We start from the raw sequence: 114655 nt of genomic DNA, 5'->3' as shown, positions 1-114655 counted from the left end.
GCGCATCTGGCGCGCCGGACGCCGGACCCGTTGGCGCTCAGGATCACTCGGGAGACCGCGCAATTCCTCCTCGACGATCTGGGCACCGCCGAGGGCGGCTTCGCCTCCGCCCTGGATGCCGATACGCATATCGAACCCGGCGCGCCCGGTGTGGAGGGCGCGACCTACGTCTGGACTCCGGCCGAATTCAACGGCGTCCTCGGCGCGCTCGACGGTGCCTGGGCGGCAGAGCTTTTCGGCGTCACCACGGCGGGTACCTTCGAATACGGCACCTCGGTGCTGACCCGCTACACCGACCCCGTCGCGGCGGATCAGGAACGCCTGCACGGTATTCGGGACGCGCTGCGCGCGGAGCGGGATCGCCGCCCGCAGCCCGCGCGCGACGACAAGGTGGTGACCGCCTGGAACGGCATGGCCGTCACCGCCCTGGCGGAGGCCGGCGCGGCGCATCAGCACGACGACTGGATCGCCGCGGCCGCCCGCTGCGCCCGCTTCCTGCTCGACACACATGTGACCGACGGCCGCGTCTGCCGCGCCTCGCTCGGCGGCGTGGCCGGGGCCGCCGCGGGGGTGTTGGAGGATTACGCCTGGCTGGCACTCGGTTTGCTGGCCCTGCATCAGACCGCCGCCGGTGACTGGCTCGACCAGGCCGAGCGCATCCTCGACTCCGCCCTCACCCATTTCGCCGACCCCGACGCGCCCGGCAGCTGGTTCGACACCGCCGACGATGCCGAAACCCTGGTCGCCCGCCCTCGCGATCCGATGGACGGCGCCACTCCGGCCGGGGCCTCGGTCATCGCCGACGCCCTGCTGACCGCCGCGGCCCTCGTCGATACCGAACGGGCGATCCGCTATCGCGAGTTGGCCGATCGGACCCTCGAGCGCGGCGCGATCCTGCTGGCCCGGGCGCCCCGCTCGGCCGGTCACTGGCTGGCGGTGGCCGAGGCCGCGCTGCGCGGGCCGATCCAGGTGGCCGTCGTCGTCGGCCGGGACGACGAGCGGGGTTGGGCCGCACACCTTGTCGCCGCCGCCCGGGCGGCCGCACCCGGCGGTTCGGTCATCGTCTCGGGCGGGACGGATTCCGAGCCGCTGCTGCGGGACCGTCCGCCCCTGCGCGGGGAGTCCGCGGCCTATATCTGCCGCGGGTCGGTCTGCGATCTGCCGGTGACCACTCTCGACGAGCTGCGGGCCGGACTCGTGCGGACGTAGCGCCGGTGGCACTGATCTTGGACCATAGCCGTTTCGTATGAGATTCGAACCGGCACAGCCCTGTCGCTTGCCGAGGTGATTTCCGGACGGCAGGATTGCCTCGCCAAGAGCAACCCGAAATCACCGCCGACCGCATGTGCAGGGAGATCGCGTGAGATTGCGACGACGTAAGAACCGTTCACTTCCGCTGACTCGGCGTGCCGTGGTGGCGACGGTGGCCGCCGCGGCGGCGGTGGTATCGATCACAGCGACCTCCGCGTCGGCACGGCCCATCGGGGCCTTCGATGTGGGCGGCGCGATCGAGGCCGAATACGACCGGGCGGGCGGCTTCACGACGTTCGGCAATCCCGTCGGACCCGAATCGGATGCGGCGCGCGGCGGCCGATTCCAGGTGTTCGAGCGCAATACCTCGATCTACTGGTCGGTGGGCACCGACGCACACCTGGTCGGCGGCCTGATCCGGGACAAGTGGGCGGCGCTGGGCTGGGAGAACAGTCCGCTCGGCTTCCCGATCACCGATGAGCAGAAGGCCCGCAAGGGCGACGGCCGCTACAACCTGTTCGACGGCGGTTCGCTCTACTGGTCCCCGCGTACCGGCGCGCACGCCGTCTGGGGCGCGATCCGCGATGTCTGGGTCAGCAATGTCGCCGAATCGGGCCGCTACGGCTATCCGACCAGCGACGAATACAACTACCAGGGCGGCAAGGCGCAGGACTTCCAGGGCGGCCGAATCACCTGGCATCCGTAGGGATTTCGGCGCCCACCGCGGATAGATCCGTCCAGCACGAGGTCGGCTCCTTGCGGCCGCGCAGCTGAATCGTCTCGTAGTGCGCCCATTTCGCGCGCTCGTATTCGGTGGCGGCCTCGATCACGGCCTGGCTCACCAGAATTCGGCGCGCGGCGTGTTTGGCCTCGGTGGTGAGCCGGGACGCCTCGTTCACCGCGTCGCCGATCACGGTGTACTCCAGGCGGGTGTCGGCGCCGACGTCCCCGGCGAACACCAGCCCGCGCGCCACGCCGATGCCGATATCGAGCTCGCCCACCGCGGCCACCTCGTCGCGGATGCGGCGGGCCGCCCGTAGCGCGGGAGTCGCGTTGTCGCGCAGGGCGATCGGCGCGCCGAAGATGCACAGCGCCGCATCGCCCTCGAACTTGTTGACCAGTCCGCCGTTGTCCTCGGTCGCCGAGACCACCGTGGCGAGAAGCCGATTCAGCTTGGCGACGAATTCGCGCGGCGCGAGTTCGGTGGACAGTTCCACCGACGCGACGACGTCGACGAACAGCGCGGCCACCACCCGCACATCGCCGGTCAGATCGACCGAACCCGACAGCGCCCGCTCGGCGACCTCGGTGCCGACATGGCGGCCGAACACCTCGCGCATCCGTTCGCGCTCGGCCAGATTGGCCGCGAGCTCGTTCACCGAATGCTCCAGCCGCCCGATCTCGCTGGCGCTGCCGACCGGCACCCGCACGTCCAGATCCCCGTGCGCGATGCCGTCCAGCGCCTGCCGCAGAGTGCGCAGCGGGGCGGCGACCGCCCGCGCGAGGGTCGCCATGGTCAGCACGCCCACCGCGAGCCCGACCAGCGACATGTAGATCGCGGTCCGAATCCGGTCCTGGCCGTCGGCGACCGGATCGGCCAGGACCGTGATCAACATGAGCAGCGGCATCGCCCCGGCCACCGCCCAGGACACCACCAGCCGATTGAGCACCGTGGAACTCCAGTGCATGGTGCCACCCAGCACCACCGCCACGATCGGGATCACCGGCCGGATGAGGCGATCGACGACCAGGAAGGTGAATCCGGCCGACTCCAGCCCGCCGAGGGTGAACATCGCGGCGATCACCGCGATCCCCTTCGGCGGCACCGCATGGGCGAGGATGGCCGTCACGATCGCGACGCCGGGCAGCCAGATGGCCAGGATCCGAGCGGTGATGGCGATCGGCAGGTTCAGCAGCCGCCGCGCCTCCGAATCGCTCGGGCGGCGGCCCTGATCGAGCCAGCCGAAGTACCGGAACCGATCCCGCATGGCCAGCACGAATCCGGCGGAGGCGCCCACGGCCGGATAGATCGACGCCTGCCCGAACGTGGTGAGCCAGTCCGGCCCGAGCCGGCCGAGGAATCCGCTCATCCACAGCTCGGTCCCGATGACTCCGAGACCACCGAGATTGCAGGCCAGCACCACGACCGACAGGCCCCACGGCGCCCGCAGCGCCCACAGGATCAGCCGCGCGATCATGGCCGCAGCATAGAACGTGGCCTACTGCAGCACGACCAGCCACACCGCGATGTAATGGCACAGTGCCGCGACAACCGTTGCCGCATGGAAGAATTCGTGATGTCCGAAGGTGCCGGGCCAGGGATTGGGCCATTTGGTGGCGTAGAGGATCGCGCCCGCGCTGTAGACGATGCCCCCGATGAGCAGCAGCACCATCGGCGCGACGCCGATCTTATGGGTCAGGGTCGCCGCGACCGGCACGATCGCCCAGCCCAGCAGCAGGTACAGCGGCACCCCGACCCAGCGGGGCGCGGTCGGCCACAGCAGTTTCAACGCCACCCCGGCCAGCGCGCCCGCCCACACCACGCTCAGCAGCACGATCCCGGTGCGCCCGGGCAGTCCGAGCAGCGCGAAGGGGGTATAGGTCCCGGCGATGAACAGGAAGATCATCGAGTGATCGGCCCGCTTCATATGCACGCGGGTCCGCACGGACTCCCAGTGCACTCGGTGATAGGTCGCGCTGACCCCGAACACCCCGCAGATCGTCAGCCCGTACACCAGCGTCGACCACGCCGCGGTCGCCGAGATCGTCGACGCCGTACCGACCAGTGCCACCACCGCGACCGCCGCCACCGCGACCGCATAGGTGTGAATCCACCCCCGCATCCGCGGCTTGTGCCCGATGCTCGTGAGTTCCTCCAGCAAGTCCTACCTCCTGAGCAACCTACGGTACCGTAGGTTTGTGGCGGAGACACTGAGGCGCCGGTGCGCCGCCTGTTAGGCGTAGGGTGGACCGCCGTGGAGATTGCTAGTCGGGTGCGTGGTCTGCCCTATCGCATCTACGAAGCGCGGCTGTCGAAACAGCTGGCGGGCAAACAACATCCGCGCCACGTGGCCGTGGTGTGCGACGGTAATCGCCGCTGGGCACGGGAGAACGGGTTCACCGATGTCACTCACGGACATCGGGTGGGCGCGCTGAAGATCGCCGAATTGGTCGGCTGGTGTCAGGCCGAGGGCATCGAGATGGCGACGGTCTATCTGCTGTCCACCGAGAACCTCGACCGCGCCCCCGACGAGCTGGACACGCTGTTCGAGGTGATCACCGACGTCGTCGAGGAGTTGTCGGCGCCGGAGAAGAACTGGAGCGTGCGGATCGTCGGCTCGCTCGACGGCCTCCCCGGCGAGGTAGCCCGCCGATTGCAGAAGGCGGCCGACGAGACCGACGGGCGCAACGGCATTCACGTCAACGTCGCGATCGGCTACGGCGGGCGGCAGGAGATCGCCGACGCGGTGCGTTCGCTGGTCCGTCAGGAGATGGCCGCGGGGGAGACCGGCGAGGATCTGGTGCAGTCGATCACCGTCAACGCCATCGGCCAGCATCTCTACACCTCCGGACAGCCGGATCCGGATCTGGTCATCCGCACCTCGGGCGAGCAGCGGCTGTCGGGCTTCCTGCTGTGGCAGAGCGCGTACTCCGAGATCTGGTTCACCGAGGCGTACTGGCCGGAGTTCCGGCGGGTGGATTTCCTGCGCGCGCTGCGCGACTATGCCGCGCGCCATCGGCGGTACGGAATCTAGTCCCTACCAGCGGCTCGGTTCCCGTACCGTCGGTCATATGACCGAGAGCGCGACCGGGCAGCGTGGCCCGGTGCAGGCCGAGGAGGGGGCGCAGCCGCCGCCGTCCTACATCAGCTATGAGGAGTTCGGGCGGCACTTCCTCGAATACGCCGCCTCGACGGAGCGCATTGTGGGGGCATTCGGTCAATTGACCGGCGCCGCATTCGATTTCGGCCCGATCGGGGCCGGGCCCGGGAAACTCGCCAAGGTGTCCGCCCAGGTGCAGCTGGGGCAGCCGACGCTGAGCCGCGAGGTCGGGCGGCATATCGAATTCGATCTGAAGATACCGCTGAGCGTGGACCTGACCCTCGATCTGGCCGTGGACCGGCATCGCTACGAGGTCGACGGGTACGTCCGCGTCCATCTGACCGTGCGCACCGCCGAACCCCTGCGGGTGATCATCGATATCGCCGAACCCCGCGCCGGCGATGTGCGCATCAATGTCGACACCGATACCCGGCGTGGACAACTCGTGCGCATCGTCGCGGGCGTGGACCACGAGATCCGCCGTTTCGTCGCGCGGTATATCGCCAAGGAGATCCGCAAGCCGCATATCGCCGCGGCCCGGGATATCGATGTGGCGGGTCGTCTCGATGCCGCCTGGAAACTCTAGTAGCCGTCGCGAATCACAACTTGCGCAGCCGAAGCCGATTGATGGCGTGATCGGCGTCCTTGCGTAACACCAGGGTCGCCCGGGGCCGGGTCGGCAGGATGTTCTCGACGAGATTGGGCCGGTTGGTGGAGTTCCAGATCTCCTCGGCGGCCACCGTGGCCTCCTTGTCGCTGAACTTCGAATAGTGATGGAAGTGCGAATTCGGGTTCGCGAAGGCCGTCTTGCGCAGCGTGAGAAAACGATTCACATACCAGTGCTCGATATCCTCGATGCGGGCATCGACGTAGATGGAGAAATCGAACAGGTCCGACACCATCAACCGCGGACCGGTCTGCAGCACGTTGAGGCCCTCCATGATGAGGATGTCGGGCTGGCGCACGCAATGGAACTCGTCCGGCACGATGTCGTAGCGGATATGCGAATACACCGGCGCGCAGACCTCGGACTGACCGGATTTCACCTCGGTGACGAAGCGCAGCAGTTTGCGCCGGTCGTAGCTCTCCGGAAAACCCTTACGGTGCATGATGCCGCGCCGGGTCAGTTCGGCGGTGGGATACAGGAATCCGTCGGTGGTGACCAGGTCGACCCGCGGATGATGGTCCCAGCGCGCGAGCAGCGCCTGCAGCACGCGCGCGGTGGTGGATTTGCCGACCGCGACACTGCCCGCGATGCCGATGACGAAGGGCACCTGATGATCCGGATGTGTTTCGCCGAGAAAGGTTGCGGTGGCGGCGAACAGGCGCTGGCGCGCGGCGACCTGCAGATGGATGAGCCGGGCCAGCGGCAGATAAACCTCCGCGACCTCCTCCAGATCGATCTGCTCGCCGAGGCCGCGCAGCCCGACCAGTTCTTCCTCGGTGAGGACCAGCGGAGTCGATTTCCGCAGGGTGCGCCACTGCTTCCGATCGAATTCCACGTAGGGACTCGGTTCGCTCATCCGTGCCACTGCGCACACCCCTGATTCGATAAGCACGGTGCCCCGGCCAACGGTCCTCGCATAGCCGAATTCTCCTCGCGGGCAACGGCCCGGTGTACGCCGGGTGTGATTACTCACCGGTAACAACGAGTGATATTCGTCGCAGCGGTAGCCGGGCTATCGTCTCCTCCATGCACGCGCACCCGCTCGTCACCGAATACCTGCGGCTGGGTCTGGCATTCGATCGCCTCGAACCCGGCTTCGTCGACGCCTATACCGGCGATCCGGCCCTGCGCCGGGCCTCCGAATCCGCCCCGGCCCCGCAGCCGCGCGAATTGGCCACGCGCGCAGCCGATCTGCGCCGCGAGCTGTCGGCGGCGGGCCTGTCCGGCGAGCGCACCGAATTCCTCGAGGTACACCTGCGGGCGCTGGAATGTTCGGCGCGCAAGTTCGCCGGTGAGCGGATAGGGTTCATCGACGAGGTGCGGGCCTACTTCGATGTCGATATCGTGCCCGGTGAGGTCGAGGACTATCGCGAGGCCCACCGGCAGCTCGAGGAGGTTCTGCCCGGCGACGGGGCGCTGCTGGATCGGGTGACGGCCCATCGCAAGGCCGACGAGATTCCGCCGGACCGGCTGCGTGAATGCGTGGCCGCGTTCTCCGGCGCGCTGCGCGAGCTGGTGCGCGAACGCTATCCGCTGCCCGAGCACGAGCGGGTCGACTACGAGGTGGTCGGCGACAAGCCCTGGTCCGGCTTCAACTACTACCTGGGCGACTATCACTCCCGGGTGGCGATCAACTCCGATCTCAAACAACATATGGCCTTCCTGCCGACGCTCATCGCGCATGAGGCGTATCCGGGCCATCACACCGAACATTGCCGCAAGGAGGCCGGACTGGTCGCGGCCGGACACGACGAGCAGACCCTGTTCCTGGTCAACACCCCGCAGTGCCTGATGGCCGAGGGTCTGGCGGATCTGGCGCTGAAGTCCATCGTGGGCCCGGAGTGGGGCCACTGGGCGCAGGAGATCTACGCGGATCTGGGCCTGCGCTTCGACGGCGAACGGGCGCAACGGTTTTCGCGGGCATCGGCGAATCTGCTCGGGGTGCGCCAGGATGCGGCGCTGCTGCTGCATGATCGCGGCCGCGACGTCGACGAGGTGGCGGAGTTCCTGCAGCGCTGGGGCCTGGCCACGCCCGATCGGGCCCGGCAGGCATTGCGTTTCCTGTCCGCACCGCTGTGGCGGGCCTACACCAGCACCTACGTCGAGGGCTATCGCCTGCTCGGTGGCTGGCTGGATCGGGCCGTCGACGCCGGCGACCGGGCCGATCGCTTCCGCCGACTGCTGGATGAACCGCTCACGCCGGGCGCGGTCCGCAGCCTGGCCTGACGGCGGTGACCGAATCGGTCTGTGACCGTGTGAGATTCGCATGCGGGGGCCGGATGCGCGCAGCCCCGAGTTGCGCGGGCCGCAGCGCTAGCGGGGGCCGGGGCAGCCGACCACCGCGCAGAAGACCGTGGCGAGGACCAGTAGTAGTTGCTCGAACAGGTTGGGCGACGGATACATGGCGACACCTCCGAAAGATGTGATCCACGTTACCTTTTCGAGCGGTTCGGTGCTGTCGGGACGGTTGTGCCCGGTCCCCGCGGCGGGCACAACGATGCGCGGTGACTACTGGATGGTCATGCAGCCCTGGCCCGAGGAGAGCGAACACATCAGCGTCGAGAGCATGCGCATCAGGCCCTCGATCGGGTTGTCGGCGACGGAGATGAAGCTGAGCATGGTATGCCTTTCGGATTCGAAGGAAACGCGGCCGCAACGCGGCCGCAACGCGGCCGGAGTCATCTTGCAGAATCCCGTTGGTCTGCTTCGAGTGTTTTGCGTCATTTCTCGATCATTTGCCTCACCCTCTCACCGTCGACGAGTGCGGACCACTACCTCTGCGAGGGTGGATTCGGGTCCGCTTAGACTGACTACGTGACCCAGACGACCTCTGCCTCCGTCAACTCCCAGTCGCTAGCCGAACTCGACCCCGAGCTGGCCACCGCGATGGCGGGTGAGCTTGCCCGGGAGCGCGACACCCTCGAGATGATCGCCTCGGAGAACTTCGTGCCGCGCGCGGTGTTGCAGGCGCAGGGCAGCGTGCTCACCAACAAGTACGCCGAGGGCTATCCGGGTCGCCGCTACTACGGCGGCTGCGAGCATGTCGACGTGGTGGAGGATCTGGCGCGCGACCGCGTCAAGGAGCTGTTCGGGGCCGAATTCGCCAATGTGCAGCCGCATTCGGGCGCCCAGGCCAACGCCGCGGTGCTGATGGCGCTGATGAATCCGGGCGAGAAGCTGCTGGGTCTGGATCTGGCGCACGGCGGCCACCTCACCCATGGCATGCGCCTCAACTTCTCCGGCAAGCTCTACGAGGTGCACGCCTACGGGGTGAGCAAGGAAGACCACCGCGTCGATATGGATGAGGTGCGCAAGCAGGCTCTCGCGGTGCGGCCGAAGGTGATCGTGGCCGGCTGGTCGGCGTATCCGCGGCATCTGGACTTCGCGGCGTTCCGGGAGATCGCCGACGAGGTGGGCGCCTATCTGTGGGTCGATATGGCGCACTTCGCCGGTCTGGTCGCCGCCGGGCTGCACCCCTCGCCGGTGCCGCATGCCGATGTGGTGTCCTCCACCGTCCACAAGACGCTCGGCGGGCCGCGCTCGGGTCTGATCCTGGCCAAGCAGGAGTACGCGAAGAAGCTCAATTCCGCGGTGTTCCCGGGTCAGCAGGGCGGTCCGCTCATGCATGCGATCGCCGCGAAGGCGGTGGCGTTCAAGATCGCCGGGACCGAGGAGTTCAAGCAGCGCCAGGAGCGCACCGTGACGGGCGCCAAGCTCCTGGCCGAGCGGCTGACCGCGGCCGACGTCTCCGACTCCGGTGTCACCGTGCTCACCGGCGGTACCGATGTGCATCTGGTGCTGGTCGATCTGCGCAACTCCAAGCTCGACGGTCAGCAGGGCGAGGATCTGCTGCACGAAGTCGGAATCACGGTGAACCGCAACGCCGTTCCGTTCGATCCGCGCCCGCCGATGGTCACCTCCGGCCTGCGCATCGGCACGGCGGCGCTGGCCACCCGCGGCTTCGGTGATACCGAGTTCACCGAGGTGGCCGACATCATCGCCACCGCCCTGAAGGGCGGCGCCGATCTGAACGTGCTGCAGGCCCGAGTCGCCAAGCTGGCCAAGGACTTCCCGCTCTACCAGGGTCTGGAGGAGTGGCGGCTGCTCGGCTGACCCGTCAGCTCTTGGCCGGGCGCGCGGCCGGGGCGACCGTCGATTCGGCGTAGACCGTCGAACATGACAGGCGCATGGTTGTCACCGCGGTGTTCAGGTCGTTCAGCGACTGTTGCACCGCGTCGACCGCGCCGTCGCCCGGCGCCGTGCCCTGTACGGCCTGGTCGAGGCGCAGCAGCGCGGCACGCAGATGGTCACCGGCGTCCGCGACGCCGGAGTAGGCGCGTTTGGTCGCCGCCGAGGTCATCGGTGCGGTCGCGGCGTCCAGCCCGGACTTGATGCGTCCGGCCAGTTCGGCGCCGCTGCCGACCCGCTGACGCAGTTCGGCGATATCGCCGCGGTCCGATGCCGGGCCGATGCCGCCGAGCTGATCGGACAGTTGCCCGAAGGTGTTCTGCAGTCCGCCGATCACCTGGGCGCCGGAACGACAGTCGGCGGTATCGGGATCGGCCGCCGCGGGCGGTGCGGTGTGCTGCTGGCTCGAGCAGCCGGCGAGTGCGGCGACGCTCGCGGTCGTGAGGACCGCGAGCGCCGCCGCCCGGCGTGCCCGAATCACGGTGTTACCGGCCATGATTCGGTACTCCTTCGATTCAGCCGATGATGATTCAGCCGATGACGCTGCGCCACGGCTCCATCAGTTCGTAGTAGACGCTCTCCTCGAATCGGCCGCGGCCGACCAGATCCTGCAGCACCGTGGCGGTGACGGCCTGGCTGACCGCGGTGAGGGTGCCGATCGAGCCGAACGACTGCAGCACCGCGCTCAGATCGCCCGCGCCCGCTCCGGGCGAGACCGCCTGGCCCACAACGAGTCCAGCGGTCTGCAGATTGCGGGAGCGGCCGAACTCCTTGGCCGTCTCGGCCGCGATCTGCATCGGCTGCGGGGTGGCGTTGGCGCCGCCGCCCAGGCTGGACAGCAGCCCGGCCAGGCCCTCGCCGGCCCCGCCGCCCGTGAGCGCGCCGAGCCCGGCCTGCATTTTGTTGGCCGCCGCGGCATTGAGCCGCTCGCGCTCCTCGGCGGTCATCTGGGCCGCGCGCTCGATCAGCGCCATGACCGACCGCCACTGCGGGCCGTACAGGTATTCGAGGTGGAAGGTCGCGACGGTGAGGTCGGGGTTGGGGGTGTCGTAAGCGTCGTTGTTGTAGCCGTTCGAGGTATCCATGTCGACTCCTTGTGTGACTCAACTTCATTGCTGGGCATGACAGGCACTTACAGGTGTTGCAGGAACGAGAGCACGGCATCCTGGACGCTCGGCATCACGCCGAGGTTGAGCACCAGCGTCGCTCCGATCCCCAGACGCAGGATCCGGTGACGGTTCCACCATCCGATGGTCTTGTCCCGATCGCTGCGAAGGTGGCGAGCGATCTCCTCGGCGCCAGTGGCGTTTTCGGCGTAGTAGCCGTAGCTGATCGGCGCCGTGCTCGGATCGAGCAGTCCGGACCGGGGATCGATAACGCTCCCCTGACCGGCCGGGGTGCCGATCGTCACCATGACTGTCTCCTCTCCTCGGCGCCGTCGGCGCCGACCAGTGCGAGTTCGAGCACCCGGCGGGTGTTCGTGCCGTGGATCGAGCCGTCGGCCGCGGCGGTGCCGACGAACGGGACGGTGCCGTGTGCGGCCGGTCGGGCCGGTGCGACGGACCGTTTGGGCTGGGGCGCAAGCAGTTTCGTCAGCGACGCGATGACCTTGTCCAGATCGGCGTCGTCGGTGGGCAGATCGTCGAGGAACTGCGAGCCGTTCGGCGCCACGCCGCTGCTCTGCCCGGCGCGCGGGCCGAAGAAGTCGAGCACCGTCCGCGCCAGCGAGATCAGATACGACCGGAACTGCCGGCTCTGCCGCAGCGCCTCCTCGACGCCGATCGCGGCGGCGACCGCAGCGATCAGGCCCGCCAGTCCGGCACCGGTCGCCAGTCCGGCCAGGAACGCCAGCGGTCCGACCACCGCGGTGGTGCCCGCGATGCTCAGCGCGGCCAGGATGGGTCCGCCGATGAGGGCGGTGACCAGCGCGCCGAGCAGGAATGCCACCGGTGCCACGACCGCCGCGGAGGCCAGCGCCCCCAGGACGAATGCGACGGCCAGGGCGGCGAGCCCGGCCAGCGCGGCGGCGCCGAAGAGCAGGGCACTGAGCAGGACCGCGTCGAAGGCGATCTTCGCGGCAATCGCCAACGCGCCCAGCAGCAACGGGATGCCGATGACCGCGGTCAGGACCAGCCCGCCGAGCACCAGCGCGCCGAGGACCAGGCCCCCGAGGACGACGGCGTCGAAGGCGAGCTTGGCGGCAATGGCCAACGCGCCCAGCAGGATCGGGATGCCGATGAGCGCGGCCAGGCCCAGGCCGCCGAGCACCAGCGGCGCGAGGACGGCCGCGGCGAGGGCGAGCACGCCGAGCACGGGCAGGGCGAACACCGCGGCGACGAGACCCAGCAGGGTCAGCACCCCGGCACCCGTGAGCAGGATGCCGAGGCCCAGCGCACCCAGGCCCACGCCGAGGACCGCCAGCTTGAACAGCAGCACGGCACCGACGATGACAGCGCCGATCGCGAACAGCGGCCAGGTCAGCGGGCACAGCAGCAGGAAGAGGCCGATGACCAGCACCGGCACCGCGAGCGCGGCCACGATCCAGGTCAGCGGGCACAGCAGGAAGACGGCCAGCACCACCGCGCCGAACCCGATCAGCGGCAGGCCCACGGCGATCAGTGCCAGGGCTCCGAGTACCAGCAGCGGCAGGGCGACCAGCGCCAGCGCACCCAGGACCAGACCACCGATGACCAGTGCGCCGAGGAACAGTGCACCGAGGACGATCGCGCCGAGGACAATCGCGCCGAGGATGATCGCGCCGAGGATGAGACCGCCGATGATCAGCAGCGGCAGCGCCAGCGCGGCGAGCACCAGCCCGCCGATGATCAACGCGCCCAGCACGATCGGGGCGAGCAGCACCGCGCCGACGGCCAGGGCGCCCAGGCCTACCACGGCCTCGATGGCCTTCACGACCAGCAGCGCGCCGAGCGCCACCGCGCCGACGGCCACCAGCGGCCAGGCCAGCGGGCACAGGGCCAGCACGGCCAGCACCAGCGGACCCCCGAGCAGCAGGGCCCAGCACAGCGGGCACAGTGCCAGGGCCACCAGCGCCAGCCCGGCGAGCAGCAGCGGCAGGCCCAGCACACCCAGCACCACACCGCCGATCAGCAGCGCCGGCAGGGCCAGCGCCGCCAGCACGATGCCACCGATCACCAAGGCGCCGAGGATGAACGGCGCGGCGATGAGCGCGCCGATGATCAGGACCGGCAGCGCGAGCGCGGCCAGGATCAGGCCGCCGAGCACGAGTGGCACCAGCAGTACCAGCAGTGGCAGGCCGAATATGCCGAGGGCGCCGATCGCGAGCGCACCCGCGAACAGCAGTGGTACGACTCCGATGCCGACGAACCCGAAGGCGAATCCGCCGACCAGCAGGAAGACGTTGCGGGTGCCGATGAGTCGGCCGTCGCCGAGCAGTGCGCGAATGCCGTGCAGCAGCCGGGTCGGATCGTCGAGCAGGCCCAGCACCGGGGTGACGAAGCCCAGCAGCGGCGCGAGTCCGGCGAGTGCGGGCGCGGTGAAGCCGAGCATCGCCGCGGCGACCGGGGCCAGCTCCGGGGCGCGGTGATCGACGAGTGTGCGCAATTGGCCGGTGAATTCGTGCAGCGGATCGGCCGGCGCGGCGACGCCGTGGACCAGATCGCGCAGTGCCGCGGCCGGATTGGCGCCGTTCTTCGGGAAGCCGAAGGCCACGCGGGCCTGTTCGATCAGATCATCGATGGCCAAGCCCTGATCGCGGCGTCGCGATCCGGCCTGTTCGGTTGCCGCGCCGACGAATTCGAGCAGATCGTCCACGGGTCCGCGCAGCGGTCCGCTCGGGAAGGTGTGGTCGGCCCAGTCGGCCAGGCGGCCCAGACTCATCGGGGAATTGCCGATCTGCGCGGCCACGGCGGCCAGATCGCCGACCGGATTCGCGCGCTGTGCGGCGTCACCTCCGGCGATCGGCGCGGCGGCCTGCTGGATCGGCAGTCCGCCGCCCTGCCAGCCGTCGGGCGCCGGGCGCAGCGAATCCGCCAGGGACTCCAGGGTATTGCGGACCGGGCTGTCCTGATCGGGAACCGCGGCGTCGATCGCGCCCTGGGCTATGCCCTGGACGTCGATACCGGGAGGGGACACCGAATCGAGGGCGGCGCCGACCCGGGGCAGGGCGTCGCCGAGCGGATCCGAGGGGATCGGGATGGGCAGATCGGCACCCGCCCGGGCACCGGACATCATGACCGTGCTCAGCGAGGCGAATGCCGCCGCGGCGTAGAGGCCGCGCCGATTGCGCTTGATTTCCTTGCGGTGCGTAGCGGTGCGGTTATCGGTGAAACGCGGGGTAGAGAAAAGGTGCTGCCGAGTCGACATGAGAGAACCTTTCAATTCGTAACCACGAAACACACAGGTTTTCGGCGGGCCGAAGATCAGGCCGGACCGGTTTCGTCGACGGCGCATACGGCCTGGGAGCTACCGCCCTCAGGGCCGATCGGCGCTCCGATGCGACTGTGCGGCACACCACCGAGATCTCGGCAGCGGATGAAGGCGTGGGTGCCGGCACCGGCGCCTGGTTCGCAACTCACGGTGACCTGGTTGGGTATCGAGTAATCGGCGGTACACCCGGCCGGTATGGGCTCCGCGGACGCCACAGGGGCGAGGAGGCCGGTACCAGCTGCGGCGACTGCTACGGCTCCAGCAATCATCGAGCTAATTTCCTGACGGGTCATGAGGTCGATAGTCGGGGCCTATTGGTCGAACCGTCAATCTGACTTAGATCACACTCTTTATCGAGCCAGGTGAATCCGCTTAAACATTTGTGTTTCACATTTCCGAGCTTGTTTCGGCGAAATGCCTGGCTACCATGCGGATAGCCCGGTTACCGGCGCGAATTCTCGAGGATCGCCGCAGCTACCCCTCAGGGCAGCGTGATGACAGCAAATCGTTAGCGTCGGCCAAACGGTCGTACGACCAACATCGAATGTGGGGTGAGCGTCATGAAGGTGAACGCGATGAAGTCCCGCCGTAGCGGCAGATACGTTGCGCACGCGGCGCATTCCGGCCGCGGGCTGAGCATCGGTGCGGCCCTCACGGTCGCCGCCCTGGTGGCGCTGGTAGCCGCGGTCGGCGTCTTCATCGCCGACACCAAACGCGATCGCGACCACGCCGAACAGGCGCAGGCGGCCGCGGTGGCGCCACCCTCGGTCTATACCGATCGCGGCACGCTGCGATTCGGGGATCCGGCAGCGAAGTCGGTGCTCACGGTGACCACCGACTTCGCCTGCGCCTCGTGCCGCACCTTCGCCGATACCAGCGATCCCGCCCTCGCCGACTACATCAAGGGCACGGCGGTCGCGGTCGAATACGATCCGGTCGCGATCGTCGACGCCAAGGACGACTACTCCGCCCGTGCCGCCAACGCCGCCGCCTGCGTCGCGGCCTCGGCCAAGGCCTCCTGGCCCGCCTGGTACCGCCTGATGTTCGACAGCCAGCCCGCCAAGGACGCCACTCTGACCGATGACCAGCTGACCGATCTGGCCACCCGGTCCGGCGCGGGCGCCCCCGAGGTCGGCGCCTGCATCCACACGCACCGCTACCACGATTTCGTCACCGCCCACACCAAGAACGTCATCGCCGCCGGGCTGACCCACGCCCCCACGGTCCGCCTCGGTGACCGCACGATCGAGAACCTCACCCCCGACGGCCTGCGCGCGGCGGTCGATCAGGCCGCGGCCACGGCGAAGTAGTTCCGCACCGGACATACGAAAAGGGAGCCCGGCACGAATGCCGGGCTCCCTTTCTGCATCTCAGAGGTGTTGCAGGGCTGTCAGCAGTGCGTCCTGGACGGCCGGGAGGAAACCGAGATTGGCCGCCAGGCCGAGGCCCACCATCGTGCGCAGGCGTCGGTGCTGATTCCACCATCCGATGCGGCGGTGCCGGGGAACCTCGTGGCACCGGACCATCGTCTGTGCGTCGGTGGCGTTCTCGGCGTAGTAGCCGTAGCTGATGGACGCGGTGCGCAGGTCCAGCAGGCCCCCGCGGGGGTCGAAAACCGTTGGACTGGAACCATTTCCGGTAGTGAGACCACTCACAGCGACACCTCCACCAGTTGCCGGGTATCAGTACGGGTCGAGCCGTCGGCCGCGTCGAGGCCGACCAGCGGCACATCGGCGTGGGCCACCGGGGCCGCGGACTTCTGCTGCGGCGCAAGGCGTTCCACCAGGGCGGCGATGAACTGATCCAGCGGGGCGTCGTCCGGGATCAGGTTGTCGAGCAACTGCGATCCGTTGGGCGCGGCGCCACCGGCTCCCGCCGGGCCGCCGAACTGGGCCCGCAGCGCGGAGATCACATACGACCGGAACGCCGGGCTCAGCAGGAACGCCGCGATGAGCCCACACACCACGAGCGCGGCGACGATGATCGCCAGTGCGGGCACACCGAGCAGCGTGGTGATGGCCAGCGCCAGCGCTGCCGCCGGTACACCCACCGCGATCGCGCCGAGCGCGAACGCGAGCGGCAGACCGACTACGGCCGTGACGACCGCGGCCAGTCCGAGGGCGATCGCAGCGCCCACGGCCAGTGTGGCAATCGCGGCGAGTCCCAGCACGATCGCGCCGCCGACCACCGCCGTGACGACCGCGGTCAGTCCGAGGGCGATCGTGCCGCCCACGCCCAGTGCGGCGAGCGCGGCGAGTCCCAGCACGATCGGGATGCCGATAACGACCGCGGCAAGCGCGCCGAGGGCGAAGGCGATCGGCAGGCCGACGACCACGGACGCGACGGCGGCCAGTGCGAGGGCGATCGCGCCGCCCACCACCGCCACACCGATCGCGCCGAGGCCCAAGGCGATCGCACCGCCGACGACCACGGCTGCCACCGCGGCCAGGGCGACGGCGATCGCGATACCGGCGACCACCGCACCGATCGCGCCGAGCGCCAAGGCGATCGGGATGCCGATGACCGCGGCGGCCAGGGCGCCGAGGGCCAGGGCGATCGGCCCGCCGATCACTGTGGCGGCGAGTGCACCCAGCGCCAACAGGATCGGCGCGCCGATCACCACTGCCGCGCCCAGGCCGAGCACCGCGAGGGGGACGCCGACCAAGGCCGCACCCAACGCGATCAGACCCGCAATGGCCAAGGGCACGCCTATCAACAGCACCGGGACCGCCAGGACGGCCAGCAGTGCCGCACCCGCCGCGAGAGCCGCCAGACCGGCCGCGCCGACGGGGAGCCCGACGACCAGCAGCGCGGCCAGGGCCGCCAGGGCGATCAGGCCGATCAGCGCCAGCGGAACTCCGAAGCCGAACACCGGGATCGCCAGCGCGACCAGCAGCGCCGCGCCCGCGCCGAGTGCCGTGAGAACGGCTGCGGCGACGGGCAATCCGATCACCACGGCCGCCGCGAGCGCGACCAGGGTGAGCAGGCCGATCAGGGCCAGCGGCACGCCGATGGCGAGGATCGGCAGCGCGAGCAGACCGAGCAGGGCCGCACCACCGAGGACGATCGCGCCCACGGTGACCGCACCCACGACGGCGCCCACGGCCAGACCGGCCAGCGCCGCCAGACCGAGCAGCGGCACCAGCACCGCGAGCACGGCGGCACCGCCGACCAGCGCGCCGACGCCGAATACCGCCAGCGCCGCGGCGATCGCCGCGCCCGCGAGAATCCAACCGGCCGCGAAATCGAACGGCAGGCTGACCAGCCACAGGGTGACGACCAGCGCCTTGAACCCGAGGAACAGCCCGACACCCAGGATCAGTCCCAGGATCGGAATGCCGATCAGACCCAGCACCTGCACCGCGACGGCGACGAAGGCGCCCAGCAGTCCGGCGACCGCGAACGGCGCGAACAGCGCCAGGATCGCCAGCGCGATGATCGGCGACAGCGCCGTGGACAGCACCGGCGCGAACGGTCCCACGATCAGGAACGGGATCGTCAGCACGGCCGCGATGGCCAATGCGGCGATGCCGACCGGAAGCATGGCCACGATCGCGATGATGCCCATCGCCACGGTCAGGATCCAACCGGCCGCGGTCACGGTGCCGAGCACGCCGAATCCGGCGAGCAGGACCAGCAGCAGCGCGGCGGCGCCGACCACGAATGCCGCCGCGCCGACCGGGATTCCGATCAGGGCGAACGGCGGGAACAGCAGCGATCCGAATACGAAGGTCGCCACGATCGCCCCGAGCGCGATGAATCCGCCCGCGGCCAGCAGCGGCATCAGCACCGCCACGAATCCGGCCAGCAGGGTGCTCACCAGGGCCATGCCCGCCAGGCCGCCCAGCACGATGAACAGCTGACCCGCCAGCAGTAGCGGCAGCGCGATCAGCGCCAGCGGCGGATTGATCACGATCAGCGCCAGCAGTGTCAGCGTCAGCATCGCGAAGCTGACCACGGTGATGCCGAGCCCGCCGACGAAGGCGGCCGCGACCACCGCGCTCGCCACCACGAACGCACCCGCGATCAACACCACGAACGGTGCGAAGGTGAATACGAAATCCGCTGCGGCGATGGCCATGATGGCCGCCGAGGAGATGGCCAGGAACGCGGCCACCAGCGGCAGCAGCAGCGGAATGGCGTACGGCATGGTGATCATCGCGATCACGCTCACCGCCGCCGCGGCCAGCGCCCACATGCCTGCCTCGACGATGAACGCGCTGGTGCACACCGCGACCAGCGTCGCGAAGATACCCAGTCCGCCGAACAGGAACAGCAGGCCCAGCGCGGCCGGAATGCCGACCAGCACCAGGAAGAACACCGGCGCCAGCAGCGGTCCGATGATCGGCAGCGCGAACACCAGCAGCAGTGTCGCCGCGATGCCGGCCACCACGCCCACGACCGAGGCGATCACACCCGCCGCGGTGACGATCAGCGTCGCCGCGGCCGCGAGGAACCAGCCCGCGACGATCGCGGCCAGCCGGATCGCCTCGGCGACCAGCGCCAGCACCAGCAGTACACCGACCGCGACCGGTGCGACGATCGCCAGCGCGAGCCCGCCGACGAGGAACATCGCCGCGATCACGACGGCGGAGGCAACGGCCATGACGCCGAACAGGATCAGGCCCGCGAGCGCGACCACCGCCAGCACCGGCAGGAAGATCAGGCCCCACGGGGTGAGCAGCGAGGCGAGGCCGAGCACCACGGTCAGCACGGCCGCGATCGCGATCGCGATACCGAGCACACCGAAGGTGGCCACGGCGGTGAGAAGCGTTCCCACGACCAGGATTCCGAGCGCGCCGACGGTGAACGCCAGCGTCGCGGTGATCAGGCCCAGCGGCGGGAACAGGATGGTCAGCAGCAGCCCGAGCACGAGCGTGACCACCAGCGTGGCCAGCGTCATGGCGACGCCGATGGCCAAAGTGACCGCCGCGGCGGCGATTCCGCCCACGACCACCGCGGCCAGCGCGATGATCCCACCGGCCAGGATGACCGGTGCGAACACCTGGAAGGCCACGAAGGCGATGGGCACCACGACGATCAGCACCGGAATCGCGATGATCGCCAGCACGATCAGCACCGGAATGGCAAGTGCGGCCAACACCAGGCCACCGATCACCAGAGCTCCGATGATCAGCGGCGCGGCGATGACCGCACCGATGACGACGAGCGCGGCTATTCCGATCGCGCCGATGGCGAGCGCACCGGCGAACAGCAGCGGCACGATCGCGATGCCCGCGATGACGGGCAGGGCGAGCAGCGCCAGCGAGGCGTGCCGGGTGCCGATGATGCTGTTCTCGCCGAGGATGCCCCGGATGCCGTGCAACAGCGGTGTCAATGCCGAGGCCGGATCCTTCAGCAGCCCCAGAACCGGTGTGACATAACCCAATAGCGGGGCGATCTCGGACATCGCGGGTGCGGCGAAGCCGAGGACGGCCGCCGCGAGCGGGGCGAGTTCGGGTGCGGCGGTGAGCTTTTGGATGCTCTCGGCCAGCCCCTGCATCGGATCGCCGGGTCCGGCGATCGAGCTCAGCAGATCGCGCAGCGGCTTGGTGACATCGTCGCCGCCCTGTGCGGAGCCGAAGATATCGCGGACATGGCCGATCAGATCATCGAACGGTGAGGCCGTCTGCCGGCGTCCGCCGGCCATTTCGGTGGCCTGGGCGACGAAGGCGAGCAGATCCTCGACGGGCTGGCGCAGCGGCCCGCTCGGGAAGGTCTGATCCGCCCAGCTGGCCAGCTGGCCCAGATCGAGGTTGGCGCCCACGACCTGCGCGGCGACCGCGGCCAGCTCCTCGACCGGACTCGCGGCCTCGGCACGGGCGCCGGGCATCGAGCCGACGGCCGGCTGGACGGGCAGGCCCGGTGTCGCCGATTCGGCGCGCAGCGGCGCCGGGGCCGACGGATTGCCGGAGTTCATGGTCCGCGACAGTGCCTGCAGGGTGGTCTGTACCGTATCGCGCACGGGCGCAGGCGAATTCGGGGACAGCGCGGCCGTGACGGCGGTCTGCGCGAGGCTGGTGACGTCGACACCGACACCCAGGCCGTCATCGCTCGGGGTGAAAACCGGCACCGCATCGGTATCCGCCTGGGCGGTGGTCGTCTGAACCGGTGTCCCGGCGCCGACCGCGGAGGTGCGTCCGGGGAAGCCGCCGAGGCCGGGCAGTAGCGGCTCGTTCGGCTCGACAGGTTGCGTGGGCGAGACGGGGCGCAGCGGTACCTGTGCGGACACCTGCGGACCCGCCATCATCGCGGTGCTCAGCCCGGCGAAGGCGGCCGCGGCGTACAGGCCGCGGCGGTTGCGTTTGATCTCCTTGCGATGCCGACCCTTACCGGAAAGGTCAGTTGTTTCAGAAAGAACTCTTTTCTTGGAACGATTGCTTGCTGCAGTCATTGAAAAGCCTTTCTTGTGGATTTGTTTCCTCAGGCCATGCCGGTTTCTCCGGTGGCACAGATGGCTCGGGAGATGCCACCATCAGGTCCGATCGGAACTCCAATTCGGACATGTTGCAGGCCGCCGAGATCGCGACAGCGAATGAATGCGTGCACACCTGTACCGGCACCCGGATCGCAGCTCAGGGTGACCTGGTTGGGGACCGAATAGTCGGCATTGCAGCCGCTCGGTGGAGGTTCGGCACGGGCCGTGGCAGCCAGGATGGCTGGACCGGCCACGGCAACTGAGAAAACAGCAGCAACCGCTGAGCATCGAAAGGTTTGCGACATGCCCCGATCGTCGGTGTCCGTTGACGGCCGGTCAATTAGACGTAGATCACATGACCCAATTAAGCCTATTAACCTGCACAAATATCAACGTTTCACATTTAACTACTTGTATTTCCGCCCCCCGTGTGCACGCCGCCACGACGCCGGAATCCCACCTTCGATACCTATTTTGGCAAACATCCAGACACTATTTGTATTACTGGACAGTCGACCTATTCCAGCTACGCCAGTAATGCCGGGGGAAAGGAGCGTGGCAGGAACCGCGCTCCGGTCACGATAGGACTCAGCCCCGATGTACCAACGGCCCCAACGCCTTTCCGGCCGATTCGAGTGCGCCCGGTTCATGTCCGTTGCCGACCATATTGACGATCACGCCATCGATGCCGTGGTCGAGGACCCGGCGCTGGATCTGCTCGGCCACATCGTCGGGATCGCCGACGAAATGCCGATCGAGCTGCGGCTCCACTTCGGTGCGCTCGATCAGATCGCGCTGCAGCCCGCGGGCCCGGTCGCCGTCGGCGTCGATGAAGCCGAAGACCAGGAAGCTGGTCTCCAGGGTCTTCGGATCGCGGCCGATCTCGGCGCAGCGCTGATGCAGCGCGTCGAGCTTGCGCGGGATATCGGAGGCGTTGCAGATGATGTTGAGGTGATCGGCGAACCGGGCGGCCAATGCGAAGGTCTTCCGCTCCCCGCCGCCGCCGAGCATGATCGGCAGATCGTCGCGCACGCGCGGCTCGTTGAGCGCCTCCCGGGTGCGGTACCACTCGCCCTCGAAACTCGGATGCTCGCCGCGCAGCATCGGCTGGATAATCTGCAGCGCCTCCTCGAGCCGCTCGAAACGCTGGGTGAAGGTGCCGAATTCGTAACCGTAGGCATCGTGTTCGAGTTCGAACCAGCCCGCGCCGATGCCGAGTACCGCGCGGCCGCCGCTGATCACGTCGAGCGTGGTGACGGTCTTGGCCAGCATGGCGGGATTGCGATAGGTATTACCGGTCACCAAGGTGGACAACTGAATTCGCTCGGTGGCCGTCGCCAGCGCGCCGAGCGCGGTGTACGCCTCGAGCATCGGTTCGGTGGCCGCGCCGATGCCCGGCAGCTGATAGAAGTGGTCCATCACGAACGCGGCGTCGAATCCGGCCGCCTCGGCGGCCCGCGCCTGCGCGATCACCGATCCGAACAACGCGCGCGGCGATGCGGCGTGACTGAAGTTCGGCATCTGATAGCCCAGGCGAATGCCGCGACGCTGGGAGAACTGTCCGGTTCCGGCCGCTGTCGAGGTTGGGGTGCTCATGGGGTCAACGCTAGGATCTGGAGTGCACTCCAGGTCAAACCTTGAACCGGTTGGTACCCAACGCGTCTAGGTGCGCTCGGCCAGATACTGGATGTACAGCGGGCGCAGCACATCGGCGATCTTGCCGTCGCCGGCGTGGATGTAGTCGTCCAGCAGCGGCAGCACGTACTTGATATCGACCTCGCTCTCGCCGAGGTCGCCGGCGGCGGCCTCGGCCGCGGGGATCGTCTCCAGCAGTTGCCACAGGAATCGGATATCGCCGTGCCGGACCGCGTGCTTGACGGCGCGGTCGTGCAGCTCCTTCGACGACAGCTGTTCGAGTTGATCGACATCGGCCATGGTGTGGACTCTATCCCGTCTCAGCAAACGCCGGGCGCGGCGACCGTCCGGTACGGCGCGGTGCGCGAGATCTGCGTCACATCACGGAATTCCGCCTCCTACCCGGCCGAACAGGGCGTTAACGGGATCTTCACCGACACGCCTGCTATCTCGGAGGCCGGAATCACGAAACGGCAGTAACGTCGTGAGTGCGGGCCGCGCTGGTGTGGCTCGTACGGGAGGTCCTGATCGTGACTGAGAAACTCAGTGCGAGGGGGCCGGCACCCGGCCTCTGGGTCGTTTGATCCCAGGGCGGACCGGCCCAGCGAGAACGTCCGTGCGGGTGTAGCACGGGCAACAAAGGAGCCCACCGTGACTGATGCACGCTCCGTCATCGCTCCCTCGAAAGTCCGCTCCACTAAGAGCGGAGGCTCCGGAAAGGGAGCCAGCGCCTCGCAGACTGGTTCTGCAACTTCCCTCAAGACATTCGTGATCGATACCTCCGTGCTGTTGTCGGACCCGTGGGCCGTCACACGCTTCGGAGAAAACCATGTGGTGCTGCCCCTGGTCGTGATCAGCGAACTCGAAGCCAAACGACATCATCACGAGCTCGGCTGGTTCGCGCGGGAGGCCTTGCGCATGCTGGACGACCTGCGGGTCGCCCACGGGCGGCTCGACGAGCGGATCCCGATCGGCACGGTCGGCGGCACGCTGCAGGTCGAGCTCAACCACACCGATCCGAATGTGCTTCCGGTCGGATTCCGCACCGACACCAACGATTCCCGGATCCTGGCCTGCGCCCTCAATCTGGCGGCGGAGGGCAACGAGGTGGTGCTGGTATCCAAGGACATTCCGCTGCGAGTCAAAGCCAGTGCGGTGGGCCTACACGCCGACGAGTACCACGCGCAGGACGTCATCACCTCCGGCTGGACCGGCATGATGGAGATCGACGTCAGCGCCGAATGCGTCGACCGGCTCTACTCCGAATCGATCATCGATCTCGATGAGGCCCGGGACCTGCCGTGCCACACCGGAATTCGGCTGCTCGGCGCGAACGGCGGCGCCCTGGCCCGGATCACACCGGATAAACGGGTGCAGCTGGTACGCGGGGACCGGGAGGCGTTCGGGCTGCACGGTCGCTCGGCCGAACAGCGGATCGCACTGGATCTGCTGCTCGACGAGAGCATCGGCATCGTCTCGCTGGGCGGTAAGGCCGGTACGGGCAAGTCCGCGCTGGCGCTGATGGCGGGCCTGGAAGCGGTGCTGGAGCGGCGATCCCATCGCAAGGTCGTGGTGTTCCGGCCGCTGTACGCGGTCGGCGGGCAGGAACTGGGCTACCTGCCGGGCACCGAGGCCGAGAAGATGGGGCCCTGGGCGCAGGCGGTGTTCGACACCCTCGAGGGACTGGCCAGCACGGAGGTGCTGGAGGAGGTGCTCGGCCGCGGCATGCTCGAGGTGTTGCCGCTGACCCACATTCGCGGTCGGTCGCTGCACGATTCGTTCGTGATCGTCGACGAGGCGCAGTCACTGGAGCGCAATGTGCTGCTCACGGTGCTGAGCCGATTGGGCAGCGGATCGCGGGTGGTGCTCACCCACGATGTCGCCCAGCGCGACAACCTGCGCGTCGGTCGGCACGACGGCGTGGCCGCGGTGATCGAAAAGCTCAAGGGGCATCCGCTTTTCGCTCACATCACCCTGACCCGCAGCGAGCGCTCCCCGATCGCCGCGCTGGTCACCGAGATGCTGGAGGAGTACGGGCCGAATTCCTGAGTCCAGCAATCCCATGGTGTGTGTTGTGTCTCACAGGTGACGGGTATATTCTGCCGTGTTACCTGTTCGGCGCGATTTCGGATGAATCTCTGTGATTCGCCGAAACTTAGCCGGACAGCGGCCTGAACGGCCGGTGGTCCCGCCCGGGCGTGGCCACCGGCTCGTCACCTTCGAGAGGATGGACATGCACCACTTCGCTCGACGTTCGGCTGTTTTCACCATGAGCCTCGCTGCTGGCACCTTGTTGTGCACCGGCTGCAGCAAGGATGACAACAAGGACTCCTCGGCCGCGATGAGCAGTGCGGGTTCGGTGACGGGGAGCGCCGCCGCCGAGACCAAGATCTCGACGCAGAACGGCGATATCACCGTCTCGGGTCGAATCCTGGCCAAGTACACCGAAATGGGCGGCCCCGAGGGTGCGCTCAACCAGCCCACCGGCTCCTCGGTGAGCGGCCCCGACGGTGGCTCCTGTCAGGAGTTCGTGGGCGGAGCGATCTGCTACAGCGAGAAGACCGGCCCGCATGTGGTGTGGGGCGAGATTCGCAAGGCCTGGGAGGCCGACGGGGGAGTCAACGGCAAGCTCGGTTACCCCACCACCGACGAGAAGGACATCACCGGCGGTAAGCAGAGCGATTTCACCGCCGGCAGCATCAGCTGGGTCGACAATCGGACCTCGGTCAGCACCAAGTGATTCACGGCCGGCCCGGCCGCGCGAGCGTATTCGGGCCGGCCCGCACATTCTCGCGCCATTGTCGGTAGGTTGACTGCGTGCAAAGTGTGTTGACCGACCGTGAGCTGCTGGAAAAGCTCGCGGACGAGGTGGAACTGAATCTGGGGCGGCATATCGCCGCGGCCGCCGGCTGGCAGCCGCACGACTACGTGCCCTGGGATGACGGTCGCAACTTCGCCTTCCTCGGCGGAACCGACTGGGAACCAGGGCAATCCGAGCTCGGTGAGGTCGCCAAGCTGGCGCTCACGGTGAGCGTGCTGATCGCCGATAACCTGCCCTCGTATCATCGCGAGCTCGGCAAGTATCTGCGCATCGGCCCGTGGTGGCGATGGGTCGGCCGCTGGACGGCCGAGGAGAACCGGCACGAGATCATGATCCGCAACTACCTCATGGTTACCCGCTCGGTCGATCCGGTGGAGCTGGAGCGGACGCGCATGGCGCATATGACGACCGGATTCCGCCGTCCCGCAATGCATCTGCTGGACGTGCTCGCCGCATGCGCCTTCGAGGAGTCCGCCGCCGCGATCCGGCACCGCAACACCGCGGCCCTGGCCGAGAACCCGTTGGTCACCACGATCGCCGAACGCCTGGCCGCCGACGACGAACTGCAGTCGGTGTTCTTCGCCAATCTCGTTGCGGCCGCGCTGGATCTGGCGCCGGATCAGGCCGCGCGCGCCATCGCCGATCGCATCGCCGATTTCCGCGTCCCCGAGGTCACCTTGGCCGACGGCCGCAACAGCACCGACGTACTCGCCGAGGCGGGCATCTACGATCCGCGACGCGAGGGCGAACTGGTCTTCGCGCCGCTGCTGGAGCGCTGGAACATCTTCTCCCGCACCGATTTCGGCGAGGCCGGGGAATCGGCCCGGGCCGAGCTGGCGCGGCTTCGGCGCTGAACCCGGCGACTACCTGCGTGGCCGGCGGAGGCTGCGGACGATGCCGACGCCCAGGCCACGCAGGAAGTTCTCCCAGCTGAAGTGGTCGTGCCACAGGGTGATGCGGCCGTCGACGAGTTCGAGGGTGCCGCATACCCAGAAGCCGAATTCGATCGGGCCGAAGCGCAGATAGTCGGTGCGCTCGGTGAGGACCGTCTGCCCCTCGGCGGCGGGGTGGCCCTCGGATTCCGCGGCGATGTGATGCATATCGACGCGGAATCCGAACGATTCGCGATCCAGCCCGCGCAGGAACGATCCCACCCGTCCCACGCCGCGCACATCGGGCAGCGAGGTGTTCTTCCAGACGATGCCCGGATCGAGCAGCTCGATCGCCTCGTCCGCCGTGCCGCTTTCGAGCGCGGTGAAGAACTCTCGCACCGTGCTGATAGCGCTCTGCTGTAGTTCCGGAGTCTCGGCCATCTGCTGACTGTAGGCCCGGGCGGCGCCCGTGGGACAGTGTTTCCCGCGCGATCAGCGCCGGGCGGTCAGTGCGGCCAGGCCGTCGAGGATGCGGTCGATGCCGAAGTCCAGGGCGTTGTTCCGGGCCTGCGGCGGGCCGGATTCGGCGAAGGCCGCGATCACCTGCGGGAAATCGGCGGCCCGGGTGGCCAGCGAATCGGAGAACTGCCGCGCCATCTCGGCCTCCAGATTCCCGGTGTCGGTATTCGCGGACTGCTGGGCGATAGTGCGTGCGTGACCGGCCAGCAGCGCCACGGCGTCGAGGCGTTCGGCGCCGTCGAGTGCGGTATCGGCGAGCGCGGTCAGGGCCGATTCGGTCCAGGCCATCTCATTGGGGCCGAATGGGCGGATGCCGAGCGTGACCTCGAGCACCCACGGATGTCCGAGCATGCCCTCGTGGAGCCGCAGCGTCCACAGGCGTAGTCGCGCCCGCCATGGCTCCTCGGACGAATCTCCTTGGCGGGCAGACAATTCCGGCGGAGCGCCGATCGCGGCGTCGATCATCAGCGCGATCAGTTCCGCCTTGCCCGGCACATAGCGATACAGCGCCATCTTCGCGCAGCCCAGCCGCTCGGCCAGCCGCTGCATCGACAGATTCGCCAGACCCTCCGCGTCGGCGAGTTCGATGGCGGCGGCCACGATGCGCTCCAGTGAGAGCGAGGGCTTCGGGCCGCGCCGGGGGCGCTGCGGGCTGCCCCACAGCAGTTCGAGGGCGGTTGGTGCCGACATGAGTCCATCCTGGCGAAGAAGCCCTTGACGTTCAAACTGCGTCCATCATACGCTGATAAGCGTCCGATAGACGCAGTTAAACATCGCGGAGCATCCCATGCGCAACCAGACCGTTCTCATCTCCGGCGCGAGCATCGCCGGACCCGCCCTCGCCTACTGGCTCGATCGCTACGGTTTCACCGTGACCGTCGTCGAGCGCGCTCCCGTGCTCCGGCCGGGCGGGCAGGCCGTGGATTTCAAGAGCGAGACACATCTGACCGTGCTGGAGCGGATGGGGGTGCTCGACGAGATCCGCCGTCGCGAGACGGGGCGGACCGATGTGATCTACGTCGACGACCGCGGCCGCGAGAAGGCAAGGATGACAGGCGAATTCCTCGGTGGCGTTGTCGAGATCCTGCGCGGCGATCTCGCCGAGGTGCTCGCCGAGCCGACCATGGGCACCTGCGAATACCTCATCGGCGATTCGGTCACCGCGCTGGTCGAGAGCCCCTCGGGGGTGTACGTCGAATTCGAGAACGCCCCCGCGCGGACCTTCGATCTCGTGGTCGGATGCGACGGCATCCATTCTCGCGTGCGGGGATTGGCCTTCGGTCCGGAGCGGGACTACGTTACGTATCTGGGTTACTACTACTGCGCCGCCGGTGCGCCGGGCTGGGGGCATGATCCGGCGCATAAGGAGCGCAATACCGCGCAGGCGTGGCACGCTCCGGGCCGAACGGCCACGGCGGGCGGCTCGAAGGCGGCCCATTTGTACGTCTTCGCCTCGCCCGAGCTGGACTACGACCGCCGCGATATCGAGGCGCAGCGGCGCATCGTCATGCAGCGGTTCGCCGGAATGGGCGGCGGTGTTCCGGATATGCTCGCCGAACTCGCGCAGCTGCCGGACTTCTATCTCGACTCGCTCAGTCAGGTGCGATTGCGGGGCGACTACACCCGCGGGCGGATCGCCCTGGTCGGCGATTCCGCCTACGGCAATACCCTCGGTGGATTCGGCAGCGGGCTCGCGGTCGTGGGCGCGTATGTGCTGGCCGGTGAGCTCGCCGTCGCCGACGGCGAGCATACCGTCGCCTATGCGCGCTACACCGAGATCATGCGCCGCTACGCCAAGATCGCGGGCAACCCCAATGGCGGGCGATTCCTGAGTCCGAAGACGGCAGTGGGGATTCGGCTGCGCAATTGGTTCCTCGGTTCACCCGCATTCGGATTGATGATGAAGTACGGCGACAATGCCGCCAACGATATCGACCTGCGGGATTACGAAGTCGCCGCAGGCGTGTGACAGCCGCACCGGCCTTACTTCTCGTCAACCTTCGCCATGGAAAGCACGTCGAGCCGGCGATCCAGCTCCTCTTCGGTCAACGTGTCGCCGATCAGGCCGCGATCGATGACGGTCTGCCGGATGGTCTTCTTATCCTTCAGCGCCTGCTTGGCCACTACCGCCGCCTCCTCGTAGCCGATTGCCGAATTCAGCGGGGTCACGATGGAGGGGGAGGATTCGGCCAGCTGCCGCAGATGGTCCACATTCGCGACCAGTCCGGCGACGCACTTATCGGCGAACAGCCGGGAAACGTTGGCCAGCAGTCGAATCGACTCCAGCACATTGCGTGCCATCACGGGAATGTAGACATTCAATTCGAACGCGCCGTTGCCGCCGCCCCACGCGATAGCCGCGTCATTGCCGATCACCTGCGCGGCGACCTGCGTGACCGCCTCCGGCAGCACCGGATTCACCTTGCCGGGCATGATCGAGGAGCCCGGCTGCAGATCCGGCAGCTGGATTTCGCCCAGGCCGGTCAGCGGGCCCGAACCCATCCAGCGGATATCGTTGGCGATCTTGGTCAGCGAGATGGCGACCGTGCGCAGCGCGCCGGACACCTCCACCAGCCCGTCCCGGGCGGCCTGAGCCTCGAAATGATCACGGGCCTCGGACAATTCGTCCAGGCCGGTCGAGGAGCGCAGTTGCGCGACCACTTTCGCGCCGAAGCCGTCGGGCGCGTTGAGTCCGGTGCCGACCGCGGTGCCGCCGATGGCCAACTCGCCCAGTCGCGGCAGCGTAGCGAGCAGTCGCTCGATGCCCGCGGATACCTGACGGGTGTAGCCGCCGAACTCCTGGCCGAGGGTGACCGGCACGGCGTCCATCAGATGGGTGCGGCCGGACTTCACGACCGTGCGCCATTCGGTCGCCTTGTCCAGCAGGCGAAGTCGCAGATGGTCCAGCGCGGGGATCAGATCGCGCACCACGGCCTCGGTGGCGGCCACATGGGTGGCGGTGGGGAAGGTGTCGTTGGACGACTGGGACATGTTCACATCGTCGTTCGGGTGCACGGTCACCCCGCGGGCCGCGGCCAGGCCCGCGATCACCTCGTTGGCGTTCATATTCGAACTGGTGCCGGAGCCGGTCTGGAATACATCGATCGGGAACTGGTCGTCGTGCTTGCCGTCGGCGATCTCCCCGGCCGCCGCGATGATGGCCTCGGCCTTGTCCTTGTCCAGCAGGCCCAGATCGCGGTTCACGGCGGCGCAGGCGGCCTTGAGCAGGCCGAGCGCGCGAATCTGCGCGCGCTCGAGGCCCCGGCCGCTGATCGGGAAGTTCTCCACCGCCCGCTGTGTCTGCGCCCGCCACAGCGCGTTCACCGGAACGCGAACCTCGCCCATCGTGTCGTGCTCTACGCGATACTGCTGCTCCTCGGTCATGATTTCGACCCTATGCCCGGCCGCGCCCGAAATGGGTTGCCACCCCTGAGGCCTTTCGCACAAGGTTCGCAGGAATACCTCCAGCACAACGGCATGCGTCACCACCAAGATTTGCGGCCGCCCCGTCGTTCGGGGCCCGCTGCTTGCTCCTTCGTCGCATCGCAGCGGGCCCCGAACGACGGGGTCACGAGGCCGCAAATCCGCCGGAGCGAAGCGGAGGCCGATATCACGGCAGTGGGGGAACCGCGTGCTCGTCGCCTACGAAGTCGACCGAGGAGTACTCCCGCAGCTTGGTCAGCCGGTGGTACGAGTCGATCATGCGGACCGTGCCGGACTTGGAGCGCATGACGATCGACTGGGTGTAGGCGCCGCCGCCGTAGTAGCGCACGCCCTTGAGCAGTTCGCCGTCGGTGATGCCGGTGGCGCTGAAGAAGATGTTGTCGCCGGAGACCAGATCCTCGGTGGACAGGACGCGGTCCAGATCGTGTCCGGCGTCGATGGCCTTCTGGCGCTCCTCGTCGTCCTTCGGGGCCAGCTTGCCCTGCAGTGCGCCACCGAGGCAGCGCATGGCGGCCGCGGCGATGATGCCCTCGGGGGTGCCGCCGACGCCGATCAGCACATCGGTGCCGGACTCGGGGCGGGCACAGGCGATCGCGCCGGCCACGTCACCGTCGGAGATCAGCCGGATCCGGGCGCCGGCGTCGCGGACCTCCTGGATCTGGCGGCCGTGGCGGGGACGGTCCAGGATGCAGACGGTCAGATCGGAGACCGAGGAGTTCTTGACCTTGGCGACCCGGCGCAGATTCTCCGCGATCGGCGCGGACAGGTCGATCACATCGGCGGCCTCCGGGCCGACCGCGATCTTCTCCATGTAGAACACCGCCGACGGATCGAACATCGCGCCGCGCTCGGCGACCGCGAGCACCGCGATCGCGCCCGGCGAACCCTTCGACATCAGCGTGGTGCCATCGATCGGATCCACGGCGAAGTCGACCTCGGGTCCGGTGCCGTCGCCGACGAGTTCGCCGTTGTAGAGCATCGGCGCCTCATCCTTCTCACCCTCGCCGATCACGACGACGCCGCGCATCGATACCGATGCGACGAGCTGGCGCATGGCGTCGACGGCCGCGCCGTCCCCGCCCTCCTTATCGCCCCGGCCGACCCAGCGCCCGGCAGCCATCGCCCCCGCCTCGGTCACTCGGACCAGCTCCATCGCGAGGTTGCGATCGGGAGCCTCGCGGCGGCTGGACGCGGGCGTGGATGCCGTCATTACGGTGCCTCCTAGGTCGTCTACTGCTGGGTGAATTGTCGCAGAATGGTTCGGATCCCTAATCAGGTACCTGCGTTCCATTTCCGTATCGAGGGGTGTGGCTGGTCACAGCGGGGTAGGCCCCGCCGGAAGCGGGGCCGCTCGCATGGATACTTGGGGACGTGTCGTCTTCCAAGCCGCGGATCCTCAACGACTATCGGGATCTGGTCTGGTCCCTGATTCCGCTGGTGTTGATCTGCGTGGTGCTCGCGGCGGTCGCCAGCCAGTGCAGTTTCTCGACCCACGGCCCCACGCCGGGGCAGATCCCCACCTTCGATCTGCATTCCGCGCTGCGCGACGACGCCCGCACGCTGCCGTTCCCGATCCGCGAGCCCGCCCTGCCGGAGGGGTGGCGGCCGAATTCGGGCAGCCGCGACACGATCACCGGCACCGGCGGGGGTGCGGTCAGCACGGTCGGCTTCATCAGCCCGCAGGGCACCTATCTGCAGCTGACCCAGACCAATGCGACCGTCGAGGCGCTGGCCGGTCATATCGAGAAGATCCGTACCCCCAGCGGCACCCAGAAGATCGGCGACACCGTCTGGACGGTCTTCCACGTCCAGGGCAGCGAACCGGCCTGGATCACCGATCTGGGTCAGGTCCGGCTGCTGGTCAAGGGCGCGGGCAACCAGGCCGAGTACACGACCCTGGCCACCGCGGCCGCTACCGCTCAACCGATCCAGCCCTGAGTAATCCCTTGTTCGGCTAGGGTGGGCAGGTGGATCGCTCGGAGTTCGGTTGGCTCGAGGGAGCATTGGGGCAGCCGGTCACCGATGCGACGCCCGCCGACTGGGGGTTTCGGAACCGCACCGAGATGGTGACGCTCGGCGACGGTACGCGGGTGGTGGTGCAGCGGTTTCGCCGCCGCGCGGATGTCGAACGCCGCATGCGGGTGCTGGACGCGCTGCGAGATCCGGCCGCCGCCAAGGAGATTCCGATTCCGTCGATCCGGACGGCCGATGCCGATGCCGACCCGCCCTGGATCGTCTTCGAGGAACTGCCCGGCACCCCGGCCGCGGAAGAGGTCACACCGACCAGTTCCCAACTCCCGGCCCTGGCGCACAGCATGGGCGCGCTGCTGGCCGCATTCTCCGGATTACATTGTCCGGACCTGGAACTCGACGATTCCTGGGCGCGCCCGCGCTATCTGGCCGCCCGCGCCGACGCCTGGGCCGAATGCCTCGCACCGGCCCTGACCCCGGATCAGATCACCACGGTCGAGGACGTCCTCGACGATCTGCCCGACCTGTTCGACGGCCGCCCGGCGGTTCTCGCACACGGTGATTTCGCCCCGATGAACATCCTCGCCGAGGGCGCGAAGATCACGGGCCTGGTCGATTTCGAATCCGTCCGCCTGGCCGATCCGCTGTTCGACGTGGCCTGGTGGGCCTGGTCGGTGAGCTTCGCCGGACCCGAGGTGATGGCGCAGGCCTGGCCCGCGTTCCTGCAGGGCCTGGGCATGACGACCGTGGATTCCGCACTCGCCCAGCGCATTCGCTATCTGCAACTGGTCCGCATGCTGGAAATGCTCGCCGACCACGACCTCGCCCCGGACGTCTGGCGCACCGTGCACGACCGCCTCGCGCGCACATTGACCGCGCTCAGCGGTGGCTCACGACATTGACGATCACGCCGTCGGGATCGCGCACGAAGAACCGCCGCACACCCCACGGCTCATCGCGCAGTGCGTAGACGATGTCCGCCCCCGCCTCGAGCATGGTCGCATGTGCCGCGTCCACATCGGCCACCTCGACGCTGATATCCGCCTGCGGGCCCTCGGCATTCGCGGCCACCAGGGTCACCTGGGCCGTCGGATTCGAGGGCGAGGCGAGCGTGACCACCCAGCCGAGATCCATCACTTCCTCGAAACCCAACCGGCGGTAGAACGTCCGGCTCCGCTCCAGATCCGCGGCCCGCAGATCGGGCACCACGCGCCGGATCATCACTCGTCCGCGGCGTCGCGGCGCGAGAGCGCGTTCTCGACCCGCGTGCGCGCACCCGCCAGATGCTCCTCGCAGCGGGTGGCCAGTGCCTCGCCGCGCTCCCACAGCGCCAGCGAATCGTCGAGGTCCATACCGCCCTGCTCCAGCATCTTCACGACATTGACCAGCTCGTCGCGGGCGCGCTCGTAACCGAAGGTCGCGATCTCGGCGAGGTCATCGTCGGTCATCGGGGGACTCCTTCTGCGGGGCTCGGTCGGTGGTCAGGGACTGGCTGCCGAGCGCGGCGGCGGTGACCGCGCCGTCGGCGACCCGGATCCGCAGCTGACTGCCGGGCGGCGCGTCGGCCACGGCGCGGATCACCTGGCGTTCTCGACCCGAAACCCGTTGCACGACGGCATATCCGCGCGCCAGCGTGGCGGCCGGGCCTACGGCGGTGAGCTTCTCGCGCAGATGCCGGGTGGCGGTCGACTGGGTCGTGAGGACGGCGTCCACGGCGCGGCGGGCCGCCGTGCGCAGCCGCTCGGCCTCCTCGTAGCGCTGATCCAGCAGTCGCAGCGGCTCCGCCAGCACGGGCCGCGAACGCAGCTGGGTGAGCGCGCGCGTCTCGCGATCCACCCAGCCGCGCAGCGCGGCGGCCGAGCGGTCCCGCAGCTCGTGCACCAGGGCCAGCTCCGCCGCCGCGTCGGGGACGATGCGCTTGGCCGCATCCGTCGGCGTCGCCGCGCGCAGATCGGCGACGTGGTCGGCGATCGGATTGTCCGGTTCATGGCCGATCGCGCTCACGATCGGGGTGGTCGCGGCCACGATCGCGCGGCACAGCGTCTCATCGGAGAACGGCAGCAAATCCTCCACGCTGCCGCCGCCGCGGGCCAGCACGATCACCTCGACCTCGGGATCGCGGTCGAGTTCGGCCAGCGCCTCGAGGATCTGCGGCACCGCGGTCGGACCCTGTACGGCGGTGTTGCGGACCTCGAAGCGCACCGCGGGCCAGCGCCCGCGCGCCACGGTCAGCACATCGCGTTCGGCCGCGCTCGCCCGGCCGGTGATCAGGCCGATCGTCTTGGGCAGGAACGGAATCGGGCGTTTGAGCCGGGGATCGAACAGGCCCTCGGCGGCCAGCAGCGCCTTCAACCGCTCGATGCGGGCCAGCAGCTCGCCGATGCCGACGGGCCGAATCTCGGTGATCCGCAGGGAGATCGTGCCGCGCCCGGTGAAATACGAGAACTTGCCGTACACCACCACCCGGCTGCCCTCCTGCAGCGGCGTCGCCGCCGCGCGCAGCAGAGCGGAGTCGCATGTCACCGACAGCGACATATCGGCGGCCGGATCGCGCAGCACCAGAAACGCCGTGCGCGCGCCAGGGCGCAGATTGATCTGGGTGATCTGACCCTCGACCCAGACGCTGCCCAGCCGATCGATCCACTGCGCCACCTTGACGGAGATGCTGCGGACCGGCCACGGGTTCTCCGGCGAATTCGCCGGTCGACCAGGTGGCGCCGGGGTACTGGGATCGGTCACTTGGCCTGCACTGTGGCGATCCGATTCGTCAGCATGGTCACGAACGGGGCCCGGTCGCGGGTCTCGAGCTCATAGTCGAGCAGGGCGGCGAGATCGTCGAGCGTGAGCACGCGCAGGCGCGCGCGCAGCTGGGCGAGGGTCATCGTGGCGTAGTCGTAACGGACGGCGATCTCGGGTTCGACGACGCGCTCGGACTTGCCGTTGGTGGAAGGCCGTGCGGGAGCGGCGGTTTCCGGGACGCTCTCGACCGGTGGCGGAGTGCTTTCGGCCGGGGCCGGTTCGGGCTCGGCGTACAGATCGAAACTGCTCATCCGAGTCGATGCCGGGGCGGCGTCGGTCGTATGCCCGATGGGCTCATCCTCGTCGAATGTCGCCCATTCCGGCTGTTCGACGGGACGGCTGGCGAGGCGATCGAATACGGCATCGCCCTTCAGTGCCAGGCTGGTCACGAACTGCTGCGTATGCATGGTCGTCTGCAGCAGTCGGCTGATGGCGGTGATCGGGAAATTCATTGCCGCCGTGGGTAGCCGGCGGGTTTCCTCAATCGCGTAAACGGCGGCCCCGGCAGCAACCCGGGCGATGTACGGGGGTCGAAACATGCCAATAGACTGCCCGAAACGCGGTGTGATGCAAAGAGGAAGGAAGAGCTTCCCCGTCGCGGTGCGCTTCAGCCCGTACAAGTCGAGTGCCCCTCGGGTTGGTCACAGGTCCCGTGTTCGCGAAAACGGTTGTTTCGTCGGTCGAGGATATATCGGCCCCCGGCGTGTCGGTGCGGGCCCCGTCACGCTCGGGGTGGCCGGGGCCTCGGGTGCACGTAAGCTGGGGGCCATGTCGTCGGCTATCCCCTTGAACGTCGGAATCGCGCGCTCGCCCGAGTCCGCTGTGACCGGTGCCACGAAACGGGTACTGCTCGCCGAGCCGCGCGGCTACTGCGCCGGCGTGGACCGGGCGGTGGAGACCGTGGAGCGCTCGCTGGACAAGCACGGCGCCCCGATCTACGTGCGCAAGGAGATCGTGCACAACCGCCATGTCGTCGAGACGCTGCGCGAGCGCGGCGTGATCTTCGTCGACGACACCGACGAGGTGCCCGACGGCGCGGTCGTGGTGTTCTCCGCGCACGGGGTGTCGCCCGCGGTACACGAGGCGGCCGCCGCACGCAACCTGCACGCCATCGACGCCACCTGCCCGCTGGTCACCAAGGTGCACCAGGAGGCCAAGCGCTTCGCCCGCGACGATTACGACATCCTGCTGATCGGTCACGAGGGCCACGAGGAGGTCGAGGGCACCGCCGGCGAGGCCCCCGACCACGTGCAGCTCGTGGACGGCCCCGATTCCGTCGCGGCCGTGACCGTGCGCGATGAGAACAAGGTGATCTGGCTGTCCCAGACCACCCTGTCGGTCGACGAGACCATGGAAACCGTGCAGCGACTGCGGGAACGCTTCCCGAAGCTGCAGGATCCGCCGAGCGATGACATCTGCTACGCCACCCAGAATCGCCAGGTCGCGGTCAAGGCGATGGCGCCCGCCTGCGATCTGGTGATCGTCGTGGGATCCACCAACTCCTCCAACTCCAAGCGGTTGGTCGAGGTGGCCCTCGGCGCCGGCGCGCGGTCGTCGTACCTGGTCGACTTCGCCCGCGAGATCGATCCCGCGTGGTTCGAGGACGTTCGGACCGTGGGAGTCACCTCGGGGGCTTCGGTTCCCGAGATTCTGGTTCGCGGGGTACTGGATCTGCTGGCCGAGCACGGGTTCGCGGATGTGCAGCCGGTGACGACGGCCAATGAGACGCTGGTCTTCTCGCTGCCGAGGGAATTGCGCGCCGCGCGCGGCTAGTGGTCCACGGCCACATCGGCCGGGCTCCGACCGAACCCTGATACCGAATCCGGCTGCGCCGGTGAGATATCCGCGCAGCCGCTACGCGGTATCGGCGAAGGCCCGGCTGGATTCGAAGGCGGCCAGGGTCGTAGCAGTCCTATTCGGTAACGACATCGGGATTTCGGCGATATCAGCTGGTGTGGGGACGATGCCGGACGTCGGTGGGCCGATCGGCATCGTGTGCCCGGGTGTGGGAGAAGAGGGGTTCACCCGGCGCGGCGTACCGCCCGGCGGGCAGTGCCGGTGCGGTGCGTCAGCGGTCGATGCGGCCCGAATCCCGTTCGCGATAGCGGACATTGGGGCGCGGATGCGGGGGGACCTCACCGCTGTAGGGCGCGCGATTGCGGCGCGGCGGCGGATCGGCCGCGGCCGCGCGTTCGGTGCTGCGCGCATAGCCGGAGGTGGGGGAGACGCGCTGCGTGCGTTCGGCGACCTTGCCGGTGGTTCGGCGAGTGGTCCGCGATCCGCCGTCCGGATCGGATGTGCCCGATGCGGGACCCTCGGATCGACTACGGCGACGCGGGGTTTCGGCCGTGGATCGGCTGCGGCGGGCGCGATTGCCCGTGGACGGGCGTGGACCCGTCGAATCGCCCCGGCGGGAACGATCACCGCCCCTGCGCGGCCCGGGATCCTGGCGCTGCATCAGCATCCGCACGGCGCCGACCGCCAGCACCAGCACCGTCGCGAGGGCCATGAGGGGAAACCGGTTCACCAGCGGGATGGCCAGATTCAGCAGGATGTCCTTGACCGAGGTCGAACTGTGCCCGATCAGCTGCTGATAGGCCAGCGGAACCGCGATGAACAGCAGTAACGGCGGCGTCACCATCGCGGTGAACAGGCCGCGATAGCGCACCACGAGCGCCGCGAGCACACATCCGAAGAGGTAGCAGGCGGCGAACACATGGGTCAGCTCCTTGCCGCTGCCTCCGGCATCGATGAAGAATCCGATGAATGTGAACGCCACCGCGATCAATACCGCCGCACCGGCCGGGACGCCGGGCACCGACGGGATGATCGATCGGTGCGACGCGAGCACCTCGGATCGGTCGCGTTGGGTAGCTGCCACGTAAAGCACACTATCGGTAGCGGCCGAACCATGTATCGAGGCCGGGCGGAAGAGCAGGTCAATCGCTGGTGTCGGCGGACTCCACCGCCCGCGGCCACGCGTCCACGTGGCGGATCGTGGGCACATCGCGGTCACCGATCTCCAGATCGTGCAATCGGCGCGCGGTCACCATCACGCGCGACTCCACCGTGGCGACAGTCTGATTGAACGCCTCGACCGATTTACCCAGTTGAGCCCCTAACCGGTCCAGATGTGTGCCGGTCGTGCTGAGTCGCGTATACAGCTCCCGGCCCAATTGCTGAATCGTTGCGACATCGCGGGACAGCGCCTCCTGCCGCCAGCCGTAGGCGACCGTGCGCAGCAATGCGATCAGCGTGGTCGGCGTCGCCAAGATCACGTTCCGGCCGAACGCGTACTCCAGCAAACCGGCATCGGTGGTGAGCGCGGCGTCCAGGAACGGATCGCCGGGCACGAACAGCACCACGAATTCCGGCGACGGATCGAATGCCGCCCAGTACGCCTTGTCCGCCAGCTGATCCACATGGGCGCGTAGATGTTTGGCATGCCGGGTCAGATGTTCGGTGCGCAGCCGGGGTTCGTTCTCGCCGCTGGCGTCCAGATACGCGGTCAGCGGCACCTTGGCGTCGACGACGATCTGCCGCCCGCCCGCCAGGCGCACCACCAGATCCGGCCGGACCCCGCCGTCGCGTCCGGTCGCGGTGACCTGGGTGTCGAAATCGCAGTGCCGCGACATTCCGGCCAGTTCCACGACGCGCTCCAATTGGATCTCGCCCCACCGCCCCCGCACCTGCGGCGCCCGCAGCGCCGAGACCAGCTGACCGGTCTGCGTGGACAGCTGATGTGATATCCGCTGCATTCCGGCGACCTGTTCGCGCAGGCCCGAATAGGCGTTGATCCGGCTGTGCTCGACCTGGCGGATATGTTGTTCCAGCGCGCCGACGGCCTCCCGCAGCGGATCCACCAGCGTCCCGATCGCATGGGAATTGCGCCGCGCCGCATCCTCGCTCGCCGCGCTCAGCGATTGGCGCAGTAACCGCTCGTTATCGTGCGATGCGGCCAGCCGCGCCTCGGCACGCACCGCACGCTGACCCGCCCGCGCGGCATGCCCCAGCCATCCCAATCCCACCCCGGCACAGAACACCAACAGCAGCGCGAACAGCATCGGTGCGGTCATGGAAGCAGATAGTGCCCCATGCCACCGACAAAGTGGCGTTTCTGTGCCAGCTCCGGCCAGGCGGTTTCGACTCTGTCGGTGCGATGCCCTACGGTTTCGCGCCATGCGGATGCTGCACACCTCGGACTGGCATATCGGGCGCACGTTTCACGGCGTCGATCTGCTTGCCGATCAGGAGCGTTCGCTGGAGTCCATCGCCGAGATCGTGGCGGCCGAGCGGGTCGAGGCGGTGCTGCTGCCCGGGGACGTATACGACCGTTCGATTCCGAGTGCGGATGCGATCGCGGTATGCAACAGGGCCTTCGAGGCGATCCGCGCCGCGGGCGCCGTGATCGTCGCCACATCGGGCAATCACGATTCGCCGACACGACTCGGCGCGCTGGGCAGCTTCGCCGCCGCCGGCGGGCTGCATCTGCGCACCACGGTCGCCGATGCCGACCGGCCGGTGCTGCTGTCCGACGAGCACGGCGAGATCGCCTGCTACGGCATTCCCTATCTGGAACCGGAGATCACCCGGGCCGAACTCGGTGTGCCGCAGGCCCGCTCGCACGCCGAGATCCTCGACGCGGCGATGGCGCGGATCCGCGCCGATCTCGCGCGCCGCGGCAACCCGCGTTCGGTCGTCCTGGCGCATGCCTTCGTGGTGGGCGGGGAGGCGACCGGCTCGGAGCGATCGATCTCGGTAGGCGGAGTCGAGACGGTCCCCGCGAGCGCCTTCGACGGCATCGACTACGTGGCCCTGGGCCACCTGCATTCACCCCAGACCCTGACCGAGTCGATCCGCTACTCCGGCTCACCCCTGCCCTACTCGTTCGCCGAACGCTCCCACCGCAAGGCCGTCTGGCTGCTCGACCTCGACGCCCGCGGCCTGACCAGGGTCGAACGCCGGGAGCTGCCCGAGGTGCGCGGGCTGACTCAGCTCACGGGAATGCTCGAGGAATTGCTCGCCGACCCCGCGCACGCCGCGGTCGAGGATCACTACGTCTCGGCGACGCTCACCGACCACGCCCGCCCGGTCGACGCCCTCCGCCGCCTCCGCGACCGCTTCCCCCATGCCGTTCACGTGGAATGGTCACGCCCGGAAGGCAATCCGGAGTTGCGCTACCGTGATCGAGTGCACGGTCGCCACGACACCGAGGTAGCCCACAGCTTCCTGACCGACGTCCGTGGGGAGCCCACACCCGGGGAGATGCAATGGCTGGAACGCGCCCTGGCCGTGGCCACCACCCAGCCGGACACCATTCGGCCGGCCGAAGAACTCACCGCATGACGCACACCGGTCATCGCCTCCTTCGAATCCTCAGCCCGCTCTGTTCCCTACAGCTCAGGGGGCGCGGGTGAGGCTGCACCGGCTGGAGGTGACCGCATTCGGGCCGTTCGCGCAGACCGCTGTCGTCGATTTCGACGAATTGGGTGCGGATGGTCTGTTCCTGTTGCACGGTCAGACCGGGGCGGGGAAGACCACCGTGCTGGATGCCATTGCCTTCGCGCTCTATGGGCGGGTGCCGGGGGCGCGCGGGGAGAGTAAGCGGCTGCATTCCGATCACGCGGATCCGCAGACGCCGCCCCGGGTGCTGCTGGAGGCGACACTCGGTGGGCGGCGGTTGCGGCTGATCCGGTCGCCGGAGTTCGAGCGGCTCAAGAAACGCGGTACCGGATATCGCACCGAGCAGGCCGCTGCCACCCTGGAATGGCTGGACGGCCGCGGCCAGAACCTTTCTCGCATACCGGATATCGGCGAGGAGGTGAACCGGCTGCTCGGCATGAGCGCCGATCAGTTCTTCCAGGTGGTCCTGCTGCCGCAGGGCGATTTCGCCCGATTCCTGCGCGCGCGCAACGAGGATCGCCAGGAGCTGCTGGAAAAGCTGTTCGATACCGAGCGTTTCGGCACGGCCGAGGATTGGCTGATCCAGCGCCGCCGCGAGAGTTCCGCCGAATTGGGCACTCAGCACCAGAATATCGATCGCCTGATCGCGCGGGTCGGCGGTGCGGCGGGTGTCGGCCCGACCGAGACCGTCGGCCCACTGGAGGCCGTGGACTGGTCGCAGCAGCTGCTCGCCACCGCCCGCACCCACGCCACCGAGGTCACCGCGGATCTGCAACTCCGCCAACAGGATTCCGCCCAGGCGCAGACCACCGCCGAACGCCAGCGCCGCCTGCACGAACTGCATCGCCGCCTGAGCACCGCCCGCGCCCAACTCACCGAATACACCGCCACGGCCGAGCAGCGCACCGCCCGCCAATCCGAACTCGACCGAGCCCGCCGCGCCGAACCGGTCGCCGCCACCCTCGCCGAGGCCCGTACCGCGGCGGTCACGGTCCGCCGCCGCACCGACGAAACCCGCGCCCTCGCCGAGCATCTCGCCACCCGACTACTCGAACCGGCCACCGCAGAACTTCCCGGAACGCATTGGGCTGCAACGGATCTGGCGGCCGCCGAACTGGCCGACACCGACTGGGCCGAGGACCTGAGGAGCGTCCCACCGGTCGTGGGCGAACTCCCCGCCTCGGCGGACTCCAGTCGAGGCGAATTGGACTCTGCCGCAGCATCTTCGGGAGCGGACGATGCCAGCGGTTCGGCCGCGGAGGGGTCCGACCATCGCTCGCCGGCGGAGCCGGATGATGAGCCCGGCCTCTTCGACCTCACCCCCACTGCGCGCCGGTCTGTGCCTCCGAATCGTCCTGCCGCCGAAGACCGTCCGCTCCGAGCCGTTGCCGAGGGCCGGTCGACCACCGATTCGGCGGGCCCTGCGGCAGTACCCCTCGGCGGTATCGATACGGCGAATCGCTCTGCCGCCGAAGGCCGTCCGCTCCGAGCCGTTGCCGAGGGCCGGTCGACCATCGATCCGGCGGGCCCCGCGACAGCAACCCCCGGCGGTATCGACACGGCGATTCAGCGATGGACCGCCCACATCGGAGCTTTGGACGAGGTCCGCGCCGACGCCGACTCGGCGCGACGGCTGGCCGCCGATCTGACGGCGCTGCGCGCGGAACAGGCACGAGGGACCGACCAGCTGGCGAGGGCCTCGGCCCGACGCGCGCAACTGCCGGATGCCATTCGGGGTGCGGAGGTTCGGCTGCGCGCGGCGGCCGATGCGGTGGCCGAATTGCCCGGATTGGCCGCGGACTGCGAGCGGTTGCGGGCCGCGGCCACGGCGGCGGTGGAACTGATCCGGGTGCGTCAGGAACTCGGCCGGGCCGAGACCGCGCACGAGGCGGCGCGGGCGGCGCATAACGATGCCCGCGAGCGGACTCTGGATGTCCGGGAGCGCCGATTGGCCGGTATGGCAGCCGAATTGGCGGGTGCGCTGGTGCCGGGCGACCCGTGCGGCGTCTGCGGCTCAGCCGACCATCCGGCTCCGGCGCGTGCCGTCGCCGCGGCCGCCTCCAAACAGGACGAGGAGCGGGCGGTGGCGGCCGAACGTGTCGCCGAGGCCGCGCGCGACCGCGCCCTGGCACAGGTCACCGAGCTACAGCGCCGCACCGAGGTGCTCGTCGAACGCGGCGGCGACGGCGACAGGACGGAACTGACCGCAGCCTTGAACGCGGCCACCGCGCGCTACGAATCCGCCGGCACGATCGCGACCCGCCACGACGACATGACCGTCGAACTGGCGCGGCTGCGCACCGAGGACACCGGCCTGCAGGACCTGCTGCGAGATCTCGAGGGCCGCGTCAGCGCGGTCGCGGAACGCATCCTCGCCGCTGATCGCCGCCTGGCCGAGGTCACCGACCGCCTGCGGGTCGCCGCGGGCGCCGACGGCACCGTGGAGCGCCGCCGCGCGCGCCTGGACGCGCTCATCGCCGACGCCACCGCACTGCGTGCCGCCCGGGTCGAAACCACCTCGGCGCGAGAGCATCTCACCGCCGCGGCGCGGCGCGTCGAACAGTCCGCCCGCTCGACCGGTCTGGTCGCCGACGCGGAAGTGGTTGTGGCCGAGGGAGCTTCGGAGCCGGACTATGCGGTGCTGGGCGCCTACGCGAAGGTGGTCGACGCCGCCACCCGCACGACGCGGCAGCAGGCCGAGATCGAGGCCGAACTGACCGCCGCCGATCGCGCCCGCGCCCATGCCGAGGCCGTGCTGGCCGAACCGGAGATCCAGGCCGCGGCATCGGCGGAGCCCGGTGATCTCGAGGCCGTGGAATCGCTTGTCGCCCAGTCCCGGAGCCGCCTCGACGCCGCCGTCGCCGCGCATGCCGAGGCCATCCGCCGGGTCGCCGAACTCGCGGAGCTGGGCGGCCAGCTCTGGGCCGCGGTGGACCGCATCGCCCCCATGCAACGCGCCCACGAGGAACTGGCCGAACTGGCCGACGTGGTGGCCGGGCGCGGCGCGAACAACCGCAAGATGTCGCTGCGCTCCTACGTACTGGCCGCCCGGCTGGAGGAGGTCGCGATCGCCGGTTCGGTCCGCCTGCGCCGAATGTCCGGCGGCCGTTACGAATTCGTGCACTCCGACGCCGCGGGCCCACACGGCCGCCGCGGCGGCCTGGGCCTGGACATCCGCGACGACTACACCGGCGCCGTACGCCCCGCCAAAACCCTCTCCGGCGGCGAGACCTTCATGGCATCCCTGTCCCTGGCCCTGGGCCTGGCCGACGTGGTCGCGGCCGAATCCGGCGGCCTGGTACTGGATACGTTGTTCATCGACGAGGGCTTCGGCAGCCTCGACGCCGACACCCTCGACGCCGTCATGGGCGTCCTCGACGAATTGCGTTCCGGCGGCCGCGTCGTAGGAGTCGTCTCCCACGTCGACGAGATGCGCCAACGAATCCCCAGCCGCCTACACGTCATCCGCGAACCCACCGGCTCCCACCTCCACACCATCGTCGCCTGACCCTCCCCCGAGCCGCCCCCTACCGGTCGGCAGACCCCCACTCCCGCACCCTTTCTCGCCCTCCGCACCCCCTATGGGCGCCTGAAACGGGTGCGAAGCGCCGGAAGGGGTGCGAACTCCCTCCACGGCGGGTCCCCGGTAGCGCCTCACAGCCGCGCCCTTTCTGACGCTTCGCACCCCCTTTGGATGTCCGCAGGGGGTGCGAAGCGCGAGAAAGGGTGCGAAGCGCGGGCGGATGCGGTGCGCGAGAAAGGCGGCGGATGCGGTGCGCGAGAAAGGGGGCGGATGCGGTGCGCGAGAAAGGGGGCGGATGCGGTGCGTGGGAGGGGGTGCGGCCCTTATGTCCCTGGGGCCGGGGGCCGCATCCACTACGCCGGATGCGTACCCTCGTGCGCCAGCAGCCAGTTCTTGACCGGCAACCCCCAGCGGAACCCACCAAGCGTGCCGTCCGTCCGAAACACCCGATGGCACGGCACGAACAGCGCCGCGGCGTTGCGGGCGCAGGCGTTGGCGGCGGCGCGGACGGCCTCGGGGCGGCCGGAGCGTTCGGCGAAGGCCGTGTAGGTCACCGGATCGCCGGCCGGGATCTTGCGCAGCACCTCCCAGGCGTGCACCAGGAACGGCCCCGACATCTGGCGGACGGTGATGTCGTCGATCGCGAGTACCTCACCGGCATGGTAGGTCTCGATCGCGCGCGTGACCGTGCCGAGCGAATCACGGTGGCGCAGTTCGGCGGGCCGCAGGCTCGGGTGGATGAGCATGCGCAGATTCTCGGCATCGTCGGTCCAGCCCGAGGCCAGCACCGCGCCCTCGGCGTCGACGAGCGCGGTGAACGGACCGATCGGCGTGGTCACCATCGCATAATCGGCGAGACTCATTGCCGCGCACCCACTTTCACTGAGGTTCGGGGCGCGGCGCCGTTCGCCGCGCCGTTGACGCGCTCGGCCAGCGCGCGTTTCCACATATGCATCGACAGATACGACCGCCACGGCGCCCAGCGCGCCGTCTCGCCCAGGTCGATGCCGAACAGCGCGGCCCCGCGCCGCACCACCAGATCGGTGTGCAGCAGGATGTCGGGATCGGCGAGCAGCCGCATCGTCACATAGTCGGCGGTCCACGGTCCGATACCGTCCAGGGCCAGCAGATCGCGCCGCACATCGGCGGCCGTGCGACCGGCATGCAGCGACAGTTCACCGGCGGCCAGCGCGCGAGCGGCCGACAGGATCGAGGTGGTCCGCCGGGTCGGCCCGGTCAGCACCTCGGCTCCGCGTTCGGCGATCACCTCGGGCGAGGGGAACAGCCGCGGCACCGGACCGCTGATGGTCTCGCCGAGCGCCTCGACCAGCCGCGCGGTATGGGTGGCGGCCGCCGAGACCGAGATCTGCTGCCCGATCATGGTGCGCAGCAACAGTTCCGGCGCGTCCAGACAGCCGGGCACCCGAATGCCGGGGCTGAGCGCGAGCCCGGGCGGTCCGCCCGTCAGCGCCTCGTCGATGCCGACGGGATCGGCGTCCAGGTCGAGCAGATGCCGCAGTCGCGCCACGGTCGGGGCGAGGTCGCGCATATCGTGCAGCGCGAGTCCGGCCCGCACATGGCCGGTCTGCACGCTCAGCCGCACGGTCGCATGCCCGTGCGGGGTGCGCAGGCTGCGGGTGTAGGTGCCGTCCTCCCACTGCTCGATACCGGGCACCGCATGCGAGGACAGGAACCATTCCAGCCACGGCTTGTCCAGCGGTTCGCGATAGGGCAGCCGCAGGGTGAGCATGCCGTTGGTGGCCGGCAGGGTGTCGCCGCGCAGCCGCCGCGACTCCTCCCGAAGGACGGTCGGACTGACCGCGAATACCTCGCGCACGGTGTCGTTGAACTGCCGGATGCTGGCGAATCCGGCCGCGAAGGCGACATCGGACATCGGCATCCGCGTCGTCTGGATCAGCAGCCGCGCGGTATGCGCGCGATGGGCCCGCGCCAGCGCCAGCGGCCCGGCCCCGAGTTCGGCGGTCAGCACCCGGGTCAGCTGCCGCTGCGAATACCCGAGGGCCCCGGCCAGGGCGGGCACGCCGCCGCGCTCGATCACCCCGTCCGCGATCAGCCGCATGGCCCGCGACGCCAGATCCGCGCGGGTATTCCACAGCGGCGATCCGGGCGCGGCATCGGGCAGGCAGCGGCGGCAGGCGCGGAATCCGCCCTGTTGCGCGGCCGCCGCGGTCGGCATGAAGGTGACGTTGGAGCGTTTCGGAGTGATAGCCGGACACGATGGGCGGCAATAGATTCCGGTCGTGCGCACCGCGGTGAAGAAATGCCCGTCGAAACGACAGTCGCGGGTCGCCACGGCACGGTAACAACGCTCGAAGTCCAGACCGTTCGCACTCACGCAGTCCACCATGTCAGTCCGAGCGGATCCGCGCTAGCGGGAATCAGACAGCTACCCAAACCTGAGAACGTTTCATGGTGGTACCGAATCGCTATGAATCGATTGCCTGAGGTGTGCTCATCGCCCGTCGTTCGATCGTCGCGGACACGCCCCCGCTCGCCGCGGATGTTCGGCGGGACTTGTCGCACCCGCCGAACATCACTCAACAGCAGCGGTTGGCAGGGTTGCGATCGGCGGCCGCATATCGCTCCCGCCAATACTCCCGCTCGCTCGGCACCGAGGCTTCCGGATGGTTGCGCCGCAGATGCTCCACATACCGCGTGTAGTCCTGCCCGCCGAGAATCGCGTTCACGTACCAGGCGACACCGCGCCCGGCGCGGAGGACGGTCCGCACGACACCGCCCTCGGCAATCCCCGACACGCCGGGACTCATTGCGCGTCCACCGGATGGGCGGCGCTGGGAATCCTGACCTTGCCGGCCTTCGCCAGCTCGTCCCATTCCTGCCGCACCTCCTTCTCGGCCTTGGTGGGGAGGAAACCCCTGGGGCCGAACAGCTTCGAGGGCACCTCCGGCGTTTCGGTGGTCGGCCCGCCGCCCTCGCGCAGCGCCTTGACGCAGACGAGCAGCCCGACCACCGCGACGATCAACACCAGCACCGCGAATACGATCGACAACGTGCCCTGGACGGCCGAGTTGAACACGATCTTGTCCATATCGGCCATGGACTTCGCCGGAGCCAGCACCTTCCCGGCGGCCTGGGCGTCGGCATAGATGCTGTGCTGCTTCCAGTATCCGAGATTCTTGTCGGCGGAGAAGATCTTCTGCCACGACGCCGTCATGGTGACGATCAGATCCCAGACCAACGGCAGTGCGGGAATCCACGCCCACTTGATCAGGCCCTTCTTCACCATGATCACCAGGACCACGGTCAGGGCGACCGCGGCCAGCAGCTGATTGGCGATGCCGAACAGCGGATACAGCGTGTAGATGCCGCCCAGCGGATCGGTCACGCCCATCAGCAATACCGAACCCCACGCCGCGACCACGACGGCCGAGCACAGCCACGCACCCGGCAGCCACGACGGATCCTTGAACTTGCGCGCGGGTCCGCCGAGGTTACCGAGCGTGTCCGACAACATGAATCGCGCGACCCGGGTGCCCGCATCGATCGTGGTGAGGATGAACAGCGCCTCGAACATGATCGCGAAGTGGTACCAGAACGATTTGAGTCCGGTGCCGCCGATGAACTTGTGCATCACCTCGGCCATGCCGACCGCCAGCGTGGGCGCACCGCCGGTGCGCGAGACGATGCTGGTCTCACCGACATCCGCTGCGGCCTGGTTCAATTCGGCCGCGGTGATCGGCGTGCCGCCCAGCCCGAGGGAGTTGGTGTAGGCCGCGGCCTTCTCGGCCGTGCCGCCGGTCACGCCCGCGCCGGCGTTCATCGCGAAGTACAGATGCTGATCGAGGATGCTGGCGGCGATGATCGCCATGACCGCCACGAACGATTCCATCAGCATGCCGCCGTAGCCGATCATCCGCGCCTGGGCCTGCTTCTCCAGCAGCTTCGGCGTGGTGCCGGAGGAGACCAGTGAGTGGAAGCCCGACAGCGCGCCGCAGGCGATCGTGATGAACAGGAACGGGAACAGGCTGCCCGCGAACGACGGACCGTTGCTGTTGCCCGCGAACTGCGAGACCGCCGGGGCCTTCAGCATCGGCGCCGTGATCACCACGCCGACCGCGAGCAGCACGATCGTGCCGATCTTCATGAACGTCGACAGATAGTCGCGCGGTGCGAGCAGCAGCCACACCGGCAGCACCGAGGCGATGAAGCCGTAGACGATCAGCAGCCAGGCGATGGTCGTGCCCGACAGGGTGAACAGGTCGCGGCCCCAACCGGATTCGGAGACCCAGCGACCGGAGATGATGACCAGTAACAGCAGCGCGAAGCCGACCGCCGACACCTCGCCGACCTTGCCGGGGCGTACATACCGCAGATACAGACCCATCAGCACCGCGATCGGAATGGTCATCGAGATCGAGAACACCCCCCACGGGCTGCCGCCGTGCAGCTGCCCGTCCGCGCCCTTGGTCGCCGCGAGCGCGTTGACCACCACGATGCCCAGCACCGCCAGCAGAATCACCATGATCACCAGCACGGCAACGAGTGCCGCGATGCCGCCGACCACGCCGAGCTCCTCGCGCGCCATCTGGCCGAGGCTGCGCCCGCGCCGCTTCACCGACGCCCACAGCACCAGATAGTCCTGCACCGCACCGGCCAGCACGACACCGACGATGATCCAGATCGTGCCCGGCAGATAGCCCATCTGCGCGGCCAGTACGGGACCGACGAGCGGACCCGCGCCGGCGATCGCGGCGAAGTGATGGCCGAACAGGACCCGCCGGTCCATCGGCATGTAGTCCTTGCCGTTTTCGAGTTCCTCGGCGGGCGTGGCGATATCGTCGCGGGGCTTGGTGATCCGGTATTCGATCAGCCGGGCGTAGAACTGGTAGGCCACGATGTAGGTGCACACCGCCGCGAGCACGATCCACACCGCGTTGACGCTCTCGCCGCGCGCGATGGCCAGCACCGCCCAGGCGACCGCACCGAGTACCGCGACGGCGAGAAAGATGCCCTTCTTCACCGGCGAGAGGGGAGAACGGTCCACCACGCCCACGGGAGGTAGGTCGGGATCCGTTCGGAGGTATTCGATGGTCGCCATGCGAGCTACTCTCCCGTGCTTCTGACTAGGTCTTGCGGAAACGGACACAACGTAGCCGAACCGGGGCGTGCGCGGGTGCGACTTCACCAAGTCCGAACAATCGGACTGTATGGTTACATGCCCATCCCACATACTGCACGTCTATATCTCACATATCGGGAATAGGACGCAGCGGACGGATCGCCGATGCTGGCGTGTTGCCAGTCATTCGGCGATGTGCTGCGTATGCTGCGGTCCCGGTACGCGGCTCATTCGCCGCGCCCGCCGCTGTCCTGGTAGTCATCGCGGAGGGAGGTCGTTGTGCGTCGCCGGGCCCTGCTCGAAGCGCTGCTGGCCGCGCCGTTGCTGGCCGGTTGCGATACCGGTGACGACGAGGCGGTCACCTTCTTCTTCCAGGCCCGTCCCGAGGAGGCGCGCGCTCGGCTGCGCATTATCGAAGAGTTCGGTAAACGCCACCCCGACATCAGGATTCGGCCCGTCGCCTCGGGTCCGGATCCGCTGCAGCAGATGCTGACCTACTGCGCGGGCGGGAAATGCCCGGATGTGCTGATGGCCTGGGAGTTGCTGTACGCGGGCCTGGCCGAACGCGGTGTGCTGCTGGATCTGCGCACGCTGCTGGACCGGGAACCGCAGTACGCCAAGGCATTGCGCGCCGACAGCTACGACCCGCTGTACGCGACCTTCGGCTACGGCGGGGGGCAGTACGCGCTGCCGGAGCAGTGGTCCGGGGTATTTCTCTACTACAACCGGAAACTGTTCGAACAGGCCGGAATTCGCGCACCGCAGCGCTGGGATCAGGCCTGGACCTTCGCCGAATTCCGGTCCGCCGCAGCGGCATCGACCCGCCGCGGGCCCGACGGCCGGGTGCGGCAGTGGGGCTTCGTCGACGGCTGGGCGCCGTGCTATTCGGCGGCCTGTTTCGGGATGAACAACGGCGCCGAATGGTTCAGCCCGCCCGTGGCGCCGGTCCGCACGAATATCGGCGATCCGCGCTTCGCCGCGGGCGTGCAGTGCTACGCCGATCTCGCGCTGCGCGACCGCGTCGCCCCCGATACCGGTGACCGGCAATCGGTTTCGGCCTACGACCTGTTCGCGAGCGGACGCGCGGCGATGCTGCTGGGCGGCCACTGGCTCTATTCGGAATTCGCCGGCCGCGACGATCTGGACTTCGATGTCACCGTGCTCCCGGTCGGTCCGCACGGCGGCCCGGCGGCGATCACCGATGTCGGCTGCACCGGCCTGGCCATCGCCGCCGCCAGTCCCCGTCGCGAACAGGCCTGGGAATTCGTCAAGTTCGCGACCGGTCCGATCGGGCAGGCCATCATCGCCGAATCCGGTCTGTTCGTTCCGGTGCTCCGTTCGGCCATGCACTCCCCGGGATTCGCCGCCGCCCACCGCGGAATCGGCAATCTCGCGGTCTTCACCGAGGGCCCCGACCATTCGCGCCCGCTCGCGATCACCCCGGCCTGGGGCAAGGTCGACGCGCTACTGTCGCGGCAGTGCAGCCGGGTGCTGCGCGGGGCCGCGACGGCGGATTCGCTGGCGCATACCGCCGCCGATATCGACGTCCTGCTCCGGGAGCGGATATGACGCCGCGCGCGCGATCGGCATTGGCGCGGCGGCGGGCCCGGGCCGGGGTCGGCTTCGTCGCGCCGAATGTGGCGGCCGTCGCGGTATTCCTGCTGTTCCCGCTCGGATTCTCGCTCTATCTCAGTTTTCAGCGCTGGGATCTGTTCCGTCCCATGTATTTTGCCGGACTTGGGAACTACCGCCAGCTGTTGCGCGATCCGTTGTTCGCCATCGCACTGCGCAATACGGCCGTGTTCACCGTGCTGACGCTGGTGCCTACGGTGATCGTCAGCCTGGCCGTGGCGGCCGCGCTGAACCGGAAACTGCCGGGAATCGGGCTGTTTCGCACACTGGCCTTCCTACCGCTGGTGGCCTCGACCGTGGCCATGGCGGTGGTGTGGCGATTCCTGCTCACCACCGACGATGGTGCGGTGAATCTGATACTCGGCTGGTTCGGGGTGAAACCCGTTCCCTGGCTGAGCGATCCGGCCTGGGCGCTGGTATCACTGAGCCTGGTCACGGTATGGAAGAGCGTGCCGTTCGCCACCGTCGTCCTGCTCGCCGCCATGCAGGGTATTCCTCAGACGCTCTACGAGGCCGCGCGGATCGACGGGGCGGGCCCATGGCGGCGATTCCGGTCGATCACCGTCCCGCTGATCCGCGGCGGGCTGTCGTTCGTCCTGGTCATCACGATCATCAACTCGGTGCAGGCATTCGATCAGGCGTATGCGCTCACCGACGGTAACGGCGGACCCGAGACCGGCACCTATGTGCTGGGAATCATGTTGTTCCAGAACGCCTTCCGCTTCTATGAGGTGGGTTACGCGGCCGCCCTGGCATGGGTGATCTTCGCACTGCTGCTGGTGGTGACGCTGGTACAGCTGTGGCTGTCGCGCCGGGAGGCCGAGCCGTGGTGACCGAGCGGGCGATCGTCCGGCGGATGCTGCGCGGGGTGGCGATCTACGCCGTGCTGGCGGCCGTCGCGTGGTGCGCGGTGGGACCCATCCTGTGGGCGCTGTCGGCCTCGCTGGAAGACGAAGGGGCGGTGCTCGATTCGACGCTGATCCCGGACTCGCCGCGATGGTCCAACTACGGCAGGGTGTTCGAACTGCTGCCGCTGGGACGGATGCTGCTCAACACCGTCGGCTATGCCTGCTGTGTCACCGCGGGACAGGTGTTCTTCTGCTCATTGGCCGGATACGCGTTCGCGCGCTTGCGTTTTCCCGGTCGCGAGGTGCTGTTCCTGGCCTATCTGGCGACGCTGATGGTGCCGCTGACGGTGACGGTACTGCCGCAGTTCCTGCTCATGCGCACCCTGGGCTGGGTGGACACCCCGTGGGCGATGATCGTGCCCGGGTTGTTCGGCTCGGCGTTCGGGACCTATCTCATGCGCCAGTTCTTCCGCACGCTGCCCACCGAATTGGAGGAGGCCGCCATCCTCGACGGCTGCGGCACCTGGCAGGTCTACTGGCGAGTGCTGCTGCCGCACGCCCGCCCCGCGGTGATGGTGCTCGCGGTCCTCACCTGGATCTCGGTCTGGAACGACTTCCTGTGGCCGCTGGTGATGATCCAGCGCAACGATATCGCCACCGTCACACTGGGTTTGGTGCGCCTGCAGGGTCAATATCACACCCAGTGGCCGCTGTTGATGGCCGCTGCCCTGATCGTCCTCGCGCCGCTGCTGCTGATCTACGCCTTCGCCCAGCGGGCCTTCGTGCGCGGGATCGCCCAATCCGGTCTGGGCGGTCGCTGACCGGCCACTCGGTCAGCGGCGCATGATCGTCTTTTGTCGGTGGTCGTGCATAAGCTGTGCGGGACAACGCAACACAGCGAAAGGCACGACCCGATGAGCGTCACCCCGCAGACCGACGCCGACCCGGCCACCACCCTGGCTCCCGTCTGGCGCGAGGTGCTTCGTTCCTCGCATCGGGTCCTGGTCGATGTGGTTTCCGGGATCGGCGTCGATCAATTGCAGCTTCCGACACCGTGTTCGGAATGGACCGTCACCCAGGTGGTCCAGCACGCCGCGGGCGATCAGCGCGCCTTCGCTCAGGCACTGGGCGTGGGCGCCGGTCCCGATTACGACCCCTCCGTCCCCTCCGGCGCCCTCGAGGGCCCGGCCGCCACCCTGATCGCCATCGCCGTCGACGAGGTGGCCGCCGCCTGGGGTCGCGTCGCCGACGACACCGAATCCGTCCCCACCCCGCTGCCGCACGGCGAGCTCCCCACCTCGGTCGCGGGCGTCATGTGCGGTCTCGACGCGGCCGTGCACGCCTGGGATATCGCCGTCGCGACCGGCCAGCGCTCCCCGCTCACCGAGGATCTCGCCGAGGCCTTCCTGCTCGCCGCGACCGGACTCATCGAGCCGCTGCGGGAGTGGGGCGCGTTCGGCGCGGCCCTCGAAGACTCCGCGAGCGACACCGCGGTCGAACGGCTGCTGCGCTACCTGGGTCGCAATCCCCGTCGCTGAGGCCATCCGCGTAGACTCTTGCTCTCGTGAGTCTCACCCTCGGAATCGTCGGCCTACCCAATGTCGGAAAGTCGACGCTGTTCAATGCGCTGACCAAGAACGACGTCCTGGCGGCGAACTACCCGTTCGCCACCATCGAGCCGAATGTCGGCGTGGTGCCGCTGCCGGATCCGAGGCTGGACAAGTTGGCCGAGATCTTCGGTTCGGAGCGCATCGTGCCCGCGACCGTGTCGTTCGTCGATATCGCCGGCATCGTGAAGGGCGCCTCCGAGGGCGCGGGCCTGGGCAACAAGTTCCTGGCCAATATCCGTGAGGCCGATGCCATCTGCCAGGTGGTGCGCGTCTTCGCCGACGACGATGTGATCCACGTCGACGGCAAGGTCGACCCGCTGTCCGATATCGAGGTGATCGAGACCGAGCTGATCCTCGCCGACCTGCAGACTCTGGAGAAGGCCGTGCCGCGGCTGGAGAAGGAAGCCAAGGTCAAGAAGGATCGCAAGCCGGTCGCCGACGCCGCCAAGCAGGCGCAGGAGATCCTCAACGAGGGCAAGACCCTGTTCGCCGTCCGGGACAAGGTGGACGTCGAATCGCTGCGGGAGCTCTCGCTGCTCACCACCAAGCCGTTCCTCTACGTCTTCAACGCCGACGAGTCGGTGCTCACCGACGAGGCCCGCAAGGCCGAGCTGACGGCCGCCGTCGCCCCCGCCGACGCGGTCTTCCTCGACGCGAAGGTCGAGGCCGAACTCCTCGAACTCGACACCGAATCCGCCATGGAACTCCTGGAATCCATCGGCCAGACCGAACCCGGCCTGCACGCCCTGGCCCGCGCCGGCTTCCACACCCTGGGCCTGCAGACCTACCTCACCGCCGGCCCCAAGGAATCCCGAGCCTGGACCATCCACCAGGGCGATACGGCCCCCAAGGCCGCCGGCGTCATCCACACCGACTTCGAACGCGGCTTCATCAAGGCCGAAATCGTCGCCTTCACCGACCTCGTCGACGCGGGCTCGATGGCAGCCGCCAAGTCGGCGGGCAAGGTCCGGATGGAGGGCAAGGATTACGTGATGGTGGACGGGGACGTGGTGGAGTTCCGTTTCAACGTGTAGCGGTTCACTCTCTGCGCAGCAGCAGCGCTCGTATCGTTGCTGGTAGAGACTCCCCTGAGCCCCCATTCGGTGTCCGGGTGGGGGCTCAGTCATTTTGCGCTGGCCGGTTCGGTCAGCGCGGTATGCGGCATTTCAGGATGGTCCGAGGACGACCTCGCCCTCACCGTGACCACAGGCGGGGCGAGGTCGTCGATTCGTCGGTGACTGGTGGTCGATAGCGGTTAGTTGTAGTGCTGAAATGTCGGCCAGAGCTCGGTCCATGCCAGTCGAGGGCTGCGGCAGACGAAAATGGGTCTGCCCTGTTCTTCGTTGTCGATATCGACGCCGTTGTCCAGCGTGCCTGCACGCTCGCAACTGGTGAAGTGGTCCTGAGCGGTGGATGGACTGATGCCGACCAACACGACCACCTCGGTTGTCGGCGCCGGAGAGCCGCGGAAGTAGAGCTCGTTGTGACCGCTGTAGACCGGTGGTAGGCCGTATGTGCCGCCGAAGCGGTTCAGTGCGCCGGCCTCGCCGTAGTTGCCGGTCACGATGACCGTGCGGTCGGCATCAGTCGCCGGCAGTCGCCGATAGACCTCCGCGACCTGGCCGACGTAGGTCGGCCAGCCCACCTGGTCGCGGGCCGCCTGGTTGATCGCGGGAATCGGTGTGCTGCCAAGGGCGGCCACCGGCACAATAGGTAGTCCGATCACGATGGCACCTAGACAGTTGAATGCCACCGCACCCACGACCAGACCACGGTACGCGACCCGGTCAGCGGTCCATTGCTCGGCACGTACGCATCCGGCCACGTATGCGAACGCGACCAGCCCCAGCGAGTAGTACATCTGTCCGCCGGTACCGAGGACGATCACGAGGACCGCGAGGTAGGCCCAGGCCAATGATCGCAGCGGCTGCCACTGCGGGGCACGGAATATCCCGACAAGCCCGGCGATCCAGATTGGCGCCAGCAGCGGGCCCAGCAGCAGGAATTGGTGCGGGATCAGCTGGACCCGGGATGCGGCCCCGCCGCGCTCGTCGATACCTGCTGCCATGGTGAACTGCGGCCAGCCGTGTGTTGCCTGGTAGATCAGATTGGGTGCGGCGACCAGCAGTGCGACGGCCACGCCGCCCCACAGCCAGCCCGACAGCAGCACTCGCCGTCCCTGCTGTGGATGGGATCCATTGCACAGCAGACCGATTGCGAGGCCGATCAGCAGCAGCACGATCAGGAACTTGTTGTACATGCCGACGCCAGCGCAGGCGCCCGCCGCCAACCACCACCGCGGGTCGCGACGCAACGCGCGAATCGTGAACAACACGACCCCCAGCCACACGGGCAGGTCGACCGTCGCGGTGAGCAGGAGATGGCCGAAAGACAGCGGCACCGCCGAGAACGCGAGTCCCCACGCCGCCAGACCTTGGGCTAGTCGGCCACCGCCGAGGTCTCGGGCCACAAGTCCGCCCAACACGACGAAGGTCACCATGCACAGTGTCGCCGGAATCCGCATCGCCCAGACCGTGTCGCCGAAGACCGCGGTGCTGAGGTGGGCGAGGATCGGCGTGAGCGGAGGCTGGTCGACATATCCCCACGAGAAGGGCAACATGCGGAAGTACAGTTCGTCACGGTGGTAGCCGTATTGCCCACTGAACGCGGACAACAGGACCGCGACGACGACAGCCGCTGAGCTGACAGGTAACCACACCATCGCCGCCCGGCGGACCCTTGACACCAATCCCCCTGAACCTCGGTCGAGGGTATGCGGCCGGGGAGAGCGGGCCGTCGTCTGATCGCCTCGCACGAGGCTGTCGGGTCTAGGAATCGGAAGCCTTTCGCGCGCAAAGCCATCGGAATCGGCATCCACAGACGCGCGCGGATCGCTGACAGTCACCGCGCCACACCCCCGCCGATCAGCGCACTCTTCAGGCCAAGACCCGCAACGGGAAAGAGGCCGAACGAGACAACGGACAGCAACACACTCACCAGCCCACCCAAACACACTGCCGAAACCGGCGGCACACCAAACGATTTCACCTGCTCATCCTGGCAGCGCGGGCAGTCTTCGAACCTCCAGGAAAACCCTGGATTACCTCGGCTGCTGAACTGCCAGGTCCCCGAATCGATCTCAGGGCACAAATCAGGGTTCACCCCCACCCCGCAGAATCGGTGGCGGCACAGTCCGACTGCTAGGACCTCAGCGCCGGAGCGTGTGCAACCCACTCACTCCGAGACAAGGAGCAGCCGAACGCACTCGACTCGGCTACGTGCGCGCGTTGGGAAGCACTGTCAGCCAACCGGTTTGGGCGAATGACCAATGCGCGATATGCGGCAATTGAGTGCGTTTTGTGGCCGGACGGCTGCGTCGTGGCGGTGCATGCGGCGTGGCGTCCGGAGCGCTGCGCGATGGTGACGCCCGCCGCGAACGGTTGCCAGCAGGTGGCTCTAGCAGCAGCTCGGGAACGGTATCGATCGGTCCTGTCGCCCGGGAATTCCGGTAGACCACGGCAGGTTGGCAAGGGCGTGACTGTGGAATTTTCCGTTGAGCTGAAGAAGTACGTAGATACCGGCAGACCCTTCGTCACGGTGGCCACGATCGGCCCTGACGGGCAGCCGCATCTGACAGTCACCTGGCTCGACCGCGACGGCAGCGATTTGCTGTACTCAACCACCGTGTCGCGGCAGCAGTACAAGAACATGCGGCGCGATCCCCGGGTGACGGTGATGATCAATCCACCCGACAACCCTTATGCATACGCCGAGATTCGCGGCACAGTCACTCTGATTCCCGATCCCGAGAGGGCGTTCGCCGACCGGATGTCGATCAAATACACCGGACAGCGCTACGCCGACTTCAATCCCGAGTCGATCCACGATGCCGAGCGCGTCATCGTGCGCATCACGCCCACGAAGGTGCTCGGACACCTCTAGAGAGGTCCGGAGTGGACCAACGGCGCGGGGTTCGCCGATCCGACAGACGGGGACAGATTGTCCGAACGCTCGGCATTCGGCAGTATGGTGCGTTCCCGAGGCCGAGATGATCTCAGCCCGTTGATCTTCCGACGACGTCGCGTGGCCGCTTGGAACCGCGCGGTATGCGGCTACCGGATGTTCCATCGGCTGCGGGAGTTCGACTGTGTGGCGGCCTGTTTGGATGCTGGGGGTGTGTTCGGTGAAGATCAACGTGCCCAGCTTGTGTCCAGGGCGCAGGCGGATTCTCGGGTGATCGCGGCCGCGGTGACCGGTCCCGGATGCGGCCGAAACGATCGGAATTGCCTGGCTTTACGGCCTGCATGTCCGATCCGCCACCGCTCGATGCCCGGTAGCGGGGTCCATCGATTAGCTTCTGTGCCGTGACGAGGTATCGGGTGTTTCGTATCGCGCATGTTGGCGGCCATGTGTTCTGGTGGGTGTTCGTTGTGGCGACCATGTCGGTCGGGGGGCTTACCTGGGCCGGTTATACCGGTGGGGAGGATTTCGGGTGGACCGCGTATGCGCCGTTCGGGGAGGAGCCTCGGCGGTACGCCGATTATGTGCCGTCGTACGGATTCGGCTTGCACGGGGTGTTCTCCTTCGCCGCGTTCTGCCTTCTGGTGTTTGCGGCGGTTGTGGAGGCCGTGATGGTTCGGCGGGTGGGGGCGGGGATCGTCACCGTGGTGGTGCCGTTCGTCGCGGGTGCGCTGGTCTGGTTCGCGCTCCCGCTGGGACATGTGTCGTATTCGCTGACGCCCGACCTCGCGCTGTTCGTGCTGCTGGTGGGGGTGGCCGTCCGCGAGGTGTGGGAGCGTAGGTTCGCCCCTGGCGTCCGGCCGGACTGACCAGTCAGCTGCGGCTCTGGAGAGATTCGACGTTGTCGCCGAAGGTCCAGCCGCGCGAGCCGTCCCAGTTGATCGACCAGGTCATCAGGCCCTTCAACGGATTCGCCGAGCCGGAGCCGTAGGTGTTCCAGGCCTGGGCGACCAGGTCGGGGGACATATAGCCGCCGCCCGCGCCGGACTGGGCCGGCAGGCCGGGGACCTGCTTGTCGTAGGGGACGGTGACCGTGGTGCCCTGCACGGTCAAACCCTTGGCCAGGCAATCGGTCTGGACGGTGAAGCCCTGGACCGTCCCGGCCTGATAGGAATCGCCGGAGCAGCCGTACATGCTGCCGTTGTAATACTGCATATTGAGCCACCAGAGCTGGCCGTTGTCCGCGTACTTCTTGATGATCGGCAGATAGGCGCCCCAGATCGAACCGTAGGTGACACTGGCGCCCGTGACATACGCGGTCTCGGGGGCCATGGTCAGGCCGAAACCTGCGGGCATCTGCGCGAGAACGCCGTCGATGATCCGCACCAGATTGGCCTGCGAGGCGGATAGCGTGTTGATATCGCCGCTGCCGGTGAGGCCGGTCTCCAGATCGATATCGATACCGTCGAAGTTGTACTGCTTCAGGATCGGCACGATGGTCGCGACGAACCGGTCGGCGACCGCGGCGGAATTGAGATCGATACCGGCCGCCGCGCCGCCGATGGACATCAGAATCGTGGCGCCCGCCGCCTTGGCCTGACACATCTCCGCCGGAGTCGCGACCTTGACGGTCGAATCCATCCCGTCCTGCCACAGCGCGGTACCGTCCGACCCGATCACCGGGAATGCCGCGTTGATGACGTTGTAGCCGTGCGCGGCGATACGAGAATCGGTGATCGGAATCCACCCCAACCCCGGATGCACGCCATTGGACGCACCATCCCAATTCTCCCAATACCCTTGCAGCACTTTGCCCGTCGGCCGTGCCTTGGCCGGGCACGTGGCCCCGTCGCGCGGCGCCGCCTGCACCCCCGGCGCCAAGACGCCGAGGCCCAGCACAAGCCCCAGAACGATTCCCGCCAACCGTGTCCATCGCCCGCTCATGACCCTGCTCCCGTCGCCCGAGTCCAACACAGCCCATCATCCGACCGGATAACGCCGGCGACGGCCGATACCACGCGGGTAAATGCGAATTCGTTGGTGCAGTAGGGGTTTGCTGACCAGTGAGGTCAATCACGTTGGCAGACAACAAGATCAGCGCACGGAAACGGGATCCGCACAATCTTCGCAAAATCACAAGCGGCCTATCGCAGAAATAGGCATTTGCGTGGTGTTTTCCCGCCTGACTGGTCTGTGTAGCGTGCGAAGGGTACCGCTGACATCGACGCCTGGGAGGGCCCTGACCGTGAAGAATCATCTCGTTCGCACGCATCGTTCCGCGGAGGACTTCCCCCGCGAGGAGCATCTCGCGTGGCGGATCGCCGAGGTCGCGGCGGATGCCGTGGCGGTCGCTCCGGAGACGGAGGAGATGATCGTCAATCGGATCATCGACAATGCGGCGGTGGCCGCGGCCTCGATCACTCGGCGGCCCGTCGCCGATGCCCGGGCTCAGGCCTTGGCCCATCCCTATCGGCCGGGCGCGACCGTATTCGGTGCGGGCGGTGCGTATTCGCCGGAATGGGCGGCGTGGGCCAATGGAGTCGCGGTGCGCGAGTTGGACTTTCACGACACCTTTCTGGCCGCCGAGTACTCCCATCCCGGTGACAACATTCCGCCGATCCTGGCCGTCGCCCAGCACACCGGCCGCTCGGGGCGCGAGCTGATCCGTGGTCTGGCAACGGGTTACGAGATCCAGATCGATCTGGTGCGCGGAATCTGCCTGCACGAGCACAAGATCGATCACGTCGCCCACCTGGGGCCCTCGGCGGCCGCTGGAATCGGCACCCTGCTCGGACTGGATACCGAGACCATCTACCAGGCCGTCGGCCAGGCACTGCACACCACCACCGCCACCCGGCAGTCGCGCAAGGGCGAGATCTCGAGCTGGAAGGCCTACGCCCCCGCCTTCGCCGGGAAGATGGCGGTCGAGGCCGTGGACCGCGCGCTGCGTGGCGAGGGTGCGCCGTCGCCGATCTGGGAGGGCGAGGACGGTGTGATCGCCTGGCTGCTGGGCGGTCCTGACAAGGAGTACTCGGTGCCGCTGCCCGGGCCGGGCGAGCCCAAGCGCGCGATCCTGGACTCCTATACCAAGGAGCATTCGGCCGAGTACCAGAGTCAGGCCCCGATCGATCTGGCGCGCCGTCTGCGCGACCGCATCGGCGATCCGGCCGAGATCGCCTCTATCGTGCTGCACACCAGCCACCACACCCACGTGGTCATCGGCACCGGCTCGGGCGATCCGCAGAAGTTCGATCCGCATGCCTCGCGCGAAACCCTGGACCACTCGGTCATGTACATCTTCGCCGTCGCCTTGGAGGACGGCGTCTGGCATCACGAGCGCTCCTATGCGCCCGAGCGCGCGCAGCGGCCCGACACGATCGCGTTGTGGCGCAAGATCTCCACCGCCGAGGATCCGGAGTGGACGCGTCGCTATCACTCCACCGATCCGAACGAGAAGGCGTTCGGCGCCCGGGCGGAGATCACGCTGAACAGCGGTGAGGTGATCGTGGACGAGCTGGCCGTCGCCGACGCACATCCGTTGGGCGCCAGGCCGTTTGCTCGCGAGCAGTACATCGCCAAGTTCCGCGCCCTCGCCGAAGGCGTTGTCGCACCGGCCGAACAGGATCGGTTCCTCGCGGCCGCGCAGCGCGCCGCGGAGCTGAAGCCGGGTGAGCTGAACGATCTGACCTTCGCGGTATCCGACGAGGTGCTGGCCCGCACGCCCCGACTCGTGCGGGGACTGTTCTGATGACGGGTCTGCTGGGCGCGGCCGCCTCGGCCGCCGAGAAGCGCGCGGCGTTTCGCGCGGGACTGGCCTCGAACCGCATCCAGCGGTTTCCGGGTGCGTTCAATCCGTTGGTGGCCAAGCTGATTCAGGAGATCGGCTTCGAGGGCGTCTACGTCTCGGGCGCGGTATTGTCGGCGGATCTGGGGCTGCCCGATATCGGGTTGACCACGCTGACCGAGGTGGCAGGGCGCGGACATCAGATCGCCCGGGTCACCGATCTGCCGGTGCTCATCGACGCCGACACCGGATTCGGCGAGCCGATGAGCGCGGCGCGCACGGTCACCGTCCTCGAGGATGCCGGAATCGCGGGCTGTCACCTCGAGGATCAGGTCAATCCGAAGCGGTGCGGGCATCTGGACGGTAAGGCCGTCGTGCCCGCCGCTGAGATGGTGCGTCGCCTGCGCGCGGCCGTATCCGCAAGGCGCGACCCGAATTTCGTGATCTGCGCCCGGACCGACGCAGCCGGGATCGAGGGTGTCGACGCGGCGATCGAGCGGGCGAAGGCCTACGCCGACGCGGGCGCGGACATGATCTTCACCGAGGCGCTGATCACCGCCGCCGATTTCGAGAAGTTCCGTGCCGCGGTGTCGATTCCGTTGCTGGCCAACATGACCGAATTCGGCAAGTCCGAGCTGCTGTCGGCGCGGACGCTGGAATCGATCGGCTACGACGCGGTCATCTACCCGGTGTCGACGCTGCGGTTGGCGATGTATGCCGCCGAGGCCGGGCTGCGGAAGATCTTCGACAGCGGCACCCAGGCCGGGCTGCTCGATCGCATGCAGCATCGCAGTCGACTCTACGAACTACTGCAATACGAGCGCTACAACGAATTCGATTCCGACATCTTCAACTTCAGCCTGGGAAGGAATCAGTGATGACGGAGAGCGCGATACCGACCATCTACAAGGGTCTCGCCGGCGTCGTCGTCGACACCACCGCGATCTCGAAGGTGGTGCCGGAGACCAACTCCCTGACCTACCGCGGCTATCCGGTCCAGGATCTGGCGGCGAACTGCGGCTTCGAACAGGTCGCCTATCTGCTGTGGCACGGCGAACTGCCCACCGACGCCCAACTCGCGCAGTTCCTTCAGCAGGAGCGCGCCTTCCGCCGCATCGACCGCTCGCTGCTGTCGCTGGTGGCGAAGCTGCCCGAGAACTGCCATCCGATGGATGTGGTGCGCACGGCGATCAGCTACCTCGGTGCGGAAGATCCGGCCGAGGAGGACAACTCGCCGAAGGCCAACCGCGCCAAGGCACTCCGCATGATGGCCGTACTGCCGACCATCGTGGCCGCCGATCATCGCCGCCGCCACGGGCTGGATCCCATCGCACCACAATCGCATCTGGGTTTCGCGGAGAACTTCCTGCACATGTGCTTCGGGAAGACTCCGGCACCGGAGCTGGTGAAGGCGTTCGAGGTATCGCTGATCCTGTACGCGGAGCACAGCTTCAACGCCTCCACCTTCGCCGCGCGCGTGGTGACCTCCACGCTGTCGGATATCTACAGCGCGGTCACCGCCGCGATCGGCGCGCTCAAGGGCCCACTGCACGGCGGCGCCAACGAGGCGGTCATGCATGACATGCTCGAGATCGGTGATCCGGAGCTGGCCGAGCAGTGGCTGCGAAACAGGCTGGCGCACAAGGATAAGGTGATGGGCTTCGGTCACCGGGTCTACAAGAACGGCGACTCCCGGGTGCCGACCATGAAGGACGCCTTCCTGGACATCGCCGCGGCCACGGGCGGACAGAGGTGGGTGCGGATGTACGAGATCCTCGAACGCACCATGGCCGAGGCGACCGGTATCGCACCGAATCTCGACTTCCCCACGGGCCCCGCCTATTACCTGCTCGGATTCGATATCGAGGCATTCACCCCGATCTTCGTCATGAGCCGCATCACCGGCTGGACCGCGCACATCATCGAACAGGGGGAGTCCAATGCGCTGATCCGGCCGCTGAGCGAATACGTCGGTGTGCCACAGCGTTCCGTGGTCGCCTGACCCGGCCGTTCGGTCACCGGCCCAACGGCCGCACCTCCGTGACCACCGCGGCGTGATCGGAGTAGAAGACGCCGGGGCCGTGCGCGGGCATGCGCTGATCGATCACGCGGGAGGAGCGGATACCGAGCGGGCCGCGGGCGAAGATGAAGTCGATGCGCTGCGGGGTGACCATCTTCTCCGTGGGCAGCGGGCTCCACGTGGTGCCCGGCGCGGCGCAGACGTTCGGCTGGGCGAATCGATAGGTGTCGACGAAGCCCGCGGCGGTGACCGCCGCGGTGGCGCGCAGCGGATAGCTCATGCCGAAGTGGTTCGGGCAATTCGCCTGGGCCGGAGTCCAATCCGCGGCCGCTGCGGTATTGAAGTCGCCGCCGAGCAGCACCGGCGCGCGGTTCGTGCCGAGCATCCGGGGCAGCTGATCGTTGACGATCTCGGTGATGGCCTGCGTCTGCGCCCGATCGGCCGCCACGACATCCTCGACCGAATGCCGCGGCGGCCGACCGGCTTGGCGGTCCACCGCGTTCTCGTCCATCAGATACCCGTTCCACGGGTCGGTGTAGGGCAGCCATGCCGAGAACAGATTCAGCTCGCCGCCCTTCGGTAGCCGGACCCGCACGCCGCCGAGATTGAAGTCGGTGACCGTGCCGCCCTGCGGTTTCGGATAGGTGGCGACGACCTCGTAGCGGGTGAAGATCCACAGATTATCCGAGCCGGACGGGCGGTCGGTGACGCGAATTCCGGTGTAGCGCCCGTTGTTCGCGCGCCGGTTCAGTGCGTCGGTGATGGCGTCACCGGAGCCGTAGGTCTCCACCGCGAAGAACACATCCGGGCGCACGTCGACGATCTGATCGATGAGCTGCGGCAGATTGGCCGGCGTCGGTTCGCGGCCGCCGTGCAGGATGTTCCAGGACAGCACGCGCACGCCGGCATCCTCGGCCGCCTGGGCGCTCGGTGCGAGTCCGCAGGCGAGAATGATCGCCGACAGCATCGCGGTGAGCAGTGTCTTGGGTAGTCGCATGCTCGAAAACTCCATTTCCGGATGGGAACTCTTGCGAGGTAAGCGAATACTGGCAGCGGCGAGTGACGTGACGGCAACGATCTTGCGAACGATCAGTCCCTTGTATTGGGCCGCTCGGTCTGCTGTGATGTGCTGATCCGAAGTTGAAAGTAGAACCACCATGATCGCCCTGATGTGGATCATCCTTCCCTACAGCGCGTTTGCCTCCTTTGCGCTGGGACATCTGTGGCGCTACCGGCACGATCGATTCGGCCCGCTCGAGCCCGGGTCGGATGCCGGGCGGCTGGAACGCTTCGGGCCCACGGCATTTCGGATTGGCGTCGCCGGTGTCCTGGGTGCCCGGGTGCTGGATATGGTCGGCTCGACGCCGCAGGACACCGGCTCGGCGCACGGCGTGGCCACGGTCGTGGAACTGGTCGCCCAGCCCTTCGCGATTCTGGGCGCCCTGTTGCTGATCGTGCCGCCGCTCATCACCGCCACGCCGCATTCGACGGTCAGCCCGCTCGATCGCGTGACGCTGCCCGTCTTGGCCGCGACCGTGCTGTCCCGGGTCGTCATCGACTTCGATCCGAATCCGCTGAACGGCGAATACTCCACGGCCGAAACGCTTTTCGCTTGGTTCCGTTCGCTGTTCAGCCTGCATCCGAATCCCTGGGCGATCGGGGACGCGCCCCCGATGTTCCAGGCGCGCGCCGTGATCGTCCTGCTGCTGATCGCCATCTGGCCCTATACCCGCCTCGGCGGGACCTTCGCCGGGCCGGTCGTCCGATTCGCGTATCGGCTGGCCGCCAGGCACCGTCTGCCGCAACAGGTTCCGGTCCGCGCCTGAAGTCGGACGAATCGGGCGTCGGCCCGTCGGCCCGCCTCCGGCAAGCAGGGCTCGGGCGGGGTAACAGCATTTAACGAGCTATTGACTTCCCTGGTTTGAATCGGGAACCTCCGGGGTACCGAAACCGGTCCCTGACCGGGGGTATGCGACGCGCCGGGAGACACGCGAGCAGGGCTGGGGAATTTACATTGCGCCTGCAGTGCCGATGGCGCATGTTCCGTTATCGTTCATTTCACTATCCGATGCTGCTGCTGGCGCGCCAGGGCTGGTCCGTCGATCCGGAGCGTTGCGACCGGTACGGCAACCTGCCCGAACGTGGCCGAGACCGTCCCGAAAGATCGAGGGAACGTGCCTGCACCCGTTACTCTCACCGGCCGCCTCGTGCGACTGGAACCCATTGCGCCGCAACATGTTACGGGGCTCGCCGAGGCGGCCGCCGGGGATCGCGACGCCTACGCCTTCACGCCCGCGCCGCAGGGGGTGGAGGAGGCCGCCGAATACGTCGCACAGGCGATGGCCAGACATGCGGCGGGCGCCGCGCTGGCCTTCGCCATCGTCTCGGCGTCCGACGGCCGTGTGCTGGGTTCGACGCGGTTCACCCGCTTCGACTATTGGCAGGGGCCGGTGGTCTGGCCGATCGTGCACGGATTGCCCAGTGGTGATCCGCTGCTTGCGGTTCCGGACGCGGCCGAGATCGGCAACACCTGGCTGTCCCCGCATGCTCGCGGGTCGGGGGTGAACACCGAATCGAAGCTGCTGCTGCTGCGGCACGCCTTCGACGTCTGGCGCGTACGGCGCATCGCGATGCGCGCCGATGTGCGAAACCTGCGCTCCCGCATGGCGATCGAACGTCTCGGTGCCACCAGCGACGGCGTGCGCCGCGCCCATTCCCGCGGCCTGGACGGCGAGGTGCGCAGCACGGCCTTCTACTCGATCCTGGACGAGGAATGGCCCACGGTGCGCGCGAATATCGAGGGCCAGCTCGCCGTCACCGGGCGCACCGACGACCGGCTGCTCAACGCCTGAAGGGCCTGTGCCGGGCGGGGTCGGGCTCCTATACTCGGATCTACACGCAGGATGGCGGCAGGGTCGGGCGATCGGCCCTCTTTCCTCAGGAGACCGCATGTCCGATCCGCTGCACAGCAGAATCTGTTTGTCCTGTTCGGGGCATGTCGAACCGATGGTGAGCCTGTTCCTGGTGCCCGAGCCCCGGGTGCGCGGCGCGTCGATGTTGCATCTGCTCGAACAGGCGCCGGTGGCGGGCGCGCCGCGCCGCGATCCGGGGCTGGTGGCCGCGCTGGCGGGGTCGCGATTGCCGGGGGCGCGGGTGCGCGCGATGTCGTTCGCACCCCTGGATCCCGACCTGCGTGGGCTGCGCACGATCTTCCATGATCACTACATCGCCGACGGTCCGGTGGGTCTGGATACCGGCGATCCGGCCGAGCTGGCCCGGCTGGCGCTGCTGCCGGAGCGGTCGATCGGGCCGCGGCGCATCGACGACTTCCAGGAGCAGTCGGTGCGTCGGGCGATGTTGGCGGTCTATCGGTATTTCGGTGTGGACCAATGCATTCCGCTGATGTACCACGGATTCGCAGATCCGTCCGACGGGTGGCTGGCGGTGCGGGCGGCGGCGGTGTGAGCGCCGCGTTCAGCGCGCGGTGACGAAGCCGCGGGCGACCAGCCAGTCCCGCGCGACCTCGGCCGGTTCGCGGCCGTCGACATCGACCTGACGGTTGAGTCCGATAATGGTCTCGTTGGTCAGCAGCCGCGAGATGGGCGCCATGATCTCGGCGATCTGCGGATGCGCGTCGGCGAAGGACTTCCGCAGCACCAGCGCCGCATTGTATTTGGGGAAGAAGCCGAGATCGTCGTCGAGCAGTTTCAGGTGCAGCGCCTGGATGCGGCCGTCGGTGGCGGCGACGGATCCGAATCGGCAGGTGCCGTTCGCGACGGCGGTGAACACGAGCGCGTCCTGCATGATCTGCTTGCGGGCCCGCCCGGCGTCGATGCCGTATTTGCGTGCCATGCCGGGGAATCCGTCCTGGCGGACGCTGAATTCGGTGCCCAGACACGTATTCGCGGCATTCGGATCGGAATCGACCAGGCGGGCATAGTCCGACAGCCGGGTGACCCCGGTGGCGGCGGTGGTCACCAGGGCGTAGGTGTTGTTCATCGGGGCCATATCCGCCCACAGCATGCCGTGCGCGGCCAGATCGGCGTCGTGGACGGCCCGGAATTGCCCGTCGGAGTCCGGAATCGGGGTCTCGTTGCCGAGGTAGTTGATCCAGCCGGTGCCGGTGTAGTCGTAGGCCACGTCGACCTGGCCGTGCAACTGGGCGTCGCGCAGGCTGTTGGAGCCGGTGATATTGGTCAGATCGCGCACCTGGGCGCCTGCGGCTGTGAGCGCGAATTCGATCAGGTAGCCGAGGATGTTCTGTTCGGTGAAATCCTTGGAGCCCACCGTGATTCGCACACCGTCCAGCTGGGCCATCGGCCGGATACTGGCCGGGCCCACCCGCAGCGGGACCGAGCCGCCCGCCTCCAGCCCGCACCCGGACAGCACACCGATTACCAAGAGCGCCAACGCGAATCGTCTCATCGCAGCCCCCTGGGGCCGAGGAAGCGCTCGGCGAGTGCGCCGAGCCAGTCGACCACCAGTGCCAGCGCCACCGCGAGCAGTGCGCCCACCCACAGGGTGACGTTGTCGCGCAGCTTGTATCCGGTGTCGATGAGAATCCCCAGGCCGCCCGCGCTGACCAGGAACGACAGCGTCGCGGTGCCGACCGCCAACACCAGCGAGGTGCGAAGTCCGGCAAGGATATACGGAATCGCGAGCGGGAATTCGATGCGGCGCAGCACGGTTCGGGCCGACATGCCCTGCCCGCGCCCGGCGTCGACGAGCATCGGATCCACCTGCTGATAGCCCAGGATGGTGTTGCGCAGCACCGGCAGTAGCGCGTAGAACGCGATCGGCGCGACGCCCACCCAGAAGCCGGTGGTCTGCGTCCACAGATAGGCCAGCACGATCAGGCCGATCGCCGGGGCTGCCGCGCCGATATTGGCGATCCCGATGAAAAGCGGTGCGAGCCTGCGATATCGGGGCCGGGTGAGCAGGGTTCCCAGCGGCACCGCGACCGCTACCACGATCGCGATGACGGTCGCGGTGATCACGATGTGCTGCCGCGTGGCGGCGATGATATTGCCCGCGCTGAGGCTGGCCTGCTGGGTGACGGTGAGTCGGCGGTCGAAGGCCCAGACCAGCACGCCCGCGGCCAGCGCGAGCGCCAGGACGGGTTGGATCGCCAGGCGGATGCGCTCGGCCCGGAGTTCGGTATACGGCCGGTCGCTCATGGGTGGGGCTCCGAAGCCGTTGCGGGACCGGTATGTTCGGCGCGCAGTTCGGACAGCTGCGTGACCAGGGTGTCGATGGTGATCAGGCCGAGGTATTCGCCGTGCGAGCCGGTGACCACGGCATTGGCGTTGGATTCGGCCAGCAGGGTTTCCAGGGCGCGCTGCAGCGTCGCGCGCAGGGGGACGGTGCCGGTGACGGGCAGCCCGATCTCGTGCAGTGAGGTCGCCTGGGACAGTTGGGGTTTGGCTATCCAGCGCAGCGGACGACCCTGGTCGTCGAGGATCAGCCCCCAGTCCTGTTCGGCCAGGGCGGCGCGCAGGGTGTCGACCGAATCGGATTCGCGGGCGGTGGGGCAGTCGGTCAGGCCGATATCGGCCACATGCACGAGGGTGAGCTGTTTGAGGGCGGCGCCGGCGCCGACGAATCCGGCGACCGTATCGTCGGCGGGATCGGCCAGGATCGCGGCGGGTGTGTCGTACTGCAGGATGCGGGATCGGTTGCCCAGCACCGCTATTCGATCGCCGAGCTTGACAGCCTCGTTGAAGTCGTGGGTGACGAAGACGATGGTCTTGTGCAATTCCGATTGCAGCCGCAGCAATTCGTCCTGCAGCAGGCCGCGGGTGATCGGGTCGACCGCGCCGAACGGCTCGTCCATCAGCAGCACCGGCGGATCGGCGGCGAGTGCGCGCGCCACGCCGACGCGCTGCTGCTGTCCGCCCGACAGCTGCCGGGGATAGCGACCACGGAAGGTATCCGGGTCCAGCCCGACCAGCGCGAGCATCTCGTCGACCCGCGCGGCGATCCGCTTGCGATCCCAGCCGAGCAGTCCGGGCACGGTGGCGATATTGCGCGCCACCGTCAGATGCGGAAACAGCCCGGCCTGCTGAATGGAATAGCCGATCCCGCGGCGCAGCCGATCCGGATTCATCCGGGTGATATCGCGCCCGGCGATGGTGATGGTGCCCGCACTCGGCTCGATCAACCGGTTGATCATGCGCATCGTGGTCGTCTTGCCGCAGCCGGACGGGCCCACGAACACCGTGATCTCTCCGGCCGCGATGGTGAGCGAGATGGCGTCGACGGCCGGATCCTTTTGTCCCGGATAGCGTTTGGACACCGAATCCAGGACGATCTCGGCCCGTTCGTTATCAGTCACGGATTCCCCTCGCGGTGGTGAACCGGCCGACGAGCACGAGCACGCCGTCCAGCAGCAGGGCCAGCACGATGATCAGCACGGTTCCGGTGAGCGCCTGCGGGACCGCGGTCGGGCTGCCGAGGCGGGCCAGCCCGGAGAAGATCAGATTGCCCAGCCCGGGTCCCTTGGCGTAGGCGGCCATGGCGAGAATGCCCATGATCATCTGGGTGCTGATCCGCATCCCGGCCAGAATCGACGGCCAGGCCAGCGGCAGCTCGATTCGCGCCAGCACCCGCAGGCGATTCATGCCCACCCCGCGCGCGGCATCGGCCACGGCCGGGTCCAGGCCCGACAGGCCGACGATCGTATTGCGCAGGATCGGCAGCAGCGCGTACAGGACCAGTGCGGTGATCGTCGGCCGCACACCCAGACCCAGGATCGGCACGAGGATCCCGAGCAGCGCGAACGACGGCACGGTGAGAATGATGCTGGCCACCGCGGTGGACAGCGCCGACCCCCACGGGCTGCGATGGACCGCCGTCCCGATGAGCACCGCGACCACGGTCGCGATCACGATGGCCTGAACGACCGCGGAGACATGCAGATACGAATCGGTGATCAGCTGATTGCGATGGTCGACGACAAAGGTCCACAGCGTATTCACGTGCCGGCCTCCACTTCTCGGCTGAGTGTATCGACGCCGTGACCGGCCCCGGGAGGTTTTCCGGACGTACGTCACATCCGCGGCAGGGAACCATTCGTCGCGTCGGCACGTCATAGTTCCTGTGACTCGGGTGCGGACGCGATACTGGATCATCGGATTTCTGGTGGTCGCGCTGGTGGCCGGCGGCTTCGCGGGGGTGCGCTGGTGGCAGCACCGATCGGAGCGGGCCATCGCGGGCGAGCGGCTGAACGCCTTTCCGGCGCTGGACTCCTCGGCGCTGAGCCTCGACCAGTCGCGCGTCGTCACGGTCCTGCGGCGCGAATACGCCGATCCTGGCGACAGTCGCAAATACGCCGAGGGCACTGAGGAGGCGTGGTGCGCCGACTTTGTCAGCTGGGTGCTGAACAAGGCCGGACGGCCGCTGGCGAACCCGAATTCGGGGTCGTGGCGGATCCCGGGCGTGGCGACACTGCGGGAATATCTCGAATCCCAGGGCAGTTTCGTCGCGGCCGACGCCGGGTATCTGCCGCGGGTCGGTGATGTGGTGCTGTACGCCCCCACCAGCCCGTTCGGTCAACATACGAATTTCGTGCTCGCCGCCGACGCCGGCGGTCTGACCACGATCGGCGGAAACGAACGCGGCGGCATCCGGATTCACCACTACGAACGGGCGGCGGTACCGGGTATCGTCGGCTTCGGTCGTCTGTGAAACGTATCCGCCCTCACGGGTAGATATCTGGACTGGCGGGGGAAGGCGCGCTATGCGCCCAGCCCTACGATAAACCCGGCGGCGCCCGGCAGCGCCGCCGTCGCGGTCCCTGTCCTGCTGCCCCCTCATCGGCAGGACAGGGACCTGCATCGCGATCGCTGCGCTCGGATCCGAACCGGCGCGAGGGCCCGCAGGACACATCCGACACAGCGAGGTATTCCGGACTCATGCCAGAACACTGGATCGACTACGCCGAATTCGGTGAGCGTTTCGTCCGGCATGCGGTGAATCCGGAGCGTATCGAGGCCGCGGTGTCCGGAATGGCCGGGCGCGGAATCACTATCGGACCCTTCTCCGTGGGTCCCGCCGGACTGGCCGGATTCGTCGCCGAGGGCAGCGTGGACAAGCCGGTCATCGCGCGCAGCGGTCCGCATGTCACCTTCGAGGTGCGGGTGCCGGTGACCCTGCACGTGACCGTCACTCTGGGCGGGCAGCGGCTGCGGCTGGAGGCGGTGGTCGAGATCGATCTCACACTGCATGCGCGCACCGCCGATCCGCTGTTGATCGTCATCGATATCCCCCGGATCAGTTCGCGCGATGTCAGTTTCGTCATGCGGGCCCAGGCCGTCGGCGCGGCCTTCGAACTACTGCTCGATCCGATCGCCGCGCTGGTGCAGCGCGAGGTCGCGAGCAGGCTCAACGGCATGATCGCCGATCCGGCCGCCCGGCGGGCCCGGGTCTTCGATGTCGAGGCCATCATGAACGGCACACCCTCGCAGCATCTTTCGCGGGAGGAGTTCGACTGGATCGACTACGCCGAGTTCGGGCGGCGGTTCTTCCCCCGCATCGTCACCGCCGCCCGCGTGCGCGAGGTGGTCCAGGGGCTGGCCGGGCGCGGCATCGAGGTCGGCCCGATCCATACCGGCCCGCGCGAGGCGGCGACGGTGGAGGTGAAGGGCACGGTGCGGGTGCCGCGGCTGTCCGAGGGCGAGGGCATCGAGCCGGTGTCGTTCGATCTGGTCGTGCCGGCGGGGCTCGACATCACCGTCGATGTGCTCAAGGCCAATCGCTATCGGGCCGAGGTGGAGATTCCGCTGCGGCTCGTCGCGCGGGCGGCCGATCCGCTGTTGATCGTGATGGATGTCGCGCCGCCGGCCGCCGAGGACATCACGGTCGATCTGCAGGCCGAGGGCTGGCGGGCGAAGGCGCTGGGCGCGATCGGCGGTATGCGCAGACAGATCGCGGCCCAGGTCGCGCGGGTCATTCGGGCGGAGCTGGCCGATCCGTCGATGCGGACCATCGATGTGGCCGCGCGGCTGGACAAGATCGGTAAGTCGCCGATGTGACTTGTGTTGTTGATGTGTCCTGTGAGCCTGGCGGTTCGGGTGTGCATGTGGTGAAATGAGTCGACGTTCGAGCTCCCGGCGCGCGGATGGCATCGGCGATGGCGTCGGGGAAGGTGCGCCGGGGATTTTCCTGCCCGTGGTAATCGCGTGAAGGAGGTCGTCGATGCGTTCGGATCCGATGTCCCGGCGGACCCTGTTCGGATGTGCCGCGGGTGCCGCGCTGGCGGCCGGTGTCTCGGCACTGGCCCCCGCGGCCACGGCCGAACGTGCCCGGCTGGGCACGCTGCTCGATTACGCGGGCGGTGTGCCCGCGGCCGAGGCGATCCGCGACGATGGCCATGCGGGGGTCATCCGCTACGTCTCGGACCGGCGACCGGGTGCGGAGTGGATGGCCGGAAAGCCGTTGCGCGCGAACGAGGTCGAGGCGCTGCACGCGGCCGGGCTCAGCATCGTGTCCTGCTATCAATTCGGCAAGGGGCCGACGGCCGATTGGCGTGGCGGGCTGGAGGCCGGCAAGCATCATGCCGATCGCGCGCTGCAGCTGCATCACGAGGCGGGCGGTCCGGACGGCGTGCCCATCTACGCCGCCATCGATGACAATCCCACCGCCGCCGAATTCGGCTCGATGATCGCGCCGTATCTGCTCGGCTGGCAGTCGGTGGCGGGTAAGGAGACCGTCGGTGTCTACGCCAACTCGCCCACCATCGACTGGGTCAGCGCGGCCGGGCTGAGTTCCTGGTTCTGGCAACACAACTGGGGCACGCCGAAGGGCTATGTCCATCCCTCCGCCCAGCTGCATCAGTTCGAGATCGATAAGAGCACCCTCGACGGGATCAGCGTCGACCTGAACGCGATCCTCGCCCCGCAGTACGGCCAGTGGTGAGCTACGTCTGGCAGTGACAGGTCGGATCCTCGAGCAGATCCGGTTCCTCCGGAACCACCCGCAGCACCGGGCGGACCTCCGGTGTCTCGCGATCGCCCGCCCACGCGAGCAGCGACCAGCGCGACAGGCCGGAGAAGGCCGAGCCGAGGCTGAAGAAGGATCCGGCCGAGCCGACCGACAGCACCGAGCAAACGCTGCCGATCGAGAGGATGGAATAGGCCGAGCCGATCGAGAGGATCGAGCCCTCCGAGCGGATCGACAGGATGGAGCGGTGGGAGCGGGTCGACAGCACCGATTTGTAGGAGCGGCGCGACATCACCGACCGGCGGGAACGCCGTGTCGGGAGGGAATCCGGTTGCGTCCGGACCGAATCCGAGGGTGCTGACCGTTCGATCTGATCGACAGTCGCCATACGTAGCGGTCTACCACAGCGCGCCGGGGGTTGCGCGCGATCCGGGCGAAAAGCCCGGAGTGTCGCGGTTGGGGTGGTTAGGGGCCCTCGACGGTCGCTCAGCGCCGCGCGGCGACAGCCTGCGGGGCGCCCGGGGCGACGGTGAAGAAGCCCAGGGTCGGCAGGAACGAGCAGGCGATCGCCGGGCCATCGGCGGCGGGCTCCGTGGTCAGCGATCCGGCGACCACCGCGACGATGCGACCGGGGCCGGTATCGGCGATCGCGGTCAGCGTGGCCGGGCCGTCGGGGTTGATATGTGCCGCATCGGTGAGCGGCAGGATGCCACCCTTCTGGGTGTCGATATTGAACCACTGCACCGTCATCGGCGGATTCTGCTGCGGCGCCAGGCCTTTGGTGCCCAGTGCGGTGAACACGAATCCGGCCTGATTGGCCTGCGGTCCCGGCGGCGGCAGTTCGGCGGGGCCAGGCACCGCCAGCGCGGTGCCGACCGAATCGGCGCCCGGGCCGATGCAGCCGCGGCCGATGCTCGGATAGAGGAATTGGGCGATGGCCGGGCCGTTCTTCGGCAGCTCCGGCCCGCCGCCGTTACTGCCGGTGAGGAACGCGATGATGGCCTGCAGGGTCTTCTTGACCTGCGGCGGCAGGGCCGAGGAATCGAGGAGCACCTGGGCCTGATCGAGGATGGTCTGCTGCCCCGGGGAGGCGATATTGCCGACCTGGGCGGCCGCGCCGACGATGGCCGGCGCCAGGGCGGCCAGCGCGTCGATCGGAACACCCTCGGGCACCAGCGGGACGGAGACGGATTGCGGCTTCGGGGCCGGAGCGGCGACCGCGGTCGTCGACGCGGCAAGGGCGGTACCGGCCGTCAGGGCCAGCACGGACAATGCGAACCGCGTTCCTCTGCTGCGAAGCACTGGTGTAGCCGTCCTTACCTCGGGTACCTCATCCTCGGCGATGCGGGGCGCATCGCTGCGCGTCACTCTAGGGATCGGGCACTACGTTTGTACAGCCGTGGTGTGATCTTGCCTGCACTTATCGGCCGGGTAATCGAACTGGTCGGCGCGTTATCAGAAGATAGCGCTACTCGTTGTTACTGGAGTGGATGGAGATGCAAGTGTTACAAATGTGGCGGCCGTAGGGGTCCGCTAATCTTGTCCACGCCCGGCACCCGACCCGAAAGCTTGCGCGCCGTGACTCGAAATCTGCGATCGGTCCTCGGCGGACGTCGCGTTGCCGTGACCGCACTGGGGCTGTCGGTGCTGCTCCGGCTGTTGTGGATGATCCTGGCCCCCAACGGTATGAACCTGGTCGATCTGCACGTCTATGTCGGCGGTGCGGCCGATCTGGGGACCGGACATCTCTACGACTTCACCTATGCGGAGAAGACACCGGACTTTCCGCTGCCGTTCACCTATCCGCCGTTCGCGGCGGTGCTGTTCTATCCGCTGCACTATCTGCCGTTCGGGGTGGTGGCGATCGGATGGCTGCTGTTGATCGTGGCGGCGCTGTATGCCGTGGTGCGCATCGCCCTGTCGATGCTGCTCGGCGAGGCCGCGCGCGAAAGGCGGTGGCGGACCGCGGCGATCGGCTGGACCGCGATCGGACTCTGGCTCGAACCGGTGCGCACGACCATCGACTACGGGCAGGTCAATGTCTTCCTGGTGCTCGCCGGAATGCTCGCCGCCTGGTCCGCGCGCGGGTGGCTGTCGGGGCTGCTGGTCGGCATCGCGGCCGGTGTGAAACTGACCCCGGCCGTCACCGGGATCTATCTCGCGGCGCGGCGGCGCTGGGCGGCCGCGGTGTGGTCGGCGGTGGTGTTCGCGGGCACCGTCGGGCTCAGCTTCGCGATCTCGCCGGGGGAGACGCGCACCTACTTCGGGCCGCTGCTGGGGGACGCGCATCGGATCGGGCCGGTCGGCTCGGTGTGGAATCAGTCACTGCGCGGTGCGCTCAGCCGGCTGCTCGGCCACGACGCCGGCTCGCCATGGGAGCTGGCCGGGCATCGGATTCCGGCCGGGGCGTGGTGGCTGGGCGCGGTGGTGGTGATCGCGGTGCTGGCCGTCTTGGCCTGGCGCGCACTGGCATTCGATGATCGGCTGGGCGCGCTGCTGGTGGTGCAGCTGTTCGGGCTGATGGTCTCGCCCATTTCGTGGTCGCACCATTTCGTGTGGCTGCTGCCGTTGATTCTGTGGCTGCTCCACGGTCCGCTGCGGGACGAGGCGGGTGCGCGCGTACTGGCCGGGTACTGGCTGGTGACCACACTGATCGGCGTGCCGTGGATTCTGTCGTTCTTCCAGCCGACGATCTGGGCCATCTCGCGGCCGGGCATCCTCTCGTGGCTGGGCACGGTCGATGTGGTCGGCGTGGTGGCGTTGTTCGTCTGGCTGATTCGGGTCGGGGCCCGGCGCGCGCGATCCGGGCCCGACGCGGGGCGGGTCAGTTCTGCTGAGCCAGGCGATCGATCTCGTGCGCCAGCTGCACATCCAGCCGGGTGAGTCCGCCCGCGGAATGGGTCGAGAGGGTGAAAGCGACCCGCCGCCAACGGATATCGATATCGGGATGATGATCGGCCTCCTCGGCCGCGGTGGCGACCCGGCGGACCAGGTCGATCCCGGCGAGGAAGGAGGGCGCCTCGACGGTCCGGGCGATGGCGTCGCCGGTCCGGGTCCAGTCGGGCAGATCCGCGAGGGCGGAAGCGATTTCGTCGTTGGTGAGCAAAGGAGTACCCATACTCCCGGTTCTACCGCACGACTAGGCGGCGCGGGCTTGCTTGAGGGCCTTCTTCAGATCCTTACCGCAGCAACCCGCGGCCTCGGCCTTCTTCATGCGCATGATGACGACAGGGCATTTCACGCAGCGTGTCGACTTGCGACAGCACTTCTTCTTCGGCTCGAGGCTCGACACCTTCTTCGCCTTGACCTTGCCCATGGTAGGTAAGCATACCCTAATAGGAATGGCCCGGAATTGGTGGTCACCCGGATTTCGGTACTGTGTAGCTGGCCGCATGCCACGGTGAGTTGTTCGCGCACCTGTCTTGCTCGTCCCTCGACGGCGAGGGTCGGCCGCATCACCCCATTCAGCAGGAGGAATCAAACGTGTCGTCTGTCGAGTTCCGTAACGTGGCGATCGTCGCGCACGTCGACCACGGCAAGACGACGCTGGTCGATGCCATGCTCAGGCAGTCCGGCGCCTTCGCCGCGCGCGCCGAGCTCGTCGACCGCGTGATGGATTCGGGCGATCTCGAGCGCGAGAAGGGCATCACCATTCTCGCCAAGAACACCGCGGTGCACCGCCACAACCCCGATGGCAGCCTCACCGTGATCAATGTCATCGACACCCCCGGCCACGCCGACTTCGGCGGCGAGGTCGAGCGCGGCCTGTCCATGGTCGACGGCGTCGTGCTGCTGGTCGACGCGTCCGAGGGCCCGCTGCCCCAGACCCGGTTCGTGCTGCGCAAGGCGCTGGCCGCCTCGCTGCCGGTGATCCTGGTGGTCAACAAGACCGACCGGCCCGACGCGCGGATCGAGGAGGTCGTCGAGGAGAGCCACGACCTGCTGCTCGATCTGGCCTCGGATCTGGACGACGAGGCCGCCGAGGCCGCCGAGCTCGCCCTGGACCTGCCGGTGCTCTACGCCTCCGGCCGCGAGGGCAAGGCGTCCACCGCGCGCCCCGAGAACGGCCACGCCCCCGACGCGGAGAACCTCGACGCGCTGTTCGAGATTCTGCTCAACTACATCCCCGCCCCCAAGGGCGATGCGGCCGCGCCGCTGCAGGCACATGTCACCAACCTCGACGCCTCCCCGTTCCTGGGCCGCCTGGCGCTGCTGCGCATCCACAACGGCACCCTGCGCAAGGGCCAGAACGTGGCCTGGATGAACGCCGAGGGCACCAAGGCCGTCAAGATCACCGAATTGCTGAAGACCGTTGGCGTCGAGCGCAATCCGGCCGAAGAGGCCGTCGCGGGCGATATCGTCGCGGTCGCGGGCATCCCGGAGATCATGATCGGCGACACCCTGGCCGATTCGGAGAATCCCGTCGCGCTGCCGCGCATCACGGTCGACCAGCCCGCGATCTCGGTCACAGTCGGTATCAACACCTCGCCGATGGCCGGTCGCAACGGCGGCACCAAGCTGACCGCGCGGATGGTGAAGGCGCGGCTGGATCAGGAGCTGGTCGGCAACGTCTCGCTGCGCGTGCTCAACACCGAGCGTCCCGATACCTGGGAGGTGCAGGGCCGCGGTGAGCTGGCGCTGGCCATTCTCGTGGAGACCATGCGCCGCGAGGGTTTCGAGCTGACCGTCGGCAAGCCGCAGGTGGTCACCCACGTCGTCGAGGGCAAGGTGCACGAGCCCTTCGAGGAGCTCACCGTCGATGTGCCCGAGGAGTTCCTCGGTGCGGTCACCCAGCTGCTGGCCGGCCGCAAGGGCAAGATGGTGCAGATGACCAACCACGGATCCGGCTGGGTCCGAATGGAATTCATCGTGCCCTCGCGCGGTCTGATCGGTTTCCGCACCGACTTCCTGACCGACACCCGTGGCACCGGCATCGCCAACGCCGTATCGCACGGCTACGCGCCGTGGGCCGGTGAGATCCGCGCCCGCCACACCGGTTCGCTGGTCTCCGACCGCGCGGGCAGCGTCACCGGCTACGCCATGGCGCAGCTGGCCGACCGCGGCACGTTCTTCGTCGAGCCGGGTGCGGACACCTACGAGGGCATGGTCGTGGGCATCAACCCGCGCGCCGAGGACCTCGACATCAACGTCACCCGCGAGAAGAAGCTGACCAATATGCGCAGCGCCACCGGCGATGTGCTCGAGACCCTGGCCCGCCCGCTGGTGCTGGATCTGGAAGGCGCACTGGAGTTCTGCGCCGGCGACGAATGCGTCGAGGTCGGCCCGAACGTCGTGCGCGTGCGCAAGGTCATCCTGGGCGGCAACGAGCGCGCCCGCGAGGTCTCCCGCCGCAAGGCCCGCGACCGCGCCGCCCTGTAACGGTCGACGTGTCGGCCCCGACGAATTGACTCGTGAGCTCGCCGACTGATTTGGTGAGCACATGGGCGACTCGTCGGGCATGCCGAGAACTGCGTGGGGCACTCGACGCAGGACCCGTGACCGAGCCGAGAGGCATTTGACTGGTATGGCCGAAAACGCGGGGAGGCGGACCGCGCGCGTCGTGGTTGTGCTGGCGACGCTGGTGACAGTGCTCGCCGGCTGCACCGCGAATCCGCCGCCGCCGATCGAGAGCACCGACAGTCCGAAGACGACGCCGGCCAAACCGACCAAGAGCACCGTGGTGGTGGCCGTCGACGACATCGGGATCGGATTCAATCCGCATCTGCGGTCCAACCAGTCGCCCGCGACGAATGCCGTTGCGTCGATGGTGTTTCCGAGTCCGTTCAAGCCCGCGCCGGCGCCCGCCCCCGCGCCGCCGGGCGTGACCGACTGGCTGCCCGACAACGCCCTGATGGTCTCGGCCGATGTGACCGCGCAGGATCCGTTCACGATCACCTACAAGATCCAGAACCAGGCCTCGTGGTCCGACGGCGCGCCGATCGCCGCGGAGGACTTCCGCTATCTGTGGCAGCAGATGATCACCCAGCCTGGTGTGGTGGATCCGGCGGGCTATCGGCTGATCTCGGATGTCGCCTCCTCCGACGGCGGTAAGACGGTGACCGTCACCATGAGCGCGCCGTATCCGGCGTGGCGGGAGCTGTTCACCGATCTGCTGCCGTCGCATCTGCTCAAGGATCAGCCCGGCGGATTCCAGCGCGCGCTGGCGGTCGAGCGCGGGCTGATCGATCAGAACCCCATCTCCGGCGGCCAGTTCCGGGTCAAACAGGCCGATGCCGGGCGCGAGGAGATCCTGCTCGAGCGCAACGATCGGTACTGGGGCACGCCCGCGAATCCGGACACGGTCATGTTGCGACGCGGCGGAACCGCCGCCGAGCTGGCCCAATCGCTGCGCACGGGCGATGCGCAGCTGGCGCTCGTGCACGGCGGCGTGGCGGTGCAGGCGCAGCTGGCCGCGATTCCGGCGGTGCGCACGGCGGTCACGCCGCAGGCCCGCGAGATGGAGTTGACCCTGAACGCCCGCACGGATGAGCTGGCCGATGTCCGGGTGCGGCACGCCGTACTGGCCCTGCTGGATCCGGTGCTGCTCGCGACGGTCGGCGCGCAGACCGGCGCGTGGGCGGAACCCGTTCGCGCCCAAGTACTCGTGCCCTCGGATCCCGGATACGCTCCGACCGCGCCGCCGCGGCCGTCCGCCGACGAGGCGTTCGCGCAACTCGCCGAGGCCGGTTACGGCCGGGCGCCCGAACCGCCGCAGCTGGGCACCTCGCCGACCTCGCCCGCGCCGCAGCCGCGACCGGTCGCCAAGAACGGTAAGACCCTGACCATCCGCATCGGCGCGGTCGACAAGGATCCGACCACGCTCGCGGTCGCCAACACCGCCGCCGATCAGCTGCGCAGCGCGGGCATCGATGCCACCGTGCGCAATCTGCCCGCCGACGAGCTGTACGGCAAGGATCTGCTCGACGGCACGGTCGATGCGATCGTCGGCTGGGAGCGGGCCGGACAGGATCCCACGACGCTGCTGGCCGCGCGCTACGGCTGCCCACCGCCCGCCGCCCCGCCCACGGGAACCGAGGGCAACGCCGCGCAGCTCGATGCGATGCGCAAGGCGCCCAGCAATATCTCCGGCGTCTGCGATCCGACGCTGCAGCCGCAGCTCGACGCCGCGCTGCGCGGTATCGATGTGCCCAAGAATCTCGGCGAGGTCGAACCCAAGCTGTGGGATCTGTCGACCGTCCTGCCGATCATGCAGGACACCGGGGTCGCCGCGGCGAGCTCGCGAATGGACGGGGTGTCGTTGAACGGTTCCATTCAGATCGGCATGTTCGCCGGCGCGGCCACCTGGCGGCGGCTGTCGTGACGGGTGGACTGCTCCTGGTTCACGCGCATCCGGACGACGAGGCCATCACCACCGGCGGCACCATCGCGCACTATCGCCGCCGCGGTATCCCGGTGACCGTGGTGACCTGCACCCTCGGCGAGGAGGGCGAGGTCATCGGCGACCGGTGGACGCGGTTGGTCAGGGCCGAAGGCGATCAGCTGGGCGGGTTCCGGATCGGCGAATTGGACCGGGCGCTGGGCGAATTGGGCGCGGGTCCGCCGCACTTCCTCGGCGGGGCCGGGCGCTGGCGCGATTCGGGAATGTCCGGTACGACGGCCGACCCCCAGCCGATGCGACCGCTGCATCCGCGCGCGTTCGTGAACTCCGGGCCGGCGGCGGTCGAGGCCCTGATGCGGGTGCTGCTCGAGATCCGGCCGCAGGTGGTGATCGGCTATGACCCGCGCGGCGGTTACGGACATCCCGATCATGTTCGCGCGCACCACATCACGATGGACGCGGTGGACGCCGCGGCCGAAAGCGGCTGGGCCGCACCGAAGGCGTACTGGACCGTCACCGACGCGACGGTGCTGCGCCTGCACACCGAGGCCCTGGCGCGGCGCACTGTGGACCGCCTGCCCGGCGCGCTGCCATCCGGTTGGCGCCTGCCCGCCGAGAGCGAATTGCCCTGTGTGCCCAGTGAATCCGTCACGACCGCGATCGACGTCTCCGACGCCCTCGCCGCCAAGCGCGCGGCCCTGCGGGCACATGCCACCCAGGTGAGCGTCGCCCCCTCGGGCCGGGAGTTCGCACTGTCGAACAACGTCGCCCAGCCGATCCTGCCGGAGGAGCACTATCTGCTGGTGCGCGGCCGCCTCGGGCCGGTGGGGGCGGATGGGCGGGAACACGATCTGTTCGCGGGAATCGCGGATCACCCGGCGTAACATCACCGAGGTGTACAACTGGGCCCTGCAGGACGCCATCGCGGCGTTCGTCGAAAGTCAGAAGCCGTATTGGCAGGCGCAGCACGATATCTACCTGGCAATCCTGCACGGGTTCGTGGGTATGCAGAGTCAATTGCTGACCCTGCTCGGCTTCCCGCCGGTCTCGTGACGGCCGCCTCGATCGACCGGGTGCGGGGCGCGGATCAGGCACGCGGGCCCGCGTGGTCGGTATTGGGGGCGGTTCTGGTGTTGGACGGGCTGCTCTCGCTGGCCCTCGAGGTGCTGTATCTGCCCACCTACGTCGGCAGTACGCCCGTTCCGATCAGCGCCGGGGTGGCCGCCGTGGTGAACGTGGCGTTGATCGCGGGCATGGGCGTGGTCGTGACTCGTCCGGCGGCCCTGTCGCTGCCGCTGGTCGCGTGGCTGCTGGGCTTCCTGATCTGCTCCACTGCGGGGCCCGGGGGCGATGTGATGCTCACCGATGATTGGACCTCGCCGTTGCTGTTGGCCTGCGGACTGGTTCCGGCCGGGTTCTATCTGTTCCGGCGGGCCTTCCCGGCTCGCCCATAACCTTTCGCGACCTCGCCCGCGTTTCCGTGCCCCTGCGCGCCGCCGATCGGGCCCGTACCCTCAGGAGCGCCGCCGCCCGCGCGGCGAATCCGATTCGACGGCATACCCGTTCACCCGACGAGAAGGCGACGATGACCATTTCCCAGCGAACCGACCTCGACTGGCTGCTCGACGATCTGATCAACGGTCTGGCGGGGGCCGAGACCGCGGTGCTGCTCTCGACCGACGGCCTGCTGCTCGGCCGATCCGGCGGACTGGAACGGTCGGAGGCGGAACGCTTCTCGGCCATGGCCTCGGCCCTGCACAGCCTGGCCCGCAGCGCGGGCCACCACTTCAAGGCCGGCGGGGTGTGCCAGACCGTGATCGAACTCGATCACGCGGTGCTGTTCATCACCGCGGCCGGAGCCAACGCCTGCCTGGCGCTGCTGGCGGCCGAGACCGCCGATATGGGCATGGTGGCCTACGAGATGAACCAGACCGTGCAGCGGGTCGGTGCACACTTGTCGGTCGACCCGCGCCCGTCCCGCTGACACAGCCCTGAACCCTCTAGGGCGCCGGGAAATGTGACGCATTTCACGTCCGTTTTGTCCGATTACCGGTGCCCGCGGAACAGTCATGATGCCTGGACGATCTCGATTTCGGCATCAGGAGGGTTCATGGATACCATGCGGGATACCGGTTCCTGGAGGGACTTTCGGCATCACCTCGGGACGGCGGTGGTGCTCGCCGGCGGTGTGCTCGTCGGGGCGGTAGACATCTATCTGGCGGCCAGTCTGCTGCCCACGGCCGTCGGTGATATCGGCGGTGAGCGGCTGTACGCGTGGAATACGACCGTGCTCCTGATCGCGCAGGTGGTCGGGACGCTGCTGGTGAGCCGGTTGCTCGGCGCCCGGGGCGAGATCGGTGCGTATCTGATCGGATTCGGTGTGTTCGCGGTCGGATCGGTCGTGTGCGCGGTGAGTCCGACCATGCCGATACTGTTGGGCGGCAGGGGGATTCAGGGTCTGGGCGCCGGATTGCTGACCGGGCTGGGTTTCGTGGCGATCCACTCGGCGCTGCCGCGGTCGCTGTGGACGCGGGGTGCCGCGCTGATCTCCGCGATGTTCGGCGTCGGCAACTTCGTGGGGCCCGCGCTGGGTGGGCTGTTCGCCCAGTTCGGTTCGTGGCGCGGGGCATTCGCGGCGTTGGCAGGGGTGGCGGTGCTGATGGGCTGCTGTGTGCCGTGGGCGCTGCCCGGACGAGCACGGCCGCAGGCCGTCTCGGGAGTTCCGGTCGGCTCGTTGGCGCTGGTGGTGGGTGCGGCAGCGGCGGTGAGCCTGGCGGGTGTGGTCGGCGGCATGGTCGTCATGGTGATCTGTGTCGCGGCTGGCGGGGCGCTCGTCGCGGCCTTCCTGCTGCTGGAAAGGCGGTCCGCACAACGGATTCTGCCGGCCTCGGCCTTCCGCTCGGATTCCCCGCTGCGCTGGATCTACCTGACCATCGCGCTGTTGGCGGCCGGTGTGGCGGTGGAGATGTTCCTGCCGCTGTTCGCCCAGCGGTCGGCCGGTGTGCCGCCGGTGATCGCCGGATTCTTCGGTGCCGCACTGTCACTCGGCTGGGCGTTGAGTCAGATCATTGTCGCCCCGGTTCGCTCGCAGCGCTCGATTCGCCGCCTGCGCATCGCCGGACCGGCCCTGCTGGCCCTCGGCCTCGCCACCCTGTCCCTGCTGCAGCGCGACCACGTCTCGCCGCTACTCGCGACTACCTGGCTCCCGATCCTGCTGCTGGCGGGCACCGGAATAGGCATCGCCATGCCCCATCTCACGGTGGCCGCCCTGACCAGCACCGCCGACGCCGCCGAGGGCCGCGCGGCCGCCGCCGCGATAGCCACCGTCCAAACGATGGCCACCGCCTTCGGCGCCGCGATCGCGGGCCTGCTCGTCAACCTCGGTGCCCCCGACCTGGTTTCGAGCGCCCGAACCCTGCTCCTCGGCTTCACCCTCCTCGCCGCACTCGCGATCCCCACCGCCCTGAGGGCCAACCGCCCAGCCCACACCACCCTTCGAGGCGATATGGTCCGAGCCGAATAGCCCGCCCCATTCAGCGATGGCCGAGTTGGCCCGGGGTCACGGATTCGATGATGGCCCAGGCCTTATCGATGGGGATGTCGATGACGTGGTAGCGCTTCTTCCCCGCGGCGGTGGCGGCGGTGAGGGTGGCCAGGCCCACTCGGCGCTGGAAGAAGGTTTGGCGGACGGTCCAGCCGATGATGCCGGGGGCCTCCAGGCAGTCGCGGTCGCGGTCGAGGGAGCCGTGGCGGGTGATGAGCCAGGTGGGTGTCGCGGGGAGGACGGCGTGGCCCAGGCCTCGGTAGCGGTCCTCGGCCAAAAGCGTTGCGGCGGCGAGGAGTAAGGCCAGCACGATCGGGGACCAGAGCGGAACAGGCTGTCCCGCAACGGCGAATGCGATCAGGGCGATGGCGAGTACGGCCACGGGGGCCAGCGCCCGGACGTACCGGCGGCGGCGGGCGCGCGGGCCGTGCGCGATCAGGCCGATCATCGCTGGTGCGGCCGCATCACCCTGTGCCACAGCGGCTTCGGGGCCGGTGCTGAGCAGCCGGGCCAGGGTTCGCTCGACGGCCGCGCGCGGCGCCTGCGGCAGGATCTTCTGCCGGGGGCTGGTGCCCGTCATGACGGCCTCGAGTTCGGCGGCTCCGGCCAGGCGCAGCAGCAGCGGCTCCTTGACCGTGGCGCCGCGCAACCGAGCCAGATCGAGTGTGGTCTGGCGGGTGGTGAACAGGCCGTGGCGGATGTGCAGGGTCCTACCGTCGTCGAGCACTCGCAGTCCGAAGTACGTGGTGAGGTAGTGGATACACGCCGCGAGCGCGGTCACCGCGAGCAGCACGACGATCCCGATCAGCACCAGCATCGCGAGGAACATCGCGCCGCGCCCGCCGAGGTCATGGATCGTATCGGAGTCCAGAAGTACCTGCGCCACACCGTATTTGAAGGCCAGGCCCACGATCGGACCGACGATGGCCAGCCCTGTCAGCGACAGCGGCGCATAGCGCACCCAGGCCGGTTGCCATCCGGCGATATCCGCGCCCTCCGCGGGTTCCGGCCTCGCGGATTGTTCCGAAACAGCCTGGGGCGCGGCCTCTTCGCTGCGATCGGACAGTAACAGCGCCCGCAGCTCGGGCACCTGCCCCGCGGCCACGCCGTCCAGATGGAACCGCTCCTCGCGGTCGGCCTGCTGTCCCGTCCCGATGGTGAGCGCCGCCAGACCCAGAATCCGGTGCATCGGATCGGCGTGCACATCCACCGAACGGATGCGCGAGCGCGGCACCGTCAGCGTGCGGCGCTGCAGCAGGCCGCGGCGCAACTGCACATTCTCCGGCCCGATGCGATAGGTCGTGGTGAACCAGCGGCCCAGCGCCAGCCCGACGATCACCGCCAACGCCAGCAACCCCCAGCCCGGATTGTCGCTGCGGCTGCCGACGATGACCGTCACGATGAGCACCGGTATGAAGCGGATCGCCTCGCGTACCGGATGCACCAGCAGCATGCGCGGGTCCAGCCGCTGCCACTGCGCGCCGGTCGTGGTCGTCTCGGTCATGTGGCGTCCCCGCGATGCGCGGCCGCGACCTCGGTCAATCGCGTCACCGTCTGTTCGGCCACCGCGAGCTCGAGCGCGGTGATGCGCACGGCGCCGGCCGAGGACGCGGTCGTCACGGTGACAGTCGCCAATCCGAGCATTCGTTCCAGCGGCCCGCGATGGGTGTCGACCGTCTGCACGCGCGTGATCGGCGCGACCCGGCTCTCCTGGGTGATCCAGCCGGTGCGGGTGTAGACCGCCTCATCGGTGATCTCCCAGCGATGGACCGCATAACGCCACAGCGGCACCACCACGCAGACGAACGCCGCCACGATCAGCGTCGCCGCCACGACCGCGGCCGCAATGGCCCGATTCCGATCGTCGACGAATATCCAGACCACTTCGCCCGCAACGACCACGGCCCACCCGATCGCGGGACCGAGCGCCCACAGCAGTTTCGCCCGCGGGCTGGGGCGCCAGGCGGGCGCGGCCATGATCGTCGGCTGTGCCATATCGCCCATCGTTTCACGAACGGACCGAGTCCCGGAATTGCCGGGCTGCCCGGAATAGTGTGGTCGCCGACGAGGTTGTCCTCGCTCACAAGCATTCGAAGGAGACATGTCCGGATGGGTAGCGCATGATCGACGGGGTGACCGAATTGCCGAACCCGAGCATTCCTTCCCCACAGCCACCGGCCTCGGCGATGCGTCGTGCTTTGCGTCGGGCCCGCGATGGGGTGACGTTGAATGTGGATGAAGCCACCGTGCTGTTGCACGCTCGCGGTGATGATCTGACAGATCTCTGCCACAGCGCCGCGCGGGTGCGTGATGCCGCGCTGGAGTCGGCGGGCCGGACCAAGACGATCACCTATTCGAAGAACGTCTTCATCCCGCTCACCAAGCTGTGTCGCGATCGCTGTCACTACTGCACCTTCGTGACCGTGCCCGGCAAGCTGCGCGCCGAGGGCAAGGGTATGTATCTCGAGCCCGACGAGGTGCTCGACATCGCCCGCCGCGGCGCCGAATTGGGTTGTAAGGAGGCGTTGTTCACCCTCGGTGATCGTCCCGAGGACCGCTGGCCCGAAGCCGCGCAATGGCTCGACGAACGTGGCTACGACTCCACCCTGGACTATCTGCGCGCCGTCTCGATCATGGTGCTCGAGGAGACCGGGCTGCTGCCGCATCTCAATCCGGGCGTGATGTCGTGGGAGGAGATCTCGCGGCTCAAGCCGGTCTCGCAGTCCATGGGCCTGATGCTGGAGACCACCTCGACCCGGCTGTTCACCGAAAAGGGCAACTGCCACTACGGAAGTCCGGACAAGGATCCGGCCGTGCGGCTGCGCGCCATCACCGACGCGGGCCGGTTGTCGGTGCCATTCACCACGGGCATTCTGGTGGGCATCGGCGAGACGCTGCGCGAGCGGGCCGAGTCGATCATGGCGATTCGTAAGCAGCACAAGGCGTTCGGGCATATCCAGGAAGTCATCGTGCAGAACTTCCGGGCCAAGGACGACACCGTCATGCGCGAGGTCCCCGACGCCGATATCGAGGAGTTCCTGGCTGCGGTCGCGGTCAGCCGCCTGTTGCTGCCGCCGGATGTGGCCGTGCAGGCGCCGCCGAATCTGGTGTCGCACAGCGAATGTCATGCGCTGATCGAGGCGGGTATCGACGATTGGGGCGGGGTGTCCCCAGTGACCCCCGATCATGTGAATCCCGAACGTCCCTGGCCCGATCTGGACGCCCTGGTCGAGATCACCGAATCCGCGGGATTCCGGCTGGCCGAACGCTCCTCGGCGCATCCGCGCTATGTGCGGGCCGGAAATCCGTGGGTGGATCCGCGGATCGGCGCCCATGTCGCCGCCCTGTCCGATCCGCGCACGGGACTGGCGAATCCGGAGGCGATTCCGCGCGGCCTGCCGTGGCAGGAGCCCGACGAGTCGTGGGAGTCCGCGGGCCGGGTCGATCTGCACAGCGCGATCGATACCGATGGGCGAAATACCGAGTCCCGCAGCGATTCCGGGCTCGGCGACGAGGTGCTGGGCGCGTTCGGCGACTGGGAGACCATTCGCGAGCAGGTGCGCGAGCTGGCCGCCTCGGCGCCGGAGCGGTTCGACGCGGATGTGCTCTCGGCGTTGCGCGCGGCCGAACACGATCCGGCCGGGCTGACCGACGAGCAGTATCTGGCGCTGGCCACCGCGGAGGGTCCGGAGCTGGAAGCCGTTGCGGCCCTGGCTGATCAGCTGCGCCGCGATGCCGTCGGCGACGACGTCACCTATGTGGTGAACCGCAATATCAACTTCACCAACATCTGCTACACCGGCTGCCGGTTCTGTGCCTTCGCCCAGCGCAAGGGCGATGCCGACGCCTTCACGTTGAGCACCGACGAGGTCGCCGATCGGGCCTGGGAGGCGCATGTCGAGGGCGCGACCGAGATCTGCATGCAGGGCGGTATCGATCCGGATCTGCCGGTCACCGGCTATGCGGATCTGGTGCGGGCGATCAAGAAGCGGGTGCCGTCGATGCATGTGCACGCCTTCAGCCCGATGGAGATCGTCAACGGCGCCTCGCGCGGCGGCCAGAGCATCCACGATTGGCTCTCGGCGCTGAAAGAGGCGGGGCTGGATACGATTCCGGGCACCGCCGCCGAGATCCTCGACGACGAGGTGCGCTGGGTGCTCACCAAGGGCAAGCTGCCCAGCTCGGCGTGGATCGAGGTGATCACCACCGCGCACCGGCTCGGCATCCGGTCGAGCTCGACCATGATGTACGGACATGTGGACAGCCCGAAGCATTGGGTCGGGCACCTGCGGGTGCTGCGCGGAATCCAGGACGATACGGGCGGTTTCACCGAATTCGTCCCGCTGCCGTTCGTACATCAGAGCGCACCGCTGTATCTGGCCGGGGCCTCGCGCCCGGGCCCGACCATCCGCGACAATCGCGCGGTGCACGCCCTGGCCCGCATCATGCTGCACGGCCGCATCGACAACATCCAGACCAGCTGGGTCAAGCTCGGCACCACCGGCACCCGGATCATGCTCACCGGCGGCGCCAACGATCTGGGCGGCACCCTGATGGAGGAGACCATCTCCCGCATGGCCGGTTCCGAACACGGTTCGGCGAAAACCGTTGCGGAACTGAACGAGATCGCCTCCGGCATCAACCGCCCGGTCCGGGAGCGGACGACGATCTACGGCATCCCGCCGCATCGTTCCCCGGCGCTGTCGCTGACGGTCGGATAGCGGATCCCCGGGTCGTTCCGGTGCGCCCCGACAGGCGCGCCGGAACGGCCACGGTCCGGGACCTGCCACCTTCGATCCGGCCGATTCGGTGCGAGGACCGGGGCAGGAGGCCGGGACACCGCTAGGATCGTGGAGTAACGGTCGTCACCGCGCCGGACCCATCTCCGCGGCAACTGTTTTGGGCGGACTCGGAGATCGTTCCGGGCTGGGCCGACCGGCGGATCGGGGGGAGGGAGGGACATGATCGAGCCGGTTGCCGCGGAGAAGTTAGGCAAGGCTGACCAGTAGTAATGTGTCGATGCGGGATACTGTTGCGCGGGGCGTGGGAGTGCCCCGCGGGCAAGGACCAGACTAGGAGAGCGGCAGTGCCGTACATCATCGCTGAACCGTGCGTTGACGTGAAGGACAAGGCGTGCATCGAGGAATGCCCCGTGGACTGTATCTACGAGGGCGGCCGCATGCTGTACATCCATCCGGACGAGTGCGTGGACTGCGGTGCATGTGAACCGGTGTGCCCGGTGGAGGCGATCTTCTACGAGGACGACACCCCGGACCAGTGGAGCGGATACGTCAACGCCAATGTCGATTTCTTCGACGAGCTGGGCTCGCCCGGTGGCGCCACCAAGGTGGGCAAGGTCGACTTCGATCCGCCGTTCATCGCGGCGCTGCCCCCGATGGCGAGCGAGTAGTCATCTTGTCCACGCGCGGCCGGGTCAGTGATCTACTGCCCGATTTTCCTTGGGACACCATCGCTTCGGTGAAGAAGCGGGCGGCCGGACATCCCGACGGGATCGTCGATCTGTCGGTCGGCACGCCCGTGGATCCGGTGGATCCGCTGATTCAGCGGGCACTCGCCGGGGCGGCGGCGGTTCCCGGTTATCCGGCCACCCACGGCACGCCGGAACTGCGCGCGGCCGCGGTCGACGCGCTGCGGCGGCGATTCGGGATCACCGGTGTCGACTCCGAGGCGGTGCTGCCCGCGATCGGGACCAAGGAGCTGATCGCCGGGCTGCCGCGACTGCTCGGACTCGGTGCCGACGATCTGATCGTCATCCCCGAGGTGGCGTATCCGACCTATGAGGTGGGCGCGCTGCTGGCGGGTGCGCGGATCGCGCGGGCGGACGGGACGGCACAGCTCGGACCGCAGCGGCCCGCGCTGATCTATCTGAACTCGCCGTCGAATCCGACCGGCCGGGTGCTCGGCGTGGACCATCTGCGCAAGGTCGTGGCGTTCGCGCGCGAGCGGGACGCGATCGTCGCCTCCGACGAGTGCTACCTCGGTCTGGCGTGGGACGAACAGGCCGTATCGATCCTCGATCCGCGGGTCTGCGACGGCGACCACACCGGACTGCTCGCGATCCACTCACTGTCCAAGACATCCAATCTGGCGGGCTACCGCGCGGGCTTCGTGACCGGCGATCCGGCCCTGGTGCGCGAGCTGCTCGAGGTGCGCAAACACGCCGGGCTGATCATGCCGTTCCCCGTGCAGGCCGCGATAACCGCGGCGCTGGGCGACGACGCGCACGAGGCGGCGCAGCGCGAACGCTATCGCGCACGCCGCGAGATCCTGCGAAAGGCATTGCGGGAGGCCGGTTTCCGCATCGACCATTCACAGGCGGGCCTGTATCTCTGGTCGACGCGCGGCGAATCCGGCCACGCCACCCTGGAATGGCTTGCCGACCGCGGCATCCTGGCCGCTCCCGGCGACTTCTACGGTCCCACGGGTTCCGATCATGTCCGTATCGCCCTCACGGCCACCGATGAACGGATCGCCGCCGCGGCGAAACGCCTGGGCGCCTAGGGCGGGGAATTGCGGCCGCGCATCCCGCGACCGACCGGTTCGACGCGCGGGTCCGCGAAAACCGTTGCACCCGCGCCGTTCATGGACACGCGAGTGGCGGCGGAATCGGAGACACGCAGGGCGAACAGTCCGGTGGCGGGGTCGACGGAGATCAGGCCGTAACCTGTGTCGACCTCGCTCTCGGTGAGATGCAACGTCCGCAGGGCATCGCCCATGGTCGCGCCCTGCGGGAGCTGGACTGTGAGCAATGGCATCCCACCAAGTTACGCCCGATTCGCCGTCCTGCGTAGGTCTGCGAGGAGGGCAGCGCTGTCGGCGACGCCGTATCCGTAGTCGTAATCGAAGCCCGTGGCGGGGCGATCGAGGGCGGTGCGCTGGATCGCGGCACGTAACTGGGCGGGCGGGAGCGCGGTCGCCGACCACTTCGTCCGGATGGCCGCGACCAGGCCGGCCGCCACCGGGCAGGCCGCTGAGGTGCCGGTATCGGGCTCGTTGGGGCCGAACGCCTGCGATCCGGCGAAGTGGGTGTAGGTGCAGACGTCGGGTTTGCGGTCGGAGAGGCGTCCGGGACCCTGCGACGAATAGCCGACCCGCTGATTGGTGGTATCCACGCCGCCGAGGCTGAGCACGCTCGGATGTGAGTTCGCGCCGCTGATCGGGCGATCCGTATAGCCGCAGCGACCGTCGGGGCAGTCGCGGCCGCAATTGCCCGCGGCGAACAGGATGTCCGCACCCGCGGCCTCGAGCGAGCCGACGATGACATTGAACGGATGCGACGGATTGTCGGAGTAGTTCCCGGGCTGTCCGACGGGGAAATCCCAATCCGGGGAGAACGAACCCCAGCTGTTGCTGACCACCAGCGCGCGGGTGGCCGCGGGCTGATCGGACAGGACCGTGCGCAGATAGGCATATCCGGCGAGCGCATCGGAGAGCAGTCCGTCCATCGTGGTCTGCCCCTGCCGGGTGCTGCGCAGCACCGGCAGATCCAGGAAGGAGGCGTTCGGTGCGCAGATGAGCGCGTCGAAGGCGCACATGCTGCCGTGATCGACGGGGAACTTGCCCGCGGTGCCGGTGACGCCCGAGGGATTCCAGCTGCGCGCGGCATCGATCGTCATATGCCCGCCGCGGACCCGGTCGACCTGCGCGGCGTTGATGCCGGTGTCGACGACGGCCAGCGCCACGCCCTGACCGGTCAACCCGGCATTCGCCAGATCGCTCACGTGCAGCAGGGTGCCGACGCCGTGCCAGTCGCCGACCGCGGGATCACCGCCGCAGGTGAGCACCGGCTCGATGGTCGGATCCGCGAAAACGCCTGTGACCATGGCGAGTTCGGATACCCGCTGATGTGTCGTGGGATCGTCGTCGAGCTCGCCGCGGATCACCACCGCGGTGTGTTCGGGAGCCATGGAGTAATTGGGATTGTCCGTCCGGCGGGGTACCGCGACCGGTTCGAAGTCGTGGTCGAGATCGAATCCGGGCAGTGCTCCGACGACATCCGCAGGGGAGACCCTGGTGCCGGGATCGGTGACCGCGGTGATCAGATCGGTGGCCGGGCGAAGCTGAATGACAACGCGCATGAGCGCCATACTGCCGCGCCGGGCGCGGATTCGCTCGCAGTGTGCGCACTTCCGCGCGCCGGGCGTGCAAAATTGTCGAGCGCGCAGGGGTCCGGGCTAGCCTGAGACCATGGACGCTGTCACGGTTGTCCCGCGCCCCGCGAACGCACCGGTGCACCCCTACGTGCCGGGCAGTCCGGAGCGAGAACTGCTGGTCGGCAGGCTGGCCGAGATCTCGTCGGCGGTCGAGGCGGCCGTCGTCACCGGGCCCGTCGAATCGCCCACCGATCATCGCTATCCGCGGATGGCGGACCGGTGAATCCGTTGCGTCCGGCATTGCTCGCCGCCGCGGATTCGTCCCGAATGCGGCATGCGCTTACCAGGATTCCGGTCACCTCCGGCGTGGTGCGGCGGTTCGTGGCGGGGGAGTCACGGCTGGATCTGGCGCCGGTGGTCCGGGAGCTGCTGGCCTCCGGGCGGATGGTGAGCGTGGATTTCCTCGGTGAGCATACGACCGAGCGGTCGATGGCCGACAATGCCGTGACCGAGTATCTGGCGCTCATCGACGATCTGGCCGCAGGGGACGGCGAGGGTTCCGCATCCGTTCGGCGCGTGGAGGTTTCGGTCAAACTCTCGGCGCTGGGGCAGACCCTGGGCGAGGGGGGACCCGAGATCGCCACCGCCAATCTGCGGACGCTGTGCCTGCGGGCCGAGCAGGCGGGGGTGTGGGTGACCGTCGACGCCGAGGATCACACCACCACCGATGCCACCCTCGACACCGTGCGGCGGCTGCGCGGTGAATTCCCGTGGCTGGCGGTCGCGGTACAGGCCTATCTGCGCCGCGCGGAGACCGAATGCCGGGAGCTGGCTTCGCTCGGGGCGCGAATCCGGTTGTGCAAGGGGGCATATCGCGAACCGGAGGCGCTCGCCCATCGACGCCGGGCGGAGGTGGACTCGGCGTATCTGCGCTGCCTGGACGTGCTGATGCGCGGGGCCGGATATCCGATGGTCGCCACGCACGATCCGGATATGATCGCCGTCGCCTCCCGATTCGCGCTCGAAAATGCCCTGGGTTCCAGCGAATACGAGTTTCAGATGCTGTACGGCATTCGCGACGCGGAGCAGCGGCGGCTGGTGGATGCGGGGCGCTCGGTGCGGGTGTATGTGCCGTACGGGAACCAGTGGTACGGATATCTCATGCGGCGATTGGCCGAGCGCCCGGCCAACCTCGGGTTCTTCCTGCGTGCCCTCGCCGACAAGCGCTAGACCAGCGGGCGGCCCAGGCGGTTCCGCAGGCGCATATCCAGCAGCAGGTAGTTGAACGGAAACACCCTGATCGGCTCCGGCAGGCGCACCCAGACCAGTGCGATGAGGCGCAGGGTGCCGGTATAACGGCGCTCGTCGCGGGCGGTCCAGGTCATGCCCATCTGATCGCGCAGCCGCTGTGGCAGCAGGGCGGTCACGCCGAAGCGGTGGATGCGGCCGAAGACGATGCGCGGCACGGGCGAGAGATTCTTCAGATCGATCAGATCGTCGAAGTAGCGCCGGACCGGCTCGTCGATGGTCCGCTGGGCGAGGTTCTCGTCCCAGTAGCGGTAGAACGCCGCGCGATCGGCAGGCCACATCTCCGGGCGCATCTGCAGCGTGGTGCCCAGGCGCGCGGAGTACCGGTAGAAGGCCTCGGCCACATCGGATTCCATCGGACCGTGCATGCGGGTGTAGAGATCGTCGACGCCCCAGTACAGGCAGGCCGCGACCCACAGCTGCAGCTTCGGATCGAAGGCGTTGTACCTGACCGCTGCGCCCGGCTTGGAGCGGATCGGCCGGTGCGAGGCGTTGACCGCGTCGCGATAGACCCTGCGGTCCCCCTCGGTGCCCAGCCATGCGACCGCGAGATAGGTCAGCGTGGTGCGCAGGCGCTTGATCGGATGCAGCGTGGCCTTGCCGCTGTCGACCGGGCTCTCCAGGACGCCGTAGCCGACCGGTGGATGGCTCAGCTGCATGACCACATTCGCGGCGCCGCCGAGAAAGGCCGCGACGCCGTCCATGTGGCGGCGCACGGTCTGCGGGGTGAACTCCGGCGTCGGCGGGGATTCGGGGTCGGTGTAGCGCAGGGGGGCGGTCATCGTCGACTCGTCTCCTCGGTCCGGCTTCACGCCGTGAGGCGGAAGAAGTGTGAGAAACTTCTCGACTCACCTTCTCATCGGATTCGCGGGCCTGTCAATGGCGGCGCCGTACCGCGTGACCATATGGGAAGATCTCCCTGTCATCGTGTCGTTCCGCAGAGAGGTGCCCGGCATGGCCAAACTGCTGCCGCTGGTCCGCGATGCGGCCCCGGAGGATCGCGGTCAGACCACGGTGCTCGACGCGGCGCTGCTGGCCTTCCTCGATTTCGGGATCAAGCGCACCAGCATGGTCGAGGTGGCCCGGCGTGGTGGACTGTCGCTGGCCACGCTGTATCGGCGGTTCGCGGGCAAATCCGATCTCATCCAGGCCGTCGCGCTGCGGCAGGTCCGGCAATTCGTGCGGCAGGTCGATGCGGCCGTGCAGCCGCAGATCGATCGCGACGCCCCGGCCGAGGAGCAGATCGTCGAGCTGTTCGCCGCCTTCGTCGACGGGCTGCGCGGCAACCGGCTGCTGGATCGGCTGCTCGAAACCGAGCCCGAGGTCGTGCTGCCGTATCTGACGGTGCGGGGCGCGCCGGTGATCGAGCTCGGGCGCGACTATCTGGCCGAATTCATCACCCGGCTGCAGGACGAGGGCAAGCTCGAGCGCTACGATCCGCTGCCGCTGGCCGAGACGATCGCGCGGACCGCGCTGTCGATGGAGCTGACCCCGCAGACGATGATCCCGCTCGACGACGAGGCGGCGCTGCGGCGGTACGCGCGCGATCACATCGTGCCGGGCTTCCGGGTGCGCTAGACCAGTGGCAGCCGCAGCATTCTGCGGACGCGCAGATCGGTCAGGAACGCGTTGATCGGAAAGAGCCCGAGCTGCTTGGGCATTCGCTCCTCGACCGCGCCGACCGCACGCAGCAACCGGGCCAGCCGGCGATCGTCGTCCTCGCTCCAGGTCATGCCCATCTGCTCGCGCAGCCGCGGCGGCAGCAGACCGGCGACCACCCAGCGATGAAATCCGCCGAACGCCAACCGAATCGGGCTCGGTAGCATCCGCAGATCGATCAGATCCTCGAAGTAGGCACGTACGGGTGGATCGATGGTCGTGCGGGCCAGATTCGCCGCCCAGTACCGATCGAAGGCCTCGCGGTCGGGCGGCCATAGCTCCTGCGGCATCTGCAGTGTCGTGCCCAGCCGGGCGCAGTGGTGATAGAAACCGTCGGCATCGGCCTCGGTCATCCGGCCGTGCATGCGCTCGTACAGATCGTGCGCGCCCCAGTACAGGCAGGCTGCCACCCACAGCTGCAGCCGCGGATCGAAGGCGTTGTACCGCACCGGACTCGACGCGGTGGAGTGCACCGGGCGATGCGACCGGTTGATCGCGGCGCGGTAGGCCGCGCGCTCGGATTCGGTGCCCAGCAGGGCGACGGCCAGATAGGTCAGCGTGGTGCGGGTGCGCTTGATCGGATGCAGCATGACCTTGCCGCTGTCCACCGTGCTCTCGATGACGCCGAAGCCCACCGGCCGGGAGCTGAGCTGCATGATCACATTCGCCGCGGCGCCGAAGAGGGCGGCGGAGCCGTCGAGGTGGCGGGCGATATCGAAATCGCTTGTCGGCGGTGACTGTTCGTGCGTCGTTGCGCGAAGCGGCCCGGTCATCGTTGACCTCACTCTCGGATGAGAAGGCTATGTACCAAAGCTCTCACTGACCCAGTGCCGTGTCAACCGTCACAGGGCGGCGGGATTGGTAGTTTGGGCGGGTGATCTCTGGGTCCTTGCCGCTGTTGCCCTCGCTCGATCCCGCCGCCGTCGCCGCCGGGGCCGATATCCCGAATGCGGTCACCATCGACGGGCAGGTCCTGTCGCGCAGTGATGTGCTCGGCGCGGCCACCTCGGTCGCCGAGCGGATCGCGGGCGTCGATCGGGTGGCCGTGCTGGCGCGCCCGACCGTGACGACCGTGCTCGCGGTGGTCGGCTGCCTCATCGCGGGCGTGACGGTGGTGCCGGTGCCGCCCGATTCGGGCGTCGCCGAACTCGAGCACATTCTCACCGATTCGGGTGCGCGGGCGTGGCTCGGCGAGGCGCCGGAGGGGAGCTCGCTGCCGGTGGTGCCGGTGCGCAGACATGCCCGCTCATGGCACACTTATCCCGAACCGGGCGCGCGCACAACGGCTTTCGTGCTCTACACCTCCGGTACGACGGGTGCGCCCAAGGGTGTGATGCTCAGCCGCGGCGCTATCGCCGCCGGGTTGGACGCGCTGGCGCAGGCGTGGGCGTGGACGGCCGATGATGTTCTGGTGCACGGCCTTCCGCTGTTCCATGTGCACGGACTCATCCTCGGCATGCTCGGCCCGCTGCGGGTGGGCAGTCCGCTCGTGCACACCGGTAAGCCGACGCCCGCGGCCTATGCGGCGGCGCACGGGACGCTGTACTTCGGCGTGCCGACGGTATGGTCCCGGATTGCCGAGGATCCTGCCGCGGCAAAGGAATTGGCCGCGGCGCGGCTGCTGGTATCGGGCAGCGCGCCGTTGCCGGTGCCGGTCTTCGAGCGGCTGCGCGAGCTGACCGGACATGCGCCGATCGAGCGATACGGTATGAGCGAGACCATGATCACGTTGTCCACCCGTGCGGACGGCGAGCGCCGCCCGGGCTGGGTCGGCACGCCGGTGGCGGGGGTGCAGACGCGGCTGCGCGACGAGGCCGGGGCCGCGGTGCCGCACGACGGGGAGAGTATCGGCGGGTTGCAGGTGCGCGGGCCGATGCTGTTCGACGGCTATCTCAACCGGCCCGACGCGAGCGCCGAATGTTGGACGGAGGACGGCTGGTTCCGCACCGGGGATGTCGCGGTCGTCGACGCCGGCGGATTCCATCGCATCGTCGGCCGGGAATCGGTGGACCTCATCAAGTCCGGCGGTTTCCGCGTCGGGGCGGGGGAGATCGAGACGGTGCTGCTGGGGCATCCAGCCGTCGCGGAGGTTGCCGTCGTCGGCGTGCCCGACGAGGATCTGGGCCAGCGCATCGTGGCGTTCGTGGTACCGCGTGCCGCGCCGGGCGATTCCCTCGAGCGTGACCTCATCGACCATGTGGCGCAACAACTCTCGGCGCATAAGCGACCGCGCGAGGTGCGGCTGGTGGATTCACTGCCGCGCAATGCCATGGGCAAGGTCCAGAAGAAGCGGTTATCGGCTTGACCTTCAGCGCACTCGAGGTCCTAGGCTGCGTTTCATGATCGCAACGCTGTCGCCCGCCCAGATCGAGTATCTGCGCACCCAGCGGCTGGGCCGACTCGCCACCATCCGCCCCGACGGCTCGCCCCAGAACAACCCGGTCGGCTTCCGCTACAACGAATCCCTGGGCACCATCGACATCGGCGGCGCGAACCTGGGCGCCTCCCAGAAGTTCCGCAACCTCACCGAACACGAGCGAGTCGCCTTCGTAGTCGACGACGTGAAGTCCTTGTCCCCCTGGGAAGTTCGCTGCCTGGAAATCCGCGGCACAGCCCAAGCCCTGCGCAACACGCAAACCCACATCCCCGGCACATCCCCAGAACTCATCCGCATAACCCCAGAACGAGTGCTGGCCTTCGGAATCGAGTAACCCCCGCCGCTCGCTGCGCTCGCGGCGGGGGACAGTGGGGAGGCTGCCGCGCCTGCCCTCTTTGCTCGTCGGTGCGCCAGCCCTCTTGTCCCCCGCTGCGCCAGCCCCTCTTGTCCCCCGCCGCGAGCGTAGCGAGCGGCGGGGGTGGCTTCGTCAGTTCGCGTGGAGGGCGGCGTTGAGTTCGATGCCGGTGCCCTTGCGGGCCACGACTTCTACTGTGCCGGTGAGGGAATTGCGGCGGAACAGGAGGTTGGGCTGGCCCGACAGTTCCGCGGCTTTGGCGGTGCGGCCGTCGGGGAGGGAGACCTTGGTGCCCGCGGTGACGTAGAGGCCCGCCTCGATGATGCAGTCGTCGCCGAGGGAGATGCCCAGGCCCGCGTTGGCGCCGAGCAGGCAGCGTTCGCCGATCGAGATGACCTGTTTGCCGCCGCCGGAGAGCGTGCCCATGATCGAGGCGCCGCCGCCGATATCGGAGCCGTTGCCGACGACCACGCCCGCGGAGATGCGGCCCTCGACCATCGAGGCGCCGAGGGTGCCGGCGTTGAAGTTCACGAAGCCCTCGTGCATGACCGTGGTGCCCTCGGCCAGGTGCGCGCCCAGGCGCACGCGGTCGGCGTCGGCGATGCGGACACCGCCGGGCAGGACGTAGTCGACCAGGCGGGGGAACTTGTCCACGCCGTACACGGTCACCGGGCCGCGGGCGCGCAGCTTAGCCCGCACCAGTTCGAACTCCTCGGTCGAACACGGTCCGTGATTGGTCCACACGACGTTGGCGAGCTTGCCGAAGATGCCGTCGAGGTTGGCGCCGTGCGGACGGATCAGCCGATGCGAGAGCAGATGCAGCCGCAGGTAGGCGTCATGGGTGTCGGCGGGCGCGGCGGACAGATCGGCGATCGTCGTGCGCACGGCCACCACATCCACCCGGCGGGCCTCGTCGAAGCCGGTCAGCTCGGCGAACCTGGCGTATTCGGGATCGGCCGGGCTCAGCTTCTCGGTCCCGGCCGCCGCGAACTCGCCCAGCTCGGGATACGGATACCAGGTGTCGAGGACCGTGCCGTTGACGGTCACCGTCGCGAGGCCGACTGCGGATGCTCCCTGAATGCTCACAACAGGCAGTTTAGGCAAACAAACAATTAGGGTGGACGGGGTGACCATCGATCTGCGCGCCGACCCCATCGCCTTGACCGCCGCACTCGTCGACATGCCGAGCGTTTCGCGGGACGAGGCGGCCATCGCCGACATCGTCGCGAAGGCGCTGCGCGAGCAGACCGAGGGCTTCGAGGTGATCCGGCACGGCAATACCGTGCTGGCCCGTACCCACCGCGGCCGCCCGACCCGGGTGATGCTCGCCGGACATCTGGACACCGTGCCGATCGCCGGCAACGTCCCCGGCCGCTTCGTCGTCGAGGACGGCGAGGAAAAGCTGTACGGCTGCGGCAGTGTCGATATGAAATCCGGCGACGCGGTCTTCCTGCACCTGGCCGCCACGGTGGCCGATCCGGTCTGCGATCTGACCCTGATCTTCTATGACTGCGAGGAGATCGCCGCCGAATTCAACGGCCTCGGCCGCATCGAACGCGAACTGCCCGACTGGCTCGCCGCCGATCTGGCGATCCTCGGCGAACCCTCGGGCGGCTGGATCGAGGCGGGCTGCCAGGGCACCCTGCGCGCCCGGCTCACCGTCTCCGGCACTCGTGCCCATACCGCGCGAGCCTGGCTGGGCGATAACGCGATTCACCGCCTCGCCCCGATCCTGGAGCGGCTGCGCGACTATCGCGCCCGCGAGGTCGAGATCGACGGCTGCGTCTATCGCGAGGGCCTGTCGGCGGTCCAGGTGTCCGGCGGGGTGGCGGGCAATGTGGTGCCCGACGCGGCCGAGGTGGTGGTAAACTTCCGCTTCGCACCGGACCGTTCGCTCGACGAGGCGACCGAGCATGTGCGCCAGATCTTCTCGGGCCTGGACATCGGTTTCGAACGCGCCGACGGCGCACCGGGAGCGCTGCCCGGCCTCTCCGCGCCCGCGGCCAAGAATCTGGTCGAGATGGTGCACTCCCACGGCGGCGGCGGGGTGCGGGCGAAATACGGCTGGACCGATGTCTCCCGATTCGCCGCGCGCGGCATCCCGGCGGTGAACTTCGGTCCGGGCGACCCGAATCTGGCGCACAAGGTCGAGGAACATGTGCCGACCGCGCAGATCACCGCCGTCACCCAGATCCTGCGCAGCTATCTGACCGGGGCCGGTGCGTGAGGTGTTGCCGATCCGGTTCGCGTTGTTCGCCGGGTGGTCGGGCTGCCGTGACCGTCCGTCGGTAGCGGGTCGGTAGCGTAGCTATATGTCCACCGAGTCCGAGCCCGACTTCACCCGATCGCCGAAGACCCCGAGGTTCCGCGGGCCCATCATGCTGCGGCGCGATCGCAAGCAGGGCAGCGGAACTACCGATGAGCATCTGCTCGACGGACGCGGGCCCACCGACTGGGTGCACACCGACCCGTGGCGAGTGCTGCGCATCCAGAGCGAATTCATCGAGGGCTTCGGCGCACTCGCCGAAATCCCCCGTGCGGTAGCGATATTCGGCTCGGCCCGCACCGCCGCGCACAGCGCCGAATATCAGGCCGCCCAGGCCATCGCCGGTGCGCTGTCGCACGCCGGATTCGCGGTCATCACCGGTGGCGGCCCGGGAATCATGGAGGCGGCCAACCGCGGCGCGTCGGAGGCCGGGGGATTCTCGATCGGACTCGGCATCGAGTTGCCCATGGAACAGGGCCTCAACGACTGGGTCGATCTGGGCCTGAACTTCCGATACTTCTTCGCCCGCAAGACGATGTTCGTCAAGTATTCACAGGCCTTCATCTGCCTGCCCGGCGGATTCGGCACCCTCGACGAGTTGTTCGAGGCGCTCACGCTGGTGCAGACCCATAAGATCACCCGCTTTCCGATCGTGCTGTTCGGCACCCGGTACTGGTCGGGACTGGTCGAATGGCTGAAGGATTCGATGCTGGGCTCGGGCAAGATCTCGCCCGGCGATGTGGATCTGCTGTATGTCACCGACAGTGTCGACGAGGTGATCGACATCGTGGTCCGCGCGGCCGAGAGCCGTGCCGAGCGCCCGATCGGCACGGAGGATCAGTGGTGAGCTTCGCGGTCTGCGTCTACTGTTCGGCGAGCGCACACGGGTCGGAGAATCTCGACCTGGCCGCCGAGGTGGGCGGCGAGATCGCCCGGCGCGGTTGGCAATTGGTATCCGGCGGCGGCAACGTCTCGATGATGGGCGCGGTGGCGCGGGCCGCCCGCGCGGGCGGTGCGCGCACCATCGGCGTGATCCCGAAGAGCCTCGTGCACCGTGAGGTCGCCGATGTCGACGCCGACGAACTGATCGTCACCGACACCATGCGTGAGCGTAAGCAGGTCATGGAGGATCGCGCCGACGGCTTCCTCACCCTGCCCGGCGGCGTCGGCACGCTCGAAGAATTCTTCGAGGCCTGGACCGCGGGCTATCTCGGCATGCACGGCAAACCACTGGTGATGCTCGATCCGCACGGGCACTATCGTGGCCTGTTCGCCTGGCTGGATGAGATACAGCGTGGTGGATTCATCGGGCAGGGTGCGCTCGACCGGGTTACCGTGACCACAGACCTGGCATCGGCGTTCGAGGCGCTCGCCGAGCCGACCTGAGCTCGAATCTGGTGGAGGAACCGTGGTCGCGGACACCCGTAACGTCTCGCTGTTCGATCTCGCCCGCCGACTGCCGGGCATGGCATGGGACGCACCGGGGCTGCTGCGCGGCGCGCTCGGCATGCTGGTCCGCTCGCACGACAGATCGTCTGTGGGACTGTACTTTCAGCGCGCGGCCGACCGGTTCCCGGATCGGCCGTTCCTGCGGTTCGAGGGGCGCGACTACAGCTACGGTTCGGCCAATGCCGAGGTGAATCGCTATGCGGATGTGCTGACCGCGCGGGGCGTGGGCCGCGGCGACGTGGTCGGGGTATTGATGACCAATCGCCCCGAGACGCTGTTCGTGGTGCTGGCGACGGTGAAGCTCGGCGCGACCGTCGGACTGCTGAATCACAATCAGCGCGAACAGGTTCTGGCGCACAGCTTCGGTCTGCTCGACAGCGTGGTGAATGTGATCGGCGAGGAATGCCGCGAGGCGCTGGAGTCGCTGCCCGAACCGCTCGGGAAGGTGCTCTACTCCGGCGAGCTGGAGGAGCTGGCCCGCGGGGCCGACGCCACGAATCCGCCGGTGTGCGAGGACGTCCGGGCCCGCGAACGGGCATTCCTGATCTTCACCTCCGGCACCACCGGCCTGCCCAAGGCCAGTGTGATGACGCATCTGCGCTGGACCAAGAGCATGGCGGGCCTGGGCGGCTTGGGAATTCGGCTGCGCGGCGACGATACGCTCTACAGCTGCCTGCCGCTCTATCACAACAACGCGCTGACCGTCGGGCTCGGTGCGGTGCTGGGTGCGAGGGCGACTTTCGCTCTGGGACGCAAGTTTTCGGCGTCGCGGTTCTGGGAGGAGATCGTCGCCTCGCGGGCGACGGCGTTCATCTACATCGGTGAGCTGTGCCGGTATCTGCTCAGTCAACCCGAGAAGCCGCAGGAGCGTGAGCATCGGGTGCGCCTGGCCGTCGGCAACGGATTGCGGCCGGAGCTGTGGGACGAATTCCGCGATCGGTTCGGCATCGATCGGATCGTCGAATTCTATGGCGCGAGTGAGGGAAACGTCGCGTTCATCAACGCGTTCGGGGTGGATCGCACGGCCGGATTCGGGCCGCTGCCCTATGCGGTGGTCGAATTCGACGATGCCACCGGCAAGGCCAGGCGTTATCCGGACGGGCGGCTGCGGCGGGTGCGTTCCGGAGGCGTGGGCCTGCTCCTGGCCAAGGTGACCGATCGCTCGCCGTTCGACGGATACACCGATCGGGACGCGACCGAATCGAAGCTCGTGCGGGGCGCGTTCGACGACGGTGACTGCTGGTTCGATACCGGGGATCTGGTGCGCGATCAGCATTGGCGGCATATCGCGTTCGTGGACCGCCTCGGCGATACCTTCCGCTGGAAGGGGGAGAACGTGGCCACGACCCAGGTCGAGGCCGCGTTCGACGGGGCCTCGGCGATTACCGAGGCCGTGGTCTACGGCGTCGACATCCCCGGCGCCGACGGTAAGGCCGGTATGGCTGCGGTGACCCTGAGCCCCGGCATCGATCTCGACGGCAAGGCCCTGGCCGCCCAGCTCTACGACCGCCTGCCCGCCTACGCGGTGCCGGTGTTCCTGCGCGTCGTCGACGAGCTGAAGACCACCTCGACCTTCAAGAGCCTCAAGGTCGACCTCCGCAAACAGGGCTACACCCCCGACGACAAGACCACCCTCTACGTCCTGTCCGGCCGCACCGACGGCTACGTCCCGTACTACGAGGCCTACGTCGACGAGCTCGCCACGGGCAAAGCCCCCAAGCCCTGAAGGCCGATCCACAAGGGCCTGAAGGCCGAGCGAAGCTCGGCCAATAGACACCTTGCGAAGCTCGGCTAATAGACTCAGCCGGTGTTATCCAGTTTGTGCGGGAAACCGGTGGCAACGGATCGAGCGCTGGTCATGGCCATCGTGAATCGCACGCCGGACTCGTTCTACGACCAGGGGGCGACCTTCTCCGACGAGGCCGCGATGGCGGCCGTCGAGCGGGCCGTCGCCGAGGGCGCGGATCTGGTGGATATCGGCGGGGTGAAGGCCGGGCCGGGCGCCGAGGTGGACGCGGCCGAGGAGGCCCGCCGGGTGGTGCCGTTCGTGGCGGCCATTCGCGAACGCCATCCGGACCTGCTGATCAGCATCGATACCTGGCGTGCCGAGGTGGCCCGGGCCGCGGTCGCGGCGGGCGCGGATCTGATCAACGACACCTGGGCGGGCGCGGATCCGGATCTGATCGGGGTGGCCGCGGAGCTGGGGGTGGGCATCGTCTGCAGTCATACCGGCGGGATCCAGCCGCGGACCCGCCCGCATCGAACGCGCTACGCCGATGTCGTGGCCGAGGTCACCGAGACCGTGGTGCGCGCCGCCGAGGCGGCCGCCGAGGCCGGGGTGTCGAAGGATTCGATTCTGATCGATCCGACCCATGATTTCGGCAAGAACACTTATCACGGGCTCGAACTGTTGCGGGCGATGGACGTTCTTGTAAAAACCGGATGGCCGGTCTTGATGGCACTGAGCAACAAGGATTTCATCGGGGAGACTCTTGGTGTCGGCCTATCCGAGCGATTGGAGGGCACATTGGCGGCTACCGCATGGTCTGCCGCGGCCGGCGCACGAGTATTCCGTGTCCACGAGGTCGCCGAGACCCGGCGCGTGGTGGACATGATCGCCGCGATCCAGGGCATCCGGCCCCCCGCTCGAACTCTGCGAGGTCTGGTATGACAACCAACCCCGAAACTCTCGACAACACCAACGATTGGGCGATCTCCCGTACCTGGGACCGCCCCGAGTGGACGACCGACGAACTGGTCGTCGCCAAGGCCGGGCGCACGGTCTCCGTGGTACTGCCCGCGCTGAACGAGGAACGCACCGTCGCCGACGTGGTGACCAGCATCCTGCCGCTGGTCGGGACGCTGGTCGACGAGCTCGTCGTGCTGGATTCCGGATCGGTGGACGCGACGGTCGATCGGGCCCGCGCCGCCGGGGCCCGAGTGGTCACCCGCGAGCAGGCCGTTCCCGAACTGGATCCGGTGCCAGGTAAGGGCGAGGTGCTGTGGCGCTCGCTGGCCGCCACCACCGGCGATCTGATCGCCTTCGTCGATTCCGATCTGATCGATCCGGATCCGATGTTCGTGCCCCGGCTGCTGGGACCGCTGCTGACGGTCGAGGATCTGCATCTGGTGAAGGCCTACTACCGCCGCCCGCTGCGCCAGGGCGAGACGGTCGATCACAACGGCGGCGGCCGCGTCACCGAACTGGTGGCCCGCCCGCTGTTGTCCGCGCTGCGCCCCGACCTGTCGAAGGTGTTGCAGCCCTTGGGTGGTGAGTACGCGGGTACCCGCGATCTGCTCACCGCGGTGCCCTTCGCCCCCGGCTACGGCGTCGAAATCGGCCTGCTGCTGGATACCTTCGACCTGCTGGGTCTCCCCGCGATCGGCCAGGTCAACCTGGGTGTCCGCACCCACCGCAACCGGCCCCTGTCCGACCTGGGCGTCATGAGCCGCCAGATCGTCGGAACGATCTTGGGCCGCAGCGGAATTCGCGATTCGGGCGCGGCGCTGACCCAATTCCCTTTGATAGGCGACGAATTCACGGCGCAGACCACGGAAGTCTCCCTGTCCGACCGACCCCCGATGAACACCCTCCGTCCCACAAGAGTGGCCGCCTGACCCCGCCGCTCGCTGCGCTCGCGGCGGGGTCCATGGTGAAGGGTGTGCTCGCGGCGGGGTCCACGGTGAAGGGTGTGCTCGCGGCGGGGTCCATGGTGAAAGGGTGTGCTCGCGGCGGGGTCCACGGTGAGGTGCGCTCGCGCGGGGCGCACAGTGAAGTGAAGGTCGCCCATCATCTTTCGTGGCGGTAGATGGGGGTCAGTAGGTCCGCTTCCAAAGGTTCGCCCGTATTGCGGTCGTAGCGCACGCCTACGACGGCGGAGAAGGGGTGGGTGCCTGCTCGTTCGTGGAGGGTGGCCAGGCGGGTGGCCAGGAGGCGGATGGCGCCCAGGGAGCCGGGTGGGTGGAGGCCGTCTATGACCAGGACCGCGCCGCGGGCGTCGGGGCGGGGGAGGCGGGCCAGATAGGCGATGTCGTAGGGCTCGGTGCCGCCGGGGCGGTAGACGCGGCGGGCGGCGCGGTCCTCGATGCCGCGGCGGACGCGGCCCGCGCGAGCTACGGTGCGGCGCAGGCGCGGATCGGCCGCGACGAGATAGCGCAGGCTGGGGGAGAGTTCGGGGCCACCCAGGACGATGAGGCCCTCACGATCCAGATCCAGCGGCCGCCCGGGCAGGAAACGTTCCACGCCGACGGTAAAACCCAACTCCCGCAACAGTTCCACCAGCCGATGCGGCGCCGCGGCATCGGGCGCGCCGACCAGCGGGGCGGCCCGCGTGGTGCTGCGCACATCCGGGGTGAGAATCGTCAACGGTCCGTGCCCGAAGAACAGGCCCTCCGGCACGGGACCCTGCGTACTCACCTGATGAATGCGCGCGCGTGAAAGCCCTGCCGCCGCACCGATTCTCGCGAAGGTCCACCCCTCGGCGTGCAATTCGCGAATGACGGCCCGTCGAATGCGCGTGAGTTCGTTGATGGTTTGCTGGGCCTGAGCAACCCCTTCGGTGGCCGCTTTCAGGCGCTCGACCTTGTCCTCGATCGCGAACACCCGTGCCACCTCATCGGCTGACATGTGCGAAGTCTAGAGCGCTCGACAGCCGGATGTGTCCAGTAGCCTTGACGACCAACTGGCCGCTATCTTTCTCGCCGCGGCCCGATTACCTGCGGTAATACGTCCGAATGACCCGAAATGGACCCGGCCGCCCGAGGCAGTGAGCGGAAATCGTTATGTCGCGTCGAAGTCGATCGGCGGTTTCTCATTGCGCGCCAGCGGTTTCGGCGGCTCCGGCGGCGTATAGCCCGGCGGTGGTGCGTATTCCGATCCGATGGACTTACTGGTCGGTTTGTCGAATTTGCCGGTGAACAGCGAATCATCGCCGTCGAGCAGATGTTTCGTCACCATCGACCGCGGTGTCATTCCGCGCAAATCATTGAACGGCCGACGTAACTCGTTGAGCTCCTCCAACGGTTTACGCAATTCGTCGAGTTCGGGTCCGAGCTCGCTGCGCAGCTGACTGGTCGCGCCGCTGGCGTAATCGCGCACCTGCCGCAGGCTCTGGGCGGTCCAGCGAATCGCTCCCGGCAGCCGCTCGGGACCCAGGATCATCAGCGCGGCGACCACCAGGATCACCATCTCGGGCCAGCCGATATTGAACACATGGACAGGCTACCTGGGCCGACCCGCGCCGGCCGAGGTAGCCCGCCGGGGTGGTCAGTCCGATTCCAGCGTCACCGGAACATCCACGCGCCGGCCGTCCCGGATCAATTGGATGTTCACCGTCTCGCCGATCTGATGCGACTGGATCGCCACGGTCAGCTCGGCCGTCTCGGTGATCTCGCGGTCGCCGACCTTCACGATGATGTCGCCTTCGGAGATACCCGCCTTGGCGGCCGCGCTGCCCGCCTGTACATCGGCCACCTGCGCGCCGCTGAGCACGTCGTTCTCGACCTGCTTGGTCTTGGCGCTCACGCCGAGCTGCGGATGATGCACCTGACCGTCGCGGATCAGCGTCTGGGCGATGCGCTGCACCAGATCGACCGGAATCGCGAAGCCCAGGCCGACCGAACCGCCGCTCTCGCTGCGGATCGCGGTGTTGATGCCGATCAGACGGCCCTCGCTGTCGATCAGCGCGCCACCGGAGTTGCCGTGGTTGATCGCGGCGTCGGTCTGCACGGCGTCGAAGGCCCCGGCCGAATCGTCCCCGGCCTCCGGGGTCTCCACGATCGCCCGATGCAGGGCGCTGACGATGCCCGAGGTGACGGTCTTCTGCAGGCCCAGCGGCGAGCCGATCGCCAGCGCGTCGTCGCCGACCTGCACATCGCCGGATTTGCCCAGCCGGATCACGGTCAGATTCTTGACATCGACCTTGAGCACCGCGAGATCGCTCTTGGGATCGCGCCCGACCAGCTTGGCCGCGCTGCGGGTGCCATCGGAGAAGGTGACCTGAATCTTGGCGCGGCCGGACTTGTCGGTGGCGGCCATCGAGATCACATGGTTGTTGGTGACGATATATCCGTTGCCGTCGATGACCACGCCCGAGCCCAGAGCGCCGTTATCGCCGACGGTTTCGCGGATCGACACGACCGCGGGCAGCACCGCGTCGGCCACCTTGGCGACCTGGCCGTGCGGCTTGTTGATCGCGCTCTCCTGCTGCAGGGCGACCTTATGTGAGGTCAGCGGGGCGGTGGCCTCGGCGGTCAGCCGGCCGATCAGCCCGCCCGCCACGCCGATGAGCAGCGCCACCACGGCCAGCACGATGAGGGCCTTGGGCGCCACGCGGCCGCCGAACAGCACCTCGCGTGCGGTCAGGCGGGTGGCCGGGGGCAGCGGCTGGGGTTCGGGCGTGGGGATCGCGGGCGCGCCGAGCCGGGCGCCGGATTCCGGATCGCGCCAGGGATCGGCCGGAGCCGTGGACGCACCGGAATCATCGATCGCGTCCGGATCGCGTTGCAGCAGTTCGGTGGAACCCTCGGGGCGTCCGAACGCCTCGGCCAGCACCGTGTCCGGGGGACGGTTCACCAGTTCCGGGCCGTCCTGACGCGGAGTCGCCGCGCCGGGTGTATGCGGCGCGAAGGATCCGGCCAGCCCGGTGGGGCGACGGAACGCGCGGGTGGTGTGGGTATCGATATGGGGGCGATAGACCGGGCGCGGCCCCAATACGGGCGCGTCCGACGGCCTCAGGTTCCCCCTGTCGGCCGGCGAATCCGACGCGGCACTGCGGTCATCGGACGTCGATCCGGCGTTCGTGGATTCGGAGGTCACGGGGTGAACTCTACTTGCGCCACCATCCGGTCCACCGTCTGCTGTCGGACACGAAATGGAACGAATCCGTCCGCAGCCCGAGGAAACTCGTGCCGCGCGATATCTCGTCCGCATTCGGACCGGTGAGATCGGCGAGCGGAATGCGGCTCAGCGTGTCGTGCAGATCGGTCGGCGCGGAGATCTGCAGCTGCGCGGCCTGCCGCAGGGCGACACGGGCCTGCTGCTGCGCCTCGACCTCGGACGCGCATTCCGGGCATTTCGCCAGATGTTCGGCGGCCCGCAGATAGGCATTCATGCGCAGCTCGCCGTCGACGTATGCGGCGATGGCCTCGCTGGCCAGATGCTCGGTGGGGGCGAATCGGGGCCGGTTCGCCGCGGCATCTTCGCCACTCATACGGTGCACACCTTTCCGACGGACAACAGCTGCGCCGGGATCGGCCGCCCGATGGCGGTCGGCGATCACCCGACCTTCTCGTCAGCGGCGAACCGCTGCTGAGATCCATTATGCGCAAGGTACTCCCGCAGTGCCTGACGGCCGCGGTGGATACGGCTGCGCACGGTGCCCAGCTTCACGCCGAGGGTCGCGCCGATCTCCTCGTAGGACAGGCCCTCGATATCGCACAGGACCACGGCCGCGCGGAATTCCGGAGCCAGCGAATCCAGCGCCGACTGCAGGTCGGGGTCCAGGCGGGCATCGTGATAGGCCTGTTCGGGGCCCGGGCCCTCGGACGGGACGCGCTCGTAGTCCTCGGGCAGCGCCTCCATGCGGATCCGGTTGCGCCGGCGGACCATATCCAGGAACAGATTGGTCGTGATGCGATGCAACCAGCCCTCGAAGGTGCCGGGCTGATAGTTGGACAGCGATCGGAACACGCGGATGAAGGTTTCCTGCGTGAGATCCTCGGCGTCCTGGGGATCGCCGGTGAGGCGGTAGGCCAGCCGGTAGACCCGGTCGGCGTGCTCGCGGACCAGTTCGTCCCAGGTGGGCATCATGTCGCGGTCACCGGTGGCGTCGAAGGCCGCGGTGCCGGACAGCGAATCGGGGGTGGGGTCGCCGCCTTCTGCGGTGTCCGCAGTGGGCAGCTCGTAATCGGCCGTACCGTCGATAGGCAGGCCCGATTCGGGCAGGTGGGCGTATTCACGCGCCGCATCGACCTTGTGGATGGGGTTACCTCCTACTCGGGACCGTGGTCGGCGCTATAACACGACACTGGGTCGTGCAGGGAAAGCAACCGAATTTCCAGGACGGTTGTTCCCAGAGCGTCGCCCGACGGTCGGTCGGCCTTTGCGTAGCCCTTACTTTGTCGGGTCCCGATGTGCCGGTGGTATGGGGAGGCTGAGGGACACCTGAGAAAACTGCGCCCGCGGCAAATCCGATTTGCCGGTGCCGACGGGCTCGTCGTTCGCGACGCGGGAGGTCCTCCGCCGTTAGCCTCATACCGTGAGTCAGTTATCCACCGCAGCGGCCCTGCAGCGCAACCTCGCCTATGTCGAGGAATCGGTCGTCGAGGACGAGATCCTCCTCTCGGCGCGGGAGCGGGCCACCGAGCTGGGCGCCGCACCGGTGCCGCCGTCGGTGGGTGCGTTGCTGAGCATGTACGCCCAGCTGCTGGGGGCGCGGGCGGTCGTCGAGGTGGGTACCGGCGCCGGGATCAGTGGGCTGTGGCTGTTGGACGGTATGCGCGAGGACGGCACGCTGACCACGATCGACTCCGAACCGGAGCATCAGCGCGCCGCGAAGGATGCCTTCCGCACGGCCGACATCCTGTCCGCGCGCACCCGGCTGATCAACGGCCGCGCGCTGGATGTGTTGCCGCGCCTGGCCGATGGCGCCTACGACCTGGTCTTCATCGATGCCGCGCCGCTCGAGCATCCGCAGTACGTCGCCCAGGCCGTGCGGCTGCTGCGCGAGGGCGGGGCGATCCTGTTGCACAATGCGCTGCTGGGCGGGCGGGTTCCCGATCCGGCGCAACGCGATCCGGCCACCCAGGCCGTGCGGGCCGCGACCAGGGCCATCGCCGAGGATCCGGATCTGACCAGTGTGCTGATTCCGGTCGGCGACGGATTGCTCTGCGCCTCACGCGGATAACTCGTCCGGAATCGGGTATCGCCTGGGTTATATCCCGGCCGGTTCGGCGATTCCGGCCAACCCCGAGCTGAGGTGATCGCATGCCACGTCCGGATCGCATTGTGGCGCAGGCCTTTTCAACACTGACATGGATTCGGCACGCTCGTGTGTTCCATCCCGACGGGCTCCCGCTCACCGGCGCCCTGCACGCCCTCGACGACGACTACGCGCGGTTGATCGGAGCCCCCGACCGGCCGGTGCTGGCGCGCATGTCCAAGGCCGTCGGCCTGCCCGGCGGCATCCCCGATGCGCTGGGATTGGCTGTGCGCGTACTGGATTGGCAGGATCGGCCCTGGGATCTGGCACTGGCCACCACCGGCACGGGTCCCGTCGGACGTTTCGTGCTGCGGCCGGTGCGCAGCTGGGTCGAGGCCCGCTACGGCAGCCTGATGCCCTATTCGTTCTTCGACGGCCCGCCCGAATGGATCTTCGCCGAGCCGGATTCCGCTCAGCCGCACTCGGTTTCGCTGGAATCGCTCTGCGAGTACCGCGATGGGCACCGGCTCGATTTCGTGCTGTGCGCGGCCTCGCTGCTCGGTCCGCCCCGCCCGCTGGCCGAGATCACCCTGTCCCGTCCGGAGATCGGCGAGCATGCCGCGCCCGGCTTCTTCGATCCGGTACTCAATCGCCCGCCCGGGGTGGAGCTGCTGCCGCGTGCCGTGGCGACCGTGCGGCAATGGGCCTACGCCGGGAGCCGGCGCGGACGCGGTGAACACGCACCCGTGGCCGAGGAGGGGTTGGCCGCTTTTCAGGGGCAGAACATCCGCTGAAACGCTGGTCATCGGCCTCTTGCGTGACGATTGAACACCTGTTTAGTATATTGAACATGTGTTTAAGAGAGCAGCCGTATCGGAAGGATCCACTGACGATCTGAGCACCCGCGCCCGCATCCGCGACGCCGCGATCGTCACCTTCGGCGATCAGGGTTTCGGGGTCGGTGTGCGTGCCATCGCCGCCGCCGCGGGTGTGTCCGCGGGCTTGGTCAACCATCACTTCGGTTCCAAGGACGGATTGCGGGAGGCCTGCGACGAATACGTGCGCGATCTCATCCGGCAGGTGAAGACGGAGTACATTCGCGACCCCACGCCGAAGAGCCTTCTCGAATCCCTCTCGGAGATCGAGGATTTCGCTCCGTACATCGCCTATATGATGCGCAGCTTCCAGGCCGGGGGGTCGCTCACGGTCACTCTGTTCGAACATATGGTCTCCGATATCGAGGGCTATCTCGTCACCGGTGTCGAGGCGGGTACGTTGCGGCCGCAACGCGATCTGAAGGCCACCGCGCGCTATATGGCCCTGCACAACGGCGGCGGATTCTTCCTGTTCCTCCAGCTGTACGCCGCCCGGCACGACGGAAAACTCGACTACCGCAAGGCGCTACGCGAATACGCCGACCAGGTCATGCTGCCGGCGGCCGACATCTTCACCAATGGCCTGTTCACCGATTCGATGATGCTGGACACCCTGCTCGACCGGAAACGGTGAACCCCTTATCTCATAAGGAGATTCGATGTCATCGGCAATCAGTGTCCGAGATCTGCACAAGCGGTTCGGGCAGGTGCACGCCCTCGACGGCCTCGACCTCGAGGTCGCCGAGGGGGAGGTGCACGGATTCCTCGGCCCGAACGGGGCGGGTAAATCGACCACCATTCGAATCCTGCTGGGCATCCTCGCCAAGACCTCGGGCGAGGTCCGGGTGCTCGGCCGCGATCCGTGGTCCGACGCCGTCGCACTGCATCACGACATCGCCTACGTACCAGGCGATGTCACGCTGTGGCCGTCGCTGTCGGGCGGGGAGACCATCGATCTGCTGGCCCGCATGCGCGGCGGGCTCGACACCGATCGGCGGGCCGATCTGATCGAGCGCTTGGACTTCGACCCGCGGAAGAAGGCCCGCACCTATTCCAAGGGCAATCGGCAGAAGGTCGCCCTGATCTCGGCATTCTCCTCGAATGCGACACTGCTCCTGCTCGACGAGCCCACCTCGGGCCTGGATCCGTTGATGGAAAAGGTATTTCGCGACTGTGCCCGCGAGGCGGCCCAGCGCGGTACGACCGTGCTGCTGTCCAGCCATATCCTCTCGGAGGTGGAGGCGCTGTGCGATCGGGTCACGATCATCCGGGAGGGCCGCACGGTGGAGAGCGGCACCCTCGCCGAGATGCGGCATCTGTCGCGCACCTCGATCAAGGCCGAATTGACCGGCGATCCGGGCGATCTCAGCCGCATCCCCGGCGTGGCGGATATCAGCCTCGAGGACCATACGCTGCACTGCCAGGTCGACGGGGAGCATCTGGGTGAGCTGATCCGGGTGCTCGGCGACACCGGGGTACGGAGTCTGGTCAGCCAGCCTCCGACGCTGGAAGAGCTGTTCCTGCGGCACTATTCGCTCGACGGGGGCGAATCGCGTAACGACTCCGAGGCGGCGCGCAAGCTCGCGGAGGCGTCGAAATGACCACGGCGACCGTCGCGCGCCATCGCCTCGTCGAAATACCCAGTGGCGCTGCTGATTTCACCGGGACGCTGCAGTTGTTGCGGCTGTATCTGCGGCGCGATCGCCTCGTGCTGCCACTCTGGGTGTTGCTGTTGTCGGTGCCGCTGGGCAGCGTCTACATCAAGAGCACCGAGAAGGTGTACTCGACCGGGGTCGATCTGCGGAACTTCGCCCACACGATCCTGACCAGTCCGGCGCAGCTGGCCATGTACGGCCCGATCTACAACACGACCTCGGCGGCCGCGGCAGGTCTGTGGAAGGCCGGGATGTTCCACACGATCATCGGGGTCGCGACGATTCTCGTGGTCATCCGGCATACTCGCGCCGATGAGGAGACCGGGCGCGGGGAGTTGCTGGCCTCTACGCGGCTGGGGCGGTTCGCCAATCTCACGGCCGCGCTGATCATCGCCGGTGGCGGCGCGCTGGCCACCGGGCTGATCGGTGCCGCGAGCATCGAGGCCGCCGGTGTTTCCGGCTCCGACGCACTGGCATTCGGACTCGCCGAGGCCGCGTCCGGCATCGTCTTCGCGGGCGTCGCCGCGGTGGCGGCGCAGCTGAGCGCGAGTGCGCGGACCGCCCGGGGTATCGCCCTCGCGGTGCTGGCGGCCTGCTACTGCCTGCGCGCGGTCGGTGACGCGCGGTCCGCCGGTGGTCCCACCAGCCCGCTGACCTGGCTCTCGCCGCAGGGGTGGTCGCTGCAGGTGCGGCCGCTCGCGGGTGACCACTTCGCGATTCTGCTGCTGCATGTGGTGACCACGGTCGTGCTGATCGCGGTGGCCTATGTGCTGTTGAACCGGCGTGATCTGGGGGCCGGGCTGATCTCCGAGCGCCTCGGGGCGCCCGCCGCGGGGTGGTCGCTGGCCGGACCGTTCGGGCTGGCCTGGCGGTTGCAGCGGGGGACCCTGGTGGCCTGGACGATCGGGGTGGCGCTGTACGCGCTCATATTCGGCAGCGTGATCCACGGCATCGGCGGCGAGATCGGTAACAGTAAGGCGGTCAGCGATGTCCTCGCTCGCCTGGGCGGTTCACAGGCGCTCGAGGACGGATTCGTCAATGCGGCTTACACATTCATCGGGTTGGCCGTGACCGCCTATACGATTTCGGCCGCCCTGCGGCTGTATTCGGAGGAGACCGCGCAGCATGCGGAAACGGTCCTCACCGGAGCGGTCGGCCGGATTCGCTGGGCGGCATCACATCTGGCTTATGCCATTCTCGGTCCCGTCGCGATTCTGCTGGTGTCCGGTGTCGTCGGCGGTCTGGTCTACGGTGCCGCCGCGGGGGATATCGGCGGCAAACTGCCGCGGGTCATGGGCGCGGCGCTGGTGCAGTTGCCCGCGGTATGGCTGTTCGCCGGTGTCGCCGTGCTGCTGTTCGGGGTGCTGCCACGCTGGGCTACGGTGGCGTGGGGGGTGTTCACCGCGGCGATCGCGCTGTATCTGCTCGGCGCCGTTTCCGGTATGCCGCAATGGGTTCTGGATCTCGCGCCCTACAGTCACCTGCCGAAGCTGCCGGCGGCGTCGTTCACGGTGACTCCGATGGTGATCATGGTGGTGATCGCGGCCGCGTTGATCGCGGTGGGCCTGTTCGGGTTCCGCCGCCGGGATTTGCGTCAGTAATCTCCCGGTTTCGGCGAATATCGCCCGCTCCGAATCCGGAGCGGGCGATGTTTTTCTGGTCGTCACAGGAATGCCATCCAGCCTCGGTTTCGGCACCGCACCATGGGTATGCGAGCACTGGGGTGGAACAGTGCCCGAGAGCATCCGGGTATCCAACGGCTGCGAATGCGGAGGACTGTCATGTCCGGCGACTACAACGAATACGGAAGGTTCTTCACCGAACACATGCCCCCCGGCTGGCTCGGCCCAGCCCTCGTTGTCCTGGGAATCCTGCTCACCATAGCCGTGTTGGTCATGCTCCTGATCAGCGGCGCCCACTTCCACGACGACCCCACCACCGTCCCCCCGACCACCCCCGGCACCTGCCAACCGTTCTGCACCCAAACCACTTCCGCCCCCGCCCGGCCGTATTGACCCCGCCGCCCGGCCTGGCGGCCGGGCGGCGGGGACGTGGGGTGGCTGCGCCGGGCGGCGGGGACGTGGGGTGGCTGCGCCGGGCGGCGGGGACGTGGGGTGGCTGCGCCGGGCGGCGGGGACGTGGGGTGGCTGCGCCGGGCGG

108 protein-coding genes (1 of these 108 cut by a window edge) are annotated in these 114655 nt (G+C 68.1%); 60 read left to right on the top strand and 48 right to left on the bottom strand.

The window, feature by feature from the left end:
- Together ACIA76_RS12785 and ACIA76_RS12780 are read left to right on the top strand one after the other, a co-directional pair.
- Window positions 1–1209 carry the 3' portion of a thioredoxin domain-containing protein gene (locus ACIA76_RS12785; RefSeq protein WP_397151696.1) on the top strand. 834 nt of this gene lie to the left of the window's left edge, so only the last 1209 of its 2043 coding nucleotides appear in the window; its start codon lies off the left edge, out of view; the stop codon is at window positions 1207–1209.
- A 151-nt stretch (window positions 1210–1360) separates the two neighbouring features.
- On the top strand, window positions 1361–1957 hold the full coding sequence (locus ACIA76_RS12780; RefSeq protein WP_397151694.1) for an LGFP repeat-containing protein: 597 nt from the start codon (window positions 1361–1363) through the stop codon (window positions 1955–1957).
- Here ACIA76_RS12780 and ACIA76_RS12775 read toward each other — a convergent pair.
- Together ACIA76_RS12775 and ACIA76_RS12770 are read right to left on the bottom strand one after the other, a co-directional pair.
- Window positions 1941–3449 (bottom strand): adenylate/guanylate cyclase domain-containing protein, encoded by a 1509-nt coding sequence (locus ACIA76_RS12775; RefSeq protein WP_397151692.1) that lies wholly within the window; start codon window positions 3447–3449, stop codon window positions 1941–1943. The two genes, ACIA76_RS12780 and ACIA76_RS12775, sit on opposite strands and share 17 nt — an antisense overlap.
- Window positions 3450–3470: 21 nt before the next feature.
- The gene (locus ACIA76_RS12770) at window positions 3471–4094 is read right to left on the bottom strand and encodes a hemolysin III family protein (protein WP_397151978.1); all 624 of its coding nucleotides are present in this window, start codon (window positions 4092–4094) and stop codon (window positions 3471–3473) included.
- 132 nt (window positions 4095–4226) lie between these two features.
- Between ACIA76_RS12770 and ACIA76_RS12765 the strand changes: the two genes are divergently transcribed.
- Both ACIA76_RS12765 and ACIA76_RS12760 read left to right on the top strand, forming a co-directional pair.
- Window positions 4227–5006 carry an isoprenyl transferase gene (locus ACIA76_RS12765; protein ID WP_397151690.1) on the top strand — a complete coding sequence of 260 codons (780 nt, stop codon included), beginning with the start codon at window positions 4227–4229 and terminating at the stop codon, window positions 5004–5006.
- A 37-nt stretch (window positions 5007–5043) separates the two neighbouring features.
- A complete protein-coding gene (locus ACIA76_RS12760; protein WP_397151688.1) occupies window positions 5044–5658 on the top strand; it encodes a hypothetical protein in 615 nt (204 codons plus the stop codon).
- Between the two features lie 13 nt (window positions 5659–5671).
- On the opposite strand, the gene coaA is transcribed toward ACIA76_RS12760, so the two are convergent.
- Window positions 5672–6604, bottom strand: a complete 933-nt coding sequence (coaA, locus tag ACIA76_RS12755; RefSeq protein ID WP_397151686.1) for a type I pantothenate kinase — start codon at window positions 6602–6604, stop codon at window positions 5672–5674.
- Between the two features lie 161 nt (window positions 6605–6765).
- Here coaA and ACIA76_RS12750 point away from each other — a divergent pair, with 161 nt between their 5' ends.
- A complete protein-coding gene (locus ACIA76_RS12750; protein WP_397151684.1) occupies window positions 6766–7965 on the top strand; it encodes a DUF885 domain-containing protein in 1200 nt (399 codons plus the stop codon).
- A 588-nt stretch (window positions 7966–8553) separates the two neighbouring features.
- Window positions 8554–9852: a serine hydroxymethyltransferase gene (glyA, locus tag ACIA76_RS12745; RefSeq protein ID WP_397151682.1), complete on the top strand. Its 1299-nt coding sequence runs from the start codon at window positions 8554–8556 to the stop codon at window positions 9850–9852.
- A gap of 4 nt (window positions 9853–9856) precedes the next feature.
- Here glyA and ACIA76_RS12740 read toward each other — a convergent pair whose 3' ends face one another.
- Genes ACIA76_RS12740 through ACIA76_RS12725 form a run of 4 tightly spaced genes read right to left on the bottom strand, consistent with a single transcriptional unit; the run spans window position 9857 to window position 14271 of the window.
- On the bottom strand, window positions 9857–10423 hold the full coding sequence (locus ACIA76_RS12740) for a hypothetical protein (RefSeq protein WP_397151680.1): 567 nt from the start codon (window positions 10421–10423) through the stop codon (window positions 9857–9859).
- A gap of 34 nt (window positions 10424–10457) precedes the next feature.
- A complete protein-coding gene (locus tag ACIA76_RS12735) occupies window positions 10458–11012 on the bottom strand; it encodes a hypothetical protein (RefSeq protein WP_397151678.1) in 555 nt (184 codons plus the stop codon).
- Between the two features lie 47 nt (window positions 11013–11059).
- Window positions 11060–11341, bottom strand: a complete 282-nt coding sequence (locus tag ACIA76_RS12730) for a hypothetical protein (protein WP_397151676.1) — start codon at window positions 11339–11341, stop codon at window positions 11060–11062.
- Window positions 11335–14271: a hypothetical protein gene (locus tag ACIA76_RS12725; protein ID WP_397151674.1), complete on the bottom strand. Its 2937-nt coding sequence runs from the start codon at window positions 14269–14271 to the stop codon at window positions 11335–11337. The genes ACIA76_RS12730 and ACIA76_RS12725 overlap by 7 nt, the downstream gene beginning before the upstream one ends.
- Window positions 14272–14909: 638 nt before the next feature.
- Between ACIA76_RS12725 and ACIA76_RS12720 the strand changes: the two genes are divergently transcribed.
- Window positions 14910–15644: a DsbA family protein gene (locus tag ACIA76_RS12720; RefSeq protein ID WP_397151672.1), complete on the top strand. Its 735-nt coding sequence runs from the start codon at window positions 14910–14912 to the stop codon at window positions 15642–15644.
- 60 nt (window positions 15645–15704) lie between these two features.
- Here ACIA76_RS12720 and ACIA76_RS12715 read toward each other — a convergent pair whose 3' ends face one another.
- From ACIA76_RS12715 to ACIA76_RS12700, 4 genes are all read right to left on the bottom strand, one after another.
- Window positions 15705–15989, bottom strand: coding sequence for a hypothetical protein (locus ACIA76_RS12715; protein WP_397151670.1), 285 nt, complete (start codon window positions 15987–15989; stop codon window positions 15705–15707).
- The gene (locus ACIA76_RS12710; protein ID WP_397151668.1) at window positions 15986–20728 is read right to left on the bottom strand and encodes a hypothetical protein; all 4743 of its coding nucleotides are present in this window, start codon (window positions 20726–20728) and stop codon (window positions 15986–15988) included. The genes ACIA76_RS12715 and ACIA76_RS12710 overlap by 4 nt, the downstream gene beginning before the upstream one ends.
- A gap of 612 nt (window positions 20729–21340) precedes the next feature.
- Window positions 21341–22348: an LLM class F420-dependent oxidoreductase gene (locus tag ACIA76_RS12705; RefSeq protein ID WP_397151666.1), complete on the bottom strand. Its 1008-nt coding sequence runs from the start codon at window positions 22346–22348 to the stop codon at window positions 21341–21343.
- 66 nt (window positions 22349–22414) lie between these two features.
- The gene (locus ACIA76_RS12700; protein ID WP_397151664.1) at window positions 22415–22687 is read right to left on the bottom strand and encodes a hypothetical protein; all 273 of its coding nucleotides are present in this window, start codon (window positions 22685–22687) and stop codon (window positions 22415–22417) included.
- A 351-nt stretch (window positions 22688–23038) separates the two neighbouring features.
- Here ACIA76_RS12700 and ACIA76_RS12695 point away from each other — a divergent pair, with 351 nt between their 5' ends.
- From ACIA76_RS12695 to ACIA76_RS12685, 3 genes are all read left to right on the top strand, one after another.
- Complete coding sequence (locus tag ACIA76_RS12695; RefSeq protein WP_397151662.1) at window positions 23039–24436, top strand: PhoH family protein; 1398 nt, start codon at window positions 23039–23041, stop codon at window positions 24434–24436.
- 220 nt (window positions 24437–24656) lie between these two features.
- Window positions 24657–25127 carry an LGFP repeat-containing protein gene (locus ACIA76_RS12690; protein WP_397151660.1) on the top strand — a complete coding sequence of 157 codons (471 nt, stop codon included), beginning with the start codon at window positions 24657–24659 and terminating at the stop codon, window positions 25125–25127.
- Between the two features lie 77 nt (window positions 25128–25204).
- Window positions 25205–26062, top strand: coding sequence for an acyl-ACP desaturase (locus ACIA76_RS12685; protein ID WP_397151658.1), 858 nt, complete (start codon window positions 25205–25207; stop codon window positions 26060–26062).
- Window positions 26063–26071: 9 nt separating this feature from the next.
- On the opposite strand, the gene ACIA76_RS12680 is transcribed toward ACIA76_RS12685, so the two are convergent.
- Both ACIA76_RS12680 and ACIA76_RS12675 read right to left on the bottom strand, forming a co-directional pair.
- Window positions 26072–26521, bottom strand: a complete 450-nt coding sequence (locus ACIA76_RS12680; protein WP_397151656.1) for a limonene-1,2-epoxide hydrolase family protein — start codon at window positions 26519–26521, stop codon at window positions 26072–26074.
- A 51-nt stretch (window positions 26522–26572) separates the two neighbouring features.
- Window positions 26573–27289: a TetR/AcrR family transcriptional regulator gene (locus ACIA76_RS12675; RefSeq protein WP_397151653.1), complete on the bottom strand. Its 717-nt coding sequence runs from the start codon at window positions 27287–27289 to the stop codon at window positions 26573–26575.
- 97 nt (window positions 27290–27386) lie between these two features.
- Here ACIA76_RS12675 and ACIA76_RS12670 point away from each other — a divergent pair, with 97 nt between their 5' ends.
- Window positions 27387–28568 carry an FAD-dependent monooxygenase gene (locus ACIA76_RS12670; protein ID WP_397151650.1) on the top strand — a complete coding sequence of 394 codons (1182 nt, stop codon included), beginning with the start codon at window positions 27387–27389 and terminating at the stop codon, window positions 28566–28568.
- A 14-nt stretch (window positions 28569–28582) separates the two neighbouring features.
- On the opposite strand, the gene ACIA76_RS12665 is transcribed toward ACIA76_RS12670, so the two are convergent.
- Window positions 28583–29983 (bottom strand): class II fumarate hydratase, encoded by a 1401-nt coding sequence (locus ACIA76_RS12665; protein ID WP_397151648.1) that lies wholly within the window; start codon window positions 29981–29983, stop codon window positions 28583–28585.
- A gap of 226 nt (window positions 29984–30209) precedes the next feature.
- Window positions 30210–31253 carry a class II fructose-bisphosphatase gene (gene glpX / locus ACIA76_RS12660; protein WP_397151645.1) on the bottom strand — a complete coding sequence of 348 codons (1044 nt, stop codon included), beginning with the start codon at window positions 31251–31253 and terminating at the stop codon, window positions 30210–30212.
- Window positions 31254–31414: 161 nt separating this feature from the next.
- Between glpX and ACIA76_RS12655 the strand changes: the two genes are divergently transcribed.
- Window positions 31415–31981, top strand: coding sequence for a DUF4245 domain-containing protein (locus ACIA76_RS12655; RefSeq protein WP_397151643.1), 567 nt, complete (start codon window positions 31415–31417; stop codon window positions 31979–31981).
- A 29-nt stretch (window positions 31982–32010) separates the two neighbouring features.
- On the top strand, window positions 32011–32916 hold the full coding sequence (locus ACIA76_RS12650; protein ID WP_397151641.1) for a phosphotransferase family protein: 906 nt from the start codon (window positions 32011–32013) through the stop codon (window positions 32914–32916).
- On the opposite strand, the gene ACIA76_RS12645 is transcribed toward ACIA76_RS12650, so the two are convergent.
- Genes ACIA76_RS12645 through ACIA76_RS12630 form a run of 4 tightly spaced genes read right to left on the bottom strand, consistent with a single transcriptional unit; the run spans window position 32894 to window position 35352 of the window.
- On the bottom strand, window positions 32894–33235 hold the full coding sequence (locus ACIA76_RS12645; protein ID WP_397151638.1) for a VOC family protein: 342 nt from the start codon (window positions 33233–33235) through the stop codon (window positions 32894–32896). The genes ACIA76_RS12650 and ACIA76_RS12645 overlap by 23 nt on opposite strands.
- Window positions 33235–33462, bottom strand: a complete 228-nt coding sequence (locus ACIA76_RS12640; RefSeq protein ID WP_397151636.1) for an exodeoxyribonuclease VII small subunit — start codon at window positions 33460–33462, stop codon at window positions 33235–33237. Before ACIA76_RS12640 ends, ACIA76_RS12645 begins: the two co-directional genes overlap by 1 nt.
- On the bottom strand, window positions 33449–34753 hold the full coding sequence (gene xseA / locus ACIA76_RS12635; protein WP_397151635.1) for an exodeoxyribonuclease VII large subunit: 1305 nt from the start codon (window positions 34751–34753) through the stop codon (window positions 33449–33451). Before xseA ends, ACIA76_RS12640 begins: the two co-directional genes overlap by 14 nt.
- Window positions 34750–35352 carry a lipid droplet-associated protein gene (locus tag ACIA76_RS12630; RefSeq protein WP_397151976.1) on the bottom strand — a complete coding sequence of 201 codons (603 nt, stop codon included), beginning with the start codon at window positions 35350–35352 and terminating at the stop codon, window positions 34750–34752. The genes xseA and ACIA76_RS12630 overlap by 4 nt, the downstream gene beginning before the upstream one ends.
- 229 nt (window positions 35353–35581) lie before the next feature.
- On the opposite strand from ACIA76_RS12630, the gene ACIA76_RS12625 reads away from it, so the two are divergent.
- Window positions 35582–36586 (top strand): 4-hydroxy-3-methylbut-2-enyl diphosphate reductase, encoded by a 1005-nt coding sequence (locus tag ACIA76_RS12625; RefSeq protein WP_397151632.1) that lies wholly within the window; start codon window positions 35582–35584, stop codon window positions 36584–36586.
- Window positions 36587–36881: 295 nt separating this feature from the next.
- Here the strand turns inward: ACIA76_RS12625 and ACIA76_RS12620 are convergent, their stop codons facing one another.
- Together ACIA76_RS12620 and ACIA76_RS12615 are read right to left on the bottom strand one after the other, a co-directional pair.
- Window positions 36882–37694, bottom strand: a complete 813-nt coding sequence (locus tag ACIA76_RS12620; RefSeq protein WP_397151630.1) for a DUF6542 domain-containing protein — start codon at window positions 37692–37694, stop codon at window positions 36882–36884.
- A 58-nt stretch (window positions 37695–37752) separates the two neighbouring features.
- Window positions 37753–38889, bottom strand: a complete 1137-nt coding sequence (locus ACIA76_RS12615; protein WP_397151627.1) for a DNA recombination protein RmuC — start codon at window positions 38887–38889, stop codon at window positions 37753–37755.
- A 103-nt stretch (window positions 38890–38992) separates the two neighbouring features.
- Between ACIA76_RS12615 and ACIA76_RS12610 the strand changes: the two genes are divergently transcribed.
- Together ACIA76_RS12610 and ACIA76_RS12605 are read left to right on the top strand one after the other, a co-directional pair.
- A complete protein-coding gene (locus tag ACIA76_RS12610; protein ID WP_397151625.1) occupies window positions 38993–40159 on the top strand; it encodes an exonuclease SbcCD subunit D in 1167 nt (388 codons plus the stop codon).
- Window positions 40160–40226: 67 nt separating this feature from the next.
- Window positions 40227–43724 carry an AAA family ATPase gene (locus ACIA76_RS12605; protein WP_397151623.1) on the top strand — a complete coding sequence of 1166 codons (3498 nt, stop codon included), beginning with the start codon at window positions 40227–40229 and terminating at the stop codon, window positions 43722–43724.
- Window positions 43725–44092: 368 nt separating this feature from the next.
- On the opposite strand, the gene ACIA76_RS12600 is transcribed toward ACIA76_RS12605, so the two are convergent.
- The 4 genes from ACIA76_RS12600 to ACIA76_RS12585 all read right to left on the bottom strand — a co-directional run bounded on the left by ACIA76_RS12600 (window position 44093) and on the right by ACIA76_RS12585 (window position 48819).
- Window positions 44093–44602: a methylated-DNA--[protein]-cysteine S-methyltransferase gene (locus ACIA76_RS12600; protein WP_397151621.1), complete on the bottom strand. Its 510-nt coding sequence runs from the start codon at window positions 44600–44602 to the stop codon at window positions 44093–44095.
- Entirely contained in the window at window positions 44599–46107 is a 1509-nt protein-coding gene (locus tag ACIA76_RS12595) for a DNA-3-methyladenine glycosylase 2 family protein (RefSeq protein WP_397151620.1), read from the bottom strand. The genes ACIA76_RS12600 and ACIA76_RS12595 overlap by 4 nt, the downstream gene beginning before the upstream one ends.
- A 190-nt stretch (window positions 46108–46297) precedes the next feature.
- Window positions 46298–46489 carry a YbdD/YjiX family protein gene (locus ACIA76_RS12590; RefSeq protein ID WP_397151974.1) on the bottom strand — a complete coding sequence of 64 codons (192 nt, stop codon included), beginning with the start codon at window positions 46487–46489 and terminating at the stop codon, window positions 46298–46300.
- Between the two features lie 35 nt (window positions 46490–46524).
- Window positions 46525–48819, bottom strand: coding sequence for a carbon starvation CstA family protein (locus ACIA76_RS12585; protein WP_397151618.1), 2295 nt, complete (start codon window positions 48817–48819; stop codon window positions 46525–46527).
- Between the two features lie 300 nt (window positions 48820–49119).
- On the opposite strand from ACIA76_RS12585, the gene ACIA76_RS12580 reads away from it, so the two are divergent.
- From ACIA76_RS12580 to ychF, 5 genes are all read left to right on the top strand, one after another.
- Window positions 49120–50409 carry an ABC transporter substrate-binding protein gene (locus ACIA76_RS12580; protein ID WP_397151616.1) on the top strand — a complete coding sequence of 430 codons (1290 nt, stop codon included), beginning with the start codon at window positions 49120–49122 and terminating at the stop codon, window positions 50407–50409.
- A complete protein-coding gene (locus ACIA76_RS12575; RefSeq protein WP_397151614.1) occupies window positions 50406–51305 on the top strand; it encodes a carbohydrate ABC transporter permease in 900 nt (299 codons plus the stop codon). Before ACIA76_RS12580 ends, ACIA76_RS12575 begins: the two co-directional genes overlap by 4 nt.
- Window positions 51306–51328: 23 nt before the next feature.
- Entirely contained in the window at window positions 51329–52141 is an 813-nt protein-coding gene (locus ACIA76_RS12570; protein ID WP_397151972.1) for a carbohydrate ABC transporter permease, read from the top strand.
- A gap of 93 nt (window positions 52142–52234) precedes the next feature.
- Entirely contained in the window at window positions 52235–52858 is a 624-nt protein-coding gene (locus ACIA76_RS12565) for a TIGR03086 family metal-binding protein (RefSeq protein WP_397151611.1), read from the top strand.
- Window positions 52859–52884: 26 nt separating this feature from the next.
- On the top strand, window positions 52885–53964 hold the full coding sequence (gene ychF, locus ACIA76_RS12560) for a redox-regulated ATPase YchF (protein WP_397151609.1): 1080 nt from the start codon (window positions 52885–52887) through the stop codon (window positions 53962–53964).
- A gap of 221 nt (window positions 53965–54185) precedes the next feature.
- On the opposite strand, the gene ACIA76_RS12555 is transcribed toward ychF, so the two are convergent.
- A complete protein-coding gene (locus tag ACIA76_RS12555; RefSeq protein WP_397151607.1) occupies window positions 54186–55676 on the bottom strand; it encodes a glycosyltransferase family 39 protein in 1491 nt (496 codons plus the stop codon).
- A 575-nt stretch (window positions 55677–56251) separates the two neighbouring features.
- On the opposite strand from ACIA76_RS12555, the gene ACIA76_RS12550 reads away from it, so the two are divergent.
- The gene (locus ACIA76_RS12550) at window positions 56252–56872 is read left to right on the top strand and encodes a PPOX class F420-dependent oxidoreductase (protein WP_397151605.1); all 621 of its coding nucleotides are present in this window, start codon (window positions 56252–56254) and stop codon (window positions 56870–56872) included.
- A 422-nt stretch (window positions 56873–57294) separates the two neighbouring features.
- A complete protein-coding gene (locus ACIA76_RS12545) occupies window positions 57295–57759 on the top strand; it encodes a hypothetical protein (protein ID WP_397151603.1) in 465 nt (154 codons plus the stop codon).
- Between the two features lie 4 nt (window positions 57760–57763).
- Here the strand turns inward: ACIA76_RS12545 and ACIA76_RS12540 are convergent, their stop codons facing one another.
- On the bottom strand, window positions 57764–58834 hold the full coding sequence (locus ACIA76_RS12540) for a chitinase (protein ID WP_397151601.1): 1071 nt from the start codon (window positions 58832–58834) through the stop codon (window positions 57764–57766).
- 301 nt (window positions 58835–59135) lie between these two features.
- On the opposite strand from ACIA76_RS12540, the gene prpD reads away from it, so the two are divergent.
- Genes prpD through ACIA76_RS12525 form a run of 3 tightly spaced genes read left to right on the top strand, consistent with a single transcriptional unit; the run spans window position 59136 to window position 62676 of the window.
- A complete protein-coding gene (prpD, locus tag ACIA76_RS12535) occupies window positions 59136–60638 on the top strand; it encodes a 2-methylcitrate dehydratase PrpD (protein ID WP_397151599.1) in 1503 nt (500 codons plus the stop codon).
- Window positions 60638–61552 carry a methylisocitrate lyase gene (gene prpB, locus ACIA76_RS12530; protein WP_397151597.1) on the top strand — a complete coding sequence of 305 codons (915 nt, stop codon included), beginning with the start codon at window positions 60638–60640 and terminating at the stop codon, window positions 61550–61552. Before prpD ends, prpB begins: the two co-directional genes overlap by 1 nt.
- Window positions 61552–62676: a bifunctional 2-methylcitrate synthase/citrate synthase gene (locus ACIA76_RS12525; RefSeq protein WP_397151595.1), complete on the top strand. Its 1125-nt coding sequence runs from the start codon at window positions 61552–61554 to the stop codon at window positions 62674–62676. The genes prpB and ACIA76_RS12525 overlap by 1 nt, the downstream gene beginning before the upstream one ends.
- 13 nt (window positions 62677–62689) lie before the next feature.
- Here the strand turns inward: ACIA76_RS12525 and ACIA76_RS12520 are convergent, their stop codons facing one another.
- Complete coding sequence (locus ACIA76_RS12520) at window positions 62690–63706, bottom strand: endonuclease/exonuclease/phosphatase family protein (protein WP_397151592.1); 1017 nt, start codon at window positions 63704–63706, stop codon at window positions 62690–62692.
- A gap of 145 nt (window positions 63707–63851) precedes the next feature.
- Here ACIA76_RS12520 and ACIA76_RS12515 point away from each other — a divergent pair, with 145 nt between their 5' ends.
- The 3 genes from ACIA76_RS12515 (at window position 63852) to ACIA76_RS12505 (ending at window position 66159) form a co-directional block, all read left to right on the top strand.
- Window positions 63852–64520 carry a respiratory nitrate reductase subunit gamma gene (locus ACIA76_RS12515; RefSeq protein WP_397151590.1) on the top strand — a complete coding sequence of 223 codons (669 nt, stop codon included), beginning with the start codon at window positions 63852–63854 and terminating at the stop codon, window positions 64518–64520.
- Window positions 64521–64868: 348 nt separating this feature from the next.
- Window positions 64869–65546, top strand: a complete 678-nt coding sequence (locus ACIA76_RS12510) for a GNAT family N-acetyltransferase (RefSeq protein ID WP_397151588.1) — start codon at window positions 64869–64871, stop codon at window positions 65544–65546.
- Between the two features lie 97 nt (window positions 65547–65643).
- A complete protein-coding gene (locus ACIA76_RS12505; protein ID WP_397151585.1) occupies window positions 65644–66159 on the top strand; it encodes a hypothetical protein in 516 nt (171 codons plus the stop codon).
- Between the two features lie 9 nt (window positions 66160–66168).
- On the opposite strand, the gene ACIA76_RS12500 is transcribed toward ACIA76_RS12505, so the two are convergent.
- Genes ACIA76_RS12500 through ACIA76_RS12485 form a run of 4 tightly spaced genes read right to left on the bottom strand, consistent with a single transcriptional unit; the run spans window position 66169 to window position 69671 of the window.
- Window positions 66169–67119, bottom strand: a complete 951-nt coding sequence (locus ACIA76_RS12500; RefSeq protein ID WP_397151583.1) for a glycine betaine ABC transporter substrate-binding protein — start codon at window positions 67117–67119, stop codon at window positions 66169–66171.
- Complete coding sequence (locus ACIA76_RS12495; RefSeq protein ID WP_397151581.1) at window positions 67116–67871, bottom strand: ABC transporter permease; 756 nt, start codon at window positions 67869–67871, stop codon at window positions 67116–67118. The genes ACIA76_RS12500 and ACIA76_RS12495 overlap by 4 nt, the downstream gene beginning before the upstream one ends.
- Window positions 67868–69028: an ABC transporter ATP-binding protein gene (locus ACIA76_RS12490; RefSeq protein WP_397151578.1), complete on the bottom strand. Its 1161-nt coding sequence runs from the start codon at window positions 69026–69028 to the stop codon at window positions 67868–67870. The genes ACIA76_RS12495 and ACIA76_RS12490 overlap by 4 nt, the downstream gene beginning before the upstream one ends.
- A complete protein-coding gene (locus ACIA76_RS12485; RefSeq protein ID WP_397151576.1) occupies window positions 69021–69671 on the bottom strand; it encodes an ABC transporter permease in 651 nt (216 codons plus the stop codon). Before ACIA76_RS12485 ends, ACIA76_RS12490 begins: the two co-directional genes overlap by 8 nt.
- Before the next feature lie 121 nt (window positions 69672–69792).
- Here ACIA76_RS12485 and ACIA76_RS12480 point away from each other — a divergent pair, with 121 nt between their 5' ends.
- The 3 genes from ACIA76_RS12480 to ACIA76_RS12470 all read left to right on the top strand — a co-directional run bounded on the left by ACIA76_RS12480 (window position 69793) and on the right by ACIA76_RS12470 (window position 72609).
- On the top strand, window positions 69793–70380 hold the full coding sequence (locus ACIA76_RS12480; protein ID WP_397151574.1) for a CHAP domain-containing protein: 588 nt from the start codon (window positions 69793–69795) through the stop codon (window positions 70378–70380).
- A 227-nt stretch (window positions 70381–70607) separates the two neighbouring features.
- Entirely contained in the window at window positions 70608–71726 is a 1119-nt protein-coding gene (locus tag ACIA76_RS12475) for a hypothetical protein (RefSeq protein ID WP_397151572.1), read from the top strand.
- A 163-nt stretch (window positions 71727–71889) separates the two neighbouring features.
- Window positions 71890–72609 carry a DUF1906 domain-containing protein gene (locus tag ACIA76_RS12470; protein WP_397151570.1) on the top strand — a complete coding sequence of 240 codons (720 nt, stop codon included), beginning with the start codon at window positions 71890–71892 and terminating at the stop codon, window positions 72607–72609.
- A 1-nt stretch (window position 72610) separates the two neighbouring features.
- Here ACIA76_RS12470 and ACIA76_RS12465 read toward each other — a convergent pair whose 3' ends face one another.
- On the bottom strand, window positions 72611–72925 hold the full coding sequence (locus ACIA76_RS12465; RefSeq protein ID WP_397151970.1) for a hypothetical protein: 315 nt from the start codon (window positions 72923–72925) through the stop codon (window positions 72611–72613).
- A gap of 194 nt (window positions 72926–73119) precedes the next feature.
- A complete protein-coding gene (locus tag ACIA76_RS12460) occupies window positions 73120–73935 on the bottom strand; it encodes a hypothetical protein (RefSeq protein ID WP_397151568.1) in 816 nt (271 codons plus the stop codon).
- 276 nt (window positions 73936–74211) lie between these two features.
- Here ACIA76_RS12460 and ACIA76_RS12455 point away from each other — a divergent pair, with 276 nt between their 5' ends.
- Window positions 74212–75516, top strand: coding sequence for a mannosyltransferase (locus tag ACIA76_RS12455; RefSeq protein ID WP_397151566.1), 1305 nt, complete (start codon window positions 74212–74214; stop codon window positions 75514–75516).
- Here ACIA76_RS12455 and ACIA76_RS12450 read toward each other — a convergent pair.
- A complete protein-coding gene (locus tag ACIA76_RS12450) occupies window positions 75458–75751 on the bottom strand; it encodes a 4a-hydroxytetrahydrobiopterin dehydratase (RefSeq protein WP_397151564.1) in 294 nt (97 codons plus the stop codon). The genes ACIA76_RS12455 and ACIA76_RS12450 overlap by 59 nt on opposite strands.
- A gap of 21 nt (window positions 75752–75772) precedes the next feature.
- On the bottom strand, window positions 75773–75949 hold the full coding sequence (locus ACIA76_RS12445; RefSeq protein ID WP_397151562.1) for a hypothetical protein: 177 nt from the start codon (window positions 75947–75949) through the stop codon (window positions 75773–75775).
- A gap of 167 nt (window positions 75950–76116) precedes the next feature.
- Between ACIA76_RS12445 and typA the strand changes: the two genes are divergently transcribed.
- From typA to ACIA76_RS12410, 7 genes are all read left to right on the top strand, one after another.
- Window positions 76117–78012, top strand: coding sequence for a translational GTPase TypA (typA, locus tag ACIA76_RS12440; protein ID WP_397151560.1), 1896 nt, complete (start codon window positions 76117–76119; stop codon window positions 78010–78012).
- Window positions 78013–78157: 145 nt separating this feature from the next.
- Entirely contained in the window at window positions 78158–79954 is a 1797-nt protein-coding gene (locus ACIA76_RS12435; protein WP_397151558.1) for an ABC transporter family substrate-binding protein, read from the top strand.
- Window positions 79951–80856: an N-acetyl-1-D-myo-inositol-2-amino-2-deoxy-alpha-D-glucopyranoside deacetylase gene (gene mshB / locus ACIA76_RS12430; RefSeq protein WP_397151556.1), complete on the top strand. Its 906-nt coding sequence runs from the start codon at window positions 79951–79953 to the stop codon at window positions 80854–80856. The genes ACIA76_RS12435 and mshB overlap by 4 nt, the downstream gene beginning before the upstream one ends.
- 10 nt (window positions 80857–80866) lie before the next feature.
- Complete coding sequence (locus ACIA76_RS12425; protein ID WP_397151554.1) at window positions 80867–81025, top strand: hypothetical protein; 159 nt, start codon at window positions 80867–80869, stop codon at window positions 81023–81025.
- On the top strand, window positions 81022–81426 hold the full coding sequence (locus ACIA76_RS12420; protein WP_397151552.1) for a hypothetical protein: 405 nt from the start codon (window positions 81022–81024) through the stop codon (window positions 81424–81426). Before ACIA76_RS12425 ends, ACIA76_RS12420 begins: the two co-directional genes overlap by 4 nt.
- Window positions 81427–81557: 131 nt before the next feature.
- Complete coding sequence (locus tag ACIA76_RS12415; RefSeq protein ID WP_397151550.1) at window positions 81558–81956, top strand: roadblock/LC7 domain-containing protein; 399 nt, start codon at window positions 81558–81560, stop codon at window positions 81954–81956.
- Between the two features lie 126 nt (window positions 81957–82082).
- Window positions 82083–83495: an MFS transporter gene (locus ACIA76_RS12410; protein ID WP_397151547.1), complete on the top strand. Its 1413-nt coding sequence runs from the start codon at window positions 82083–82085 to the stop codon at window positions 83493–83495.
- 10 nt (window positions 83496–83505) lie between these two features.
- Here ACIA76_RS12410 and ACIA76_RS12405 read toward each other — a convergent pair whose 3' ends face one another.
- Together ACIA76_RS12405 and ACIA76_RS12400 are read right to left on the bottom strand one after the other, a co-directional pair.
- Window positions 83506–85020 carry a PH domain-containing protein gene (locus ACIA76_RS12405; protein ID WP_397151545.1) on the bottom strand — a complete coding sequence of 505 codons (1515 nt, stop codon included), beginning with the start codon at window positions 85018–85020 and terminating at the stop codon, window positions 83506–83508.
- On the bottom strand, window positions 85017–85511 hold the full coding sequence (locus tag ACIA76_RS12400; protein WP_397151542.1) for a PH domain-containing protein: 495 nt from the start codon (window positions 85509–85511) through the stop codon (window positions 85017–85019). The genes ACIA76_RS12405 and ACIA76_RS12400 overlap by 4 nt, the downstream gene beginning before the upstream one ends.
- A 125-nt stretch (window positions 85512–85636) precedes the next feature.
- On the opposite strand from ACIA76_RS12400, the gene ACIA76_RS12395 reads away from it, so the two are divergent.
- The 3 genes from ACIA76_RS12395 (at window position 85637) to dapC (ending at window position 90038) form a co-directional block, all read left to right on the top strand.
- A complete protein-coding gene (locus ACIA76_RS12395; RefSeq protein ID WP_397151539.1) occupies window positions 85637–88237 on the top strand; it encodes a bifunctional FO biosynthesis protein CofGH in 2601 nt (866 codons plus the stop codon).
- Between the two features lie 365 nt (window positions 88238–88602).
- Window positions 88603–88926: a ferredoxin gene (gene fdxA / locus ACIA76_RS12390; protein ID WP_062511987.1), complete on the top strand. Its 324-nt coding sequence runs from the start codon at window positions 88603–88605 to the stop codon at window positions 88924–88926.
- A 5-nt stretch (window positions 88927–88931) separates the two neighbouring features.
- The gene (gene dapC / locus ACIA76_RS12385) at window positions 88932–90038 is read left to right on the top strand and encodes a succinyldiaminopimelate transaminase (RefSeq protein ID WP_397151535.1); all 1107 of its coding nucleotides are present in this window, start codon (window positions 88932–88934) and stop codon (window positions 90036–90038) included.
- On the opposite strand, the gene ACIA76_RS12380 is transcribed toward dapC, so the two are convergent.
- Window positions 90035–90292: a hypothetical protein gene (locus tag ACIA76_RS12380; RefSeq protein ID WP_397151532.1), complete on the bottom strand. Its 258-nt coding sequence runs from the start codon at window positions 90290–90292 to the stop codon at window positions 90035–90037. The two genes, dapC and ACIA76_RS12380, sit on opposite strands and share 4 nt — an antisense overlap.
- Before the next feature lie 9 nt (window positions 90293–90301).
- Complete coding sequence (locus ACIA76_RS12375) at window positions 90302–91615, bottom strand: S8 family serine peptidase (RefSeq protein ID WP_397151530.1); 1314 nt, start codon at window positions 91613–91615, stop codon at window positions 90302–90304.
- Between the two features lie 109 nt (window positions 91616–91724).
- On the opposite strand from ACIA76_RS12375, the gene ACIA76_RS12370 reads away from it, so the two are divergent.
- Together ACIA76_RS12370 and ACIA76_RS12365 are read left to right on the top strand one after the other, a co-directional pair.
- Window positions 91725–91913, top strand: coding sequence for a hypothetical protein (locus ACIA76_RS12370; protein ID WP_397151527.1), 189 nt, complete (start codon window positions 91725–91727; stop codon window positions 91911–91913).
- Window positions 91914–91957: 44 nt separating this feature from the next.
- Window positions 91958–92860: a proline dehydrogenase family protein gene (locus tag ACIA76_RS12365; RefSeq protein ID WP_397151968.1), complete on the top strand. Its 903-nt coding sequence runs from the start codon at window positions 91958–91960 to the stop codon at window positions 92858–92860.
- Here ACIA76_RS12365 and ACIA76_RS12360 read toward each other — a convergent pair.
- Window positions 92857–93720, bottom strand: a complete 864-nt coding sequence (locus ACIA76_RS12360; protein ID WP_397151525.1) for an oxygenase MpaB family protein — start codon at window positions 93718–93720, stop codon at window positions 92857–92859. The two genes, ACIA76_RS12365 and ACIA76_RS12360, sit on opposite strands and share 4 nt — an antisense overlap.
- Window positions 93721–93892: 172 nt before the next feature.
- Between ACIA76_RS12360 and ACIA76_RS12355 the strand changes: the two genes are divergently transcribed.
- Window positions 93893–94516, top strand: a complete 624-nt coding sequence (locus tag ACIA76_RS12355) for a TetR/AcrR family transcriptional regulator (RefSeq protein WP_397151523.1) — start codon at window positions 93893–93895, stop codon at window positions 94514–94516.
- On the opposite strand, the gene ACIA76_RS12350 is transcribed toward ACIA76_RS12355, so the two are convergent.
- Complete coding sequence (locus tag ACIA76_RS12350; protein WP_397151520.1) at window positions 94513–95370, bottom strand: oxygenase MpaB family protein; 858 nt, start codon at window positions 95368–95370, stop codon at window positions 94513–94515. The two genes, ACIA76_RS12355 and ACIA76_RS12350, sit on opposite strands and share 4 nt — an antisense overlap.
- 101 nt (window positions 95371–95471) lie before the next feature.
- On the opposite strand from ACIA76_RS12350, the gene ACIA76_RS12345 reads away from it, so the two are divergent.
- A complete protein-coding gene (locus tag ACIA76_RS12345; protein WP_397151518.1) occupies window positions 95472–96902 on the top strand; it encodes an acyl-CoA synthetase in 1431 nt (476 codons plus the stop codon).
- Between the two features lie 34 nt (window positions 96903–96936).
- Window positions 96937–97308, top strand: coding sequence for a PPOX class F420-dependent oxidoreductase (locus tag ACIA76_RS12340; protein ID WP_397151516.1), 372 nt, complete (start codon window positions 96937–96939; stop codon window positions 97306–97308).
- Window positions 97309–97461: 153 nt separating this feature from the next.
- Here the strand turns inward: ACIA76_RS12340 and dapD are convergent, their stop codons facing one another.
- Window positions 97462–98415, bottom strand: coding sequence for a 2,3,4,5-tetrahydropyridine-2,6-dicarboxylate N-succinyltransferase (gene dapD / locus ACIA76_RS12335; protein ID WP_397151513.1), 954 nt, complete (start codon window positions 98413–98415; stop codon window positions 97462–97464).
- 40 nt (window positions 98416–98455) lie between these two features.
- On the opposite strand from dapD, the gene dapE reads away from it, so the two are divergent.
- The 6 genes from dapE to ACIA76_RS12305 all read left to right on the top strand — a co-directional run bounded on the left by dapE (window position 98456) and on the right by ACIA76_RS12305 (window position 104662).
- Window positions 98456–99556 carry a succinyl-diaminopimelate desuccinylase gene (gene dapE, locus ACIA76_RS12330; protein WP_397151511.1) on the top strand — a complete coding sequence of 367 codons (1101 nt, stop codon included), beginning with the start codon at window positions 98456–98458 and terminating at the stop codon, window positions 99554–99556.
- Between the two features lie 85 nt (window positions 99557–99641).
- Window positions 99642–100442, top strand: coding sequence for a TIGR00730 family Rossman fold protein (locus ACIA76_RS12325; protein WP_397151509.1), 801 nt, complete (start codon window positions 99642–99644; stop codon window positions 100440–100442).
- Complete coding sequence (locus ACIA76_RS12320; protein ID WP_397151507.1) at window positions 100439–100981, top strand: TIGR00730 family Rossman fold protein; 543 nt, start codon at window positions 100439–100441, stop codon at window positions 100979–100981. The genes ACIA76_RS12325 and ACIA76_RS12320 overlap by 4 nt, the downstream gene beginning before the upstream one ends.
- Window positions 100982–101003: 22 nt before the next feature.
- Window positions 101004–102770 (top strand): long-chain-acyl-CoA synthetase, encoded by a 1767-nt coding sequence (locus ACIA76_RS12315; protein WP_397151505.1) that lies wholly within the window; start codon window positions 101004–101006, stop codon window positions 102768–102770.
- 81 nt (window positions 102771–102851) lie between these two features.
- Window positions 102852–103715, top strand: a complete 864-nt coding sequence (folP, locus tag ACIA76_RS12310) for a dihydropteroate synthase (protein WP_397151502.1) — start codon at window positions 102852–102854, stop codon at window positions 103713–103715.
- On the top strand, window positions 103712–104662 hold the full coding sequence (locus ACIA76_RS12305) for a glucosyl-3-phosphoglycerate synthase (protein WP_397151500.1): 951 nt from the start codon (window positions 103712–103714) through the stop codon (window positions 104660–104662). Before folP ends, ACIA76_RS12305 begins: the two co-directional genes overlap by 4 nt.
- 172 nt (window positions 104663–104834) lie before the next feature.
- On the opposite strand, the gene ACIA76_RS12300 is transcribed toward ACIA76_RS12305, so the two are convergent.
- The 5 genes from ACIA76_RS12300 to sigE form a co-directional block, all read right to left on the bottom strand.
- Window positions 104835–105671, bottom strand: coding sequence for a hypothetical protein (locus ACIA76_RS12300; RefSeq protein WP_397151498.1), 837 nt, complete (start codon window positions 105669–105671; stop codon window positions 104835–104837).
- A gap of 153 nt (window positions 105672–105824) precedes the next feature.
- On the bottom strand, window positions 105825–106232 hold the full coding sequence (locus ACIA76_RS12295; RefSeq protein ID WP_397151966.1) for a Sec-independent protein translocase TatB: 408 nt from the start codon (window positions 106230–106232) through the stop codon (window positions 105825–105827).
- A 78-nt stretch (window positions 106233–106310) separates the two neighbouring features.
- On the bottom strand, window positions 106311–107861 hold the full coding sequence (locus ACIA76_RS12290; protein WP_397151496.1) for a S1C family serine protease: 1551 nt from the start codon (window positions 107859–107861) through the stop codon (window positions 106311–106313).
- Window positions 107862–107871: 10 nt separating this feature from the next.
- Entirely contained in the window at window positions 107872–108255 is a 384-nt protein-coding gene (locus tag ACIA76_RS12285) for a zf-HC2 domain-containing protein (protein ID WP_397151494.1), read from the bottom strand.
- A 65-nt stretch (window positions 108256–108320) separates the two neighbouring features.
- The gene (gene sigE / locus ACIA76_RS12280; RefSeq protein ID WP_397151964.1) at window positions 108321–108944 is read right to left on the bottom strand and encodes an RNA polymerase sigma factor SigE; all 624 of its coding nucleotides are present in this window, start codon (window positions 108942–108944) and stop codon (window positions 108321–108323) included.
- Between the two features lie 358 nt (window positions 108945–109302).
- Between sigE and ACIA76_RS12275 the strand changes: the two genes are divergently transcribed.
- From ACIA76_RS12275 to ACIA76_RS12250, 6 genes are all read left to right on the top strand, one after another.
- Window positions 109303–109950, top strand: coding sequence for an O-methyltransferase (locus ACIA76_RS12275; protein ID WP_397151492.1), 648 nt, complete (start codon window positions 109303–109305; stop codon window positions 109948–109950).
- 80 nt (window positions 109951–110030) lie between these two features.
- Window positions 110031–110759 carry a phosphodiesterase gene (locus tag ACIA76_RS12270; protein WP_397151490.1) on the top strand — a complete coding sequence of 243 codons (729 nt, stop codon included), beginning with the start codon at window positions 110031–110033 and terminating at the stop codon, window positions 110757–110759.
- A gap of 58 nt (window positions 110760–110817) precedes the next feature.
- A complete protein-coding gene (locus ACIA76_RS12265) occupies window positions 110818–111474 on the top strand; it encodes a TetR family transcriptional regulator (RefSeq protein ID WP_397151488.1) in 657 nt (218 codons plus the stop codon).
- A 25-nt stretch (window positions 111475–111499) separates the two neighbouring features.
- Window positions 111500–112441: an ATP-binding cassette domain-containing protein gene (locus tag ACIA76_RS12260; protein WP_397151486.1), complete on the top strand. Its 942-nt coding sequence runs from the start codon at window positions 111500–111502 to the stop codon at window positions 112439–112441.
- Window positions 112438–114096, top strand: coding sequence for an ABC transporter permease (locus tag ACIA76_RS12255; RefSeq protein WP_397151484.1), 1659 nt, complete (start codon window positions 112438–112440; stop codon window positions 114094–114096). Before ACIA76_RS12260 ends, ACIA76_RS12255 begins: the two co-directional genes overlap by 4 nt.
- 180 nt (window positions 114097–114276) lie before the next feature.
- Window positions 114277–114510 (top strand): hypothetical protein, encoded by a 234-nt coding sequence (locus ACIA76_RS12250; protein ID WP_397151482.1) that lies wholly within the window; start codon window positions 114277–114279, stop codon window positions 114508–114510.
- Window positions 114511–114655: the final 145 nt, after the last annotated feature.

It is taken from the genome of Nocardia sp. NPDC051570 (assembly GCF_044454005.1).
Classification (GTDB): domain Bacteria; phylum Actinomycetota; class Actinomycetes; order Mycobacteriales; family Mycobacteriaceae; genus Nocardia.
The sequence above is the reverse complement of the archived record's forward strand: the minus strand, read 5'-3'. Positions and strand labels throughout refer to the sequence as shown.

What these genes read in the sequence shown, in the direction of transcription:
- ACIA76_RS12615 (WP_397151627.1), bottom strand. Translation starts at nt 38,889, where the DNA reads ATGACCGCACCGATGCTGTTCGCGCTGCTGTTGGTGTTCTGTGCCGGG.
- ACIA76_RS12325 (WP_397151509.1), top strand. Translation starts at nt 99,642, where the DNA reads ATGTCCACCGAGTCCGAGCCCGACTTCACCCGATCGCCGAAGACCCCG.
- ACIA76_RS12770 (WP_397151978.1), bottom strand. Translation starts at nt 4,094, where the DNA reads ATGCGGGGGTGGATTCACACCTATGCGGTCGCGGTGGCGGCGGTCGCG.
- ACIA76_RS12565 (WP_397151611.1), top strand. Translation starts at nt 52,235, where the DNA reads ATGAGCGTCACCCCGCAGACCGACGCCGACCCGGCCACCACCCTGGCT.
- ACIA76_RS12405 (WP_397151545.1), bottom strand. Translation starts at nt 85,020, where the DNA reads ATGACCGAGACGACCACGACCGGCGCGCAGTGGCAGCGGCTGGACCCG.
- ACIA76_RS12285 (WP_397151494.1), bottom strand. Translation starts at nt 108,255, where the DNA reads ATGAGTGGCGAAGATGCCGCGGCGAACCGGCCCCGATTCGCCCCCACC.
- ACIA76_RS12665 (WP_397151648.1), bottom strand. Translation starts at nt 29,983, where the DNA reads ATGACCGAGGAGCAGCAGTATCGCGTAGAGCACGACACGATGGGCGAG.
- glpX (WP_397151645.1), bottom strand. Translation starts at nt 31,253, where the DNA reads ATGACGGCATCCACGCCCGCGTCCAGCCGCCGCGAGGCTCCCGATCGC.
- ACIA76_RS12305 (WP_397151500.1), top strand. Translation starts at nt 103,712, where the DNA reads ATGACAACCAACCCCGAAACTCTCGACAACACCAACGATTGGGCGATC.
- ACIA76_RS12495 (WP_397151581.1), bottom strand. Translation starts at nt 67,871, where the DNA reads ATGAGCGACCGGCCGTATACCGAACTCCGGGCCGAGCGCATCCGCCTG.
- ACIA76_RS12645 (WP_397151638.1), bottom strand. Translation starts at nt 33,235, where the DNA reads ATGATCCGGCGCGTGGTGCCCGATCTGCGGGCCGCGGATCTGGAGCGG.
- ACIA76_RS12380 (WP_397151532.1), bottom strand. Translation starts at nt 90,292, where the DNA reads ATGCCATTGCTCACAGTCCAGCTCCCGCAGGGCGCGACCATGGGCGAT.
- ACIA76_RS12730 (WP_397151676.1), bottom strand. Translation starts at nt 11,341, where the DNA reads ATGGTGACGATCGGCACCCCGGCCGGTCAGGGGAGCGTTATCGATCCC.
- ACIA76_RS12500 (WP_397151583.1), bottom strand. Translation starts at nt 67,119, where the DNA reads ATGAGACGATTCGCGTTGGCGCTCTTGGTAATCGGTGTGCTGTCCGGG.
- ACIA76_RS12735 (WP_397151678.1), bottom strand. Translation starts at nt 11,012, where the DNA reads ATGGATACCTCGAACGGCTACAACAACGACGCTTACGACACCCCCAAC.
- ACIA76_RS12445 (WP_397151562.1), bottom strand. Translation starts at nt 75,949, where the DNA reads ATGGGCAAGGTCAAGGCGAAGAAGGTGTCGAGCCTCGAGCCGAAGAAG.
- ACIA76_RS12690 (WP_397151660.1), top strand. Translation starts at nt 24,657, where the DNA reads ATGAGCCTCGCTGCTGGCACCTTGTTGTGCACCGGCTGCAGCAAGGAT.
- ACIA76_RS12705 (WP_397151666.1), bottom strand. Translation starts at nt 22,348, where the DNA reads ATGAGCACCCCAACCTCGACAGCGGCCGGAACCGGACAGTTCTCCCAG.
- ACIA76_RS12360 (WP_397151525.1), bottom strand. Translation starts at nt 93,720, where the DNA reads ATGACCGCCCCCCTGCGCTACACCGACCCCGAATCCCCGCCGACGCCG.
- ACIA76_RS12435 (WP_397151558.1), top strand. Translation starts at nt 78,158, where the DNA reads ATGGCCGAAAACGCGGGGAGGCGGACCGCGCGCGTCGTGGTTGTGCTG.
- ACIA76_RS12570 (WP_397151972.1), top strand. Translation starts at nt 51,329, where the DNA reads ATGCTGCGCGGGGTGGCGATCTACGCCGTGCTGGCGGCCGTCGCGTGG.
- ACIA76_RS12475 (WP_397151572.1), top strand. Translation starts at nt 70,608, where the DNA reads ATGCCAGAACACTGGATCGACTACGCCGAATTCGGTGAGCGTTTCGTC.
- ACIA76_RS12515 (WP_397151590.1), top strand. Translation starts at nt 63,852, where the DNA reads ATGATCGCCCTGATGTGGATCATCCTTCCCTACAGCGCGTTTGCCTCC.
- ACIA76_RS12375 (WP_397151530.1), bottom strand. Translation starts at nt 91,615, where the DNA reads ATGCGCGTTGTCATTCAGCTTCGCCCGGCCACCGATCTGATCACCGCG.
- ACIA76_RS12680 (WP_397151656.1), bottom strand. Translation starts at nt 26,521, where the DNA reads ATGGCCGAGACTCCGGAACTACAGCAGAGCGCTATCAGCACGGTGCGA.
- ACIA76_RS12520 (WP_397151592.1), bottom strand. Translation starts at nt 63,706, where the DNA reads ATGGAGTTTTCGAGCATGCGACTACCCAAGACACTGCTCACCGCGATG.
- ACIA76_RS12365 (WP_397151968.1), top strand. Translation starts at nt 91,958, where the DNA reads ATGCGGCATGCGCTTACCAGGATTCCGGTCACCTCCGGCGTGGTGCGG.
- ACIA76_RS12525 (WP_397151595.1), top strand. Translation starts at nt 61,552, where the DNA reads ATGACGGAGAGCGCGATACCGACCATCTACAAGGGTCTCGCCGGCGTC.
- ACIA76_RS12575 (WP_397151614.1), top strand. Translation starts at nt 50,406, where the DNA reads ATGACGCCGCGCGCGCGATCGGCATTGGCGCGGCGGCGGGCCCGGGCC.
- ACIA76_RS12370 (WP_397151527.1), top strand. Translation starts at nt 91,725, where the DNA reads ATGGACGCTGTCACGGTTGTCCCGCGCCCCGCGAACGCACCGGTGCAC.
- ACIA76_RS12700 (WP_397151664.1), bottom strand. Translation starts at nt 22,687, where the DNA reads ATGGCCGATGTCGATCAACTCGAACAGCTGTCGTCGAAGGAGCTGCAC.
- ACIA76_RS12415 (WP_397151550.1), top strand. Translation starts at nt 81,558, where the DNA reads ATGACCATTTCCCAGCGAACCGACCTCGACTGGCTGCTCGACGATCTG.
- ACIA76_RS12585 (WP_397151618.1), bottom strand. Translation starts at nt 48,819, where the DNA reads ATGGCGACCATCGAATACCTCCGAACGGATCCCGACCTACCTCCCGTG.
- ACIA76_RS12300 (WP_397151498.1), bottom strand. Translation starts at nt 105,671, where the DNA reads ATGTCAGCCGATGAGGTGGCACGGGTGTTCGCGATCGAGGACAAGGTC.
- ACIA76_RS12250 (WP_397151482.1), top strand. Translation starts at nt 114,277, where the DNA reads ATGTCCGGCGACTACAACGAATACGGAAGGTTCTTCACCGAACACATG.
- ACIA76_RS12505 (WP_397151585.1), top strand. Translation starts at nt 65,644, where the DNA reads ATGTCCGATCCGCTGCACAGCAGAATCTGTTTGTCCTGTTCGGGGCAT.
- ACIA76_RS12355 (WP_397151523.1), top strand. Translation starts at nt 93,893, where the DNA reads ATGGCCAAACTGCTGCCGCTGGTCCGCGATGCGGCCCCGGAGGATCGC.
- ACIA76_RS12470 (WP_397151570.1), top strand. Translation starts at nt 71,890, where the DNA reads ATGCGTTCGGATCCGATGTCCCGGCGGACCCTGTTCGGATGTGCCGCG.
- ACIA76_RS12725 (WP_397151674.1), bottom strand. Translation starts at nt 14,271, where the DNA reads ATGTCGACTCGGCAGCACCTTTTCTCTACCCCGCGTTTCACCGATAAC.
- ACIA76_RS12540 (WP_397151601.1), bottom strand. Translation starts at nt 58,834, where the DNA reads ATGAGCGGGCGATGGACACGGTTGGCGGGAATCGTTCTGGGGCTTGTG.
- ACIA76_RS12340 (WP_397151516.1), top strand. Translation starts at nt 96,937, where the DNA reads ATGATCGCAACGCTGTCGCCCGCCCAGATCGAGTATCTGCGCACCCAG.
- ACIA76_RS12625 (WP_397151632.1), top strand. Translation starts at nt 35,582, where the DNA reads ATGTCGTCGGCTATCCCCTTGAACGTCGGAATCGCGCGCTCGCCCGAG.
- ACIA76_RS12350 (WP_397151520.1), bottom strand. Translation starts at nt 95,370, where the DNA reads ATGACCGGGCCGCTTCGCGCAACGACGCACGAACAGTCACCGCCGACA.
- ACIA76_RS12395 (WP_397151539.1), top strand. Translation starts at nt 85,637, where the DNA reads ATGATCGACGGGGTGACCGAATTGCCGAACCCGAGCATTCCTTCCCCA.
- ACIA76_RS12600 (WP_397151621.1), bottom strand. Translation starts at nt 44,602, where the DNA reads ATGAGTCTCGCCGATTATGCGATGGTGACCACGCCGATCGGTCCGTTC.
- ACIA76_RS12610 (WP_397151625.1), top strand. Translation starts at nt 38,993, where the DNA reads ATGCGGATGCTGCACACCTCGGACTGGCATATCGGGCGCACGTTTCAC.
- ACIA76_RS12720 (WP_397151672.1), top strand. Translation starts at nt 14,910, where the DNA reads ATGAAGTCCCGCCGTAGCGGCAGATACGTTGCGCACGCGGCGCATTCC.
- ACIA76_RS12270 (WP_397151490.1), top strand. Translation starts at nt 110,031, where the DNA reads ATGCCACGTCCGGATCGCATTGTGGCGCAGGCCTTTTCAACACTGACA.
- ACIA76_RS12595 (WP_397151620.1), bottom strand. Translation starts at nt 46,107, where the DNA reads ATGGTGGACTGCGTGAGTGCGAACGGTCTGGACTTCGAGCGTTGTTAC.
- prpB (WP_397151597.1), top strand. Translation starts at nt 60,638, where the DNA reads ATGACGGGTCTGCTGGGCGCGGCCGCCTCGGCCGCCGAGAAGCGCGCG.
- ACIA76_RS12675 (WP_397151653.1), bottom strand. Translation starts at nt 27,289, where the DNA reads ATGTCGGCACCAACCGCCCTCGAACTGCTGTGGGGCAGCCCGCAGCGC.
- ACIA76_RS12750 (WP_397151684.1), top strand. Translation starts at nt 6,766, where the DNA reads ATGCACGCGCACCCGCTCGTCACCGAATACCTGCGGCTGGGTCTGGCA.
- ACIA76_RS12550 (WP_397151605.1), top strand. Translation starts at nt 56,252, where the DNA reads ATGACCAATGCGCGATATGCGGCAATTGAGTGCGTTTTGTGGCCGGAC.
- ACIA76_RS12630 (WP_397151976.1), bottom strand. Translation starts at nt 35,352, where the DNA reads ATGTTTCGACCCCCGTACATCGCCCGGGTTGCTGCCGGGGCCGCCGTT.
- ACIA76_RS12450 (WP_397151564.1), bottom strand. Translation starts at nt 75,751, where the DNA reads ATGGGTACTCCTTTGCTCACCAACGACGAAATCGCTTCCGCCCTCGCG.
- ACIA76_RS12260 (WP_397151486.1), top strand. Translation starts at nt 111,500, where the DNA reads ATGTCATCGGCAATCAGTGTCCGAGATCTGCACAAGCGGTTCGGGCAG.
- ACIA76_RS12710 (WP_397151668.1), bottom strand. Translation starts at nt 20,728, where the DNA reads ATGACTGCAGCAAGCAATCGTTCCAAGAAAAGAGTTCTTTCTGAAACA.
- ACIA76_RS12640 (WP_397151636.1), bottom strand. Translation starts at nt 33,462, where the DNA reads ATGACCGACGATGACCTCGCCGAGATCGCGACCTTCGGTTACGAGCGC.
- ACIA76_RS12760 (WP_397151688.1), top strand. Translation starts at nt 5,044, where the DNA reads ATGACCGAGAGCGCGACCGGGCAGCGTGGCCCGGTGCAGGCCGAGGAG.
- ACIA76_RS12410 (WP_397151547.1), top strand. Translation starts at nt 82,083, where the DNA reads ATGGATACCATGCGGGATACCGGTTCCTGGAGGGACTTTCGGCATCAC.
- ACIA76_RS12740 (WP_397151680.1), bottom strand. Translation starts at nt 10,423, where the DNA reads ATGGCCGGTAACACCGTGATTCGGGCACGCCGGGCGGCGGCGCTCGCG.
- ACIA76_RS12670 (WP_397151650.1), top strand. Translation starts at nt 27,387, where the DNA reads ATGCGCAACCAGACCGTTCTCATCTCCGGCGCGAGCATCGCCGGACCC.
- ACIA76_RS12255 (WP_397151484.1), top strand. Translation starts at nt 112,438, where the DNA reads ATGACCACGGCGACCGTCGCGCGCCATCGCCTCGTCGAAATACCCAGT.
- ACIA76_RS12775 (WP_397151692.1), bottom strand. Translation starts at nt 3,449, where the DNA reads ATGATCGCGCGGCTGATCCTGTGGGCGCTGCGGGCGCCGTGGGGCCTG.
- ACIA76_RS12400 (WP_397151542.1), bottom strand. Translation starts at nt 85,511, where the DNA reads ATGGCACAGCCGACGATCATGGCCGCGCCCGCCTGGCGCCCCAGCCCG.
- ACIA76_RS12465 (WP_397151970.1), bottom strand. Translation starts at nt 72,925, where the DNA reads ATGTCGCGCCGCTCCTACAAATCGGTGCTGTCGACCCGCTCCCACCGC.
- ACIA76_RS12295 (WP_397151966.1), bottom strand. Translation starts at nt 106,232, where the DNA reads ATGGTGATCCTGGTGGTCGCCGCGCTGATGATCCTGGGTCCCGAGCGG.